Origin of the sequence: Paenibacillus sp. 2KB_20 (assembly GCF_052115765.1) — a bacterium.
GTDB lineage: Bacteria > Bacillota > Bacilli > Paenibacillales > Paenibacillaceae > Paenibacillus_AQ.
In genome coordinates this window covers 1-115,343 of record NZ_JBFRHH010000010.1, presented here as the reverse complement: position 1 = coordinate 115,343, position 115,343 = coordinate 1, and the positions used below count along the sequence as shown (strand labels likewise).

70 protein-coding genes and 1 riboswitch (1 of these 71 running past the window's edge) are annotated in these 115,343 nt (G+C 51.5%); of the genes, 57 read left to right on the top strand and 13 right to left on the bottom strand.

Annotated features, from left to right (window positions below; translation table 11 throughout):
- On the top strand, positions 1-102 hold the end of the coding sequence (locus AB4124_RS24840) for a YqaA family protein (protein ID WP_076325346.1). Its footprint begins 561 nt before the window's first position; 102 of the gene's 663 nt are visible here — the last part of the coding sequence; the start codon falls outside the window, past its left edge; it ends in the stop codon at positions 100-102.
- Positions 103-228: 126 nt separating this feature from the next.
- On the opposite strand, the gene AB4124_RS24835 is transcribed toward AB4124_RS24840, so the two are convergent.
- Positions 229-849, bottom strand: a complete 621-nt coding sequence (locus tag AB4124_RS24835; RefSeq protein ID WP_098749017.1) for a hypothetical protein — start codon at positions 847-849, stop codon at positions 229-231.
- Positions 850-1,158: 309 nt separating this feature from the next.
- Between AB4124_RS24835 and AB4124_RS24830 the strand changes: the two genes are divergently transcribed.
- Entirely contained in the window at positions 1,159-2,232 is a 1,074-nt protein-coding gene (locus AB4124_RS24830; protein ID WP_441974518.1) for an ATP-binding protein, read from the top strand.
- Between the two features lie 61 nt (positions 2,233-2,293).
- Positions 2,294-3,517: an MFS transporter gene (locus tag AB4124_RS24825; protein ID WP_076325349.1), complete on the top strand. Its 1,224-nt coding sequence runs from the start codon at positions 2,294-2,296 to the stop codon at positions 3,515-3,517.
- A gap of 168 nt (positions 3,518-3,685) precedes the next feature.
- Here AB4124_RS24825 and rnjA read toward each other — a convergent pair whose 3' ends face one another.
- Positions 3,686-5,404 (bottom strand): ribonuclease J1, encoded by a 1,719-nt coding sequence (gene rnjA / locus AB4124_RS24820; RefSeq protein WP_339268188.1) that lies wholly within the window; start codon positions 5,402-5,404, stop codon positions 3,686-3,688.
- Between the two features lie 184 nt (positions 5,405-5,588).
- On the opposite strand from rnjA, the gene AB4124_RS24815 reads away from it, so the two are divergent.
- Both AB4124_RS24815 and AB4124_RS24810 read left to right on the top strand, forming a co-directional pair.
- Positions 5,589-6,341, top strand: coding sequence for a YqcI/YcgG family protein (locus tag AB4124_RS24815; protein ID WP_430200571.1), 753 nt, complete (start codon positions 5,589-5,591; stop codon positions 6,339-6,341).
- A 324-nt stretch (positions 6,342-6,665) separates the two neighbouring features.
- Positions 6,666-8,069 carry a glycosyl hydrolase family 18 protein gene (locus AB4124_RS24810; RefSeq protein WP_441974517.1) on the top strand — a complete coding sequence of 468 codons (1,404 nt, stop codon included), beginning with the start codon at positions 6,666-6,668 and terminating at the stop codon, positions 8,067-8,069.
- On the opposite strand, the gene AB4124_RS24805 is transcribed toward AB4124_RS24810, so the two are convergent.
- Entirely contained in the window at positions 8,064-8,942 is an 879-nt protein-coding gene (locus AB4124_RS24805) for an AraC family transcriptional regulator (protein ID WP_441974516.1), read from the bottom strand. The genes AB4124_RS24810 and AB4124_RS24805 overlap by 6 nt on opposite strands.
- Positions 8,943-9,113: 171 nt before the next feature.
- On the opposite strand from AB4124_RS24805, the gene yicI reads away from it, so the two are divergent.
- The 8 genes from yicI (at position 9,114) to AB4124_RS24765 (ending at position 23,909) form a co-directional block, all read left to right on the top strand.
- A complete protein-coding gene (gene yicI, locus AB4124_RS24800; protein ID WP_441974515.1) occupies positions 9,114-11,441 on the top strand; it encodes an alpha-xylosidase in 2,328 nt (775 codons plus the stop codon).
- Positions 11,442-11,660: 219 nt separating this feature from the next.
- The gene (locus AB4124_RS24795; protein ID WP_441974514.1) at positions 11,661-13,469 is read left to right on the top strand and encodes a sensor histidine kinase; all 1,809 of its coding nucleotides are present in this window, start codon (positions 11,661-11,663) and stop codon (positions 13,467-13,469) included.
- Positions 13,444-15,000 (top strand): response regulator, encoded by a 1,557-nt coding sequence (locus AB4124_RS24790; protein ID WP_441974513.1) that lies wholly within the window; start codon positions 13,444-13,446, stop codon positions 14,998-15,000. Before AB4124_RS24795 ends, AB4124_RS24790 begins: the two co-directional genes overlap by 26 nt.
- A gap of 555 nt (positions 15,001-15,555) precedes the next feature.
- Positions 15,556-16,518: an ABC transporter permease gene (locus tag AB4124_RS24785; RefSeq protein ID WP_441974512.1), complete on the top strand. Its 963-nt coding sequence runs from the start codon at positions 15,556-15,558 to the stop codon at positions 16,516-16,518.
- 14 nt (positions 16,519-16,532) lie between these two features.
- A complete protein-coding gene (locus AB4124_RS24780; protein WP_076325357.1) occupies positions 16,533-17,441 on the top strand; it encodes a carbohydrate ABC transporter permease in 909 nt (302 codons plus the stop codon).
- Positions 17,442-17,517: 76 nt separating this feature from the next.
- The gene (locus AB4124_RS24775; RefSeq protein ID WP_339268169.1) at positions 17,518-19,230 is read left to right on the top strand and encodes an ABC transporter substrate-binding protein; all 1,713 of its coding nucleotides are present in this window, start codon (positions 17,518-17,520) and stop codon (positions 19,228-19,230) included.
- Between the two features lie 201 nt (positions 19,231-19,431).
- On the top strand, positions 19,432-21,807 hold the full coding sequence (locus AB4124_RS24770) for a glycoside hydrolase family 95 protein (protein WP_441974511.1): 2,376 nt from the start codon (positions 19,432-19,434) through the stop codon (positions 21,805-21,807).
- 68 nt (positions 21,808-21,875) lie between these two features.
- Positions 21,876-23,909 carry a beta-galactosidase gene (locus AB4124_RS24765; protein ID WP_441974510.1) on the top strand — a complete coding sequence of 678 codons (2,034 nt, stop codon included), beginning with the start codon at positions 21,876-21,878 and terminating at the stop codon, positions 23,907-23,909.
- 243 nt (positions 23,910-24,152) lie between these two features.
- On the opposite strand, the gene AB4124_RS24760 is transcribed toward AB4124_RS24765, so the two are convergent.
- Positions 24,153-25,790, bottom strand: coding sequence for a response regulator transcription factor (locus AB4124_RS24760; protein ID WP_441974509.1), 1,638 nt, complete (start codon positions 25,788-25,790; stop codon positions 24,153-24,155).
- The gene (locus AB4124_RS24755) at positions 25,768-27,612 is read right to left on the bottom strand and encodes a cache domain-containing sensor histidine kinase (protein WP_441974508.1); all 1,845 of its coding nucleotides are present in this window, start codon (positions 27,610-27,612) and stop codon (positions 25,768-25,770) included. The genes AB4124_RS24760 and AB4124_RS24755 overlap by 23 nt, the downstream gene beginning before the upstream one ends.
- 124 nt (positions 27,613-27,736) lie before the next feature.
- Here AB4124_RS24755 and AB4124_RS24750 point away from each other — a divergent pair, with 124 nt between their 5' ends.
- The 5 genes from AB4124_RS24750 to AB4124_RS24730 all read left to right on the top strand — a co-directional run bounded on the left by AB4124_RS24750 (position 27,737) and on the right by AB4124_RS24730 (position 33,455).
- Positions 27,737-28,618, top strand: a complete 882-nt coding sequence (locus AB4124_RS24750) for a carbohydrate ABC transporter permease (protein WP_076325362.1) — start codon at positions 27,737-27,739, stop codon at positions 28,616-28,618.
- On the top strand, positions 28,619-29,458 hold the full coding sequence (locus tag AB4124_RS24745) for a carbohydrate ABC transporter permease (RefSeq protein WP_076325363.1): 840 nt from the start codon (positions 28,619-28,621) through the stop codon (positions 29,456-29,458).
- 69 nt (positions 29,459-29,527) lie between these two features.
- A complete protein-coding gene (locus tag AB4124_RS24740) occupies positions 29,528-30,814 on the top strand; it encodes an ABC transporter substrate-binding protein (RefSeq protein ID WP_076325364.1) in 1,287 nt (428 codons plus the stop codon).
- A gap of 152 nt (positions 30,815-30,966) precedes the next feature.
- Complete coding sequence (locus AB4124_RS24735) at positions 30,967-33,009, top strand: beta-galactosidase (protein WP_441974507.1); 2,043 nt, start codon at positions 30,967-30,969, stop codon at positions 33,007-33,009.
- A gap of 50 nt (positions 33,010-33,059) precedes the next feature.
- Complete coding sequence (locus tag AB4124_RS24730) at positions 33,060-33,455, top strand: glycoside hydrolase family 36 N-terminal domain-containing protein (protein WP_441974506.1); 396 nt, start codon at positions 33,060-33,062, stop codon at positions 33,453-33,455.
- Positions 33,456-33,523: 68 nt separating this feature from the next.
- Here the strand turns inward: AB4124_RS24730 and AB4124_RS24725 are convergent, their stop codons facing one another.
- Entirely contained in the window at positions 33,524-33,910 is a 387-nt protein-coding gene (locus tag AB4124_RS24725; protein WP_441974505.1) for a hypothetical protein, read from the bottom strand.
- Positions 33,911-34,054: 144 nt separating this feature from the next.
- Here AB4124_RS24725 and AB4124_RS24720 point away from each other — a divergent pair, with 144 nt between their 5' ends.
- Positions 34,055-34,960 (top strand): hypothetical protein, encoded by a 906-nt coding sequence (locus tag AB4124_RS24720; protein WP_441974504.1) that lies wholly within the window; start codon positions 34,055-34,057, stop codon positions 34,958-34,960.
- Complete coding sequence (locus AB4124_RS24715; RefSeq protein ID WP_076325369.1) at positions 34,957-35,517, top strand: hypothetical protein; 561 nt, start codon at positions 34,957-34,959, stop codon at positions 35,515-35,517. The genes AB4124_RS24720 and AB4124_RS24715 overlap by 4 nt, the downstream gene beginning before the upstream one ends.
- Positions 35,518-35,563: 46 nt before the next feature.
- Here the strand turns inward: AB4124_RS24715 and AB4124_RS24710 are convergent, their stop codons facing one another.
- A complete protein-coding gene (locus tag AB4124_RS24710) occupies positions 35,564-35,743 on the bottom strand; it encodes a hypothetical protein (RefSeq protein WP_441974555.1) in 180 nt (59 codons plus the stop codon).
- Between the two features lie 122 nt (positions 35,744-35,865).
- On the opposite strand from AB4124_RS24710, the gene AB4124_RS24705 reads away from it, so the two are divergent.
- From AB4124_RS24705 to AB4124_RS24675, 7 genes are all read left to right on the top strand, one after another.
- Positions 35,866-36,660, top strand: a complete 795-nt coding sequence (locus AB4124_RS24705; protein ID WP_083659800.1) for a sulfite exporter TauE/SafE family protein — start codon at positions 35,866-35,868, stop codon at positions 36,658-36,660.
- A 49-nt stretch (positions 36,661-36,709) separates the two neighbouring features.
- Complete coding sequence (locus AB4124_RS24700; RefSeq protein ID WP_441974503.1) at positions 36,710-37,615, top strand: aldo/keto reductase; 906 nt, start codon at positions 36,710-36,712, stop codon at positions 37,613-37,615.
- A 308-nt stretch (positions 37,616-37,923) separates the two neighbouring features.
- Positions 37,924-38,793, top strand: a complete 870-nt coding sequence (locus AB4124_RS24695) for an ABC transporter ATP-binding protein (RefSeq protein WP_076325372.1) — start codon at positions 37,924-37,926, stop codon at positions 38,791-38,793.
- Entirely contained in the window at positions 38,786-40,987 is a 2,202-nt protein-coding gene (locus AB4124_RS24690; RefSeq protein WP_441974502.1) for an ABC transporter permease, read from the top strand. Before AB4124_RS24695 ends, AB4124_RS24690 begins: the two co-directional genes overlap by 8 nt.
- Positions 40,988-41,077: 90 nt before the next feature.
- Positions 41,078-41,767, top strand: a complete 690-nt coding sequence (locus AB4124_RS24685; RefSeq protein ID WP_076325374.1) for an RNA polymerase sigma factor — start codon at positions 41,078-41,080, stop codon at positions 41,765-41,767.
- Entirely contained in the window at positions 41,748-42,590 is an 843-nt protein-coding gene (locus AB4124_RS24680) for a hypothetical protein (RefSeq protein WP_076325375.1), read from the top strand. The genes AB4124_RS24685 and AB4124_RS24680 overlap by 20 nt, the downstream gene beginning before the upstream one ends.
- Positions 42,583-43,446 (top strand): ATP-binding cassette domain-containing protein, encoded by an 864-nt coding sequence (locus tag AB4124_RS24675; protein ID WP_076325376.1) that lies wholly within the window; start codon positions 42,583-42,585, stop codon positions 43,444-43,446. Before AB4124_RS24680 ends, AB4124_RS24675 begins: the two co-directional genes overlap by 8 nt.
- A gap of 79 nt (positions 43,447-43,525) precedes the next feature.
- Here the strand turns inward: AB4124_RS24675 and AB4124_RS24670 are convergent, their stop codons facing one another.
- Positions 43,526-43,783 (bottom strand): DUF3949 domain-containing protein, encoded by a 258-nt coding sequence (locus AB4124_RS24670; RefSeq protein ID WP_076325377.1) that lies wholly within the window; start codon positions 43,781-43,783, stop codon positions 43,526-43,528.
- 228 nt (positions 43,784-44,011) lie between these two features.
- Between AB4124_RS24670 and AB4124_RS24665 the strand changes: the two genes are divergently transcribed.
- The 21 genes from AB4124_RS24665 to AB4124_RS24565 all read left to right on the top strand — a co-directional run bounded on the left by AB4124_RS24665 (position 44,012) and on the right by AB4124_RS24565 (position 96,033).
- Positions 44,012-44,839: an SDR family NAD(P)-dependent oxidoreductase gene (locus tag AB4124_RS24665; protein WP_441974501.1), complete on the top strand. Its 828-nt coding sequence runs from the start codon at positions 44,012-44,014 to the stop codon at positions 44,837-44,839.
- Positions 44,840-44,988: 149 nt separating this feature from the next.
- Positions 44,989-46,281, top strand: a complete 1,293-nt coding sequence (locus AB4124_RS24660) for a homocysteine synthase (protein ID WP_430109716.1) — start codon at positions 44,989-44,991, stop codon at positions 46,279-46,281.
- A 462-nt stretch (positions 46,282-46,743) separates the two neighbouring features.
- Entirely contained in the window at positions 46,744-47,766 is a 1,023-nt protein-coding gene (locus tag AB4124_RS24655) for a hypothetical protein (protein WP_430109718.1), read from the top strand.
- Between the two features lie 34 nt (positions 47,767-47,800).
- Positions 47,801-52,285, top strand: a complete 4,485-nt coding sequence (locus AB4124_RS24650; RefSeq protein ID WP_441974500.1) for an amino acid adenylation domain-containing protein — start codon at positions 47,801-47,803, stop codon at positions 52,283-52,285.
- Between the two features lie 14 nt (positions 52,286-52,299).
- On the top strand, positions 52,300-53,841 hold the full coding sequence (locus AB4124_RS24645) for a serine hydrolase domain-containing protein (protein ID WP_441974499.1): 1,542 nt from the start codon (positions 52,300-52,302) through the stop codon (positions 53,839-53,841).
- Complete coding sequence (locus AB4124_RS24640; RefSeq protein WP_076325383.1) at positions 53,842-54,573, top strand: thioesterase II family protein; 732 nt, start codon at positions 53,842-53,844, stop codon at positions 54,571-54,573. It abuts the gene before it with no gap.
- A gap of 4 nt (positions 54,574-54,577) precedes the next feature.
- A complete protein-coding gene (locus AB4124_RS24635; protein WP_441974498.1) occupies positions 54,578-55,432 on the top strand; it encodes a 3-hydroxyacyl-CoA dehydrogenase family protein in 855 nt (284 codons plus the stop codon).
- Between the two features lie 12 nt (positions 55,433-55,444).
- On the top strand, positions 55,445-56,512 hold the full coding sequence (locus AB4124_RS24630) for an HAD-IIIC family phosphatase (RefSeq protein ID WP_339268136.1): 1,068 nt from the start codon (positions 55,445-55,447) through the stop codon (positions 56,510-56,512).
- On the top strand, positions 56,513-56,764 hold the full coding sequence (locus AB4124_RS24625; RefSeq protein ID WP_053491437.1) for an acyl carrier protein: 252 nt from the start codon (positions 56,513-56,515) through the stop codon (positions 56,762-56,764).
- Between the two features lie 3 nt (positions 56,765-56,767).
- Positions 56,768-57,934 carry an acyl-CoA dehydrogenase family protein gene (locus tag AB4124_RS24620; RefSeq protein ID WP_441974497.1) on the top strand — a complete coding sequence of 389 codons (1,167 nt, stop codon included), beginning with the start codon at positions 56,768-56,770 and terminating at the stop codon, positions 57,932-57,934.
- Positions 57,935-57,940: 6 nt separating this feature from the next.
- Positions 57,941-67,174, top strand: a complete 9,234-nt coding sequence (locus AB4124_RS24615) for an amino acid adenylation domain-containing protein (protein WP_441974496.1) — start codon at positions 57,941-57,943, stop codon at positions 67,172-67,174.
- Positions 67,175-67,198: 24 nt separating this feature from the next.
- Positions 67,199-69,826 (top strand): non-ribosomal peptide synthetase, encoded by a 2,628-nt coding sequence (locus AB4124_RS24610; protein ID WP_441974495.1) that lies wholly within the window; start codon positions 67,199-67,201, stop codon positions 69,824-69,826.
- Positions 69,816-74,546, top strand: a complete 4,731-nt coding sequence (locus AB4124_RS24605) for an SDR family NAD(P)-dependent oxidoreductase (protein ID WP_441974494.1) — start codon at positions 69,816-69,818, stop codon at positions 74,544-74,546. Before AB4124_RS24610 ends, AB4124_RS24605 begins: the two co-directional genes overlap by 11 nt.
- Before the next feature lie 13 nt (positions 74,547-74,559).
- The gene (locus tag AB4124_RS24600) at positions 74,560-82,362 is read left to right on the top strand and encodes a type I polyketide synthase (RefSeq protein WP_441974493.1); all 7,803 of its coding nucleotides are present in this window, start codon (positions 74,560-74,562) and stop codon (positions 82,360-82,362) included.
- Positions 82,359-88,856, top strand: a complete 6,498-nt coding sequence (locus tag AB4124_RS24595) for an HAD-IIIC family phosphatase (RefSeq protein WP_441974492.1) — start codon at positions 82,359-82,361, stop codon at positions 88,854-88,856. Before AB4124_RS24600 ends, AB4124_RS24595 begins: the two co-directional genes overlap by 4 nt.
- 174 nt (positions 88,857-89,030) lie before the next feature.
- Positions 89,031-90,200, top strand: coding sequence for a bis-aminopropyl spermidine synthase family protein (locus AB4124_RS24590; RefSeq protein WP_213647733.1), 1,170 nt, complete (start codon positions 89,031-89,033; stop codon positions 90,198-90,200).
- 25 nt (positions 90,201-90,225) lie between these two features.
- A complete protein-coding gene (locus AB4124_RS24585) occupies positions 90,226-90,684 on the top strand; it encodes a GNAT family N-acetyltransferase (protein ID WP_441974491.1) in 459 nt (152 codons plus the stop codon).
- On the top strand, positions 90,668-91,702 hold the full coding sequence (locus tag AB4124_RS24580) for an HAD-IIIC family phosphatase (protein ID WP_339268120.1): 1,035 nt from the start codon (positions 90,668-90,670) through the stop codon (positions 91,700-91,702). Before AB4124_RS24585 ends, AB4124_RS24580 begins: the two co-directional genes overlap by 17 nt.
- A 3-nt stretch (positions 91,703-91,705) precedes the next feature.
- Positions 91,706-91,960, top strand: a complete 255-nt coding sequence (locus tag AB4124_RS24575; protein ID WP_441974490.1) for an acyl carrier protein — start codon at positions 91,706-91,708, stop codon at positions 91,958-91,960.
- 367 nt (positions 91,961-92,327) lie between these two features.
- Positions 92,328-94,583 carry a N,N-dimethylformamidase beta subunit family domain-containing protein gene (locus tag AB4124_RS24570; protein ID WP_441974489.1) on the top strand — a complete coding sequence of 752 codons (2,256 nt, stop codon included), beginning with the start codon at positions 92,328-92,330 and terminating at the stop codon, positions 94,581-94,583.
- Between the two features lie 154 nt (positions 94,584-94,737).
- Positions 94,738-96,033 carry an alkaline phosphatase gene (locus tag AB4124_RS24565; protein WP_441974554.1) on the top strand — a complete coding sequence of 432 codons (1,296 nt, stop codon included), beginning with the start codon at positions 94,738-94,740 and terminating at the stop codon, positions 96,031-96,033.
- 121 nt (positions 96,034-96,154) lie between these two features.
- Here the strand turns inward: AB4124_RS24565 and AB4124_RS24560 are convergent, their stop codons facing one another.
- Complete coding sequence (locus tag AB4124_RS24560) at positions 96,155-96,769, bottom strand: nucleotidyltransferase domain-containing protein (protein ID WP_339268116.1); 615 nt, start codon at positions 96,767-96,769, stop codon at positions 96,155-96,157.
- 273 nt (positions 96,770-97,042) lie between these two features.
- On the opposite strand from AB4124_RS24560, the gene AB4124_RS24555 reads away from it, so the two are divergent.
- From AB4124_RS24555 to AB4124_RS24540, 4 genes are all read left to right on the top strand, one after another.
- Positions 97,043-98,152 carry a PEP-utilizing enzyme, TIM barrel domain protein gene (locus tag AB4124_RS24555; protein ID WP_379406687.1) on the top strand — a complete coding sequence of 370 codons (1,110 nt, stop codon included), beginning with the start codon at positions 97,043-97,045 and terminating at the stop codon, positions 98,150-98,152.
- Positions 98,153-98,487: 335 nt separating this feature from the next.
- Entirely contained in the window at positions 98,488-100,509 is a 2,022-nt protein-coding gene (locus tag AB4124_RS24550) for a heavy metal translocating P-type ATPase (RefSeq protein WP_441974488.1), read from the top strand.
- 491 nt (positions 100,510-101,000) lie between these two features.
- Positions 101,001-101,942: a thioredoxin-disulfide reductase gene (gene trxB / locus AB4124_RS24545; RefSeq protein WP_213647740.1), complete on the top strand. Its 942-nt coding sequence runs from the start codon at positions 101,001-101,003 to the stop codon at positions 101,940-101,942.
- A gap of 67 nt (positions 101,943-102,009) precedes the next feature.
- Positions 102,010-102,246, top strand: a complete 237-nt coding sequence (locus tag AB4124_RS24540) for a glutaredoxin family protein (RefSeq protein WP_076325401.1) — start codon at positions 102,010-102,012, stop codon at positions 102,244-102,246.
- Between the two features lie 127 nt (positions 102,247-102,373).
- Here the strand turns inward: AB4124_RS24540 and AB4124_RS24535 are convergent, their stop codons facing one another.
- A complete protein-coding gene (locus tag AB4124_RS24535) occupies positions 102,374-102,577 on the bottom strand; it encodes a hypothetical protein (protein ID WP_076325402.1) in 204 nt (67 codons plus the stop codon).
- Positions 102,578-102,729: 152 nt separating this feature from the next.
- Positions 102,730-103,902 carry an ROK family protein gene (locus AB4124_RS24530; protein WP_441974487.1) on the bottom strand — a complete coding sequence of 391 codons (1,173 nt, stop codon included), beginning with the start codon at positions 103,900-103,902 and terminating at the stop codon, positions 102,730-102,732.
- Between the two features lie 362 nt (positions 103,903-104,264).
- Between AB4124_RS24530 and xylA the strand changes: the two genes are divergently transcribed.
- The 5 genes from xylA to AB4124_RS24505 all read left to right on the top strand — a co-directional run bounded on the left by xylA (position 104,265) and on the right by AB4124_RS24505 (position 111,919).
- A complete protein-coding gene (gene xylA, locus AB4124_RS24525) occupies positions 104,265-105,581 on the top strand; it encodes a xylose isomerase (protein WP_441974486.1) in 1,317 nt (438 codons plus the stop codon).
- Positions 105,582-105,791: 210 nt separating this feature from the next.
- The gene (gene xylB, locus AB4124_RS24520; protein ID WP_441974485.1) at positions 105,792-107,288 is read left to right on the top strand and encodes a xylulokinase; all 1,497 of its coding nucleotides are present in this window, start codon (positions 105,792-105,794) and stop codon (positions 107,286-107,288) included.
- A 156-nt stretch (positions 107,289-107,444) separates the two neighbouring features.
- Positions 107,445-108,074, top strand: a complete 630-nt coding sequence (locus AB4124_RS24515) for a bifunctional 4-hydroxy-2-oxoglutarate aldolase/2-dehydro-3-deoxy-phosphogluconate aldolase (protein ID WP_076325406.1) — start codon at positions 107,445-107,447, stop codon at positions 108,072-108,074.
- Positions 108,075-108,317: 243 nt separating this feature from the next.
- A complete protein-coding gene (locus AB4124_RS24510) occupies positions 108,318-110,669 on the top strand; it encodes a YcdB/YcdC domain-containing protein (protein ID WP_441974484.1) in 2,352 nt (783 codons plus the stop codon).
- 107 nt (positions 110,670-110,776) lie between these two features.
- Complete coding sequence (locus AB4124_RS24505; RefSeq protein WP_339268102.1) at positions 110,777-111,919, top strand: transglutaminase domain-containing protein; 1,143 nt, start codon at positions 110,777-110,779, stop codon at positions 111,917-111,919.
- A 75-nt stretch (positions 111,920-111,994) separates the two neighbouring features.
- Here AB4124_RS24505 and AB4124_RS24500 read toward each other — a convergent pair whose 3' ends face one another.
- Both AB4124_RS24500 and AB4124_RS24495 read right to left on the bottom strand, forming a co-directional pair.
- Complete coding sequence (locus AB4124_RS24500) at positions 111,995-113,386, bottom strand: amino acid permease (RefSeq protein WP_244879126.1); 1,392 nt, start codon at positions 113,384-113,386, stop codon at positions 111,995-111,997.
- A 170-nt stretch (positions 113,387-113,556) separates the two neighbouring features.
- Positions 113,557-113,736, bottom strand: a riboswitch (Lysine riboswitch).
- 118 nt (positions 113,737-113,854) lie between these two features.
- Positions 113,855-114,985, bottom strand: a complete 1,131-nt coding sequence (locus AB4124_RS24495; protein ID WP_339268100.1) for a virulence factor — start codon at positions 114,983-114,985, stop codon at positions 113,855-113,857.
- Positions 114,986-115,343 lie beyond the last annotated feature (358 nt).

The following is a 115,343-nucleotide window of genomic DNA, read 5'->3' as shown; positions in this document are numbered from 1 at the left end:
ATGGAGCAGGAAAAGCTGGCTGAATCTACTATCGAATCTAGCCCCGCTGTGGTCGAAAAGACGGTGCTGGAGCAGACGTCGGACCAGACTCCATCCGCTTAATGCTAAACATGACGCGGGGGGTTACCCCCGCGAGGAACATACAAAAAAGCAGCCGGGTGAGAGCCCGGCTGCTTTTTTTCAAGGTATCAGAGAAACATATTTATATGATAACTACATATTTCAGTATTAACCCGTTTTTCCGAATCTGAAGAACTTGCCTCGGCCTTTCGTTGTCACAGGAGTAAACGTCGGTGATGGGGATAGCGGGGATGTCATGTCTTGAGCAAGATACCCGTGGAGAGGTCCACGGTAGACTTCATTCAACTGTGATGAATGGGAGAAATCCTCCGGCGTTACAAGATGACAAGGCTTGTTCACAGGCCGTAGGCCTGCTTGCTCCAGCACCGTAGCAACAAAGTGGGAGCAGAAGAAAGCATCGTCACGATCAATATGAATCCGAAACAATATACCCAGCAGCCCTAGCAGATTATATTTGTAGCGGTCCTGATCACGCATCATCTCTTTGACAAGGTTGTGCATGCGTTGATAGTCTTCATTACTAACGCGGAAACGATATACCGCACATTCTGAAGTGTAGAAGAAGGGGTCGCGTAGATTCTCGCGAACTAAACCGCCGTCAAACGGGTTGTTCGCCTTCTTTCGCCCAAAGCTGTACACTTCGCGTAATTCGGAATCAAACGCGATGGATGCATGGTTGAGTGGGGCCTTCGTGAAATATTGGATCATTCTGCTGAACCAGGTGCCCGTGCCTGTAAGCACAATCCAAATATCTTGTTCCGTGTACATACTCGCAAACTCCTTTGTTAACGGTCCTAACGACTAGCAATTGTAAATGACTTGCTTTCTTTCACAATAAACGAAAAAGCCATAGCGTTCAAGTCAAAAAAAACCATTTTCTCTCAGTTTTAATAGAATAGCGCTGGAATTGCCACCAAAAATTAGAAACCTCATCACAATATATTCGCCCCATGTCCAAATTATCCTTTGGTTTGCTTTATTTATATTTTTCAACAGGCGAGAGGAAAGGAGAAGCAAACCGATATCTCGAAATATGTAAAACGATTGAACAATGAAAGACAGGAGGATCTCCAAACGATGATGAATAGTGAACGTCTCAGCTATGATTTTATGGTCCAAGCGATTGAAGTAGCGCCGATTGGAACCGTATTCATCGATTCAGAGGGGAGTATTATCAAAATTAATCCCGCTGCTTGCGTCATGCTGGGGTATGAGGCGGAAGAGTGTCTGCACCATCCCTATTACGATTGGATTTATCCGGAAGATGTGAATAAGGACAAAGATAGGATGGAGAAGCTAATGTCGGGTAAGACCGCTTCTTTGCAATTGGAGAAGAGACTGATACATAAACAAGGCGATATCAGATGGGTATCTTGTATGCTAAGCACAGCTCGTAGCAGGGAAGGAAGAACACTTGGCTACGTAGCGCATTTTACGGATATTACCGATATGAAAAAGGCCGCCTATCAAGAAGAGGAGCGGCTGATCCAGTCCGATAAGCTGTCCATGGCCGGTCAACTTGCGGCAGGGATCGCCCATGAAATTCGTAACCCCATGACTTCCATCAAAGGGTTCGTGCAGCTCATTCGCTCCGGCGCTGGCCGGAAGGATCAATATTTCGATATTATCTCCTCGGAGATCGAAAGGATTGAGCTGATCGTAAGTGAGCTTCTGTTTTTGGCGAAGCCGCAAAGTGTGAAATTCGAGCGTACCGATATCCGGCAGCTCCTGGACCAAGTGATTACTCTATTAAATACGCAGGCCATCATACATAACGTCGAGATTATAAAGGATTTCGGAGAGCGAGAGGCCAATGTCGAGGGTGATGTGAATCATCTGAAGCAGGTGTTCATCAATTTTATTAAAAATGCCGTGGAATCCATGCCGGGTGGCGGGGAGTTAACCATTCGGCTGGAGAGAAGCGATGACCATACTGTGGCCATCCATTTTACGGATAATGGCTGCGGGATTCCGGAAGCAATCCTCTCTCGTCTCGGGGAACCGTTCTTCACCACGAAGGAGAAAGGCAATGGCCTGGGCTTCATGATCAGCAAAAAAATGATCGAGGATCACAAGGGGCAGGTTCATGTATCCAGCAAGCTTCACGAGGGAACGACCATCAAGGTAATTCTGCCGCTCAGCATAATCTAGCTTGACCAGGCGTATGGTTCGCTCTACATTATAGAAAGATATAGGAGAGGGGGCGGCCAACATGGGCAATATGCAATTGTTAAAAGAGCCGAAGCGGCGCAAGCTGCTGATGAGTGCGGGTGCCAGCTGGATGTTTGATGCGATGGATGTTGGAATGATTTCGTTTGTTGTCGCGGCATTGGCAGCTGAATGGTCGCTGAGCTCGCAGCAGGTAGGGATTCTGACAAGTACCACATCGATCGGAATGGTATTCGGCGCGGCCATGGCTGGATTCTTGGCTGATAAATATGGACGGAAAAATATTCTGCTATGGACGCTGCTCATATTCTCGATCGCGAGCGGTCTTTCCGCACTGGCTACCGGCTTTATCATGCTGTGTTTGATGCGCTTTATTGCCGGCTTCGGACTTGGCGGAGAGCTTCCCGTTGCATCCACGCTGGTATCAGAAAGCATGCCGGTTCATGAACGGGGAAGAGCGGTTGTGCTGTTGGAAAGCTTCTGGGCGGCAGGCTGGATACTATCCGCACTCATCGCTTACTTTGTCATCCCGGATTACGGATGGCGGGCTGCTTTTGTTATTGGAGCTCTGCCTGCTTTTTATGCGCTTTATTTGCGGCGTGCCATCGAGGATTCGCCAAGATATCTTGAGCAGAAAGCTAAGGCTGCCCCTAAGCTGACCTTTGGGCAGCGAGTGGCTTCGGTCTGGTCGGTTGAACATCGGCGTACGAGCATTATGCTGTGGGTGCTATGGTTTACGGTCGTATTCTCGTATTACGGCATGTTCCTGTGGCTTCCGACCGTCATGGTCGATAAAGGGTTCAGTCTGGTCCGAAGCTTTCAGTATGTGTTGATCATGACGCTTGCCCAGCTGCCGGGTTATTTTACGGCCGCGTACTTTATAGAAAAGTTCGGGCGGAAATTCGTTCTCGTTACCTATTTGGTGCTTACGGCCTTTAGCGCCATCTGGTTTGGTTACGCCAACACGGAAGGTTCGCTGCTAGCAGCAGGCATTTCTTTGTCATTCTTCAATCTGGGAGCATGGGGAGGTTTATATGCCTACAGTCCGGAACTCTATCCGACGAAGGTTCGTTCAACGGGGGTTGGGCTAGCAACGTCGTTTGGACGGATCGGCGGCGTTATTGCACCGCTGCTCGTCGGGGTGTTGAAGCAAAATGGTACCCGGATCGAATTCATTTTCGTGATGTTTTTCGTGACTATCCTGATCGGTGCGCTCGGCGTACTCGTACTTGGCAAGGAAACGAAAGGGCTGGAGCTTGCGGACTAAGGCTGAAGACCGCGTTTAGATGATTTTATTCTTGCGATATCAGGAAGGACATGCTTAGAAGTGTATACTTTCTGATGTCTGAAGAAAGGGTGGATCCGAAGGTTCAAATGACCTTGGATCCACCCTTTTTATGTTGAGATACGGTTAAGGCTCAGAGTGACCAGAGCCTTATACTTCCATAATGGAAGGCATAATGTACGGGCTGCGGCCCAGTTCCCTTTTAAAATAACGGTTGAGTGTGTTGTTTGTCATCTGTTCCCAGGCAGCCCGGTTGTATTCGCGCTGTTCACCGGCTTTGTTCAGCTGCTTGCGCAGCATCGCTTCAGCTCTGCGTAGAAGAGGCTTGGAGTCCTGCATATATACAAACCCACGGGTAATCAGCTCCGGCCCGGAGAGCAGCTTGCGCGTCTCGCGATTGATGGTGATGGCGACGATGACAACGCCATCGTGAGCGAGCTGTACTCGTTCCTCAAGCAACTCCTTCTCATGGGTACGCAGCTCTCCATTGTTGATGTAGACGTCTCCGGAGGGGATGTTCCGGCCTTTACGCGCATAGTTGCGGAATAGGGACAGCGTATTCCCAATGTTCATCAAATAAACATTGCTGTCGGCAACCCCAACCTGCACGGCGAGGTGACGATGATTGAGCATCATCCGGTATTCCCCGTGGATCGGCACAAAATACTTGGGACGCAAGCTGCTGATCATAAGCTTCAAATCCTCGCGGCAGCCGTGACCCGAAGTGTGGATATCGAGAATGGAGCCGTATTTAACTTCTGCTCCTGCCCGCATCAAGAGATCGATGCTGCGATTGACGTTCTGGGTATTCCCAGGAATCGGCGAAGACGAGAAAATAACAGTATCCTCCGGATGAATCTGGATCGAACGATGGGCACCTGAAGCGATGCGTGTCAGTGCCGCATTTGGCTCGCCCTGACTGCCTGTACAAATAATCAGCACCTGGTCATCGCGATAACGATTAACGGCTTTCACATCAATCATCATGCCGTCCGGCACGCGAATATATCCAAGCTCCTGACCAATCACAAATACCTTCTCCATGCTGCGGCCGACGATGGCGATTTTGCGGCCTGTTCGGATGGCAGCTTCAACAACCTGTTGCAGACGATGAACGTTCGAAGCAAAGGTGGCAAACAGGATCCGTCCGGGACATTCCCGGAACAGACGCAGAATGGAATCGCCGACGGTGCGTTCAGAAGGGGTAAACCCGTCCCGCTCGCTATTGGTACTGTCAGCCATCAGGGCCAGGACGCCACGCGCGCCGATATGCAGAATTTTATGCAGATTGGCAGGCTTGTCCTCCGGCGTAAAGTCAAATTTAAAGTCTCCGGTATGTACGATCGGCCCGTACGGGGTTTCCACAACGATCCCGAAGGCATCCGGAATGCTGTGGGTGGTTCTAAAGAAATGAACGGAAAGATGACGGAATGAAATCGTTTCGTCTTCATGGAATATGCGCAGATCACTCTGATCCAGCAGCCGATGCTCCTCCAGCTTCGCACGAACCAGGCCGATGGTCAGTGCCCCGCCATAGATCGGCATTTGGATTTGACGAAGCACATAGGGAATAGCCCCAATATGATCTTCATGTCCATGGGTCAGGAACATACCCTTTACTTTATGTTTGTTATCCAGTAAATAACGAATGTCCGGAATAATATAATCGACGCCACTCATTTCGGCATCCGGGAATTTCAGCCCGGCATCGATGATAATAATCTCATTTTTGAATTCCACACCGTACATGTTCTTGCCGATTTCGCCAAGCCCCCCCAGCGCAAAGATGCGCACAGGTGGAGCGGAAGGCCTCGGTTTTTTGGCGGGTTTGGCAGTTTGAATCTGATCTGTTAACAGGGGTTTAGACATAATGTGAAAGAATCCTCTCTATGGTAATTAAGGCATAAGCCTGGTCATTTTAATTTCTTCTCTACTAAAGATATCAGAAAGTTCAAGCTTTTGGGAAACGCTTTTCAAAATTCATGTGCATTTCGCACGAGACAGTCACCTATTTTTACCCACTCTTATATGCTGTAGAAGAGGGGGGCTCGTGATGAGCGGTTTATTGAGGTTGGACGATATGGATGCTGTCCATGGATTACAGGAGGAATGGCAGCGGAAAGCGATAACCAAGCTGACCGAGAAAATGACGGACCGTTACGCCAAATTCCCTTGTATTCCCGCAGTGCAAGGACATGCACTGAATCATTTTAGATACGGCTTTATTCATCAAGGTGAATCACAGGCCGCGGCGGAACAGCTTGCTGCTCTGCTGCGCGAGTACGGGCTCGGCTCCAGGGACTTCGGGCCATATACTTCACTTGTCGTCATGATCTGTACGGAGCATGGGCGCGATAGCCTGGAAGGCGCCCAATATTATGAGCGCTTGTTCTGGCAGCTGTTAAGCCAGACAACCGAATACGATACGGAGCCTTGGCCGGCGGATCTGCCGGAGGAGCCTACGGATCATCTGTGGGAGTTTTGTTTTGCAGGCGAACCTTATTTTGTTTATTGCGGCACACCGGCACATGAGCTTCGCCAGAGCAGATACTTTCCCTACATGATGCTTGCTTTTACGCCTCGTTGGGTTCTGAAGCAGTTCAATGCCCGAACAAGGCAAGCAGAACACACCAAGGGATTGATTCGTCAGCGGTTAGCCAAATATGATCCCGTACCACCGCACCCTGACTTGAAGTTCTACGGGGCGGAGGATAACTATGAATGGAAGCAATATTTTTTGCGGGATAACACGGAGTCACTATCGAAATGTCCGTTTGCAAGGCGGCACAAAGAGATCAATCTATAATAAGAGAAATAACACGTTGCTATCATCATACCCTAAATCGGAGTCAGGGTTAACCATGCTTTCTATTGAAGAGCTGCCTCATTCGCGGTAATCCGCAGTGTGACAGCCTTTTTTGCGTAGAAGAGCTGATAGGCCAGGGTATAGGATTTTGTCCCTGAATAAGTAAATCTTATCCTTGTTGTACAAAAAATGACCAAGTTACACTTGAAGTGCGTCATATCATTTTATCTGTATGCGTTAGGAGGTGTGTATGGTACGAAGCTTTCACCAGCTTTGAAACCGCTTTAATAAACAAAATCAATTGGCGAAGGAGTTGTTTGATGAATGACAAGGTTGTCCAGAACGATGAGAGGATGGATTCTCGGATTCATCGCCGTGCTGGTACTTAGTTTGTTCCCTGTGTACAAAGTTCAAGCCGCTGAGGTTTGTACGGAGCCTGCTTGGAGCAGTTCTGCCGTATATGGCGGGGGTAATATCGTATCCTACAACGGTCATGCCTGGAAAGCGAAATGGTGGACACAGGGCGAGGTACCTGGAACGACAGGACAATGGGGGGTATGGGAGGACCTTGGAGATTGCACTCCCGGGACACCGCCCGTCGATCCTCCGGTGGATCCTCCAGTAGATCCTCCAGTAGACCCTCCGCTGCCTGGTGACCGTATGTATGTCGCTTACGCGAGCTCTTGGAACACCAGTATTTACGATCTGACGACTGCCAACATTCCCAATTACATTACCCATCTCAATCTTGCATTCGTAAGGCCGGATACCACGTATACCCAAGGGTCCTACGCGTTTGATCAAGCCGTTGCGGGATTGGAATTTGTGGAAGGGGCGACCACCCCGAACGGCCAACGTAAATTTACAGCCCAGCAGTCCCAGGATCTGCGTAACAATATCGCATCTCTTAGAGCCCGCGGAACAAAAGCATTCTTATCGGTAGGAGGCTGGTCATACAGCCAAGGTTCACAGTGGTCCGGATTCAATGCCAAGAACATAGTGGATTTGGCTCTCGATCTTGGCGCTGCCGGCGTCGACATTGACTGGGAATCCAGCGGCAGCAGCTGCAACAAAGGAACAGCCGCTCAGTTCAACTGCACTAAGGATGGAGAAATCGCGGGCATTATTACGAGTCTCTATAATGAAATCCATGCAAGAAATGCGAATCTGCAGATTTCCATCGCCGGTTGGTCCACGGGCGCTTATTACGTGAAAGGAACGCCGTTTGAAGAAGGCAAGGTCCAATGGGGGTCTCCTTTTGGCGGTACCATGTACCGCGTAGTCAAGGATCATGGCAGTAAGATCAACTTCATCAATTTGATGTCCTACGATGGCGGTATTTATTACGATCCGCGTGAAGGATATGAATCGTACAAGGCGATATACAACGGACCTATCAATATGGGCATGCAGATTGCACCGGAGGGATCCGGCGGGGCCGTCCTGCAACTGAATGCCGCACCGGGCACGGTATACGATGCCGACATGATGAACGGTCAGAATAATATTGCAACGCCCTATTATAATGTAGAAACGATGGTGAATTATATTAAGAATAAGGGAAGAGCAAATGATGGATTCATGCTGTGGCAGCTCTGGAAACAGCGGGTTCATCAGCCAGCGCCGTCAGGTGCTGCAAATGAGAACAGCGCGGGCCAGTACGTATGCCGAAATCTGCCGCTTCCGGGGGATTGCAATCAGACCATACCGAGCCTGCCGAAATTATAGTTTTTTCCGATACTCCGAAGGCGTGCAGTCCATAATCTTACGGAAGACCCGAACAAAATAACTGATGTGCCCAAATCCGACATCGAGTGCGATGTCGGATATTTTATTGTCCGGCTGACGAAGGAGTTCCGCTGCCTGGCGAACGCGATAGGAATTCATATAATCCACGGGCGTTTGCCCGGTCATGGATTTGAAGAAGCGGCAGAACTGGCCTTCGCTCATCGGGATCAGATCAGCCAGCTCACTCAGCCGGATGGGACGGTTATAATGATTCTGGATGTAGAGAATGACTTTCTTCAAGCGTTCCGTTCTCACCATATCCGCTGTTTCGCTCCGGCTCCGGTTGACCAGTCGGCCAGTGGATGCGGCCTGAAATAACATGAGAAACAGATGTCCCTTAATAGCGACCTCATAACCAGCAGGTTTGTGCTTCGACAGCAGCGTCATTTCCTTTATATGCTGAAGCAGCTGCTCATCGGTCTCGGATGTCATCCATCTTGGAAAGGTGGCTCTTCGCTCCTGAAAGGGAACAATCATTCCTTCCTGTACAAGATCGTAGCTGCTGCTTGCAAGCATGCCGAAATCGAACACCATCGCACAGAAACTGCACCCTTGATCGCCCCGGGCATGACCGGTGTGAAGGTCTCCTCCATCGATAAATATCGCTTCACCCGCCCGGACAGGGATATATTCCGAGTCGATCTGAAACAGAACCTCGCCTTCGATCACGTAGAAAATTTCCGCTTCCTTATGCCAATGGGAGTCTACTACATGGTTACCGGGGGCAAATTGATGCCAGTAGGCACCAAACGGGAAGCGTTCATTTCCGTGGACGGTGCTTTCTTTTAACGATTGGCGAAAGGATTGATCCATCATATTCCTCCTTTGAATGAATAGCCGCTTGAATGATGTCATCTTATATCAAGATTGTGCTATAAAATAACGTAATACTGTTAGAATGGCCTGAAATAGATCAGTATAATGATATTATAACGCTTACATCTTAAAGTTCAATTTTCATCAAATAGAAAGGCGGATTAAAAAATGAAATTTACAGACGGCAATTGGCTTATCCGAGAAGGATATTCCGTTTCGGGAGCGGTTCAGGCTTATGATTTTGCAGTAAAAGGAGACACGATGACAGCCTATGCCTCCACGGCCCCGATTCCGGGTAGAGGAGCAACCATTAATGCGCAGCTGATCACCGTGCAATTTCAATCTCCGGCGCCCGGCGTCATTGGTGTAAAACTGGTTCACTATGCAGGCGTAAGAGATCGCGGACCTGCATTCGAATTGTACAAACAAGAAGGTGACCATACGGTCATTGAAGAGAATGATCAGGAAGCGGTTCTTCGCAGCGGCAATTTGAGCGTTGTGATCAAGAAAGGCCCGGAATGGTCGGTTCACTTCTATAGAGGAGAAGAACGCATTACCGGCAGCAGAGCCAAATCGATGGCACATATCGTGGAAGATGGCGGACAGACCTACATGCGCGAAGAGCTGGATCTTGGCGTAGGCGAGTGGGTTTACGGCCTTGGCGAGCGATTCACTTCGTTTGTGAAGAATGGCCAGGTCGTGGATATTTGGAACCAGGATGGCGGTACAAGCTCCGAGCAGGCCTATAAAAATATTCCGTTCTATCTGACGAATAAGGGCTATGGCGTGTTTGTCAACCAACCGGACCTCGTGTCCTTTGAAGTGGCATCGGAGAAAGTGAAGAAGGTGCAGTTCAGCGTGCCAGGCGAGTCACTGGAGTACTTTGTTATTGATGGACCGGATCCGAAAGGCGTGCTGGACAAATACACGAACCTGACAGGCAAACCGGCACTGCCGCCGGCTTGGACCTTCGGATTGTGGCTTTCGACCTCTTTTACAACTCAATATGACGAAGCAACCGTAAATTCCTTTGTTGACGGTATGCTGGAGCGCGATATCCCGCTGGAAGTGTTCCATTTTGACTGCTTCTGGATGAAGGGGCTCAACTGGACGGACTTTCAATGGGATGAAGAGGTTTTCCCGGATCCTGAAGGCATGCTGAAGCGTTTGAAAGAAAAAGGCTTGAAAATCTGCGTGTGGATCAATCCGTATATCGCGCAGCGCTCGCGTCTCTTTGAGGAAGGCCGTGAGAAGGGCTATCTCGTGAAGAAAGCGAATGGTGATGTGTGGCAGTGGAATCTGTGGCAGCCGGGTATGGCGCTGGTGGACTTCACGAATCCGGACGCGTGCGAGTGGTATGCAGGGTACCTGCGCGAGCTGGCAGATATGGGTGTCGACAGCTTCAAGACGGATTTCGGCGAACGCATTCCGACGGATGTTGTTTATTTTGACGGCTCCGATCCGCATAAAATGCACAACTACTACACCCAACTCTATAACAAAGTGGTCTTTGATGTGCTGGTGGAGAAATTCGGCAAGAATCAGGCGGCCGTATTTGCACGCTCTGCAACCGTAGGCGGACAGCAGTTTCCTGTTCACTGGGGCGGCGATTGCTATGCGGATTATGAATCGATGGCGGAGAGCCTCCGCGGCGGCTTGTCCCTCGGTCTCGGCGGCTTTGGCTTCTGGAGCCATGACATCGGCGGCTTCGAAAATACGGCTCCGGCGCATGTATTCAAACGCTGGCTGGCATTTGGCTTGCTGTCCAGCCACAGCCGTCTGCACGGCAGCAGCTCTTACCGGGTGCCGTGGTCTTATGACGAGGAGGCAGTGGATGTTACGCGCTTCTTCACGAAGCTGAAGAGCCGTCTGATGCCTTATCTGTTTCATACCGCCGTACAGGCATCGGAGCAAGGGGTGCCAAGCATGCGCGCCATGTTCCTGGAATTCCCGGAAGACCCGGCCGTTGAAATGCTGGATCGTCAATATATGCTGGGAGATTCCCTGCTTGTGGCACCGGTATTCAGCGAGAACGGCGATGTGAAGTACTATCTGCCGAAGGGCCGCTGGACGCATCTGTTAACCGGAGAAACGGTGGATGGCGGAGCTTGGCGCAAGGAAACGTACGGTTTCCTCGGGCTGCCGTTGTTTGTACGCAGCAACTCGTTCCTCGCCTTGGGAGCAACCGACAACCGTCCGGAATATGACTATGCAGACAGAGTTGAACTTGGCTTGTATGCATTGGAAGACGGCAGCGAGGCTTCGGTTACCGTTCGCAACATGAATGGGGATACCGAGCTTGTTGTGCGGGCGGTACGTGCAGGCAGCCGGATTGATTTTACGGTGGAAGGCAGCGGCAAGCCATTCTCCGTGAAGCTGCATGACATGGGAGCCGTTTCATCTGTGGAGGGCTCGGGAGTGAGCCTGCAAGAAGACAGCATTCAAGTGGAAGCCGGACAACATGCGCTGACCTTCACGGCAGCTCTGGAAGGGTAAGCTCGATGAACGCCTGTTTGATAAAAGGGAAAAAAGCATAGCGAAGATGAGCCCGGACCAGCCTTATGCTGGAGTCGGGCTTCTTCCATATTTTAGATGGACTTGAACAAACGGCAATGCTGATATAATAGGCCTGCGGCAGGTTTATTCACGAATAGTTGTAACCGTTTTCTTTTAGAGGCTTGCCGAAGATTAAAGGACAGGAGCGAAGACGGTCCGATGTTATCTTATTTCATTCAACTTGTGAATGACATGAAAATCCGCAACAAATTGATATTGTCTTTTGTTGTCGTGGTCTTTGTGCCGGTTGCCATCGTGGGGATATTCCTTACGGGCGAGCTCCGCAAGTTTGCTTTCAACAATGCGTTGGAACAGGCTTACCAGAACGTGGACCGGGTCAAGAAACGGTCCACCGAAGTCATCAACGTGGCAGACGATTTATCCTATCGGCTATCCTACGACGAGCGTCTGAGAAATCTTGCTAGCCAGCAATATGAAAGCGTATACGACGTATTTGTGGCTTACAGGGAGTATCCCGATTTACAGCAGGCGATTCGGATGTACAAGGAAATATCGAATATCCGTTTTTACAGTGAGAACCCCACCATGCTGAACAATTGGGAGTTCCTTTATCCCGAGGATGAAATCAAGAGAACGGAATGGTATCAGCGAGCCGAGGATGATATTGGAGTCATCTACTGGGACTATATTACGGATGAACGAGATCAGAAGGTTTACCTCAGCTTAATCAAGGGGGTTGATCTTGGAAGCAAGGACAATCGTGGTGTACTGGTTATCAATGTCAATACGGGTATGCTGAACACGATCCTCAGCCAAGAAACGTTTGACACCATTATTGTGGACAGCAATAACAATATTGTCGCCGCTAACCGCCCGGAGCTGTACGGGAAGACGCTAGCCGAGATTCAAGATACCAGCGGGGTTGTATACCATGCGAGCGGAAGCTATGAATCGGTCATCCATGATGAAGCCTCCAAGGTGTTGATTGAACCGTTGAATACGGAATCCGGGGTTAATGGCCTGCGCATTATTTCCATATTTTCGATTGATAGCATCGTGGCGGACGCCAACCGGATCAGCAAGCTGGCGATGACGGTCATCATCATTAGTCTACTGCTGGCTGTTCTTTTGATCTACAGTTTCTCCTCACTGATCTCTAATCGGCTGCTGCGACTCAGCAAGCATATTACGAAGGTAGGTACCGGCAACCTCGGCGTGGCGATGGAAATTGACGGCAAGGATGAGATCGGCCAGTTATCCCGCCAATTCAACTCCATGGTCGGTAACATTAACGACCTGATGAACGAAGTGCAGGAGTCCAATGAACAGAAACGGTTAATGGAACAGAAGCAGAACGAAATTAAATTCAAAATGATGGCCAGTCAGATTAATCCGCACTTTTTGTTTAATGCCTTAGAGTCTATTCGCATGGAGGCCCATCTCAAGGGTGAGGACGAAATCGCCCGGATTGTGCGTCTGCTCGGTAAAATGATGCGAAGCAATCTCGAGATAGGCAGCGGAAAAACAACGATAAAAGACGAGATCGAGATGGTGCAGTGTTATCTGGATATTCAAAAATTCCGCTATGAGGATCGTCTGAAATATGAACTTCTGGTAGATCCCGAAGCCAGTCGGGTTAGAATCCCGCCGCTGATCATACAACCGCTTGTGGAGAATGCGGTCATACATGGGATGGATCACAAGGAAGAAGGAACTTTCATCAGGGTAGTGGTCACGGCCAGCGAAGGGAAACTGCATGTCATGACCGAGGATAATGGAGCGGGCATAACCTTGGAGCGATTGCAGATGATCTATGGTTATTTGAACGATACCGATGAGAAGGACGGAGGACGGATCGGGCTCCGGAATGTTCATGTCCGTCTGCAGCTTACCTACGGCCCTGAAGCGGGTCTGATCATTTATAGCGAACCGGGGATTGGAACGCGCATTAATTTCAGTATTCCGACAGGAGGAGAGAGCGATGATGAAAGTGTTAATCGTGGATGACGAACCCAAGCTGCGCGAAGGACTGAAGAGCATTGTGCCATGGAACGAGCTTGGGTATCAGGTTGTTGGTACCGCAGCGAACGGGAGCGAAGCGCTGGAGAAGCACGGGATGTTTGACCCGGACTTGATGCTGATTGATATCCGAATGCCGGGAATGGACGGATTGCAGCTGATCGAAGCCATCCGAACCCTGGATTCCGAGATTCACCTGCTCATCCTAAGCGGATATGCTGATTTTGATTATGCCAAACGGGCGATTTCCCATCGCGTGGACGGATACCTATTGAAACCGGTGGATGAGGACGAACTGAGCAAGTATTTGCTTCAGATTAAAGAAGCCATCGAGCAGGAACAGGAGAGGAAGGCACTGAATAGGGCAGCCTCCGATATGAGCCGCGAGCAGTTCATTCAGACATGGTTCAATCCGGAGAGTAAGCCCGATCATGCGGCTTTACGGCATATCGCCGAGCGGTCAGGACTGTTATGGAACCATTACCAAGTGCTGATTATTCATCATAATGGCTACGATGAATCTGGTGAGGGAGCCAACGACCGATTGAAAAACCAACTGCTTGAAGCTTTTGAAGAGAACGGCCGCGGCACGGTCTTTTCCATGCATGGACAACTTGGCGTTCTAATGCCCACGCCAGTATTGACCGCAGGAGGGCGGAAGGAATTGCTTCAAACGTTGGAGGATGCTGCCGCACTGGCAGGTAGGTCAATTACGGCTTCATTGGGGCGCCAGGTTCATCGTCTGGAGGATGTAGCGGAGTCGTACCGCTGTGCAAAGGAACGGATTCGCGAACGCTTCTTCTATCCTTCCGGCGAGTTGTTATTCCCTGAATCCAAGCGGTTTGCTGGCGACATTACGGATGAAGAGCGGCAACCTTATGATCTGGAGCAGCTGATGGAGCAGCTCTATTACGCTGTAGATGTAGGCAATGTCGAGGTGCAGCGGAAGCTGCTGCATGCTGCTGCATATGCCATGGTCAATGAGGAGTATACGGAGGAAAGGATGAAGGGGGCGTTCGTGGAGCTCCTCACCGGCGTGCACAATAAGCTGATGCAGCATCAGCCAGAGCTGCAGTCCCGTACGAAGGAATATTCGGATCGGATTACCGCGATATTTCGCCAGCGCACGGCCTATGATTTGTGCCGCCATTCGTCCCAATTCCTGGAGGAGCTGATCTGGCAGGCGGGGGATGGCGGACGAGATCAGGAGATGAAGCGGATCATGGACCTGATTCAGCGCAATTACAATGAGAATCTTAAACTGGAAACACTGGCCTCCGTATTTAATTACAACAGCGCCTACCTCGGGAAGATGTTCAAGAATACAACTGGAGAATACTTCAATACGTACCTCGATAAGGTCCGGATCAACAAAGCCAAGGATTATCTGAAACAGGGCATGAAGGTATATCTGGTTGCGGAGAAGGTCGGGTATACGAACGTAGATTATTTTCATAGCAAGTTTAAAAAATACGTCGGTACCTCTCCGTCTAATTTCCGCAAGGAGCTGGACCTGTAAACAGGGTCAAGTTCCTCATCGTCTGCACTCTTCGCCATGGAACCAACTGCCAAACGGGAAGGCGATGCGGAAGCGCAGTGAAGAGTGCTGACATCAAGCTGCTGAGCATGGGTTTGACGGGAGATCGAACATAGGTAAGCCAAATATCGGATAGCGTTCACTTACCCTACAACCAGACTAAACATAAGTACTTTCATATCGCTGCCCTTTAAGACGCGACTAAGGTGCGCGTCTTTTTTATTTCCTCCTACCTCCCCAAGACATGACTGGGGGAGCCAAAATGCTGCGAAGCATAGAGCGGAGGGGCCGGAATCGTATCGGAGAAGCGAGAGCGGTCGCCTTTAAAGCCGGGAAACCACCTCCCTGTAACATCCGAAGTTTCCCGGGTTTAACAGCGATCGGAGATACGATCCGGACACGGAGCGGCATAAAGCTCTTCTGCATTTTCTCCTCAGTTAATGTCTAATTTTTATATGATTTTTAAACCAATCCTTCGGGTACTTCCCCGCCGCAGCTTGGTTTATCATCAGGATATACAAGAGAGGAGGGGTTGGTTTGAAAGCGGTAACAAAGACAGGAGGTAGCATCCAACCTGCCGCAAAGAAAAAGAAAGGCTTTTGGGCCACTTTCAAAGAGCAGAAAGTACTGTATGGAATGTCGCTTCCATTTATCGTCATTGTGTTCATCTTCAGCTACATGCCGGTCTGGGGCTGGTTGATGGCATTCCAGAATTACAAGCCGGGCAAAGGGATCTTCGAGCAAAAATGGGTGGGCCTGGACCATTTCGTGACACTCTTCTCGGATGATAAGTTTTATCTGGTGTTGCGAAATACACTCGCCATGAGTTTTATGGGATTGATCGTTGGATTTACGATTCCGATCCTATTCGCAGTCTTGTTGAATGAGCTTCGTGGAAGCGTATTCAAGAGGACCGTACAGACGATATCTTATCTGCCGCATTTTGTGTCCTGGGTCGTGGTAGCAGGTATCGTGACCAAAATGCTGTCCACAGATGGAGGCGCTGTCAATCAGCTACTGATGTGGCTGGGGTTCATTGATGAACCGATACAGTTTATGGCTCAGGGGAACCTGTTTTGGTATATCGTAACAGGCTCTGATATATGGAAGGAAATGGGCTGGAGCGCGATCATTTATTTGGCAGCGATTTCAGGAATTGATCAGGAGCAATTCGAAGCAGCCAAGGTTGACGGCGCAAGCCGTCTTCGCCAAATATGGCATATTACGCTGCCAAGCATCGCCCCTACGATTGCAATTCTGATGATCATGTCCATCGGACATCTGATCAGCATCGGCTTCGAGAAGCAGTTCTTGCTGGGTAACCCGCTGGTGGTGGATTATTCCGAAGTGCTGGATCTGTATGCGCTGAATTATGGCCTTGGCATGGGGCGTTTCTCCTTCGGTACGGCAATTGGGATGTTCAACTCCATTGTAAGTATCCTCTTATTGCTGCTCGCTAACGGCGTATTCAAAAAATTTACGAAGCAATCCATTATGTAGGGGAGGGAAGCAGCATGGCACGAACCAAAACAGCATTCAAGCCCACGCTCTCCGACCGCGTGTTTGATATGGGTAACTTTATATTTATGGCACTGGTCATGATTGTCACTCTGTATCCGTTCCTGAATGTTCTTGCGATATCGCTGAACGATTCCGTGGATACGGTACGTGGGGGGATCTATCTCTGGCCGCGCGAGTTTACGCTGGAGAACTACGTTCAGATCTTTAAATACGACGGTTTGATCACCGGCGCCAAAATTACGATTCTCCGTACGCTGGCAGGAACATTCCTGGGCTTGGTCAGCGGAACGATGCTGGGTTATGTCCTCAGCAGGGTAGATTTTCAGGGAAGAAAGTTCATGTCTGTATTCCTGGCCATGACCATGTACTTCTCCGGCGGGATGATTCCGGTCTTCATTCTGATCCGCGACTTGAACATGATGAATTCGTTTCTTGTTTACATCATTCCGGGGATGGTGAGCGCATTTAACGTATTCGTTATCCGGTCTTTCATCGACAGCTTGCCATATTCGCTTCAGGAATCAGCCAAGCTTGACGGAGCTAATGATTTCACGATCTATTACAAAATCATTCTCCCGCTCTGTAAGCCCGTACTGGCTACCATCGCCTTGTTCCTGGCAGTCGGTCAGTGGAACTCATGGTTCGATACGTATCTCTATAACGGCAATGCACCCCATCTCACGACGCTCCAATTCGAGCTGATGAAGGTGCTGCAGAGCACACAGGGACAAACCAGCGGCATGATGTCCGGGCAGAATATGGCCGAAATCGTGAAGCAGGTGTCGCCGGAATCGATCAAAATGGCGATTACGATTGTGGTTACGGTTCCCATATTGCTCGTCTATCCGTTCCTGCAGCGGTATTTTGTGAAGGGGATGACGCTTGGAGCCGTAAAAAGCTAAGCGCATGTACGGTATCAGCAGGCATTATGACCTGTTATACGATAGATGATTAAAAATCGATTTAGGGGGTATAGCAATGAATCATAAGAAGAGATTGTCGCTGCTGCTCGCGATCATGATGATGGCCACATTCGTTCTTGCAGCGTGCGGCAACGGCGACAGTAACAATAGCGCAAACGGCGGCGAAGAGGGCAATGGCGGCAACGATACACAGCAGGAAGAGAAGCTGGGGCCGATGACCATGACGTATTACAGCGCGGATTCCAATGCGAACTGGGCCAACATGCAGGATGCGGTCGGCAAGAAGCTGACCGAGAAAACCGGCATTACAATCCAGGCCGAATACGCGGTAGACGGCTCCAATCAGAAGCTCCCGCTGATGGTAGCGAGCGGGGAATATCCGGATTTGGTATTTGCGAAGGGTGACGCCAATCTGTTTGTGGATTCCGGAGCGTTTATTGATCTGACGGATCTGATCGAAGAGCATGCACCGAACATCAAGAAGGTGTATGGAGAATACATGAGCCGTCTGAAATGGAGCAACGATGATGAGGCCATCTATGTCCTCCCGACGCTTGCAGCGGTGGACCATCAGGCGCTCGATGCCGGCGGCACGTTTCAGATCCAACATGAAGTGCTGAAAGAACTCGGATACCCTGAACTGAAGACGGTGAGGGATTACGAGAAAGCGCTGAAAGACTATGCCGAGAAACACCCGACCATTGACGGCCAGCCGACGATTCCGCTGACGCTGAATGCGGACGGATGGAGAATCATGATCTCGGTAACGAACCCGGCGTTTATCGCGACAGGCGCATCGGATGACGGCGAGTATTATATCGACCAGGGGACGGTCGAGGCTAAGCTGCACTACAAGCGCCCGGAAGAGAAAGAATATTTCCGCTGGTTGAACCATATGAACGATGCGGGTCTTCTGGATAAGGAAACGTTCGTACAGAAAACGGACCAATACGAAGCTAAAATCTCCTCTGGCCGTGTTCTTGGCGTCATCGATCAGGAATGGGGCTTCGGCAATGCAACAAACGCACTGAGATCTTCCGGCAAGGAAAACCGCACCTATGCGAGATTCCCGATCCAGCTGGATGAGTCGACTAAGGATGCAACGTTCCAAGACGCGGGTTACGTCGCCGGATGGGGTGTGGGCATTACGACGTCCGCGAAGGATCCAGTTCGAATCATCAAGTTCCTGGATTATCTGGCTTCCGAAGAAGGGCAAGTTTTGATGAATTGGGGAATAGAGGGCGAGCATTACAACGTTGTGGACGGCAAGCGCGTCATTCCGGAAGATGTCCAAGAGCGCAAAACCTATGACAACGCCAACTTCACTAAGGAAACAGGAATCGGCTTGTACAACGCCATGTTCCCGCGTTACGGAGACGGCGTGAAGGATTCGACGGACAACTACTATACGACGAATTTCCCGGAGACGATCATAGAGAACTATACGCCATCCGCGAAGGAAACACTGAAAGCATACGGCGCGGAAATGTGGAAAGATCTGTGGCCGAAACAAGAGGAATTTGGAGTGAAGCCATGGGGCGTTGCTTACAACATTCCAGTACCGAGCGACTCCAATATCAATATCACGTACAAAAAGGTGGAAGAGATTACCCGTAAACGGATTCCGGAAATCATTCTTGCCGATCCGGCGAAATTTGATGCGCTGTATGAACAGTTCATCAAAGAACTGAATGATGCCGGCGCCGAGAAGATGGAGCAGGAATACACCCAATTGGTACGCGACCGCGTCGAACTCTGGAATGATTAAGGTATAGGTGAATAGAAGGGGCCGGCAATATGCGGCCCCTTTTGCCGCTACATGAAAGGGTCACTGTTATAGCGATTGTGCCGTTATTTACCAAAGAAATACAGCAGTGGATGAAGGATATGAGAGGTTCATCGAGAAGACCTTTATCAATTGGAATAAGGGGGGATTACACTGAATTCAGCTGAGAATAAGAACACAACCTTGTGGTATCGGAAGCCTGCGGACAGGTGGGAAGAAGCGCTTCCGCTCGGAAACGGCCGACTTGGGGCTATGGTATTCGGAGGCGTTCAGGAAGAACGCATTCAATGGAATGAAGATACACTTTGGTCCGGATTTCCCCGGGACACGAATAATTACGAGGCTCTCCGGCATTTGGCAGCGGCAAGAGAGCTGATTGCGTCCGGGAAGTTTGCCGAAGCCGAGCAGTTGATTGAGGGCAAGATGGTTGGCAGAAGCACGGAGTCCTTCTTGCCCTTAGGAGACCTGGTCATCCGACAGTCGGGAATAGGGGATCACTGGACGGACTACAGGCGAGCACTGGATCTGGATACAGGGATTGCATCCACTCACTTTCGAATCGGCGGTCCCGATGATCGCTTCAGCAGGGAAATGTTCATCAGTGCGCCTGATCAGGTCGCGGTTATCCGTTATACAAGCACGAACGGCGGAACCATCCAATTAGAGATCGGGCTTCGTTCACCGCTGCAGCATGGTACCCGCAGTGCAGAAGACGGAGCTTTGGTGTTGTATGGACAAGCCCCCACCCATATTGCTGAGAATTACAGAGGTGATCACCCCGGGTCGGTGCTCTATGAAGACGGGCTTGGCATACGGTATGAAATGAGGCTGCTGGCCTTGACGGACACCGGGCAGGTTACGGTGGATAACAGCGGTATACGTATTAACGGCGCAGGCTCGGTCACGCTGTTGATTGCGGCTGCCACGAATTTTGAAGGCTTCGATCGATCTCCGGGTTCTGAAGGAACCGATCCATCCAGTATATGCAGGGGGAGACTTCAGGACGCGATGCGGCATGGATTTACAGAATTGCGCTCACGGCATATCGAGGACCATCAAGCCTTGTTCAGACGCGTGGAGCTTCAGCTTGGCCGTCCAGAGCGTGTGCGTTCCGCACAAGCTTTAGCCACCGACGAGCGGATGAAAGCGTACCGGGAGGGACGAGAGGATGCAGCACTCGAGGCGCTGATGTTTCAATTCGGAAGATATTTGCTCATCGCCAGCTCCCGGTCAGGTACACAGCCCGCCCATCTGCAGGGCATATGGAATCCGCATGTACAGCCCCCATGGAATAGTGATTATACAACGAATATCAATACCGAGATGAACTACTGGCCTGCAGAAACGACCCATCTGAGCGAGTGCCATGATCCGCTGATCCAGATGATCCGGGAGCTTAGCGTAAGCGGTGCCCGGACGGCGAAGATTCATTACGGCGCCCGCGGATGGGTCGCCCACCATAACGTGGATCTATGGCGAATGTCCAGCCCGAGCGATGGCAGAGCCATGTGGGCTTTCTGGCCAATGGGCGGTGCATGGCTGTGCCGGCATCTTTGGGAGCGTTACCAATTTCACCCGGACCTCCAATATTTGCGCGAAACGGCTTATCCGCTGATGAGGAATGCGGCATTGTTTTGCCTGGATTGGCTTACTGAAGACGGGAAAGGGCATCTGGTGACCAGCCCGTCGACATCACCGGAGAATCAGTTTCTTACTGCGGACGGCCAGCCTTGCAGCGTGTCGGCAGGCTCCACCATGGATATGGCCATCATTCGGGATATATTTCATAACTGTATTGAGGCATCACAGCTGCTGGAGCAGGATGATGGGCTGCGGGAGGAATGGAAGGCAGCGGTTGCACGCCTGCTGCCTTACGCCATCGATGCCGAGGGTAAACTCATGGAATGGAGCGAGCCTTATCCGGAAGCGGAGCCCGGACATCGGCACGTATCCCATCTGTATGGGCTGTACCCCGGCTCTGACATAACCATTCAGGATACGCCGCAGCTTGCGGAAGCCGCTTATCGTACGCTGATGTCGCGCATCGACCATGGAGGAGGGCACACGGGGTGGAGCTGCGTATGGCTGATCAACCTGTTTGCCCGATTACAGCAACCGGACAAGGCGTATGATTATGTCCGGACGCTGATTTCCCGTTCCATGCATCCTAATCTGCTCGGAGACCATCCTCCGTTCCAGATCGATGCGAATTTTGGAGGCACCGCCGGAGTTGTAGAAATGCTGCTCCAGAGTCATTTGGACGCCATTCAGCTTCTGCCGGCGCTGCCGAAGTCTTGGGCAGAAGGCTCCGTAAGAGGGTTAAAGGCTCGTGGCGGGTTTATTGTGGACATGGAATGGAGCGAAGGCATCCTTACGTCTGCGAGCGTAACCTCTACGCATGGCCGAGTCTGTAGAATTAGCTGTTCCGTGCCGCTTGCTGTTAGAAGGGAAGACGGAAGTGTGGTGACGACAGATGAGCAAGGCTCGTTTGAAACGGTGAGCGGAGCGACTTACCGGATCACGCCAGCCACCGACGAAGGCAGCGTGAACATGGATTGATCGAACAAGGCCTTTTTGAATAGGGAACTGGATACGGAATTTAAGAAGCTAAAGGAGCTGAACCCTAGATGATTAACGAAAAATTGCCCAAAATGTGGTATGGCGGCGATTATAATCCCGAGCAATGGGATGCGGAAGCGTGGAAGGAAGATGACCGCATGTTTAAGCTGGCGGGTATCGATGTAGCCACCATTAATGTATTCTCTTGGGCTTTGAGCCAGCCGGATGAGGACACGTACGATTTTGCCTGGCTGGATGAGACGATCGATCGGTTGTACCGGAACGGGGTATATATCTGTCTGGCAACCAGCACAGGGGCCCATCCGGCGTGGATGGCGCGTAAATACCCGGATGTGCTGCGCGTCGACTACGAGGGCCGTAAACGCAAATTCGGCGGCCGCCATAACTCCTGTCCGAACAGCCCCACTTACCGTAAATACGCCAAAATCATGGCCGGCAAGCTGGCGGAACGCTATAAGGATCATCCGGCTGTCCTGATCTGGCACGTATCGAACGAATATGGAGGGTACTGTTACTGCGACAATTGTGCCGCGGCATTCCGGGCTTGGCTTGAGCAGCGCTATGGCACGCTGGATGCCGTGAACAAGGCATGGAATACCCGCTTCTGGGGCCATACCTTCTATGACTGGGAGGACATTGTTGTACCTAACGCTTTAAGCGAGGAGTGGTCCGGCAACCGGACCAATTTTCAAGGCATATCTCTGGATTACCGCCGTTTCCAATCGGACAGCCTGCTGGACTGCTATAAGCTGGAGCGGGATGAATTGAAGCGGATCACGCCGGATATTCCGGTGACCACGAATCTCATGGGCTTCTATCCGGAGCTGGATTACTTCAAATGGGCCAAAGAGATGGATGTTGTATCCTGGGACAACTATCCGTCCCTGGATACACCGTACAGCTATACGGCCATGGCGCATGCTCTGATGCGGGGACTTAAGGGAGGACAGGCCTTTATGCTCATGGAGCAGACGCCGAGCGTCCAGAACTGGCAGCCGTATAACTCGGCCAAACGTCCGGGTGTGATGCGGTTGTGGAGCTATCAAGCGGTCGCCCACGGCGCGGATACGGTGATGTTCTTCCAGCTGCGTCGTTCGATCGGAGCCTGCGAGAAATATCACGGCGCGGTCATTGAACATGTAGGGCATGAGTTTACCCGCGTATTCCGCGAGTGCGCGGAGCTGGGCAAGGAGCTGCAGCAGCTTGGGGACCGTATTCTGGATGCCCGTTCCGACGCCAAAGTCGCGATCATCTACGACTGGGAGAACCGGTGGGGCATCGATCTGTCGAGCGGCCCGACTGTTGCCCTCAATTACGTGAATGAGGTCCATAAATATTACGATGCCCTGCATCAGCTGCATATCCAGACTGACATGATCAGCGTGGAAGAGGACTTCCGGAAATATGACGTTGTCATCGCACCGGTGATGTATATGGCAAAGCAGGGATTTGCAGAGCGTGTGGAGGCCTTTGTATCGCAAGGCGGAACCTTTGTGACGACCTTCTTCAGCGGCATCGTCAATGAGCATGATCTGGTGACGCTTGGCGGTTATCCGGGCGAGCTGCGCAAGGTAATGGGAATATGGGCCGAGGAGATTGATGCGCTGCTTCCGGGCCAGCAGAATCAGATGGTGATGCGAGGGCCGAAGGGACAACTGAAGGGCACCTACGACTGCGGAATTCTGTGTGACGTGATCCATGCTGAAGGAGCGGAAGTCGTTGCCGAATATGGCTCCGATTATTATCAGGGGACGCCATCGTTAACCGTGAATTCCTTCGGGCAAGGGAAGGCATGGTATGTGGCCACGAGTCCAGAGCCTAAATTTCTGAAAGACCTGATGCAAACCATATGCAACGACCACGGCATTGAGCCCGTCTTGAAAGCTCCGGAAGGCGTTGAGGTGACAAAGCGTGTGAAGGAGGACGTGGAGTTCACCTTTGTACTTAATCACATGCCGGAGAGCAAACCCGTGCCATTGGAAGGGGATACCTATGTTGACCTGCTGACAGGAGAGGAACATCGAGATTCCTGCGAGGTGCCGGCACGCGGAGTGATGATATTAGAGAAACGGCTGGGGTAGAGATAGCATGAGGGCTTACACGAAAAATAAATAGCTTGGAACGCTCTCAAAAAAAGCAGAGAAGGCGGGGAATCCCCAGCCTTCTCTGCTATATTTTTTTAATATACGCCTGAGGTTACCCTCCTGATATCCCGCAAGAAAAACTTAGGCTGCATACGGTCTAGCTTCTGAGAAAATGCGTCGATCGGCATACGCTTAAACAGCCTAGGCTCTCAGTCCTTCGGCGGTAAACCGCTGTCCAACCTACGCTTCCTGCTCATGCAGCTTGCGGAATTCCTTCGGCGAGATGCCCTCTTGCTTTTTAAAAACAAGACTGAAATATTTCTCGTTCTTGAAGCCGACCATCTCGGAAATCGCTGCCATTTTTAGGCCTCGATTTTGCAGCAGGACCTTGGCCTTGGAGATGCGGATCCGGTTCAGATGTTCCGGAATGTTAATGCCATGCTTTTGCTTGAATTTGCGGGAAATGTACTCACGACTTACATGAAATCGGTTTGCAATATCATACAGCGACACGTCGTTCTGATAATTTTGCTCGATAAACGTCGTAATGTCATGGATCAGGTCCTGTCCCGTTTGCTTCTGGGACTGCACGGCCGAGGCCAGCAGGCTCATTAATTCAATCCAATACTGCTGCCACTCTGCCAGGGAGCACACATACTTGTCTGGGCTTGGCCGCTCGATGGTGGCGCTTTCCTCTTTGTACAATTTCAACAAAGCTTCAGACGACGGGTTAGCGGTTTCATGAATCACGTGATTGGCAAATCTCTCGATATCGCGGTCCCAACGCTCCAGAAGCTCCGGCGTAAGAACGCTGCTTTTTCGAATAGCCGCGATGAATGACTCTACAGCTTCGGTTATGGGAGCAGGTTGGCCGCTAAGTATGGCGAGCTTCCAGGTATCCTCAAACCCGCTGAACTGCGCGCCTTTATGATGGTCAACGCCTGATCGGGGCTGCTCCTCTGTATGATGGATAAAGTGATTTAGGACCGTTAAATCCCTCTGATGCAGGGTGGACGAGCTTCGGGCATACAATTCCGGAATGTCTGCCGGGTATTGACCGTCAGGACTAACGCCAAAGTGCATGCGGCGCGACAAGGTGCGATGCATCCCGTTATTGATCTCTTGAAGCAGTGTGGGCAGCGTGGCAAGCTGATCCCACAACAAAATAACCAGTTGGTGAGGTGAACCGAAGTGACGGAAGGCGATCCCGATCCGGTCCTTTTGCAGAAATTCATTGCAAATATTCAGCAGGGCAAACATGAGCAAATCCTGATGATGGCCAAAGCGGCTATAAAGCGCATGATCTGACTTGTCCATCTGCATGACGGCCAGGCGTATCGTCTGCGTTTGCTCCGGTACGATGCCTTCATCCTTGAGGCGATTGACCACCTGGGAATGGGCGCTTTTGTCATCAATCAGGCTGGATAACAGCTTCTCGGAATAGACCGGCCGGTATTCGTTCACCTGAACATGCTGCTGCCGCGCCGCAAGGCGTTCCCGTTCCTCGGCTTTCCAGGCGGCAGTCGCCTTGGCGACCGCTTGGTTGATGACGGCTTCCTCGATGGGCTTGAGGATATAATCCGTGCCGCTGTACCAGATGGTGTTGCGTACGAATTCGAAGTCGTCATGCCCGCTAATGACAATGAATTTGATATCCGGGTAATTTTTGTGAATCCATTCCATGAGATCTACGCCGTTTTTGAGCGGCATCAGCATGTCCATCAGCACGAGGCTCGGCCGGAACGCCGGAATCAGCTTCATCGCCTCAAGACCATTGGCGGCTTCCTCAATATCGGTAATCCCATGCGTTTCCCACTGGACCAGCAGGCGGATGGCTTTACGCACGCGTGACTCGTCATCCACGATCAATGCCTTCATCAGTTTCACCTTCCACATTTATAGTCAGTACAACACGAAAGCCATGCGGCTGGTTGTTTTCGATGCTGACCTTGGATTTTCCGCGATAATACAGTCTCAACCTTGTCATGATGTTAATGAGTCCGATCCCGCTGCTGTCTTCCGGTTCCATTTCGGACAGCACCTGAAGCTGTTCCAGATCCAACTCTTCCATCCGAAGCAAATGCTTCTGAAGGGTTTGAAACGGCTCATCCTGCATTCCGTTTCCGTTATCCTCGACCGTGATCTGCACAATGGAGGCCGACAGGCGCTTACTTTTCAGCGCGATGTAATTGTTTTCCGCCAAGGGGTTCATGCCATGCTTGAAAAAGTTCTCGATCAGCGGCTGAACCAGCATTTTCGGGATCAACACCTGCAAAGTCGACTCATCCACATCGTAACGGAAGTTGAACTGATTCTCAAATCGTTCTTTCTGCAGCTCCACGTAATCCTTGATATGATCGAGCTCTGTGGCTAGCGTGACCGGCTTGTCCGTATTGTACATGCTGTATCTCATCATCCGGGCAAGAGCGGAGATCAGGGAGTAGATCCTCTTCATGCCATGCTCAAGCGCAAGGGTGCCGATGGTTTGCAGCGCATTGTTCATAAAATGCGGGTTTACCTGCGCTTGCAGCGCGCGGAGCTGGTTGGTCCGGTTCGCCAGCTTCAGCTTGTATTCCTGCAAGATGAGATTGTTGATCGTATCCATCATGCTCCCGAACCTGCGGTGGAGAGTTCCGATTTCGTCTTTGCGGCTGGAGGAGATATCCACGGTCATTCGTCCGCTTTTGACCTGGCTCATAAGGCCTACCAATTCCCGGATCGGCGCCGTGATGTAGACCGAAATCCAGATCGTGGCGGCGATGATGAGAATCAGGGACACGCCGATCAGCAAAATATTGACGAAGGCTGCTTTGTCGGCGCTGCTTAGAATATAGGAGGAAGGAATCTCCTTGATCATTGTCCAGTCGCTGACCGACGTCTTGATATTGTTATATAAATAGATTTTGTTGTTATATTCGAAATGGCCTTCCTTCTTGCCGGATTGCTTGATGCTATCGTACCATTCCGTTTGAATTTGCTGTCCCAGCATCTCGCCATGGCCGGCATACATGATATACCCGGCTTCATTCGTAATATATAGCTGCTCATGTTCGGGCTGGAACAGCTGATCGCTGATCCGGCTCAGGAAATTCATATCCATATCGATGGCGAGAATGCCTAATCGCTCAGTAGATGGGACGCGTTCAATGACCCGGTACATCGTGAATACTTGTTTATTGGCCTCATAGGGATAAGCTAACTGAAAGCCATACGTGTGAAGGGGATGGGGCGGCTGTAAAACCACCGTATCATTACTGAGATCGGGAATTTCGGGATAGAGATTGACATCACTCGTTTTTCTGGCGATATCCTGGGCGAACAATGTGGCCTCTCTTTTGCCGTCGACATAGAGATAGACCTGTCTTGCGCCGCCGATGGCTTTATGAATGGACTGCAGCGTGGCGGACTGCCTACCGCTGGCATTGATGTTCTCATGACTATAATAAAGGCTGCGGAAAAAATCCGGATCCGAATAAACCGTAAGGGAATTCCGGTTCATGTCTTCCAAATAGCTCTCCAAATTCAACCGTCCCTGATAGAGAAGGTTCATATTCTCAACAACGGCCCGTTCCTTGAGCGAGTTGGTTGTCATGACATAGCTGATGATCATGGAGATGGTGGTTGGAATGATGGTAGCCATGATCATAAAGGTAATCAATTTCGTGCGAATGCTGTTCCAATTCCAGTTCAATAAATTCACCGCCGATCAATTTTCTATACCATTTAGTTCACATCCTGTGGTAGTCCCAAGGTCTTCATCTTAGCATAATTAAATCATAGAGAAATGGATAGAGAAACGAGAGGACAAGCGGAGGGGGATTTACATGAACAGCAAGAGAACGGCTGCCTTGACGCAGCAGTTGGTTTATATCGGACCCGCGCTGCTGTTTTTCGGTATGACGATCATTATCCCATTTGTAATGGGGATGTATTACTCGTTTACCAACTGGAATGGTGTATCGGGGAATGTCGAATGGGTCGGGCTGGATAATTTTAAACAGATTTTCACAAATGACAGCGCATTCGCACAGTCCTTCTGGTTTACCACCAAGTTTACGATCGTTGGCGTGGTTCTAACGAACCTGGTCGGTTTTTTCCTGGCCTACTTCTTAACGAAAAATATTAGGGCGCGCAACTGGCTGCGGACGATCTTCTTCATGCCGAACGTGATCGGCGGATTGCTGCTCGGCTTCATCTGGCAGTTTATCTTCATAAAGGGCTTTGCCACCGTTGGCGAGGCAACGGGGATTCCGTTCTTTAATCTTCCATGGCTGGGAGACGAAGTAACTGGCTTCTGGGGCATCGTCATGGTCTTTGTATGGCAATCGTCAGGCTATCTGATGGTCATCTACATCGCGTCCATTACGAATGTGTCCAAGGAAGTCATGGAAGCTGCCGAGATTGATGGAGCGAACCGGTTTCAAGTGCTCAAGAGCATCATCGTTCCGCTCATCATGCCGGCGGTCACCGTATGTTTATTCTTGGCGATATCCTGGTCCTTCAAAATGTTCGACCTGAACCTGTCGCTCACGAAGGGCGGACCATACCGCTCCACGGAGTCGCTGGCTATGAACGTGTACAATGAGGCATTCCTGAACAACCGGTATGGACTCGGAACAGCCAAGTCCCTGATCTTCTTTCTGGTTGTTGCCGTCATCACGCTCATTCAAGTTCGATTAACGAAGCAGAAGGAGGTTGAAGCTTAAATGAGATCGAAGAAACCTCCTATGTCGGCTTCCACGATTGTACTTCAGATTGTGATGGTCATTATTGCGCTGATTTTCCTGGCGCCCTTTTACTTCCTGCTGGTGAACTCGGTCAAATCGCTGGGCGATATTATGGTCGACGCGGCCAACTGGCCAACCGCCTTTCACTTTGACAACTACAGCAAGGCTTGGGAAATGACCCGCTTCCCGGAAGCGTTCGTGAATTCCGTCATCATTACGGTCATCAGCAACCTGATCATCGCCCTGTTGAGTGCGATGGCGGCTTACCGAATGGTTCGGTCCAATACGAGATTCAATCAAATCGTGTTCATGCTGTTCGTATCGGCCATGGTCATTCCGTTCCAATCCATAATGATTCCCTTGCTGCAGGTCATTAACTTCCTGGGTGTTAACAACAGTATCGTGGGTTTGATTCTCAGTTATCTGGGACTCGGCATCCCGTTGTCGGTCTTCCTGTTCCACGGTTTCGTGAAAGGTATTCCGCTTGAAATCGAGGAGGCCGCCACGGTCGACGGAGCTTCTCCGTTCAGAGTATTTGGCCGTATCGTTTTGCCTATGCTGAAACCTATGATGGTGACGGTCATTATCCTGAACTGTCTGTGGGTCTGGAACGACTACCTGCTGCCATCCTTGATCCTGCAAAGTCCGGAACTGCGGACCATTCCGCTTGCGACCTTTGCCTTCTTCGGGCAGTATTCGAAGCAGTGGGATATGGCGCTGCCAGCGCTCGTGCTGGGCATCACGCCGATTATCATCTTCTTCCTGTCATTACAGAAGTACATTGTTGAAGGCGTCGCTGCCGGCTCCGTTAAGGGGTAATAGCAGCCTGGCTTCTCCCAAATCGGTTTTCCCATCTTTATATATAAACAATACTAGGGGGTAGTAAAGATGAACAAAATGAAATTATCTCTCGTGATGCTGCTGGCTTTTTCGCTGCTGCTTGCGGCTTGCGGCGGCAAGTCGGAGGAAGGTCAGGGCGGAAGCTCGGATGGAGCTTCCGGCGAAGTTAAGACGGTTAAGATTTTCCAATTCAAAACCGAGATCGTGGACGGCCTGAATGAACTCAAGGTTGAATTCGAGAAGGAATATCCGAACATCAAGCTTGATATTCAAACAGTAGGCGGCGGTGCTGACTACGGTGCTGCACTGAAAACGAAATTCGCATCCAACGATGCGCCTGATATTTTCTCCAATGGCGGCGACGCCGAGATGGAGATGTGGATTGACCGCCTGGAGGATCTGTCCGATCAGCCTTGGGTGAACGATCTGGTGGACATGGCAAAAGAGCCGATGACCAAAGACGGTAAAGTATACGGCATGCCGATGAACCTTGAAGGCTGGGGGTACATCTACAATAAAGATTTGTTTGAGCAAGCAGGCATTACCGAGCTTCCTAAAACCTATGCCCAACTGGAAGATGCTGCGAAGAAGCTGGAAGCGGCAGGCATAACTCCTTTTGCGAACGCTTACCAGGAATGGTGGTTGATCGGAAACCAAGGCATTAACCCGGCGTTTGCCCAGCAGGATGACCCAAATGCTTTTATCCAGGGCTTGAACGACGGCACGCAAAAATTTGCGGGCAATGCGAAGTTCGAAGAGTGGGCCAAGCTGATGCAGCTGACATTGGATCACGGGAACAAAAATCCGCTGACCACCGATTACAATACGGCCATTTCCCTGCTGGCTACGGGCAAAACAGCCATGATGCAGAACGGCAACTGGGCCCAAACCGAGATTGATGCCATCAATCCGGACCTGAATCTTGGCTACCTGCCGATGCCGCTTGGCGACAATGCGGAGCTAAATGACAAGCTGAACGTAGGGGTACCTGCGAACCTGGTCATCAACAAGGATTCCGCATCGAAGGAAGAAGCGAAGATCTTCCTTAACTGGTTTGTCACATCCGATATCGGTAAAGAGTACATCGTCAAAAAATTCAAATTCATCCCGGCCTTGAAGACAATCGAAGCAACACCTGAGGATATGGGCGATCTGGGTTCAGCCGTGTGGGAGTACGTGCAAGCTGGCAAAGTACTGCCAAGACAATCCGCGAAGTTCCCTGACGGTGTAGCCCAGGAATTCTCCGGCGCGATGCAGGCCTTCTTCGCAGGCAAATCCGATGCGAACAAGATGCTTGAGGATATGCAGACATCCTGGGATAGTCTGAAAAAGTAAGGAGCAATGCTCTAATCCAAGTTAGCTAATCGTTCATAAGAGGTATGATCCCTGTCCAACATGACATGGGATGGTGCCTCTTTTCTTTAAGATTCAAAGTACGTCGATAGCTACGGTTTTCTTAGCTAAAGAACGATGAAGGAGGCATTTCAATGATTAATCAACATTTCCCTAAGATATGGTATGGCGGGGACTATAATCCCGAGCAATGGGATAAGGCAACGATGGAAGAGGACCTGCGGATGTTTGAACTGGCCGGTGTTGATGTGGCGACCCTCAATGTATTCTCCTGGGCCAGAACGCAGCGTGATGAGAACAGCTATGATTTCACGTGGCTTGACGAAATGATGGATCGGCTGGCTGAGGAGCAGGTTCATGTCTGCTTGGCAACCAGCACGGGGGCGCATCCGGCTTGGATGGCCAAGAAATACCCGGACATCCTGCGCGTTGACTACGATGGACGCAAACGCAAATTCGGCGGTCGTCATAATTCATGTCCGAACAGTCCGACGTATCGCAAATATTCGATGCTGATGGCGCGTAAGCTGGCTGAGCGTTACAAGGATCATCCGGCACTGGTCATCTGGCACGTCTCGAATGAGTACGGCGGGTATTGTTATTGCGACAACTGCGAGCAGCAGTTCCGCGTCTGGCTGAAAGAGCGTTACGGGACGCTCGATAAGTTGAATGCCGCATGGAATACCGGCTTCTGGGGCCATACCTTTTACGAGTGGGACGAGATTGTGGTACCGAACGCGCTCAGTGAAGAATTCGGTGGAAACCGGACCTTCTTCCAAGGGATATCACTGGACTATCGCCGTTTCCAATCTGACAGCCTGCTGGCATGTTATCGGTTGGAGAAGGAAGAACTGAAGAAGGTTACGCCGCACATTCCGGTCACCACCAATCTGATGGGATTTTATCCGGAGCTGGATTACTTCGAGTGGGCGAAGCACATGGATGTGGTATCCTGGGACAACTATCCTGCGATTGATACGCCGGTAAGCTTTACGGCGATGGCGCATAATCTGATGCGCGGACTGAAAAGTGGACAGCCGTTCATGCTGATGGAGCAGACGCCGAGCGTTCAAAACTGGTCGCCATACAATTCCGCCAAACGGCCCGGCGTGATGAGATTGTGGAGTTATCAGGCCGTAGCCCATGGGGCAGATACAATCATGTTCTTCCAGCTCCGCCGTTCCGTGGGGGCATGCGAGAAGTTCCACGGCGCATTGATTGAGCATGTGGGACATGAGCATACCCGGGTCTTCCGGGAATGCGCGGAGCTGGGGCACGAGTTGCAGCAGCTCGGAGATAAGCTGCTAGACTCCCGATCGGACGCCAAAGTAGCGATTATGTATGATTGGGAAAATCGTTGGGCGCTGGAGCTGTCAAGCGGACCTTCCAAAGTCCTGAACTACGTGGATGAGGTTCATAAGTATTATGATGCGCTGTATCAGCTGAATATCCAGACCGATATCATCAGCTTCGAGGAGGACCTGAGCAAGTACGATGTGGTGATTGCCCCCGTGATGTATATGGTGAAGCCGGGCGTTGCCCAGCGCGTGGAGCAGTTTGTATCCCGGGGCGGAACCTTTGTGACGACCTTCTTCAGCGGCATCGTCAATGAGCATGATCTGGTGACCCTGGGAGGTCATCCCGGCGAACTGCGCAAGGTGACTGGCATCTGGGCCGAGGAGATCGATGCCCTGCTTCCCGGGCAGCAAAATCAGATCCATATGAGACAGGATTGGGGATCACTGCGTGGAAGTTATCCATGTGGAATTTTGTGCGACGTCATCCATGCGGAGACGGCAGAGATTCTGGCTGAGTACGGATCCGACTTCTATAAAGGCACTCCTGTTCTAACGAAGAATGCGTTTGGCGAAGGGCAGGCCTATTATGTGGCGAGCAGTCCGGATTCGCAGTTCCTGCAGGCATTTCTTGCTAATCTGTGCGAAGAACAGGGTGTGAAGCCGCTGCTGAATACACCTTCCGGGGTAGAGGTGGTGGAACGGGTGAAGGAGGGGAACTCCTATTTGTTCATCATGAACCACAATGCCGAAGAGATGACGTTTGATGCAGGTTCTGCCAATCAATTCGATCTCTTGGGCAGCCGGCAGATTTCAGGCCATGTCACGATTCCGGGAAGGGACGTCATGATTCTGGAACGGACGACCGCAGTAGGGTCTTAAAACGGACCATGGAGATTTAACTCGGACCTTGGGTTAGGGGGCAAAAAGCAGTGAGTATACATTTTCATGAAGATCTGGGGATATTCCATCTCCAGAGCGAGCGGTCAAGTTATGTGATTGAGCTTGTGCGGGGCGTCTATCCGGCACATGCCTATTGGGGGCGGCGGATTCGCGATCACCGCATCGGCGGATTGCTGGAACGGAGGGGAAGAGCATCCTTTTCACCGTCGCCGTTTCGTGAGGATGCATCCTTTTCCCTGGACAGTTTGCCACAGGAATACCCGGGCTACGGCAGCGGCGATTTCCGGCAGCCTGCGTACCAGGTACAGCTGGCTAACGGGACCACGGTCACCGAAGCGGAAACTGATGAATGCCGGATTGGCCATTCCCGCGATGCATGGGGATTTCCAGAGCTTTATCTGGAGGTTCAAACGAGTGTAAGCTGAATAAAACCAAAAGAACCGCCAGAGATGCAACAACTCTGGCGGTTCTTGCTGTTTCATGCCGGCTGCCCTCAGGTTGCCGTGATCGAATAAGTGCCCCGGTCCGTTGTGAGCACCACTTGACGGTCTTGGATGTCCGCAGCCGTTAACCCGTCCAGTCCGATGACAAAGGAATTGCTTGGCAGCGGGGCTTCATGGCCGGCTGTGATGACAACGCCGGGGCCGTGGAGCAGGAGCGCATGGCGGTCTCCATAGCCGTCGATGGACTGCTCTTGATGCTGCTGGTGTTCAAATCGTTCCAGCTGTATTTCAATCTGGTCCTGATCCTTCTCTTCTTGCTTGGATATGTGCAGGGTGTGATTGCTTTTGGATTGAAGCCAATGGGTGACCTCTTCGATCGATGGATTCATCATGAACACCTTCCTTGATTTTAGGGTGGCTTCAAATAGTCTGTCCATGAAGCCATCACCTTATTTCAAATTCATGGAGTTCCTTCGTCAGAATCATATGAAAAATTAACGCTGATCAAACCCTCTTCATCTATTTACGTGTTAAGATAGTTTAATAATATGGAACAATCGCATGATACATAAGGAGGCGCTATGAGCAAGAAATGGTATTATGTTCTCGCCATCCTGTTCGTAGCCTGCAGCTGGGTCGGGAATGTCTGGTATTATGAAGCCAACCAACTGGGAAGAACCGTATTCCTTGAGCATCATGTGGAAACAAGGGAAGGGGGAGGCAGTGTATTTGACTTGTATTATGTAGAGGACAAAAGAGCAGACAAGACGCTAAGCTCCATCCGGATCGAAGGTTATCCCGAACAGATCGTAACGCCATACCCTCAATATGCTGAGTATCAGAGACAGTGCCTGGGAAAAATGATGGTGAATTTAAATAAACCCGCCCCGGGGAAAGAAGGGGCAGGAGAGCAGAGGAAGGAGCCGGTTCTCGTTCGAGAGATTACTGCCCTTTACTCTGATGGAACCTCGGAACAAAAGGATATCGGAGAGATTTACGTATGGCCTGGCGTATATGATCAGGAAGATCAAGATCCGATATCAGGGACGTCCGGCGGATCCTCTTCCGATAACTCGGGCTACGAATCTGCCGTCGTGAGTCGGCCGCTTCAGTTAACGGCGTTCTCCTCGAAATTGCTGGATATCGCAGAGGATGGAGATCTCCGAATCTTTGTCGACATTTCCAGACAAATACCGGGTACTAGTTACCGGTCTCAACCTTCGGAAGCGCACATCGAGTTAAGAGGTGAACCTATCAATGAGATTCAGCTTCCATTCCAGATTAATAAAGGGGATTTCATTAGAATCAGCCACCAATTTGATATGTCGCTTGAGAAGAGCATGCAGGTATATCAGTTGATATTAAGAACCACCTTTTTGGAGGACGGCCGTCGCTTTTGGTATGGAGATACGATGATTCCTTATCATCCAAGTCCGACGGATCGAGAAATGACGGAATTTGTTCGGGAAAGCAGGAGGACACCATGAGAAGCGCTTGTTATCGCATCGTGTGGGGGCTGCTGCTTGTGCTTGTCGACTTTAAGCTGGAAACGGTGGATATGTTGCCGGATATGCTGGGGTACCTGTTGATTGCTTCGGGATTATGGAGGCTTCAGGCGTTGAACGGATATTTTAAGGCAGGGCATCTATCCGCTTGGCTGCTGCTGATCTGGTCGGTTCTTTCATTATTCTGGTTTCCTGAGGTGAAGACAGGCGGCGTGCCTATGCAATCGGTAGAGGAGCTGCTGATTCAACTGCCTGCCATCTGCTTGCATATGGTATTGATTTTCGGAATCTGTAGAGGCATTCAAGCCAATTCCGCAGGTGCCGAATCCGGACTGGATCATAAGGCTCGCTTTCGGGGGCACTTGTTTATGGCCGCGCAGCTGCTATGGCTTATCGCCTACCCGTTCATTTTAAATCTGGATTCGGGCGATATGATCCCTGTGATTTTTATGTGCTCGCTCGTAGTGATGGTTGCCGAGATCGCGGTTATGCTTCTGGTCAGGCTTGCCGGACGGGAATGGGCAGAGGGAACGGAATAAATCCAAAGATCTCAGTCCGAAATAGCTAACGGAGTTTAAACAAAGTTTAACTGTTATCTTTGTTGGGATGATAAACAATCGTAACTCCCAGCTGGTTATATGTTTCTTCGGTGTAGTGGTGATCCGGGCAATGCTTGATCGTAGCCATGTCTTCCTGTCTGGAGATCAGCTTCTGCTCGCAGTCAGGGCAACGGTCCTGGAAGAGGAATTTCAGCTTATTCAACATGATCACCACATACCTCCTTAATTTCCGATATAAATACTTGGTTTTATTATAAATCAACAATGGGGTACATTCAATAGCAATGTGCGCGGTCACGATATTAAATTGAACGGAGATCGATCACCTTGATAGTGCAACTTGTAGTTATGATCTTTATAGGTATCATCGGTTCTTTTTTCTCAGGATTGCTGGGAATTGGCGGGGCGATTATTAACTTTCCTTTGCTGCTCTACGTTCCTTCCTGGTTTGGACTGGAGGCCTTTACCTCCAAGGAGGTGGCGTCCATCAGCATGCTGCAGGTATTTTTCGCCTCATTGTCAGGCATGATCACCAACCGGATGAGTTCGCGCGGCGGTGAGTCGTATTTTCACAAGCCATTGGTCATTCAGATGGGGGTAAGCACCCTGGTTGGCAGTCTGATCGGGAGTCTGTCCTCGATGCTGATGACAAGCGGTATGATTAACGTGATCTACGGTTTTCTGGCGGTTATCGCGGTGTTATTGATGATTGTGCCGACCCGGGCAACCATGGAAAATAGGTCGGTTAACGAGGTGACTTATCATTCAGGGATTGCGATGGGAGCCGCCTTTATCGTCGGCGGCATTGCGGGGATTGTCGGCGCTGGAGGTGCCTTTATCCTGATACCCATCATGCTGACGATTCTTAAGATACCGACACGGATAACCATCGCATCCTCGCTCGCGATCGTTTTTCTGTCTGCGGTCGGGGGTGTCATTGGCAAAATCGCCTCGGGCGACATTCCGATCTGGCCGTCCCTGTTCGCGGTTGCCGGAAGCTTGATGGGTGCTCCCATCGGCGCCATCATCAGTCGCAAGATGAACGTCCGACTGCTGCGGTATGCCTTGGCGATTCTCATTGCAGTTACGGCCGTGAAGATCTGGATCGATATTTTAGGGTAAGTAAAGAAGTAGAACCTTATTCATCATAGGGAAGAGGAGGAGATCAAGCATGAGAATCAATCAGCTAGGATCTTCGGAATTGTATGTAAGCGAAATCGGGCTGGGCTGTATGTCACTGGGTACAGATGAGGGACAAGCCGTAAAGCTTATCCACGAAGCGCTGGACCGGGGCGTGAATTTTCTGGATACGGCGGATCTGTACGACGAAGGCCGTAACGAGGAACTGGTAGGCATAGCGGTTCAAGGTCGGCGCGAGGATGTGATCATCGCCACCAAAGTCGGCAACCGTCGTGTACCGGGTAAGGATGGCTGGGTATGGGATCCTTCCAAGGACTACATCAAATCCGCTGTCAAGGATAGTCTTCGCAGACTCGGTACGGATTATATCGATCTGTATCAGCTTCATGGGGGGACGCTTGATGATCCGCTTGACGAGACGATTGAAGCTTTTGAAGAGCTGAAGCGAGAAGGGTGGATTCGATACTACGGCATCTCGTCCATCCGGCCGAACGTCATCCGCGAGTATGTCGCAAAATCCAATATCGTCAGCGTCATGAGTCAGTACAGCATCCTGGACCGGAGACCGGAGGAAGAGGTGCTCGATCTCCTTGCTGAGAACGGAATATCCGCCATTGCACGGGGACCCGTTGCCCGCGGCATATTGTCGGACCGCGGACAAGCCAAAGCCGAGAAGGGCTATCTGGATTACAACAAAAATGAGCTGCTCGATATACTCAAGGGGCTTGAAGAGGTTGGCCGTGGCATGGATCTGTCCCATTTGGCTATTCGATATGCTGTGGCCCATGCCGCTGTTGCCTGCACCATCCCTGGAGCTAGCTCGCTCGAACAGCTGCTGCATAACTTGGCGGCGGGAAATAAGGAAGAGTTATCGCCGCAGGACATCCAATCGATCCAGGCGATCAGTCGCGCCAACCAATATGAGGCTCATCGGTAAGGATCGATGCGATAAGCACGTGAATGATCCATCCCGTTAATCTTTTGCGGCATGAAATATTTATGTCCTGAAGGTTTACGGATGAACCGCATCTTCGCATGTTATAATAACTGAATAAGAACCTGACATCAGGTGAATATAGATCATGCCCGCAATCCGCTTAAAGGATCACGGGCTTTTTTGTACCTTATAAAATGAATTGATGTCAAAACGTTGGAAATGCCAAACTTTTTAAGACGATGGTTCGTTCCAAGTAACGTAAACCGCGCGGCTTATGCCATAATCGTTAATGGTGAAAGGATTCTAGAATGATTACCATTGAGCATTTATCAAAAACCTATCGCAAGGGTGCATGGGCGCTCTTGGATGTTTCTCTACAATTGGATACAGGCATGACCGGTCTGCTGGGCCCCAATGGCGCCGGCAAAACAACGCTGATGCGCATTCTGGCGACCTTATTGTCGCCGACCTCTGGCCAGGTGAGAGTGAACGGGATATCGATTGGACGGCCGGAGGAGATTCGGCAGATGATCGGGTATTTGCCGCAGCATTTTCACATTTACCCGCAGCTGACCGGACGAGATTATCTGGATTATGTGGCGGCCATGAAAGGGATCAAAGAACGGAGTGCCAGACAGAAGGAAATCTCCAGGCTGCTCGAGATGGTTAATCTCCAGGGGAAGGCTGATAAAAAAGTACGTACTTACTCCGGGGGAATGAAGCAGCGGCTGGGTATTGCCCAAGCGTTATTGGGAACACCAGATATCTTGATCGTTGACGAACCGACATCCGGGCTGGATCCTCAGGAGCGTGTCCGGTTCCGCAATGTGTTAACCCGCTTTAGCATCGACCGGACGGTCCTGCTATCCACCCATATTGTCGCCGATATCGAGAGCAACTGCCGTCGTATCGCAGTCATGAACAAGGGGAGACTGTCCATGAACGGCAGTCTGGCTGAACTGCAGGCATGCGGGAAGGGACAAGTATGGGAAGCGGTGATGAGTCCGGATGAATTTGCCTTGATTGATCCCATGTCCGTCGTATCTACCCGAACCGTTCCGGAAGGCGTCCTGTGCCGGTTTATCGGCCAAACGGCCCCGGTTGCAGGGGCGTTTCCCGCGGATCCGACGCTGGAGGATGGATATCTGAGCCTGCTGCGGAGGGATCGTCATGCATAAGTGGTGGAGGCATAGTCTCCTTGAGCTTAGACTTTTGTTCGGTAATCCCTTGTTTGCCTCTCTTCCGATCATCTATGCGATTCTGTTCATCATTATGATGCTGCAGGCGGCAAGCGGCAATGGACCGAACCATAATCTGTACACGGCGGCCTATTCATTCCACATGCTGGGTCATACGATGACCCTGGGTCCGGCTATGCTAATTGGCATCTTGTCTATTCGCCGGGATGTTCGCCGTAGGTCCTTTGAATGGAATCACAGCTTGCCTGTGTCTTTCTTTACCTTGTTGTCGTCGAAATATGTGGTCAGTTTGTTGTACTTTTCCCTGTTCACGTTGTCGACGTCGGTTATATTCTATATCCTGTCGGTTAGCCAGGGGATAGCCGGTGATATTGCGATGATGCATACCATGCAATTTGCGGTGCAGTACGAGGTTTCCTATATGGTGACACTCGCGCTCGCCATGCTCCTTGGGGCAAGCATTCCGAACCGGATTGTTTATTTGATCGGTTTCTGTGCATGGATGTTTGGAACATTTTTCATGGAAATTTATATCATCACCGAATTAAGATGGATGCCGGCTCAAGTGTTTCACCTCAACCAATTCTTCCTTCAATCCAATCGCTTTGAATATGAGAATTGGGGGTACGGTCTGTTTAGGGAAGATTTAATGAGTTCCCGGTGGTTCGTGCTTGCCTTTACTTTCCTGCTGCTAACGGTGTGTTTGTTCTTGTTAAACCGTAAGCGGCCTACGATGCTGCGGAAAGCGGGATGGCTCGCCGTGCTGGGGGCTGCCGTATTGACGGTAGCCGCAGCCGTACCCTACGGCACACTATGGGCGGATCGATATGCCCAATTTGATGCGAAGCTGGGAGACCCCACGGTTTCTTATGTCGATGACCCTGACAATATATCCTTCTTTCATGTTTCTTCTTATGATATCAAGCTGAAACGACTGTCAAACGATGAGCTTCGCGTGACGGCGAAGCTAACGATACCCGCCTCCGAATTATCAGGCATGAGGCAGCTTCCCTTAACCCTGAACCGGATGTTCGAGCTTGAGCGTGTCCAACTCCAGGGCATTGACGCTCCCTATCTCAGACAGGGAGAGCGGATATCGGTAAGGATGGTTGGCGATGCCAAGGGAGGGGACATTCAAGCCGAGCTGGAATATAGAGGCAAGGTCATGGACTTTATGGCTGGGTACTCCCGTGAGGAATTTTCGGTTTACAGTGTGGGGCCCGAGGTTAAGCTGGATGGATATATCGCTTGGTATCCGCTTCCCGGTCATCAGCATGTATATTTAAAGAGTGATAACGGAGAACGTCCTCCGGAATACGTTTATTTAGGCTGGGAATTTGGCCGGATGCGTTATTCTTTCGGCGAGATGAAGCTGGAGGTCGAAGGTTATCCGGGACCCTTGTATACGGGGATGCAGGAGCTGGAACGAAGGCCCGGCTACCAGCGGTTCGAGGGTAGGGAGATCGAGCAGAATATCTCCCTGTACGGAGGTCAGTTTTGGAAGGAAATCCACCAGATTGATCTCCCGATCACAATCGTGACAACGCCATACCTGGAGAAAACATCCGTATCGATGCTGCAGGATATGAAAAAGAAGTATGACTATTTTTCCAAGTGGGTACCCGAGTTCAAAAGCAACGTCGACAAGATTTTATATTTGGGTCACGGTTTTAATAATCCCCGGGTGCACCATCGTCTGATTCTGTCCTCGAACCAGTACACATATAACTTCATGAATCTGCCTGGCGAATGGATGAACTCCGTTCTGTTCGGCAACCAGGAGGGGTTCAATTATTATTTTGAGCATCCAGAGCGGGATGTGCGCGGCAAGATCAGCAGTCTTTTCTGGTATGTGTATTACGTGGAGGAGAAAGGGCTTAGTGATAAACAACTGAGATCCGCATACGGAAACCTTCGGTCGGTACAGCAACTGTTGTTCAAGAATGGGGACGGGGATGATCCTCAAAATAAATTAGGCATGGGTATGGCTAAGCAAGTCAGAAGGGCGTTGGAAGAAGGCAGAGGGAATCAGGTCAAAGAGCTGCTGGTTCATTTTTACCAACAAGGGCTGATGCTTCCCGATACCGAACGAAATTCGTACTTAAGCCCGGAGAGCCCGATTACGTATAAAGAGTGGCAGCAAAAATGGGATGCCATGATGAATGTCAAATAATGACGACTATGCACCTGCACACGGTCGGTTATAATTGAGAAATAGATATAGTGGGAAGATTAGAATGCACATAGAAAGGGGGGGAAAGGCATGATTTCCGATCAGCAGCTGTCCGAACGCATGGCTGCCGGCGACCAGGAAGCGTTTGAAATGTTGGTGACGAGGTACCATGGTCCGCTGCTCAGTTATACGACCCAGAGGCTGGCCGATAGGCAAAAAGCCCAGGATATCGTTCAGGAAACGTTTATCCGGCTCATTCGGCATCTGAAGCAGCACGGCACGCTGGAACATGTTCGCTCCTGGCTTTACCGCGTGGCTCTGAATATGTGCAAGGATTATTGGAAAAGCGCATCTTATAGGTCTGAGGGTCTTGCGGGTGAGGAGATGCCGGATGCATACGACCCTGCACCCGGCGCGGAGGAACTTGTGGAAAGACAGGAAACCTCACTGGAGATTGCAGCATCGCTGGAGAGCCTGCCCGATATACAACAGGAAGTCATATCTCTTCGATTCTTTCATGATCTGAAGCTGCAGGAAATCGCCGACCTGGTCGACCTCCCCCTAAGTACGGTGAAAACGCATTTATATAACGGCTTGAGAAAGCTGAAGAAAACATTATCGATGGAGCATTCCGATTTGGTTCCCGTCCGTTCGTCCCGAAGGACACGGGAGAAAAGCCCTCAGGAACAGGTTCGGAACCGCTCCAAGTCGGAAGAATCGGATTCGCAGAGCAAAGTAAAAGAAAGTGAGGTGTACCTCCATGGATCATCCATTCGATAATGAATTGAGAAGACTTGAAGACGAGCTTCGTGGCCCGCTCAGACGCGCTGCTCTTCCATCGCCGTCACCGGATGAGACGGCGCAGCTCATTGCGTCTCTTCAGGGAGAGTTCAATCAGCTCAGGATTGAGCCCGAGTCCCCCAAGCTGGATTTTAATCCGCAGGTCGACCCGCCCTCATTAAAACAGATCCTTCGGAGTCAGATCCGATTGAACCAAAGATCCATTCTGCTCACAGCAGGCGCGGTATTCTGCATGTTGGTTCTACTGATCGATCCGGAGTATCCACTGGATCAGTTTGCCGGATTGCCCGGAGGCATTTTCCCGTTGATCACCCCTCTGCTGCTGATTGTATCGATGCTGTTCAGCAGCCGAACCTGGGATAAAGGAATGCGGGCTGTGGAGACCTTAACTCCATATCCACCGGCGCTTGTGTTGTATACCCGCCTGCTGCTTGTGACCGGCATCGTCATCGGAATGGCCTTGCTGAGTACCCTCGCGCTCGGGCTGCGATCCATCCAGGCGGAAAGCTCTCGCTTTTTATTCGGACCCTTTATTCTGGAGTGGATGGGAATTCTGCTGGTGACGGGAGGGGCTGCGATGTATATGCTGTTTCGCAAAGGCATGGTTGTCTCACTGATCTCGGCCGTCCTGGTCTACGGAATGTGGATCGTAATTCAGGGACAAATCGTGGATCACGGCGTTTCGATGAGCGGTAAAATGATGACGGACGTGGCCTTGCTTGTTATCGGAGTGATTCTGCTCGTCTCTTCCTACGGACGCAGCTTGAAGCTGAACGGAGCTTGGAGAATGGCGAATGATTAGGCTCGAAGGACTGGAACGCCAAGCGGGTACGTACCGGCTTGAAATCGACAAAGCGGAGATTCACTCCGGCCTGAACCTTATCGTCGGGGCGAACGGGGCTGGGAAAACCACCCTGATTGAGCTGTTGACCACGCTCCAGGCACCCGATGCAGGCGAAATTCTGTACAGCGGGCGCAGGGCAGGAGATCATTTGCCGCTGATCCGCAGTCAAATCGGATATGTTCCGGCGGATATCGAGCTGTATGGGGATATGAAGGTCGGCAAGCTACTGACCTATATGGCAGAATTAAAGGGCATCTATAACCCTGAGGCCATTGACAGGCTGATGACGGACTTTCGATTGGAGCCCTTCCGCAAGAGCAAGGTCAAGAATTTGTCACAAGGGGTGCAGCGGCGCATTGCCGTCGTGCAGGCGCTGCTGGCTTCACCTTCTTTTCTATTCCTCGATGAGCCTTTAAACGGCATGGACGCTGAGGAACGCAAATTCCTTATCACGTATTTGACTAAATACGCCAGGGGCCGAATGGTGATCGTGGCCGCCCATGAGCTGAACGAGTGGGAAGAGGCGGTAGATACCGTGATATGGATACACCGCGGTCGCATCCGGTATATCGGTTCACCGACCCAGTGGAAACTGAATGTGGCCTCCAGCTCCAGCGTCTGGGAAGGCGAAATCGATCTGGAAGCCTTCGAGCGGATACCGCAGGAGCTGCTGATTCATTTTCAAATGACGGAACATCATATGAGAGTAAGGCTGATGGGGAAAAAGCAGCCGGGTCCCGAATTTGTGGAGAAGGCGCCTACGCTGGAGGATACCTTTTTCCTACATATGAACGCTTTAGCTAGACGCGGCTGAAAATAGTTTGGATCTTGGGAAATCATCGCCCTTATTATGGGCGATGATTTTTGCGTTTCGTCCGTTGGAAAGAAAGTGCCTACTTGGTCGTGTTTCCTTTCCTATGCCTCCAATTATAGATCCACGAGGCAACCATGGTGGAAGGCAAAAACATAATTTGCGTGTTGTAGTGTAGCTGTTCTTCTTGAAACGACATCTTGTTGTAATACGTTTCCTGATCGACCCCTCGCTTCCGGGGATCATTCTTTAACGCTGCAATATAGCGGTACTGCACGGGAATCATAAACAGGAATCCGGCGACTAGAACACTTCCAACAATCCACCACTCAGAATTCATAAGTACACCCTCCTAAAGATTATCGTTTATGGAAAATCATATTAATATTTAATACGTATTTAACCTCGGTAAGGATTCAACTTTTTATAATAACGATGCTCACTTTATTTATCGAAAGCCAATCATCCCTTTCGGAACAGGGTAAGGAAGGGTAGGCACGGTGTGCGTATAGGTTGAACAGCGGCGTAATCGTGGCCTGCATGCAGGATTTCGAAGGGAGCGAGAGGAATGGGGAGCATAGGGATTCAAGGGATAGAGAAAGTAGCGTTGGTGACAGGCGCTGGAGCTGGAATTGGACGGGGGATTGCCAAGGTTTTGGCTGAAAAAGGATATCGGCTGGCGATGACCTACCATTCGAGTAAAGATGGAATAGTGGACATAGCAGAGGATATTCGTCATATCTATGGCAAGACGCCTCATATTATTCAAAGCGATTTGACCGTTCGCAGTGAAGCGGAGAATACGATACGAAAGACGATAGAGGAATTTGGCCGGATCGATCTGTTGGTGAACAATGCGGGGATCGGCCTATATGACGAGCTCACGGAGCTTGAAGAGGACGCGCTGGACATGACGGTTCATCTCGATTTTCGAGCACCGATGCTGCTTAGCAAATATGCCGTCCGGGAGATGATCGCCCAGGGAATTCCGGGAAATATCATCTTCATCACGTCCTCCCGGGGAGAGAGAGCCTATCCCAAGGACAGCATTTACGGCGGCATGAAGGCAGCGCTTATACGTGCTGCACAATCGCTAGCGCTCGAGTGGGCACCGCATGGCATCCGCGTAAACTGCGTGGCACCGGGAGCGACTGTTCACAAGCCGGACCAATCGGCAGAGGACGAGCCGCTCGGTAGAAAAATCCCGCTGGGAAGGTTGGGCACGCCGTCGGACATCGGGGAAGCGATTGCTTGGCTCTGCTCGGATGCGGCATCCTACATTACCGGCATCAACCTCCGTATAGACGGCGGTTTAATCTTGCCGGGCATGCCGGAGGATACGTCCCCGGAAGCCGGATATGGATGGGGCAGGGTGTATGCAGCGGATGAGGAATAAGATGGTTTCCAGCTGCATGCAGAATAATTTATAATATTCCGATGAAATTAGTCGGTTATAACTCTTTTCAAATGCGGGAAAGTATGAGAGAATGGGAGAAATTATGAAACCATAATACTTTCCATATGAAGAAAAGGGAGGAAACACCCATGTCAGAAGAACGCCAATTTTCCATTGAAACCTTAGCGGTTCACGCCGGTCAGGAGCTTGATCCGACCACATTATCCCGCGCCGTCCCTCTATATCAGACGACTTCCTACGGGTTTAAAGACAGTGAGCACGCGGCGAATCTGTTTGCGCTTAAGGAATTCGGCAACATTTACACGCGTATCATGAACCCGACCACGGATGTGTTTGAGAAGCGGATTGCAGCGCTTGAAGGCGGTGCCGGTGCACTGGCGACATCTTCCGGGCAGGCAGCCATCACCTTCTCCATTCTCAACATTGCGGGCGCAGGTGATGAAATTGTTTCTTCCTCGAGCTTGTATGGCGGTACTTATAATTTATTTTCCAATACGCTTGCGAAGCTGGGCATCAAGGTGCATTTCGTGGATTCCACGGACCCGGAAAATTTCCGAAAAGCGATCAATGACAAGACAAAGGCCGTGTTTGCCGAAACGATCGGCAATCCGCAGGGCAATGTGCTGGATGTGGAAGCTGTTGCGGCCATCGCGCATGAGAACGGCATTCCGCTTATCGTTGACAACACCTTTCCAAGCCCGTATTTGCTGCGACCGATAGAATATGGAGCAGATATCGTCGTTCATTCTGCGACCAAATTCATCGGCGGTCACGGGACCTCCATCGGCGGGGTTATTGTTGATAGCGGTAAATTCGATTGGACGGCAAACAATAAGTTCCCTGGATTGACGGATCCGGATCCAAGCTATCATGGCGTTGTGTATACGGAGGCAGTAGGCCCGATTGCTTATATTATCAAAGCGCGCGTACAGCTGCTGCGGGATATTGGCGCATCGCTGTCTCCGTTTAATTCCTGGCTGCTGCTGCAAGGGCTGGAAACGCTGCATCTTCGCGTTGAGCGCCATAGCGAGAATGCGCTGAAGGTTGCGAAGTATTTGGAGAGTCACGAGGCGGTGGAATGGGTGAGCTATGCAGGGCTGCCGAGTCACCCTTCGCATGAGCTGGCGAAGAAGTACCTGCCGAAGGGCCAAGGCGCTATCCTGACTTTCGGAATCAAAGGCGGGGCAGCGGCAGGTCAGAAGGTGATCGAGAATGTGAAGCTGTTCTCCCACTTGGCTAACGTTGGGGATTCCAAGTCGCTTATCATTCATCCGGCCAGCACGACGCATCAGCAGATGACGGAAGACGAGCAGCTTACGGCGGGCGTAAATCCGGAATTGCTGCGTCTGTCGATCGGGACCGAGTCTATCGATGATATCCTATACGATCTGGAACAAGCTATTGCGGCAAGTCAGAAGTAAAGCTGTTATATATAGTTTTAATGACTGAGATATAGGGCACTTTCCTTTTTGGAGGAAGGTGCCTTTTGTTGTTTTACTCTGAGCGACTTGCCAGATGGGGTTAATCTCTCCTTACAGCTTGTAATAATCTGTTTCAGCCTAGAAGCAAGGCTCCTGTTTCTACTCTATTTGTTAGGGTACGTGGGAAGAAGGATGGATGGACGTTTTCAGAATATCTTCATTAAGTAGGACTATTTTCATAGTTCAGAAACAGGCCGGATCCTGTCGGATCCTGTAGCTGATCGGCTGTTTTCGAGTTGAATAACTTGGCGACAAAAAAGTATAAATGAAAAATCTTAAAAGATATTGACAATAAAATACATCTATGGGAGTATGAATTACATATATTAGTCATTTTATTATTTTAAGGAAAACTAATATAATGCTTCATCATTTTACAAAAAATTAACAAACGAGAAAGAAGTGAGTATTGATTTGGGTAGCAAGGAACTGGAATTGAGTATCCCGCCTATTGTCGGATATCAGTATCTGGCATATCCCTTATGTACGGTACTTACACGAAATGAAGCGCTGCCTTGGTTTTACAGCAATTTCATTCACCTCTATTGTCATCAGGATTTTGACGGAGAGGCCGCTTCACGCTCAGTGCCTATGACCTTTTACGGAGAAGATTTTATTCGCTGTCCCTGGCTGATTACACAAAAGCTGGAGCGCGAATGCGTGCTCGATTCACCGCCTGGAATCATCGAATTTCTGATAAACAGTATCCGTTCAAACTATACGATCTCTCTTCATGTGGATGAGTTCTATATCCCTCGTAGACGAGTCTATCAACATACTCATTATGCTCACGATATTCTGGTTTACGGTTACGATGATGCGAGAAGGACGTTTCTTGTTCTCGGCTACGATGAAGAAATGCAGTTTCAGAAGACCGTGGTGCCGTACCATGAAATGGAGCAAGGGTTCCAAAACCTCGAATGGACGGACAACTATGAAGAACAAATCTACCTTTACAAGTTCAATAAATCGGGAAGCTACTGGCTAGATGCAGCGTTTATCAAAGAATCCCTGGAAGAATATTTGGCGGGCAGCAATATTTCCTTGCGCAACCGGGGAACGGCGAATCCACTGGAGGCGGCATTCGGTGTCGATGTTTATGCTGCACTAATTCGCAATATGCCCGTACTTGTTCGTAAACGTGATATCCGGCCCATCCACATTCTGTGGGAACACAAGAAAATGATGGGGCTGCGGATCCAGTATTTATGTAATCAGGGACTTCTTTCACCGGATTTTACAGAATGCTTCCGGCCAATAGAAGAGCAGGCATATGCTTTGCGTCATTTGTTGATGAAATACGCCTTAACCGGAGACGAATGCATGTTGAAGCAAGGATTGAGCGAGATGACTCACATCATGGAAAGTGAAAAACGAATACTGGGAACCGTTTTGAATGCACTGGACCCTCGGGTGGTTTCCTAGTATCCGTAACTTATTCCGATTGGAGGTTATTTCTATGGAGGCATGCCAACTCTATCCACTGACACATCCGCAAAAACGAATTTGGTATGTAGAAAATATATACTCGGGTACGAGCATACATAACATCGGAGGACTCATCAAAATTTACGGCCCCGTCGATTTTTCCTTGCTGGAGGAAGCCATTAATCATTTCATTCGGCTCAATGATGCCGTCCGTATGCGGTTAGTCGAACAGGACGGTTCGGTGCAGCAGACGGTGATGGAATACCGCAGGAAAACGTTCCCGTTTATCGATTTTATGGCCCAAGAGTCGGATGTGGATGCCTGGGTGAGTGCCGAGTTTTCCAAACCGCTCCCACTGGATGGAGAACAATTGTATGATTTTGTACTTGTTAGAATCAGCGACACAGAAAGCGCGTATCTTACGAAATTCCACCATATTATTTCGGACGGCTGGTCTTTTCAATTGATGACAACGCACATCAATCAGATTTATACGCAATTGATGCAGGGGGAGGAAGTTCCTCAGGAACCCCGACCTACCTACCTGGATTACATTGAACAAGAGCAAAAGTATTTATCATCCCCTCGTTTTATGAAAAATCAAAGCTATTGGAATCAGAAATTTGATCACATCCATGACATTGATTTGCATACTACATCAATCGGCATCGCAGGCAACCGCAAAAAGTTCTTAGTAAGCCAGTCTGCTTCCGATGCCATCCGCGACTTTGCACAAACCCATCGTATTTCGTTGAATACCTTTTTTGTAGCAACGATGCTCCTTTATCTCCACAAAGCGAATCAACAAAACCGTCTCCTGATAGGCACTCCTGTATTGAATCGTACGGGGGCCAAAGAAAAAAATACATTTGGTATGTTTACCAGCACGATGCCCTTTCTCATTGACATCAAGCATGAGATGTCCTTCTCATCGTTCATACATAACGTCAACCAAGAACTCATTCAATGCTATTTCCATCAGAAATATCCTTACAACTTGCTCGTACAGGATCTTCAGCTTCAGCAGCGGGGATTGGACCAATTATTTCAAGTGTGCGTGAACTATTATAATACGGCATTCGACCGGAACTTCGGTCCTGGTTGGAAAATGCAGCAAATTGAAGTGAATAACGGCAACCAGCTGTATTCCTTGCAGCTCATCGTAACCGAATGGTCATCGAATGAAGAACTGGAGCTGTACTTCGATTATAAAGAAGGCGACTACACGGAGAAGCAAATCGATGAACTACATAGCCGTCTTCTATATTTAACCGATCAAGTCCTGAGCCGTCCCGATGCCGCACTTCATGATTTGCAGCTGCTTCTGCCGGAAGAGCGTACGAAGCTTCTATATACGTACAACACAACAGATTGCGAATATCCCTCGCATCAAACGATCTTGCAGCTGTTCGAAGAACAAGTCGAGCGGAATTCTGAACGCATTGCCGTTTCATGCATGGGACAATTGCTTACTTACGGCGAACTGAATGAACGCGCCAATCGGCTCGCACGAACACTGCTGGAGAGAGGGATAAGCCCTCACACCCCGGCAGCTATCATGGGCCGCCACTCTCTGTCCATCGTTGTCGGGATCTGGGCGGTAATCAAGGCTGGAATGGCATATCTTCCGATTGATCCCGAATATCCCAAAGAACGGATCGAGTATATTCTGAGGGATAGCGGAGCTTCCCTGCTGCTGACTCATGGCAAGGAATGGGAGCAGCTTTCTTACAACGGTGAGGTTCTTGCACTCGATGATGAACGTCTGTACAACAAGGACGGGCATAATTTGCCTGCTATGATTACGCCAGATGATTTGGTCTATATCATCTATACCTCAGGATCAACAGGCAATCCCAAAGGTGCGATGATCGAACACAGGGGACTGGTGAACTACATCTGGTGGGCCGGCAAGACGTATATCCGCTCGCAAAATGATGTATTTGCGCTGTACTCTTCCATTGCTTTCGATCTGACCGTGACCTCTATCTTTACGCCGTTAATTAGCGGCAGCCGTATCGAAATCTACGAAGATGACGGGAGCGACTTTATAGTTAAACGTATTGTGGAAGACAACAAGGCCACAGTTATCAAGCTGACGCCGGCTCATCTGGCACTCATCAGAGACATGGATTTCAGCCAATATACGGTTCGGACATTCATTGTGGGCGGTGAAGATTTGAAATGCTCGCTGGCTCGTGGCATCCATGAACACAGTCGGGGCGGGATTGAAATCCTCAATGAGTACGGACCGACCGAGACCGTAGTCGGCTGCATGATTTACCGGTATGATCCGGCGAGCGACGAAGGGGTATCCGTTCCGATCGGACAGCCCATTGACAATGTGCAGATTTATTTGCTGGATCGGCAGTTGGAGCCGGTCCCAGACGGATCGATCGGCGAAATATATATATCCGGGGCCGGAGTGGCCCGGGGTTACTTGCACAGGGAGGAGCTGACTCAAGACCGGTTTCTGCCCAACCCATTCCTTACGGGCAATAGGATGTATCGGACGGGCGACTTGGCCGTACGCCACGATAGTGGCAGCATCGTATATTTAGGCCGGATCGATCATCAGGTCAAAATTAAAGGGTACCGCATTGAAATGGGAGAAATCGAGCATCAGCTGCTTGAAATGAACGGCATTGAAGAAGCCGTCGTCATTGACCGCATCGGAGAAGACGGACAGCAGCAGCTTGCCGCTTATTACGTCGCAACGGGACATCTTACGGCTCTGGAGCTGAGGATGAAGCTGGCAGAGATACTTCCTTCGTATATGATACCGGCTTACTTTGTCCGTCTTGATCAATTGCCGCTTACTCCGAACGGTAAAGTGGACCGGCGCCTTCTGCCGGCTCCGGAACAGTACCTCGAAACAAGTGAGACCGGAAGGACCAGTCAAGTTGAAGCGCTGTTAATGAATATATTCAAGGGTGTACTCCGCAGGGATGAAATAACGGTTCAGGATAATTTTTACCTGCTCGGCGGTGACTCTATCAAGGCGATACAAATTGTATCTAAAATCAAGGCGGCCGGTTATCAGCTAAAGGTGCAGCAAATTATGAGTTATCCCGTTATCCGAGAACTAGCTACATTTATTGAACTAAACACGGCTGCTCCGATCGAGCAGGGGCCGAGTTACGGGGAAGTTAAGCCACTGCCGATTACATCATGGTTTTTTTCACAACAATGGAACAATCCTCATTACTACGCGCAGTCTATATTGCTTCGCCTAACTCCGGCAATAACAACAGATCAGCTTCACGATGCGTTATTTGCATTAATCGGCCACCATGACACCTTGAGGCTGCAGGCTGTTGAAACTCAAGGGCGCATGGTGTACCGGACGGTCGGACGCGGGGACGTAGAGCTTGCCCGCTTCGATCTGACCAGCTTTCCGGAGGAAGAGCGGGCTGCGGCTCTGAAGAAACAAGCCGAATCTTTCAAAGCAAGTGTACGGCTCGGACAGGGCCTTCTATTCAAAGCTCTTACATTTGATGAAGGAGATCAGGGACAGCGTCTCTTGCTGACAGCACATCATTTGATTGTAGATGGAGTCTCCTGGCGAATTATGCTGGAAGACTTGGACCGGCTGCTGCAAGCGGTTTTGACCGGCTCGGTTTGGACCCTGCCGAATAAGACGCATTCCATTCAAACTTGGTCAGATGCTATTGATGCTTACGGCTCCGAGAAGGCGCTGGAACACCTTGACTACTGGTATTCGGTCTTAGAGAACGTAGAAGACAGCCTGGATGCTGATTACCCTTCGAATGACGACCGGATTGCCGTATGCGGCACGCTGGTCCGGGAGCTCTCAGAGCAGGAGACGAGCAGGCTGCTGGGGGAGGCGAATACCGCTTTCCGAACTCAAACGAGCGATTTGCTGATCGCCTCGCTGGCCATGGCCGTGAGCGAAATTACCGGCAAGAAGAAAATCACGATCGAATTAGAGGGACATGGACGCGAAGAGCTGTTCGAGAACATGGATGTATCCAGAACCATCGGGTGGTTCACTTCGCTGTATCCCGTTAATCTCCAGATGACTAAAACCAGAACAGCGGGAATCATCAAGAGCATAAAGGGCCAGCTTCGCTCCATTCCAAACAAAGGAGTCGACTATGGTATCTTGGCATACGGTTCTTCCGGCAGCATTCCGAAGACGGGATGCAACCTGCTCCGTTTCAATTATATGGGCGAAATCGATAATCATTTACACAGCCCTGTGCTCGCCATTGCCGGGGACGATACCGGAAGAGATACATGCCCGAGCAACAGGTTGTCCTGTCTGGTCGATGTGGTAGCCATGATTACGGATAAGAGGCTCCAGGTCAGCATGACATACAGCAAGGCTATGTTCAGCCGGGATACAATGGACGCGTTTATCCAAGTTTTTATGCAGCGGCTGGCTGAAGTTATTCAGTTAGGCTCAGACAGGGGACAGACTGATTTTACGCCCTCTGATTTTGAGACTGTCAAGCTCGCACAAGAAGAACTTGACGTACTCTTCAATTCATAAAGGGGCGGACAATCGTGGTAAAGAAACTTGTTTTCTACGTACTGATGATACTGCTGCTAGTCAGTCCACCAGCTGCAGCCGCCGAAGGCGGAGCCCCTTCTACGCAAAAACAGCCGAATATAGATGAGATTGCCATCGACCAATTCGTGCAGGCACAACTGGTGAAGGCGCAAAGCCCGGGAGCCGCAGTTGTAGTTGTAAGCGGGGATCAGGTGGTTTATACGAAGGGATTCGGGCTAGCCGATAGTGCATTGGGGATTCCGGCAACAAACACTACATTATTTGAATTGGGATCGACTTCCAAAGCATTCACAGGCCTGGCCTTGTTAGAACTGGAGCGTGAAGACGCGCTTAGCCTTGACGATCCGGTCACCCGCTATATTCCGTGGCTCTCGCTAATCTATCAAGGGCAGCCGGCCAAGGTGACGCTGGCCCAACTGCTGCACCATACGAGTGGCGTGCCTTTCGCTTCGCTAGCTTCCATCCCGATCAGTTCCGAAGAGCAGGCATTGGAACTGACTGTACGGGCATTATCGGGTACGGCGCTGGACGCCCCTCCCGGAGATAAGTATCAATATGCCACCATTAATTATGATGTTCTGGGGCTGGTCATCCAGGAAGTATCCGGTATGTCGTATGAGGATTACATGTCGGGGTTGCTGCAGCGGCTTGGTATGAATAACACGGTGCCTGCGGCCCAGCTGAAGGACCCACAGCGGCTCGCCAGGGGATATAAGATTGGATTCGGTTCGCCTCGTCTATATGAAGCGCCCGATTACAGGGGAAACACGCCCGCCGGTTACTTAATCTCCAGTGCTGACGATATTGGACAGTGGCTGCTGCTCCAGCTCGGGACAAAGAGTATCTCCGAGCCGGACCGGATCATCATCGAACGTTCCCATATACCCGATACGAGCGTAGGGCCGGACGCCAACGGAACCTACTATGCCTCGGGGTGGTTTGTAACGCCGGACGGCAAAGAACTCTTGCACCAAGGCTCTAATCCCAATTTCTCGTCCTATTTCATCATTCGTCCGCAAGAGCAGCTCGGCGTAGGAGTACTCGCCAACATCAACTCAGCCTATACGTTTCATATCGGCCAAGGTCTGATGAGCCTGCTGCGGGAGCAAGAGCTTCCACCCCCTGAAGCGGATTTCTATCCGCAGCTTGATCGGATTGCGATGATCTCGCTTAGTCTCATCAGCATTTTCATGATTGTACTGGCAGGTAAGGCCATCGGTATTCCCGGACAATTACGTCGTCAGCGGCGCATTTTCGTTCCGCCCCAAGGGAGAAGGCTCATCGGCCTTGGAGCTGCGCTTGTGCTGACCGGAGTCTGCTTGTGGGGGATCGGTCTGCTGCTCGAGGCTGCATTTGCAGGTCTTCCGCTTGCTGTAGTCGCAGTATGGTCGCCTTCCACGATCATCTGGCTCGTCTATGCACTCTATCTATTCGTCGGAATCGCGTTCCTGTTCTTTCTTGCAGTCTGGTTGTTTCCATCCGTGAAACGACGTTCCGGGCTGATTCTTCCAGCTCCTGCAGAGGAGGTGATCTAAATGAAATGCAAGCTGTTCTGCCTGCCCTACGCCGGAGGTTCCGCTACCAACTATATGAGATGGAAACGCCATTTGCACGGCCATATTGAACTGCATCCCGTTGAACTGGCTGGCAGGGGAAGAAGATTACTCGAACCTCATTACGGCAGCATGGACGAAATGATTGAGGATTTATACGGATATTTGGAACCGCAACTGGACGAAGCTGATTTTGCTTTCTTCGGCCATAGCATGGGAGCCCTCGTCGCTTACGAACTGGCGCACGCCGTAAGGAAGAAGAAGGGGCGCGAACCCATCCATTTATTCGTCTCGGGGACCTATCCCCCTCACGCCCGCCGGAATCTTACACTGCATCTGCTATCTGATGCAAGGCTGCAGCAAGAAATTAAGCTGCTTGGCGGAACCGAGGATGAAGTGTTTGAACGTGAGGAGCTGCTGAGACTGTTTTTGCCAGGTCTGCGGAGAGATCTGGAACTGGTGGAAACGCATTGCTTTAAGAGCAGAGAGGAGCTTATTCCCTGTGATATATCCGTGCTTAACGGAAAAGAGGATAAAGCGACAGAAGGCATCAATCTGATGGAGTGGTCCGCATATGGCAGCCGAGACTGTCAACTTTATGAATTCGAAGGAGGTCACTTCTTCATAAACGAACATACCGAGCAAGTAGTGTCGCTCATCAACGATGTGCTAAGCAGCTCTGTTGAGCTAATGTCCACCAAAAAGGAGTCGTGAATTCATGATACGAACCGTCGGAGTAGTCGGTGGGGGTGTAATGGGCAGTGACGTTGCTTTGGATCTGGCTTGCTATGGATACGAAGTGGTGCTCAAAGATATTAACGAAGATGTCTTGCATCAAGCTAAGGAGAAAATTAAGACGGATTTCCGGCTATTAAAGCTGGTCAAGCCTCAGGCGAAACAGCTTACCGTGGAGGACCTTCTTTCCCGGATTACCTTTACCACGGCTTATGATGACTTCGCACGCGTCCAGTTTGTTATTGAGAACGTGACAGAAGAATGGGAACTGAAAAAGGCGGTGTTTACGGAACTGTCCGAGGTGTGCGCCTTACAAACCACCTATGCCGTTAACACAAGCTGCATTTCCATTACGAAGGTTGGCTCGTTAATGCCAAGACCGGAGAATGTCATCGGCATGCATTTCATGAACCCCGTCCCGATGAAGGAACTGGTCGAAGTCATCCGGGGCGAGCATACATCGGACGAGACCGTTGCCTGCGGGGAGGAGTTTTTAAAATCGTTCGATAAAGTCCCGGTAGTGGTTAATGATTTTCCCGGTTTCGTAACGAATCGAGTCCTCATGCTGACGATTAACGAATGCGTTTGGACCGTGCAGGATGGAGTCGCAGAGCCGAAGGATGTTGATAAGATTTTCCGCCTGGGCTTCGGCCACAAAATGGGGCCGCTTGCTACATGTGATCTGATCGGTCTGGACACCATTCTTAATTCGCTGCTAGTTCTGCAGGACAGCTACAAGGATCCGAAGTTTCGGCCCTGCCCGCTGCTCGTCAAGATGGTGGATGCCGGTTACCTGGGCAAAAAATCAGGAAAAGGATTTTTCGATTACAGCAAGTAGGGAGGGATAACGATGAACAAAGCAGCGGACAAGCTAAAGGAAGTCAAATGCGTGATCTGGGATCTGGACAATACGATGTGGGACGGTATTTTGCTGGAGTCCGATGAGGTTAAGCTAAAGCCGCGCATGCGCGAGCTTCTCGCGGAACTGGATTCTCGCGGCATTCTGCAATCCATCGCAAGCCGCAATGATACGGAGCATGCGCTGGACAAGCTGAAGGAGTTCGGCATCGATACCTATTTCCTGTACCCCGAAATCAACTGGAATGCCAAATCAACGTCGATCGATAAAATACGCTTGAACTTGAACATCGGGATGGACACGATCCTATTCATCGACGATCAGCCCTTCGAACGGGATGAGGTCCTAAGCGTCCATCCAGAGGTAGAGTGTTTGGATGTGACGCCATACGAGACATTGCTCGGTCACCCGCGTCTCAATCCCCGGTTCATTACGGAAGATTCAAGACGTAGGCGGGCCATGTATCTGGAAGACATACTGCGCAAAAACGAGGAAGAATCGTTTGAGGGCCCCCAAGAGGCGTTTCTCAGCTCGCTCGGCATGCGCTTTGTCATTAGCGAGGCTAGAGAGGAGGACTTGAAACGGGCGGAGGAACTGACCATTCGCACGAATCAGCTGAATGCGACGGGTTATACGTACAGTTATGAGGAATTGGACAAGATCAGACGGTCGGATAATCATATCCTGCTCGTGTGCGAATTGACGGATAAATACGGCTCTTACGGCAAGATCGGGCTCGCTCTGATCGAATTGAAGGAAAGCTGCTGGCATCTGAAAATGCTGCTCATGTCCTGCAGAGTGATGTCTCGCGGAGTCGGTACCGTCATGCTCACGTATATCATGCAGCAGGCGAAGAATGAAGGGAAAGTACTTAGGGCCGACTTTAAACAGACGGACCGCAACAAGATGATGTACGTCACGTACCGTTTCGCTAGTTTCACGGAAATCTCCAATGACGGAGAAGGAAACATTCTGTTCGAGAACGATTTAAATCATATTCAACCGTTTCCGCCCTACATTGATGTGTTGGTAACGGTTGCTGGGAAGAGGGGTAACTAGATGGAAATCAAACAAAAAATCCGCAGTTTTATTGAAAGCAATCTGGTTGTATTTGAAGACGAGGCCGTGTTCACTGACGATGATCATATTTTTCAAAAGGGCTTCGTCAATTCGTTGTTCGCGATGAAACTCCTCAGTTACATCGAACAAGAATTCGGATTCACGGTCAGCAATGAGGATTTGGATATCGCTAATTTCAGCACGCTTAACAATATCGTAAAGCTAATCGAAAAGCATAAGCAGGAGGCCTAAGCGATGATTGGACAGACATGCGCGTCTGCCGCCCAAGTCGTAGAGGAGGCTAAAATTTTTGCCGATCGGGAAATCCGGCAGCTCGCAGGAGAAATCGATGTCAAAGGCGAGCTGCCCCGCACCTTGATTAACAAAATGGGGCAATTGGGATATCTGGCGGCCAGCTGGCCGGAGGAATATGGCGGTCTGGGGCTGGATCCTGTGGCATACGGACTGTTTACAGAGCAAATCGGCAAAGCTTGCTGCAACACGAGGGCTCTGATAACCGTTCAAACCTCACTGCTCGGAGAGACCATGCTGCGATTCGGCACAGAGGAACAGAAAAAATACTGGCTGCCACAGATGGCGCGGGCGGAGAAGCTGGGCGCGTTCGCCTTATCAGAACCAAATGTGGGCTCGGATGCTAAAAGCGTACAGACCACCTACCGTAAAGAAGGAAGCCATTATATTCTGAATGGCAGCAAAAAGTGGATTTCATTCGCCGCAATCGCTGATTTTTTCGTTGTGATCGCAGCTGATTCGGGCGGGCAAATCACCTCATTCATCGTAGAGCGCGAACGTGAAGGAGTGCATACAATCCCTATGCAAGGCATGCTCGGCAACCGGGGGGCTCACATTGCGGAGATTCAGCTCAATGAAGTGAGAATTCCGGCGGAGAACGTGCTCGGCATCGTAGGCGGAGGCTTTACTTATATCGTATCCACCGCGCTTGATCATGGCAGATACAGCATTGCTTGGGCAGGAGCGGCAATTGCAGGCGAGGCGCTGGAAGCGATGGTAGCCTACTCGATGTCGCGGTCCCAATTCGGAGACAAGCTGCACCAGTTCCAGTTGGTCAAAGGAATGATTGGGGACGCGGTCACCAAGGTTCATGCCGCGCGTACGCTTTGTATAGCCGCAGGTGAAATGCGAAAAGGTGGGGCGGCGGAAGCGGTTGACGAGACAGCGATCGCCAAATATTTTACATCGAAAGTTGCTGTTGAGGTCACGAACGATACGGTGCAAGTTCACGGCGGCAACGGCTGCCGCAGCGGCTACCCTGCCGAGCGGTTATTTCGGGAAGCCAAGGTGCTGGAAATCATTGAAGGCACCAGCCAAATTCAGCAGCAGGTCATTTCTCAATACGGACTTCGCAAATATGCGGTAAAGAAGCAGGAGAAGTTCGAATAGAAAAGGATGGGTGAGAGTGTGAAGAAACCTCAGAAGCTGGACAAAAGCAATGTTGAAGATATTTTGGCATTGTCTCCTATGCAGTCCGGGATGCTGCTTCAATACTTGAGAGATCCCGAAACTACGCAGTATGTAGAGTTGATCGCACTTGCCGTCAGCGGGGAGCTGAAGCCCTCGTTGTTTGAACAGGCGTGGGCCTACGTTGTGCGGAGCAACGAGGCGCTGCGGTCTTTGTTCCGCTGGGAAGAGGTGAACCAGCCTGTTCAAATCGTGCTGCGGGAGCACCGTCCCATTATTCGTTATGAGGACTATTCCGATTATGACGAAAATGCGCAGGCTGGGCTGATTGCAGACCGGATTGCCGCCGATAAAAAGGAAAAATTCAAGCTGGATCAGGTGCCCTTCCGCTTGACGCTGTGTAAGCAGACCGAGCGTAAACACACCATGCTGATGAGCTTTCACCATATCTTGTTCGATGGCTGGAGCACCGGTATTCTGTTGAAGGAATGGCGGAGCGCCTACCTGATGCTGGCACAGGGGCAAGAGCCGGAGCGGCAATACAAGCCGCACCTCAAGCAGTTTATCTCTTTGCTGCAGCAGCAGGACAAGCAAACACAAGAGAACTACTGGAGCCAGTACTTGCATGACATGCAGAACCGGCCCATCGTTACAAGGAGCACAAAAGTTTCGGGGATGCCGGACATGGCTGTGTACACGGAAAAACGGAGCAGCACCTTCACTGCCGGACTGCATCAGTGGGTCCGTTCCGAGGAAGTGACGCAGGCCGCTCTGTTCTATACGGCGTGGGGCATTCTGCTTCAGCACTATACTAACAGTGACGACGTATTGTTCGGTACTACGGTGTCAGGACGCAATACGATTATTCCCGGAATGGAGCACATGGTCGGCTTATTCATTAACACGCTGCCGTTTCGCATGACGGCGGGTCCGGATAAAATGATCCCCGAGCTCCTGGCCGAGGTGAATGCATCGATTCAAGCAAGCGAAGAGCATGCGAACACTTCCTTGACGGATATCAAAACATACGGAGGGCTCCGAGCTGAAGGTAGTCCGTTCGATACCCTAGTCGTAGTGGAGAATTATCCGCTGGATGAAGTGGTTACAAGCACCGACGGACTGCTTATTATTGAACCCCATCACATTGAGGAAGAGACCGAGTTCGATTTGACACTCCGCATTACAGTGGCCGAAGAGCTGGAATTAACCTTCTCATATAATAAACAGGCGTATCACGAGGATATGGTCAAGAAGCTTGCTCATCATTATCTCTACATTCTTGAACAAATCACTCAAGCTCAGGTTACCACGTACCGGGAGACAAGGCTTAAGGATATCGGGATTCTTACCCATGAAGAGCGGGAGCAAATTCTGTTATTCAACCTGACAACTTCAAATTATCCCAGTGAGAAAATGGTTCATGAGCTGTTCGAGGAACAGGCGCTGTTGTCTCCTGAGAGTATGGCTGTAACAGATGAGCATATATCCTATACCTATCGCGAGCTGAATGAGCAATCTAACCGGGTTGCTCGTTCGCTGCAGGCGAAAGGCATGGAAAGCGGTCAGATTGTGGGCTTGATGGCGAACAGATCCACAGAATTGATCGCTGGAATCTTCGGTATTCTGAAAGCGGGAGGGGTCTATCTGCCGCTTGATTCCGCGCATCCTGCCGAAAGGATTGCCTATATGCTGTCCGATGGCAATGTGCGCACAGTGCTGGCTTCACCGGGTCTTGAGGATCTGATACCGGAACATGCCCAGGTGCTGAAGCTGGACGAAGCGCTGCTTCATCTCGGCGAAGCGTCCGAGTTGCCTCAGACAGGCAGTTCGGAACATCCGGCTTACGTCATGTATACATCCGGTTCGACCGGTAAGCCCAAAGGTGTCATTGTCGGGCACCGAGGAATTGTGAGGCTGGTTCGGAACACGAACCACGTCCAGTTCGAAGCGCATGACTGCGTCCTTCAGGCAGGAGCAATCGGCTTTGATGCTCTAACATTCGAGGTGTTCGGGGCGCTCTTGAACGGGGCTAGCCTGCATATTGCGGACAAACATACGCTGCTTGACAATGCCAAACTGGATGCCTTTTTGCGTACGCGCGCAATATCGGGTGGACTGCTGACTCCGGCATTATTCAATCAGTTGGCCCAGCAGCGTCCAGACATGTTCGCCGGGATGCGGAACCTGGTCGTAGGCGGCGATGTACTCTCTCCGAAGCACATTGAGGCTGTTCGGCAAGCATGTCCTGGACTGACGATTTGGAACGCGTACGGTCCTACCGAAAACACGGTTATTTCCACCTGCTTCCGTATTGACCGTGAATTTAACGAGCATATTCCGATCGGGCCGCCTATCAGCAATTCTACGGCTTATATCGTCGACCGCTATGATAACCTGCTGCCGATCGGCATTCCCGGCGAGCTGATCGTCGGAGGTGACGGTGTTGCGCTCGGTTACTTGAATCGGCCGGATCTGACGGCAGAGAAATTTGTATCGGATCCCTTCCGCTTAAGCGGGAATATCTACAAGACAGGCGATATGGCGCGCTGGCTGGAAGACGGAACCATTGAATATATGGGACGAATGGACCAGCAAGTGAAAATCCGCGGCCACCGCATCGAAATCGGTGAAATCGAGACGATGCTCCTGCAGCACAAATCAGTTCAAGAAGCAGCGGTAACGGTGCAACAACGGGGCGCTCAGACTGAGTTATGCGCCTACATAGCGGCTTGTGAGACGGTGTCTATATCTGACCTGCGGACATATCTTGCCGCAAAATTGCCCGATTACATGATACCGTCTCACATTGTCCATCTGGAACAGATACCGCTTACACCTAACGGAAAGCTGGACCGCAAGGCACTGCCTGCGCTTGCGGAGGCTCCCCGCGAGGTTCAGGAAGCTGCGATGCCGAGGACAGAGCTGGAGAATCTGATTGCAGACGCCTGGAAAGCCGTGCTTGAGCTGGACCGCATCGGTATCCACGATAAGTATTTTGAAGTAGGCGGCAATTCGATTAGCCTCATCCAACTGCAGAGCAGACTGCAAAGACAGCTTAAGCGTGAGATTTCAATCGTCACGCTGTTCCAATACCCCACCGTATATGAACTGGCTGTGCATTTGGCAGGCGAAACGGAACGATCAGCAGAACGGAAGAGCGAGAGTGCAGCACCCACTAGGAAGAACGAGCAGCCTTCCCTGGCACAACCTGGCCGTACGAAGCACGAGAATGAAGGCAGCCGGGATATTGCAGTTATTGGTTTGGCCGGCAGATTCCCTGGCGCACGAAATATCAGTGAGTTTTGGAGCAATTTGCAGCAGGGCAGAGAGTCGATCTCATTTTTTTCGGATGACGAACTGGCAGAGTATGGATTTGACCGCCAGCTTTTGGAGCGGCCTGAGTTTGTCAAAGCAAAGGGCGTGCTGGATGAGATGGACCACTTCGATCCGGCCTTCTTCGGTTATACTCCGGATCAGGCGGCGATGATGGATCCTCAAGTTCGCCTGCTGCACGAATGCGCGTGGCATACGCTGGAGGATGCCGGCTGTGACCCGCAGCGACATGTTGGGTCTATCGGGCTGTTTGCCGGGGTTACGAACAATTTCCACTGGTTGTCGCAGTTGTCTGACCGCTTGCACGGGAATTTATCGGATATGTTTGAGGTTGATTCGCTGAATGATTCGTATACGGTCAGCACTCGTATTTCGCATAAGCTGAATTTGAAAGGTCCTGCGATTAGTTTGCAAACGGCCTGTTCTACCTCACTGGTAGCTGTACATTTAGCTTGCCAGTCTATTCTTAACGGGGATTGCGATCTGGCTCTGGCCGGAGGCGCGTCTATCGTGCTTCCTCATAAATCGGGGTATCTTTATCAGGAAGGAATGGTTAAGTCGCCGGACGGTCATTGCCGCACCTTCGATGCCAAAGCAAAGGGGACGATAGGCGGAGACGGCGTCGGATTCGTGGCGCTCAAATCGCTCGAGGCAGCTATCACAGATGGTGACCGGATTTATGCGGTAATCAAAGGCTCGGCTATCAACAATGACGGCAGTCGCAAGGTCGGTTATACGGCGCCAAGCGTACAGGGCCAAGCTGATGTTATCGCCAGAGCTCAAGAAGCCGCAGGAGTTCCAGCCGAAAGTATCACTTACGTTGAGGCGCACGGATCGGGAACTACGCTTGGCGATCCGATCGAGATCCAGGCGTTGACGAAGGCATTCCGGACGGACAAGACCGGCTTCTGCCGCATAGGCTCCGTAAAAACGAACATAGGACATCTGGATGCCGCAGCAGGGGTGGCGGGTTTGATCAAGACGGCGCTGGCGCTTCATCATAAACAGCTTCCGCCCAGCCTGCATTATGAGACCCCGAATCCGAATATTGATTTCGCGAACAGTCCTTTCGTAGTCAATACCGGCCTGGCCGATTGGCGCAACGATGATTATCCGCTGCGCGCGGGAGTCAGTTCCTTCGGAATAGGTGGAACGAATGCCCACGTCGTCATGGAAGAGGCGCCTATACAGGAAGCCACCGGGAAGGGCCGGACCCATCAGGTGCTGGTATTGTCCGCACAGACACCGGATGCACTCGATTCGATGACAGCCAATCTAGGCGTCTATCTCAAGGAGCATCCTTCAGTGAATCTGGCCGATATTGCGTATACCTTGCAGACCGGCCGGCGTCCCTTCAGATACCGGCACCTGCTCTCCTGCAGCACGGTTGAGGAAGCGATAGCAGCACTGACGCCTGCTGCTGACAGGGCAAGCTTCGATGCACGGAAAGTAATCTCCGGCACGACCGGGGAGGAGCGCGGTTCAATCGTGTTCATGTTCTCCGGGCAAGGATCGCAATATATCAACATGGGGAAGGGCTTGTATGAGACCGAGCCCGTGTTCCGAGAAGAGATGAACCACTGCTTCCGTCTGTATCTCGACATTACCGGCTCTGATATGAAGGTAATGCTGTACCCGGATGCAGACGCAGAGACTGCGGAAGCGTCCCTTCAATTAAATCAGACTAAACATATCCAGCCTGCCATGCTTATGCTCGAATTTGCGCTCGCGCGTCTTCTCCTGTCATGGGGAGTGAAGCCGGATGCGATGATAGGTTACAGCTTCGGCGAGTATGCTGCCGCTTGCCTCGCCGGCGTCATGTCACTGGAAGAGGCGATGCGTCTCATCATACTGCGCGGAGAGCTTATGTATCAGGTGCCGCCAGGCGGGATGCTCAGCGTGCCTCTTCCTGAGCAAGATATCAAACCCCTTCTTAGCGGCTCCATATCACTGGCGGTCGTCAACGGGCCTTCCTGCATTGTATCCGGCCCAGAAGAAGAAATCGCCGCATTCGAACAGCAGATGAAGGCGGGCAAATTCGTTTGTATGAGATTGCCGGTGTCAACGGCTGCTCATTCTTCACTTCTTCACGAAGTGGCGGAGCCGTTCGCCGAAGCCGTCCGACAGGTCCGTTTGAATCCGCCCCAAATACCGTATGTCTCTACAACGACGGGCAATTGGATAACGGATGAAGAAGCGACAGACCCGGGTTATTGGACTCGGCACATGACGGATACCGTTCGTTTTGCGGATGGGATTGAGCGGCTTGCAGAGCAGCAGGGCAGGCTGTTCGTGGAAATCGGTCCGGGACAGGATTTAACACTCTTGGCGCGTCGCTACATCGATACAGAGCGCGGACAGCAGGCACTAAACCTTATGCCGCCTGAGCATAGCAGCATACCGGACACCTCCCTGCTCGTTAACCGGATCGGGAGATTGTGGCTCTACGGCCAGTCCGTCGATTGGAGAGCATTTCATGGAGAAGAACCGCGACGGCGTATCTCTCTACCTCTTTATCCGTTTGCCGGGCAGCGCTATTGGATCGAGTCTGCTGCCGGTACTTCACTGCCGGTGGGCAGCGCTAAGAACAAGACTCAGGGCGCGGGCGGCAAGGTGGCCAAGCTGCCGGATATGTCCGACTGGTTCTATGTACCTACATGGAAAAAAGAGCAGCTGCTTCCTGGCTCCGCCAGCATGAACGCAAACATTGCCGGAAATTGGCTTGTATTCGCCGATGAAAACGGCCTGGCTGCCGATATTATCAAATCCCTTGCCGAGTGTGGAGGGCAAATCATTGTAGTTCGTGCGGGCGAGCACTACGAACGGGCGGCAGCTCATCAATATACCGTGAATCCGCATAATGAACATCATTATGTGAAGCTTTTTGCTGAACTGAAAGCTGGGGGAACCTTGCCTGACCTGCTGCTTCATACTTGGGGAATTTCCGCTCCATCTCCTCGTTACAGTGGTGCATCATGGCTGAGGGCCACACAGGAACGCGGGTACTACAGCTTGTTATACACAGGCAAAGCGCTGAAAAAACAAGCTTCGGGGCATGAAATGCGCATGTGGGTGCTAACGGATAATATGCAAGCCATTGCCGGTGAATCTGTCTTGTATTCTGAGAAAGCGACAGTACTGGGACCATGCCGGGTTATTCCGCAGGAATTACCGCACATCCATTGTCACAGCATCGATATTAACCTGCCGGAAGCGGGGAGCTGGCAGAGAGATAGATTGATCAGCCGCCTGCTGGACGAATTTAGCGCTGCCCGGTTCGAATTGGCGGCTGCCTATCGCAACAACGAACGCTGGGTACTCGGCTATGAACCGGTTAAGGTAGCAGAACCTGAAGAGGGAGCGGCGGGACTCCGTCAAGGCGGGGTCTATTTGATCACAGGCGGATTGGGATATATCGGTCAGGTCCTTGCCGGTCATCTGGCCAGAAGCGTACAGGCGAAGCTTGTCTTTACCAGCCGCTCACCATTTCCGGCAAACGATAAATGGGAGCAGTGGCTTGCCGAATACGGCCCAGAGAATACCGTCAGTGTTCAGATCGGCAAGCTGAAACAGCTCGAATCTCAGGGAGCCGAAGTGCTTGTATTTACAGCGAACTCGTCGGATCAAGAGCAAATGAAGGAGGCTATCCAGCAAACCGAGGCGGTGTTCGGTTCATTGAACGGGGTGATTCACACAGCCGGTATGACAGGCGAAGCGGCATTTAGGATGCTGGAGGAGACAGATGAGGAATTAAGCGAGCAGCATTTTCAAGCAAAGCTATATGGACTCCATGTTTTGGATCAGGTGTTGGCTGGCAAGGAGCTTGATTTCTGCCTGCTGGCTTCGTCGCTGTCTCCGATGCTCGGCGGATTAGGTTTTACCGCTTATTCGGCAGCGAACCATGTTATGGACGCATATGTACACGATCGCAATCGCCGTCTGCGCACACCTTGGACCAGTATCAACTGGGACGGCTGGCAGCTGGAGAAAGAGCAGACGATTCATGGGCAGGCGGGCGCTTCGATATCCGAGCTGCTCATTGCGCCAGAAGAGGGGGTCGAGTTGCTGAGGCGCGTGTTGTCGGTCCGGGAAGCAGGCCAGATCGTCCTGTCGACCGGCAGCTTGCAGGATCGGATCGACAAGTGGGTGAAACGGACGGCTCAGGAAGAGGCACCTCTCCCGAAGGGAGACGGCGGCTTCTACACCCGTCCCGCGCTGTCCGGTGAATATATCGCTCCCGTAACAGAGTCCGAACGCAGGCTCTGCGGGATGTGGGAGCAGTTTTTCCGGATAGACCGGATCGGGGTGCAGGATGATTTCTTCGAACTGGGTGGAGATTCACTCAAAGCAATTACGGTTGTTACCGGGATTCATAAGGAAATGAAGGTGGAAATCAGCTTGCCTGTCTTTTTCAATATGCCGACGATCCAGCAGTTGGCCGCCTATATCGATGAGGCGGAACAGAGTGCCTACCAAGATATTGAAAAGGCTCCGCCACGCGAATATTACGAGCTGTCCTCCGCGCAGAAGCGTCTGTATTTGATCCAGCAGATGGAGAAGGGACATACGGGATATAACGAAATTGTGGCAGGCATTCTGATAGGCAAACTGGACAGGGCCCAAATGGAAGCGGTACTCCGGCAGCTGATAAAGCGTCATGAAAGCTTGCGTACTTCATTTGAATTGGTTAACGGCTTGCCCATCCAGAAAATCAGCGAAACCGTCGAGTTCGAGGTTGAATATGCGGACTTCAGCGGCGAAATTGAGCTGGGGGCTTCGGACGCTGGACTCCTTGATGAGGAAGGGGAAACGGCTGTGAAAATCCGCGAAGCAGTGGCGAAGTTCGTGCGGCCCTTTGACTTGACCCGGGCGCCTTTGATGCGCGCCGGACTCATCAAGCTTGAGGATGAGCGGCATGTGTTGATGGTGGATCTTCATCATATCGTGTCGGACGGTTTATCACAGGACATATTCGTTAACGATTTTATGGCTCTGTATGCCGGTCGTGAATTGCCCGATCTTGAGCTGCAATATAAGGATTTTTCAGATTGGCAGAACCGGATGAAGGAAACGGAGGAGCAGCAACGGCAGGGAGAATTCTGGTTAAATCAGTTGCAGGAAGTTCCCCGGTTAGCCCTGCGCACGGATTATCCGCGCCCGGAGACAAGAAATTTCTCCGGCAGCCGAGTTCCCTTTGATCTGAGTATGGAGCAGACACAAGCGCTGAAGTCGCTCTGCCTGAAGGAAGATGTGACGTTGTTCATGGCGTTGCTCGCCGTTTTCAATCTGCTTCTATCCAAAGTTTGTGCTCAGCAAGACATCGTTGTAGGGACTCCGATTATTGGCCGCAAACAGCAGTCTTTGCAGCTTATTATCGGCAAATTCGTCAACATGCTTCCGCTGCGTAATCAATTGGATGAAGAAATGAGCTTCAGCGCCCTTCTACAGACAGTACGAGCCACAACTCTGGATGCATTTGCCAATCAGGACTACCAGTTTGAGGAAATGGTTCAGCAGTTGGGTCAGGATCGTGATTTGGCCCGTAATCCGGTATTTGATGTTGTATTCGCGCTCCAGAATATGCAGAACCCTGAGATGAGCATTCCCGGCCTGAAGATGGAACCTTTCCCGTTCGTTCACGACGCCTCTCATTTTGATTTGTCTCTGATCGCGGAGGAGGACGGAGAAAGACTGTCCTTCAAGTTTGAATACAGCACCCGCTTATTCCTGAGGGACACGATTGTGCGTTTTGCAGGTTATATGCAGGATATTATATCCGGTGTTCTGGCAAATCCGGACAAGAAGCTGAAGGACATCACGATTGCTCATCATTTAGCTGAGCCTGAACCTGTCTATCTTGCCGGAGCCCGGGGGGAATTCGGACTATGAGGAGGAAGAAAGGGAGTAATAGGGATGGGGCTTGAAAATCGTTTGGACCGTCTGGCAGTGGCAGCTTCTCAAAAGAGCAAGGAACGGGAATACTGGCTGTCCGCATTGTCCGGAGAATATGACAAGAGCGGGTTTCCTGGCGATTATACGCGCGGAACAGGGGTGACGGTTGAATATGCTTCGTTTTCCTTCCCGCAGGAGCTGGCGGACCGCCTGCTGCAAGTCAGCAACGGATCGGATTCAAAGCTTCATGTCGTACTATCTGCTGCACTCGCCGTCTTGCTGGCCAAAATGTCCAATCGCAGTGTCGTTACGCTAGGGACTCCGATCTATAAGCAGAAGGAAGAGGCCGAATTTATCAATTCCGTACTGCCTTTGCGGATTAAGATCGATCACTCACTCTCGTTCAGACAATGTCTTCTTCACACGCAAGATACGGTTGTGGCAGCAGTGGATCATCAGAGCTATCCGATGGAGATGGTGGCGGAACAGTTGGCGCTTCAAACGGATGATCCCATCGCACATCCGTTATTCGAGGCGGCATTGCTGCTCGACAACATTCATGAAGAGCGTTATTTCCGGAATGTGAAATGGACTACGTTGTTTTCTTTTTGCAGGAAGCAAGACCGCATCGGCGGTACGGTTCAATATAACGCACAGCTCTACCGCAGCGACACGATAGATAAACTTGTCTCGCGTTACACACTTCTGCTGCGGGAGACGCTGGCGAATCCGGATCTTCCGCTGAACAGCATCGACATACTGCTGCCGGGGGAGAGAGAGGATCTTCTCGGCCCTCTGGCCGGCAGTCTTGCCGAGTTTCTTGAACATAAGACCGTTCAGCAATGGTTTGAAGAGCAGGCTGCACGGACCCCGCATGCGCCTGCCATCGTTAACCAGGGGCAGTACATGACGTATGGTGAGCTGAATGAGAAGGCCAACCAGCTCGCCCGGGTACTGAGGACTGAAGGAATCGGGGCGGGTGACATCGTAGGCATGCTGTTTGCGCCTTCCGCTGACATGATGCTTGGTATGATGGCCGTCCTTAAAGCCGGCGGTGCTTTCCTGCCGATAGACCCGGATTATCCCGACGAGCGCATAACGTACATGCTGGAAGACAGCCGCGCACAAGTGGTGCTGACACAACAGGCTTTTATCGGCAGAATGAGAGGCCGCAAGACGCTGTGTCTGGATGATGAAGAGTTGTTTGCCGGCGAAGCAGGTAATTTGGCATTAGAGAGCACAGCGGATGATCTGGCCTATGTTATCTATACATCCGGGTCAACAGGACAGCCGAAAGGTGTCATGATTGAGCACCGTTCGCTTGTCAATCTGGCCTTCTGGCACAATCGCACTTTTGGTGTAACAACATTGGATCGCAGCATCAAGTATGCCGGTTTCGGATTTGACGCTTCGGTGTGGGAAGTGTTTCCCTATCTGCTTGCAGGGGCATGCATTCACATCGTGCCATCCGAGATCAGACTGGATGCAAACAAACTGGATGATTTTTTCACAGAGAACGGCATTACCATCGCCTTCCTGCCGACTCTGATGTGCGAGCAGTTCATGGATTTGCCGGACCGGGAACAGACCCCACTGCGGATCTTGTTAACAGGCGGCGATCGGTTGAAGCGGTATAAGCCGGGCAACTACAGGCTGTTCAACAATTACGGTCCTACTGAGAATGCGGTCGTGACTACGTTCACCGAAATTAAGCCGGACAACGGAGGCATTCCGATCGGGCGGCCGGTCGATAATGCCAAGGTTTATATATTAGACGCTAATTTTCAGCTGCTTCCACCAGGATTGCCTGGCCAAATCTGCGTTTCGGGTGCGGGTCTGGCTCGCGGTTATCTCGGTCGACCGGAGCTGACAGCAGAGAAATTCGTCCCTCACCCGTTCGCTCCCGGAGAGCGCCTGTATTTGACGGGTGATCTGGGACGCTGGCTTCAAGACGGAACGCTGGAGTACTTGGGCCGACAGGACGACCAGGTCAAGGTACGGGGATATCGCATAGAGCCCGGTGAGATCGAAGCTCTGCTGCGGCGTCACGAGGAAGTTCGCGAAGCTGTAATCCGCATCATGGAAGATGAGAGCGGGCAGAACTTCTTATGCGCGTACTATACCGGGCCGGATGATCTCTCCGCTGCTAAACTTCGGGAGCATCTCTCCGGGCAGCTGCCCGCTTATATGATTCCGGCCTATTTTGTCTACCTGAATGAGCTTCCTGTAACGGCAAACGGCAAACTGGATATGAAAGCATTACCTGATCCGAAAGCTCATGTTCATACTGGCAAGAAATACGTGGCACCACAGGGTGAAACAGAGAACACACTGGTCCGGATCTGGGCCGAGGTTTTGGCGGTTAGCGAAGACAAAGTCGGGGTACAGGATACGTTTTTCGAACTGGGAGGCAACTCATTTCAGCTGGTCCAGGTAGTCAATATGCTGAAGGAAACCTTCGAGCATGACATTCCAGTACCCGTTATGTTCCAGTACACTACGGTTTCGGCGCTCGGCGGCTATTTACAGAGGATGGACAATGGGGAGGCTCCAATGCCCCAAGATATGGCCGACAACGAAGAGATGGATGCGGGATTCGAAACCATGGAACAGACGATGCTGATTCTGGAGGGAGCGCATGATGACTAAAAGCAGACATTCACAAACGGCTACCGGGCTGGAAATCGCTGTGATTGGCATGGCGGGCCGGTTTCCCGAAGCGCGAAATATAGAGGAGTACTGGGGTAATCTGAGAAACGGCAAGGAATCGATCCATTTCTTCTCCGATAGCGAACTTGAGGCGGCAGGCGTCGATCCCGAACTGATTCGAAATCCCAGATATGTAAGAGCGAAAGGGCTCGTACCGGATGCGGAATGGTTTGATTCTGATTTTTTTGATTATTCGCCGCGCGAGGCTGAAGTCATTGATCCGCAGCTGCGGATCTTCCATGAGTGCGCCTATGAAGCGTTGGAGCATGCGGGCTACGACACGGAGCAGACAAACGGCGCTATCGGTCTGTACGCAGGGGCATCATCGAGTATTTACTGGCAACTAGTGGCCATGATTTCGCGCAGCGAGAGCACAGCCGAGCAGTTCGCCGCACTGGCTTTGTCGGACAAAGATTTCTTGAGCACGCGTATTGCCCACAAGCTGAATTTAAAAGGCACGAGTGTGAACGTCGATTCTGCTTGCTCCACCTCCCTGCTGGCCATTCACCTGGCCTGCCGAGCACTGCTTACGGGCGAATGCAGGATAGCGTTAGCCGGCGGAGTTACCGTAACGGTACCCCGGACGGAAGGTTATTTATACGAGGAAGGTATGGTCAGCTCGCCGGATGGCCATTGCCGTGCTTTCGCTTCAAATGCCAAGGGAACCGTCGGCGGCGAAGGGGCGGGTGTCGTTGTGCTGAAGCCGCTTAAGCAGGCATTAGCCGACGGAGACGCTATCTATGCGGTTATTAAGGGCTCGGCGGCGAACAATGACGGTACGCGTAAAATGGGTTACTCCGCTCCCAGTGTAGAGGGACAGGCTGAGGTAATCCGCGCGGCGCAGCGGATGAGCCGGGTCACTCCGGAGAGTATCAGCTATATCGAAGCGCACGGTACCGGTACAGCGCTGGGCGATCCGGTCGAGATCGAAGCGCTTAAGCTGGCTTTCCAGACGGACAAAACAGTGTTCTGCCGGATCGGCTCCGTCAAGACGAACATCGGCCACTTAAATAGTGCCGCCGGGGTTGCGGCGTTCATCAAAACGGTGCTGGCGATTATGCACAAGCAGCTTCCGCCGAGCTTACATTTCGATAAGCCTAATCCCAAAATCGATTTTGCCAGCAGTCCGTTTATCGTCAATACAGAGCTCACGAGCTGGACGAGCGAGCAGCACCCGCTGAGAGCCGGCGTGAGCTCGTTCGGTATCGGTGGAACCAATGTGCATGTGGTGCTCGAAGAAGCACCTCCCCGGGCGGAAGAAACAAAAGGGAGAGATTCACAGCTGCTCCTATTGTCCGCAAAAACGGAATCAGGACTTGAACAAGCTACAGCCCGCTTACGCGAGTATTTAGGGGCTAATCCAGGCCTTTCTCTACCCGATGCGGCCTATACACTGCAGATCGGCCGCAGGGCATATAAGCATAGGCGCATGCTCGTAAGTTCTTCTGCGGAGGAAGCGCTGGAGCTGTTGGGCAGCCTGCCTCCGGAACGGGTTTACAGCCGTGTTGGCGATAATGAACGGCCCAGGCTCGTATTTATGTTCCCTGGACAAGGCGCGCAGTATGTCAACATGGGACTGGATCTGTACAACCATGAGCCGGAATTCCGCGAAGCAGCCGACCGGTGCTTTGCCATTATCCGTCCGTTGATGGACGTTGATTTAAAAGATTTGATGTATCCCGCCGGTAGCGAAGCGGCCGGTGATCACAGTGATCGCTTGAAGCAGACGGACGTGACACAGCCGGTCATGTTTATATTCTCCTATGCGCTGGCAAATCTGCTGATCGGATGGGGGCTGAAGCCTGCCTCCATGATCGGACACAGCGTCGGAGAATATGTGGCCGCTTGTCTGGCAGGAGTATTGACGGTAGAAGATGCGCTGGAGCTGGTCGTGTTGCGGGGTAAACTTATGCACAGTCTGCCGGGGGGAGCGATGTTAAGCGTACCCTTACCTGAGCAGGAACTCATACCGTTCATGAACGAAGGCTTATCGATTGCGGCAGTTAACGGTCCGGCGATGTGCGTCGTATCGGGATCTCATGAGGCGATAGAGCTTTTGGAAGAAAAGCTGACCCGGAAAGGGCAGGCCTGCACAAGACTGCATACGTCACATGCCTTTCACTCCGCCATGATGGAACCGGCAATGGAGCCGTTTCGCCAGAAGTTAAGAGGGATGGAGCTGCAGGCCCCGGGCATACCGTATATTTCAAATGTAAGCGGAGGCTGGATTACGAAGGAAGAAACAGTCGATCCCGATTACTGGGTCCGGCATTTGCGCGGGACCGTACGCTTTGCCGACGGTCTTCGCGAGCTGCTGCATGACGATAAGGCCGTATTTGTGGAAGTCGGTCCCGGCAACACATTAAGCGCGTTCGTGCGCCGGCATCCCGACAAGAAGGAGCGGCACGCCGTCATTAATCTTGTTCGGCATGTGAAGGAGCAGGTGCGTGACGACTATTATTTGCAGCAGCAGGTGGGACGCATGTGGCTGGAAGGAGCTCGGCCTGATTGGAAGGCATTCCATGCGCATGAACAGCGCCGGCGGATAGCTCTGCCGACGTATCCGTTTGAGCGCAAGCGTTATTGGGTTGATCCGCCGTTTGATACGGATGTTCTAAAGCAAGGTCTTGTCCGCAAGGAAGCGAAGGAATCAAGACCCCAAAGCGTTGCCGGAATTAAAAAGAATGCTGTACGGGAGTGGCTGTACACGCCAATCTGGGAACGTTCCCTGTTGAACGAAGAGGCAGTTGCGGCTGCGGGCATGAAACCCAAGACCACTTGGCTATTTTTTGCGCCAGAGCATGGCATTTGTTCCCGGCTGGCAGCGGGGTTACAGCAAGCCGGTCATGGCATCGTTTCGGTTTATCCATCCGATTCGTTTGCTAAGCTGGATGATCAAGCGTACGGGATCGATCCGGGGCAGCAAGAGCATTATACCCGGCTGCTGCAGAATTTGAAGGAAGCCGGCACCATGCCGGAGCGCATTGTTCATGCCTGGCTGACGGAGGAGAGCGTACATACCGAAGGGTGGACCGCTTCCCGCAGCGCAAGGGTACTGGCTAATGGTTATTTCAGCCTTATTGCACTGGCTCAGGCGATTGGGACTTGCGGACTGCAGGAAGAGCTGCAGCTTACGGTCATAACGTCCGGTATGCAAGAGGTGACAGGAGATGAGCGGTTGCTGCCGGAACAAGCGGCGGTGCTTGGGGCATGTCTGGTTATTCCGCAGGAATACGGCAATGTGCGCTGTCGCAGCATCGATATTGCGGATTCGCTCGGGCAGGAGGTTTCTGAACATCGGCAGCAAGCGCTATTGGGCCGATTACAAGCCGAATTAACCGCTTTTCCAGCGGATATTTTCGTCGCGTATCGCGGTTGGAACCGCTGGGTGCAGACATACGTTCCAATTCCGGCTCCTGCCGCTGTTGAAGAGAATTTCGGCCTCAGAGAAGAGGGGGTATACCTAATTACCGGAGGCTTGGGCGGTATAGGAATGACCTTGGCGGAGCATCTTGCGAAGAGTGTGAGGGCTAAGCTCATACTTGTCAGCCGATCGGGAATAGGGGAAGAAGCGGACTGGCGTCAATGCGTCGAACATACGGCAGACGAAACTCAGGCGATTCAGCTGAAAAAGCTCGAGGAGCTGGAGCTGTACGGGGCCGAGGTACTGGTCTGCAAAGCGGATGTAAGCAATGAGCAGCAAATGGAGCAGGCCGTAGCCCGGGCGGTCGACCGCTTCGGAACGATTCATGGCGTTATCCACGCGGCCGGCACGGCCGATGGTGCGCTCATCCAGCGGCGGACTTGGGAGATTGAAGAACGTGCATTGACGGCCAAGGTGAACGGTACGCGTGTCCTCGAGCGAGTGCTGGCGGGAAGGAAGCTGGACTTCCTCGTATTGTGTTCTTCTCTGACCAGTGTGCTGGGCGCCTTGGGCCAAGCGGGGTACTGCGCAGCCAATGCGTTTCTCGATGCTTACGCCTACCGTAAACGCTCGCTGGACAATACGCATGTCGTCGCGATTGATTGGGACGGGTGGCAGACTGTCGGAATGGCCGCTGCGGCTGAGCAAGAAGTCGCCATTGCTGCAGCACAAGCGGGAGTGTCCACACAAGGCCCGGACAAGCAGACCCGGTTGTTCCCTGAGGAAGGAATCGCTGTTTTCCGGTATGCACTGGCTTGCGGTCTGCCTCAGGTAACGGTATCGACGACGGATTTGAGCTTGCGGCTGCATGCCGCCCGCACTTCATCCCTGCAATCCCTAGTGGACGGGAAGATGAGCGGCATATCCCGCACAACGGCACGTTCCGAGGTCAGCACGTCGTTTGCGCCTCCAGAGGACGAACTGGAGCAGACTTTAGCCCAGCTTTGGCAGGACTATCTGGGTATTGATCAAGTCGGCCTGCATGATAACTTCTTCGAGCTGGGGGCTACCTCGCTCGATATTATTCAAATGAACTCCAAGCTCCAACGTTCACTTCAGCAGGAAGTGTCAGTGGTTGACATGTTCAGCCATCCGACCATTTATGCACTCGCTGGGTTGCTGAGAAGATTACAAGCGGGAACCGGTCAGCAGGAAGAGACAGCGGACCGCACAGAACTGATACAGGACGGAAAGCACAGGCTGCAGAAGCGGCTGCAAAAAAGGAATAGAACGTGAAGGAGGTGGCAAGATGAGTGCCGAGAACGAGAAGTACGGAGAAACCGGTTTGGAAATTGCCGTTATTGGAATGGCAGGAAGATTTCCGGGTGCGAAGAACCTCACGGAGTTTTGGGAAAACTTGCGTGCCGGCAAGGAGTCGGTCACTTTTTTTACGGATGAAGAGCTGGAGAAAGCAGGGATTGCCCCGGAAATGCTCAGGCATCCCCAGTATGTCAAAGCAAAGTCTCAGCTAGAGGACGTGGAGTCGTTTGATGCGCCGTTTTTTGAATACACGCCACGAGAAGCCGAGCTAATCGATCCACAGTTCCGTCTGTTCCACGAATGTGCATGGGAAGCGCTTGAGCATGCGGGACACCTTCCCGAAACCGAGGATCAACTCGTCGGGGTGTATGCAGGGGCTTCTCCTAACACCTATTGGGTCGCAAGCCAAGTCATGAATGCTGCACATGCCAGTGATCAATTTCAAATTTTGCAATTAAATAATCCTTCGTTTACGACGCGAATTTCATACAAACTGAATCTGAAAGGCCCAAGCGTAAGCGTGCAAACGGCTTGCTCCACCTCTCTTGTATCCATTCATCTGGCTTGCCAGGGATTGCTGGCCGGCGAATGCGATCTTGCCTTAGCAGGAGGGGTTTCGGTCAATTTGCCGCGCACAACCGGCTATCTCTACCAGGAAGGAATGATCCAATCTCCCGACGGACACTGCCGGCCTTTTGACGAAGGCGCAAGCGGCACTTTGTTCGGCGACGGAATCGGAATCGTCGTGCTCAAGCGGCTCGCAGACGCCGCTAGGGATGGAGACGTTATTCATGCGGTTATCAAAGGCTCGGCGGTTAACAATGACGGCAGCCGGAAAGTAGGGTACACGGCGCCAAGCACGAACGGCCAGGTGGAAGTTATTCGCGCAGCCCACCAAATGGCAGAAGTTGATCCGGAAAGTATCGGGTACATCGAGGCCCACGGAACAGGGACTACACTGGGGGACCCGATCGAAGTGGAGGCGCTGCAAGCTGCTTTCGCCACGGATAAAAGGGGCTTTTGCAAAATCGGTTCGCTCAAATCCAATATCGGTCATCTGGACGCTGCGGCAGGAGTCGCGGGTTTCATCAAGGCCGTATTGGCGCTTAAGCATCAGCAAATCCCGCCAAGCCTTCATTTTCATCAACCGAATCCCAAAATCGATTTTGAAAACTCTCCTTTCAAAGTCAATTCGGAGCTTAGCGATTGGAGAAAAACAGAAGGACCTCGGAGAGCAGGAGTCAGCTCCTTCGGTATCGGGGGGACGAATGCCCACGTCATTCTGGAGGAGGCCCCGATTGGCGCGGCAAGTTCGGCGGGACGCGATCTGAAACTGCTTGTACTCTCTGCCCGGACGGAGGAAGGGTTAGAACGGGCGACTCGCAATCTCGGCGAGTTTCTGCGGACTTGTCCCGAAGCTGATTTGGCTGATGCGGCTTATACGCTGCAGACAGGCCGCAAACGGTTCCGTTACCGCCGAACACTGGTCTGCGCTGATGTCCGTGAAGCTTTGGAGCGTCTGGATGCTATCGATGGAGGCAAATTGCAAACGGGCGAGTCGGAGAGGGATCAGACCCGGGTTGTTTTCCTCTTCCCGGGGCAGGGCTCGCAGTATGTGAACATGGGAGCTGATTTATACCGCAAGGAGCCTTTGTTCCGGGCGGAAATGGACCGCTGCTGCGAGATCATTACAGCAGAGGGTGGCACCGATCCAAGGCATGTGCTGTACGGGGCTTCGGACAGTGCGGCAGCTGCTGATAGGATTAACCAGACGGAAGCGGCGCAGCCGGCTTTGTTCGCGTTTGAATATTCGCTCGCGCAGCTCCTGATGTCATGGGGCGTTAAGCCGAATGCCATGATCGGGCACAGTATCGGAGAGTACACGGCTGCGTGCCTGTCGGGTGTTCTATCACTTCGGGACGCGCTGAAGCTCGTCACACTGCGCGGCAAGCTTATGCAGAGCCTGCCTGCCGGAGAGATGCTGAGCGTCTCCCTTGACGAGGCAAGTTTATTAGAGCTTCTTCCGGAAGGACTGGCGCTTGCAGCCGTTAATGGACCGGAGCTCTGTGTTGTTTCCGGCCCGCATGCGGACATCGCTTCCTTTGAAACCAAACTTACCGGGCTGCAGGTGGTGCATCGAAAGCTTCATACGTCACATGCGTTTCATTCGGCCATGATGGAGCCGATATTGGAGAAATATGAGGCAAAAGTCAAGCAGGTGGTCCTATCCGCCCCGTCAATTCCGTATGTGTCCAATGTAACGGGAACATGGATAACGCCGGAAGATGTCGCCGATCCCGCATATTGGACTAGGCATTTGCGGGAAACGGTGCGGTTCGCAAGCGGGGCGGCCGAGCTGATTAAGGAGAAGCAGGCCGTATTTGTAGAAATCGGACCTGGCAATGTTCTCAGCAGCTTCATCCGTAAACAACAGGGGAAGGAAACGGAGCGTAAGCATGAAGTGTTCCATCTCGTCCGTCATCCGCACGAGCAGGCCGCAGATGATGCTTTCTTACTAGAGAAGATCGGCAAACTGTGGATTGCAGGCACGCAGATCGATTGGAAGGGGTACTACAACTCGGAACGCCGACGGCGGGTTGCTCTGCCGACTTATCCGTTCGAACGCCAGCGGTACTCCGTAGAGGGCACACAATGGTCATTGCGAAACATGCGGGAGAAAACAGCTCAGCGGAGAATGGGAGCTACGGAAACGGAGACCGGGAACGAAGCTGTTAAACAATACCAAGTAGCCGCGCGTATGCGGTCTGCATCCTCTATAGAACAGACGGTTGCAGAACTTGTCCAGAATCACTTCGGATTCGCGCATCTTGGGATCAATGACAACTTTTTTGAAATCGGAGCAAGCTCGCTCGATATTTCCCAGCTGGCTGATAAGCTTGCGGAAGTGCTGGGGATGGAAGTGCCCGTGGTTACCTTGTATTCTTATCCCTCCGTTCGTACCTTAGCGGCATTCTTACGTGGAAACGGACAGGGAAGCTCAGCGTCCGATGAGGCAGCGGTTGAAGAAGAAGCAGAGCGCCAGAATGCCATTAACGAGGGAATGGCGCGTTCCGAGCGGATGAGGACCATATCGGTCCAAGATAGAGATCTGACGGGAAGGCAGGAACAAACGGAACGTGAAGCCGTGGGGGAGAACGGGCTTGAGATAGCGGTCATAGGTATGGCCGCCAGATTCCCGGGTGCGGACAGCATCGACCAGTTCTGGAACAATTTGCGCGACGGCGTCGAGTCGATAACGTTCTTCACGGACGAAGAGCTGGTACAGGCAGGCGTTGACCTGCAGCTTGTATCCCATCCTTCCTATGTAAAAGCCAAAGGGGCATTGAACGGGATCGATCAGTTCGATGCCGCGTTTTTCGGCTATTCACCTCGGGAAGCGCAGCTAATGGACCCGCAGTTACGGCTGTTTCACGAATGCGCTTGGGAAGCGATCGAATCCGCCGCCTACAATCCCGACACTTATCCGGGACTTATCGGCGTCTATGCTGGCGCGACCCCGAATCTGGAGTGGGTTTCCCGCTTTGCGCCTGCTTTGGGCGGAACGGAACGATTCAGCGCCATGCTTCTTAACGACAGGGAGTTTTTCAGCACCCAGCTGTCGTATAAACTCAATCTCCGGGGCCCCAGCATCTCGATGCAGACCGCTTGCTCCACATCCCTGGTTAATATTGTTCTGGCCTCGCAAGGATTATTGGCGGGGGCGTGCGACATCGCACTAGCCGGCGGCTCCACTGTCAGCGTACCCGACAAATCCGGTTATTTGTACGAAGACGGTATGATTCAGTCGCCGGACGGGCATTGCCGAGCCTTCGACGAGCAGGCGGCAGGAACTGTTTTCGGAGACGGCGTCGGTGTCGTCGTTCTGAAACGGCTGAGCGATGCCATTGCGGACGGAGACGTAATCCACGCCGTTATCAAAGGTTTTGGCTTGAACAATGACGGCACCCGCAAGGTAGGCTTTACCGCTCCGAGCACAAAGGGGCAGGCCGAAGTCATTCGTGCCGCTCATCGGATGTCGGGTGTGGACCCGGAAAGCATCACTTATGTGGAGGCGCACGGGACGGGCACAAGCATGGGGGATCCCATTGAGATTGAAGCTTTGAAGGAAGCCTTCGGCACCGATAAAAAGGGATTTTGCCGTATCGGATCCGTCAAGACGAACGTCGGCCATCTCAACAGCGCAGCCGGAGCGGCCGGATTCATTAAAACGGTACTGGCGCTCAAAGCGAAGCAAATTCCGCCAAGCCTGCATTATGAACGGGGAAATCCCAACATTGACTTCGCTAACAGTCCCTTTGTCGTCAATACGGAACTGGTGCCTTGGGAAGGCAGCCAGCATCCCCTGCGCTCCGGAGTCAGCTCATTTGGCATCGGTGGCACGAATGCGCACGTCATTCTGGAAGAAGCTCCCCCTAGGGAACCATCCGACGAAGGTCGTGCAGAGAAGCTGCTGATCTTGTCAGCAAGAACGCCAACAGCATTGACGGAGGCGAAAGCACGTCTGGCCGCATTTTTGACAGAGCATCCGCAAGTGAATCTGGCAGATACGGCGTATACGCTGCAAGCAGGCAGGAAGGCTTTTGAGTGGAGAGCCGCATTTGTGTGCAAGGATGCGGAAGAAGCGACCGCCATCTTGACATCGATAGGGTCCGATAAAATTGCCGAAGGCCAAACGGGGACGCAAACACGCTCTGTAGTATTCATGTTTCCAGGCCAGGGGTCACAATATGTCGGCATGGGACGGGAGCTCTATCTCAACGAACCTGAATTCAGGGAAGAACTTGATCGCTGCTTCGAGCTCGTTCAACCGTATGTAGAGCTTGACTTAAAGGCTGTCCTTTATGCCGCTGGCGAATCGGACCAAGATCATCGAGAGGAAATCTTGATGCAGACGGATATCGCCCAGCCCGTGCTTTTTATGATCGAATATGCGTTTGCCAGACTGCTGATACGCTGGGGCATCCGGCCCGAAGCGATGCTGGGTCACAGTATCGGTGAATATGTGGCAGCATGCCTGGCTGGTGTATTCACGCTGGAAGATGCGCTGCAGCTCGTAGCACTTCGCGGCCGACTCATGCAGGGGCTGCCGGTAGGATCTATGCTCAGCGTGGCGATGTCAGAAGCGGAACTGCGCCCCTTGCTGCCTGATCATATTGCGCTGGCGGCAGTCAACAGTTCCTCCTTGTGCGTCGTATCTGGCACATCGGCTGAGATTGATGCATTTTCACAGCTGCTGGAAGACAAAGGCTGTGCCTGCCGTCTTCTCCACACATCTCATGCCTTCCATTCTCATATGATGGATCCGATACTTGCGGCATTCGCGGATAAAGTACGCTCGATCCGGCTGCATGAGCCTGAGCTGCCCTTTATTTCCAACATGTCCGGCACTTGGATCACACCTGAAGAGGCTACGGATGCGGAGTACTGGGTTAGGCATTTGCGATCAACCGTGCGGTTTGCGGACGGGCTTTACGAACTGTTGAATAATCCGCGCTCTGTATTCATAGAAGCCGGACCGGGCAATTCGCTCAGCACATTCGTGCGCAAGCATGAAGCTGGTTCGCGTGACCGGATCGTTGTCAATATGCTGAGACATCCCCAGGAAGCTGTTTCTGATACCGCGCACTTGTTGAACAAAATCGGACGCCTCTGGCTGGCGGGTATCGACATCGATTGGACGGGCTATTACGTCCATGAGCGGCGCAGACGCATTGAGCTGCCAACCTATCCGATGGAGCGTCAGCGCTATTGGCTCGATGATGAGCAGCAGCCATTACCGGGAGCGCGGCCATCCTCAGTCCAAAGAGGCGGTAAAAACGCTGACATGGCGGACTGGTTCTATTATCCTTCCTGGGAACGCGCCCTGCTGGAGGAGCATCCGGAAGAAAGCCGTCAGAACGGTCATAACTGGCTTGTATTCAAGGATGATTGCGGGATCGCGGACGAACTTGCCGCAAGTGTTCAAAATATGGGTGAGCGGACTGTAATGGTTAAGGCGGGCAGCGCCTTCATCGCGCATGAGAACGGAACGTTCACGCTTGTCCCGGGCTCTGCAGAGCAATACGTCCGGCTGCTGGAGGAACTGCAAAAGCGGGATTTCGTTCCCGACAAAGTCGCTCATCTGTGGAATGTTTCCTCCTCCGGGAAGGAAGAAGAGGAAATGGAACCTTCCGATGCGGAAGCGGTTGAACGCCGCCAGCAACAAGAAGGTTACTACAGCTTGATCTATTTGGCTCAGGCGCTGCGCAAGCATAAGGTAGAGGATATCCGTATAGCAGTCGTGTCCTCAGGAATGCAGGAGGTAACGGGGATGGAGCCGCTGTCTCCGGGTAAAATGACGCTGCTCGGACCCTGTATGGTCATTCAGCAGGAATACAGCGGAATCACATGTGTGAGCATTGATATTGATGTACAGGAAGAGACCAAGCAAAAGCGGCGAATCGCTGATAATCTTATCGGGGAATTATCGTCTCCGCCCTCGGACCGGCTTATCGCTTATCGGGGGAATTACCGATGGGTTCAGAATTTCAAGCCGGTAGGACTGCGCCAGGCGGAGAAATCGGCAGCTCCATTTCGGCAGCAGGGTGTATATCTCATTACGGGAGGGCTAGGAGGAATCGGGATGCTGACAGCAGAGTTCCTGGCGCGCAATTACGGTGCACGGCTCATTCTTACCGGACGTTCAAGCTTTCCCGACAAGAAGGAATATACGCGTTGTCTGGCTGAACATGGAGAGGAGCATCCGCTTTCTCGAAAAATCAGACGTGTGTTGCAATTGGAAGAACTCGGCGCTGAGGTTACCTATATGCAGGCCGACTTGTCTAATGAAGAACAGATGCGCCATGTCTTCAAGTTTATTGATCGTGAGTACGGCCGCCTTCATGGCGTCGTGCAGGCGGCGGGACTTCCTGGCGGCGAATCTTTCCGCGCGATCGAGAATATTAGCGGAGACCAGTCCGACGAGCAGTTCCGGGCCAAAGTCCAGGGTTTGCAGACGCTGGGCAGGCTAATTGCCGACAGGGAGGCCGAGATATGCATCCTGTTCTCCTCCATCGCCAGCATTCTCGGGGGACTCGGCTTCAGCGCTTATTCGGCCGCGAATTTGTACATGGATGCTTTTGCCCGCAAACAGAACCGGGCTGGCGGGACGAAGTGGCTGTGCGTCAATTGGGATGCGTGGGAATTCTGGGAAGAACACCGCTCGACGATCGGAGAGTCGCTTGTCGAACTGGCGATAACGCCAGCCGAAGCGCCGGATCTGTTCCGGTACGTCTACAGTCCGTGCGGCAGCAACCAAATTATTGTATCGACCGGTGATCTTCAGTCGCGGATCGATCAATGGATTCGGCGCGCAGGCAAGAAAGAAGACAGTCACGCGGCAGGCGGCGCCTCATTCAGCAGGCCGGATCTAACCACACCTTATGCGGCGCCCCGCAATCGGGTTGAGAAGACGATAGCCGAGGTGTGGAAACAATTTTTCCGTATTGACGAGGTAGGTATCCACGATAATTTCTTCGATCTGGGAGCCAGCTCGCTGGATATGATCCAGGTGACCGCCAAATTGAATGAAGCGTTAGACGAGAGTATCGCCGTTGTTGATATGTTCACCTATCCCAGCATTCATGCCCTAGCTCAGCGCCTTACCCACAGCGAAGAAAACGAGGCGGAAGAGGCGGAGATGGAACATCAAATGATCGACTCCGCCGCGAAGGGAAGAAAGCGGCAGCAGCAGCAAAAAGAAAAAAGACGCAAAGGAGAGGTCTTGCTATGAGCATATCGAACGGTAGGGAGTATAACGGTTCGGAAATTGCCGTAATCGGCATGTCCGGCAGGTTTCCGGGAGCCAAAAACTTGCGGGAATATTGGGATAACCTCTGCAGCGGCAAGGAGAGCATCTTTTTTTTCAGTGATGAAGAGCTGTTGGAAGAAGGCATCGATGTGAAGACGGTGACTCACCCTAATTATGTGAAGGCCAAGGGAGTACTCGATGATCTCGAGTACTTCGATCCCGAATTCTTCGATTATACGCCTCGCGAGGCCGAGCTTATGGATCCGCAGTTCCGTCTTATGCACGAATGTTCCTGGGAAGCGCTCGAACAAGCGGGATATGAACCTAAGACATATAGAGGCTCGATCGGGTTATATGTAGGCGCGGCTTTTAATTCCAACTGGTTCATGCGCGCGTTCAAGGGGCTGGGAACAGCGGAAGAATCCGCCACCCTGGAGACGGCTATGCTGAATTTACGCGATTATATGGCCACACTTGTTTCTTATAAACTCAATATGAAGGGACCAAGCTTTACGGTGCAGACAGCTTGTTCGACATCGCTTGTTGCCATTCATCTTGCTTGTCAAAGTCTGCTCAGCGGGGAATGCAGCATGGCGCTGGCCGGCGGCGTATCGATACAACTGCCCAAGAGAGCCGGTTATTTCTATCAGGAAGGGATGATTAATTCCCCTGACGGCCACTGCCGGGCCTTCGACGAGAAAGGGGCGGGTACCGTCTTTGGTGAAGGCGCCGGGATTGTCGCCTTGAAACCGCTGGAGGATGCACTTGCAGACGGCGACCATATATACGCTGTAATTAAAGGCTCGGCGATCAATAACGACGGCAGCCGAAAAGTAGGCTATACCGCTCCTAGTACATCAGGTCAGGCGTCCGTAATCCGTGCCGCTCATCATGTAGCTGAAGTGGAACCGGAAAGCATCAGCTATATTGAAGCGCACGGTACAGGTACGACACTTGGCGATCCAATCGAAATCGAAGCATTGAAGACCGCTTTTCAAACGGACAAGAAGAGATACTGCGGCATCGGCTCGGTTAAATCCAACATCGGGCATCTGAACAACGCCGCAGGGGTAGCCGGATTCATTAAGACCGTGCTCGCCCTGGCCCATAAACAACTGCCGCCTACCCTTCACTACGAACGTCCGAATCCCAAAATCGATTTTGAGAACAGTCCGTTCTTTGTTAACGACCGGTTAAAAGACTGGACCAACGATGCCTTCCCTCTCCGGGCAGGCGTCAGCTCTTTTGGCATCGGCGGCACGAATGCGCATGTTGTCCTGGAGGAAGCGCCGCCTGCTTCCGCTTCCTCACGGGGCAGGTCGGCGCAGCTTATCTCTGTGTCGGCCAAGACGGAAGCATCGCTCGACAGACTGACGGAGCGGATAGCGCTGCATTTGCAGGAGCATCCTGACGTGAGCCTCGCAGATATGGCCTATACGCTCCATGAGGGAAGGGCTGCTTTCTCGTACCGCAGGACACTGGTCTGCGGAAGCGCGGATGAAGCGGTCATGCTGCTGGCTCAACCAGGTTCGCCCGAAGTTCAGAACGGATTTGCCTCTGTCGATGAGCCGCCGGTCGTATTCATGTTTTCCGGCCAAGGCTCGCAGTACACCGGAATGGGCAGGGAGTTGTATGAACAGGAGCCGGTGTTTCGCGAGGAGGCGGACCGCTGCTTCGAGCTGATGCCGGATGAGATCCGCCATGAGGCGAAGCGGGTACTATATCCCTCCGCCGATGAGCCGGATACGTCACTTATTAACCGGACTGACATTGCCCAGCCGGTTCTGTTTACAGTCGAATATGCGCTTGCCAGACTGCTGATGAAATGGGGAGTACAGCCGCAAGCCATGATCGGGCACAGCATCGGTGAATACGTCGCTGCATGTCTGTCAGGCGTCTTCTCGTTGGAGGATGCCGTGCGGCTCGTTACCCTTCGCGGTCAATTGATGCAGAGTCTGTCAAGCGGTGTCATGCTGAGCGTTCCGCTGACCGAGCAGGAGATACTTCCACTGTTGTCCGGCGGCGTATCGCTGGCTGCGGTGAATGCTCCTTCCATGTGTGTTGTTTCCGGCACTTCGGAAGCGGTCGAGTCATTGGCTGGTTCCTTGGAAGAGAAAGGAGTCGAATGCCGTCGTCTCCACACGTCACACGCCTTCCATTCCGCCATGATGGAACCCATTCTGGAAGCCTATGAGCGCGAGGTAGGCAAGCTTGTGCTGAAAGCACCGCAGCTGCCCTTTATTTCCAATGTCACCGGAACCTGGATTCAGGATGAGCAGGCAATCAGTCCCGCTTACTGGGCACAGCACCTGCGCGGCACGGTAAGGTTCTCAGACGGGCTCAGTACCCTGATGAACGAAATGGACGCTGCGTTTGTAGAGGTTGGCGGAGGCAATGCCCTGACCGTATTTGCGAAGAGTCATCATGAATTCTCCAAAAACTCAGCCGGGGCCCCTAAAGAGCGTGTTATGGTGAACCTCCTCCGTCATCCGAAGCAGAATACCTCTGATGTCGCTTACCTGCTCCTTCAGGTGGGGCGTCTATGGAATGCGGGGATAAAAATAAATTGGACCCGTTTCTACGGGGAAGGGAAAAGAAATCGTATTCCTTTGCCAACTTATCCGTTTGACCGTCGCCGTTTCTGGCTTGATGAGGAAGGAATCCAGATCGTCCACTCCGATTTGCCAGCGAAGAGGGCAGGACAACAAGCTAATACGGAGCGGGATGACCGGATAGAGACCCAGAAAGAGAAAGGGTTATCGGAACCAAGCAACCCGCTGGAAGAGACGCTGGCCGGCATATGGCGCAATCTGTTCGGCTTAGAGCACATCGGAATTCATGAGGATTTCTTCGAAATAGGCGGGCATTCTTTGAAAGCGACCAGTCTGATCACTAAGATTCACAAGGAACTTGATGTAGAGCTGGCTTTGTCGGATATATTCAACATGCCGACGATAAGTGCGCTTGCCCGTTATATCGGACAGAAAGCTAAAAATAAATATTTTGCAATCGAACCGGCAGAGAGCAAACCTTACTACCGCTTGTCCTCTGCACAGAAACGCACGTTCCTCATTCATCAGCAAATCGGTTCGGTAACGACTTACAACATGCCGATGGCTTTGTGGGTGCACGGAAAAGCGGAAGCGGATCGTTTTGAGCAGGCTTTCATTCAATTGATTCACCGTCATGAGAACATGCGCACCTCGTTTCATATGGTAGACGGAGAACCAGTTCAGCAAATTCATGAGAGTTTCACGTTTACCGTGGAACGCATGGAAGCGGACGAGGAAGATTTAAAGAAAATCATGCGGAAGTTTATCAGGCCTTTTGATCTGGGCAAAGCCCCTCTTATTCGCGTCGCTTTCGTTCGAATAGAGCCGGAGAAACATGTGCTGTTTATGGATATGCACAATATTGTTTCGGACGGCGCTTCAATGAATGTGTTTATTAAGGAATTCAGCGATCTGTATGCCGGAAAAGATCTCCCGCCTCTGCGCATTCAATATAAGGATTTCGCGGAATGGCAGCATCGCCTGTTGAGCGGGGATGTTATTCGGAAGCAAGAGGATTATTGGATGAACCAGTTCCGGCAGACAATCCCTGTGCTGAACATGCCGTATGACTTCGAGAGACCTGAATTTCAATCGTTTGTCGGCAGAGCGCACAAGATCAGCCTGTCCAAGGAAACCGCAGACCGGCTGAATGCTTTGGCCAAATCCCAGAATGTTACGATTAATGTGCTCTTGTTTCATCTATACACGATTGTGCTGCATGAATATACCGGTCAGGACGACATTACGGTCGGCTCGTTAGTGGCAGGCAGGCGGCATGCCGATGTGGAGCCTTTAATTGGCATGTTCACGAACTTCCTGCCGATCCGGGTCCGCTTCCAAGACCGGCTCAGTCTTCTCGATCAACTGTTTATTCTGAATGACACGATGATGAACGCCTATGAGAATCAAGACTTCCCGTTCGACCGGATGGTCGAGAAGCTCTCGGCGAAACTACCGCGCGGACGTAATCCTCTGTTTGATACGATGATGATTTTTCACAATGAATTTGATGGTGACACCGTGCTTACCGCCGAAGGACTCACTTTCGAGAATTTTGAAATTACGAAGGGGATTTCCAAGCTCGATTTCAAACTCGATATCGGCTATGCCGATCATGGCGGCTTGCTCTGTGTCATGCAGTACAATACCGCTTTGTTCGCGGAAGCAACCATGGCGGGACTCATGGGGCATTTTACGGATCTGATTGAACTGGCTCTGGCCAACCCGGCTATTGAATTGAGCGAAATCCGGCTGTTCACCGAAGAGCAGGAGGCTGAAGCGGCGGCAAAAAGAAGCAGTTCGCTGCCGGAGCGTGTCTTTACCGTAACGGCCGTCTCTACCTTTACTGCGGACCCGATCCGTTCTTATGTCAGCTGGTGGGGAGAGCAGTTCGGAACACGTGTCGATATCCGTTTTGCACCATATCAACAAGTGTTTCAGGAGCTATTGAACCCTGACAGCTCCTTCTCGTCCGAAGAGGCTGCGGGACTGCTGCTCGTCCGCTTTGAAGATTGGTTGCGGGATGACCGCTCTCCGGAGGCCCAGCAGATTAAAAAGCTAGAACGAGCACTGGCCGATATGCTGCAGACATTATCTGCTGGCCGGAGAACGGGCCCGATATTCGCCGGAGTGTTTCCCGTATCCACTTCATTAGGGGCTTCTCCGGTCATGGAGAGCTACCTGGAAGAGCTCGGGAATCGTTGGAAGCGCGAATTGGAAAGGCTGGATTGTGTTCAGGTTATCGATTTCAGAGAGCTTAGCTCCATGTTCGGTATTGAACACATACACGATTCCACTGCCGATGAAGCTGCACATATGCCGTTCACACCGGAATCTTATGCGGCAATCGGTACTCTTATTGCACGTCGGCTGCTCGCTTGGCAAGGACATCCCTTCAAAGTTATTGCGGTGGATTGCGATAACACGCTCTGGCATGGGGTATGCGGGGAGGATGGAGCGGCAGGGGTAACAGCCTCCGGTCCCTACCGCGAGTTCCAGCGGTATCTGCTGAGCAAGCAGCAAGAGGGCATGCTGCTGGTGCTGGTCAGCAAGAATAATGAAGCAGATGTATGGAATGTACTGGACAATAACCCAGACATGCTGCTTAAAAAAGAGCATTTTGCGGGAACGAGGATCAATTGGAACTTAAAATCCGAAAACTTGCTTTCATTGGCGGAAGAACTCGGATTAGGACTGGACAGTTTTATCTTCATCGATGACAGTTCGCTGGAATGTTCGGAGGTACAGTCACAGTGTCCGGAAGTCCTTACGCTTCAGCTTCCTGAAGAGCGGCTAATCCCGGCATTCCTGGAGCATATCTGGGCAACAGATCGCCTGCGCGTGACAGAAGAGGATAAACGGAGAACCGAAATGTATGTCTCAGAGCGCAAGCGCAGAGAAATTCGTTCTTCGGCTCCCTCTCTGCAGACTTTTCTCGACGAATTGGAGCTTAGACTGGGTATTTACGAAGCAACTGCTGAACAACTGCCCCGCATAGCCCAGCTGACACAGCGCACCAATCAATTCACGCTAAACGCAGATATAATGTCAGAGAGTGAACTGGAAGCTACGCGGGCTGAACCGGATACGAAATGCTGGGCGATTGAAGCCTCAGACCGGTTCGGGCATTACGGACTGACAGGGGCGGTCATAACGCGCTTCGAAAACGATATTGTTCATCTGGATGTATTCCTACTCAGCTGCCGCATTCTTGGGAGAGGGATCGAGTCGGCCGTAATCAGTTCTTTAAAGGCTTATTGCCATGAACGTAAGGCCGAATATATGGAGGCTGTGTGCACAATTACCGGGAAAAATGAGCCGTTGCTCGCATTTTTGAGATCGGGACCGTGGAGCATCACGGAGGAGTCCGGCCACAAGGTGCGTTTCCGGATTGCAGTAAAGGATATCCCTGATTCCATCAAGCATATTGAAGTCCTTAACGAGCCACTGCCCGGCGTAGGACTGACCCAGCCTCAGCTCACCGGCAGCGAATATCAAGGAGAAGCGGGCACCGCCACAGGGCCGGCGCAAAGTTTAGAGAGAACGGGCTGGGAAGAAGTTCTCAGCGGCCGTGAAAATCAGCAGCATCGCCGTCATTTGCTTCCGCTGCAGTATTCTGACGCTTCAAGGATGCTCCAGATTCCGGTAAAGGAAGTAGAAGAGAGCGCAGCTCTGAGAGCTCCGTACCGGGCTCCGTCCAATCAGACAGAGGAAGCCTTGGTACAAATTTGGGAACGGGTGCTCGGGATCGGCGGCATCGGAATTGATGACGATTTTTTCCGGCTTGGCGGAACGTCCCTTCATGCTGTTCGGGTTGAGATCGAAATGGAGAAACAAGGTTTATCGGCAGAAGGACAGCAATTATTCAAATATCGCACGATTCATCAATTAAGTCCGTTCATTCGAATCTCTGTCATGGAATAATACGAGGCAACTTTACCTGCAAGGCATCATGAGACAAGGCTATCGCCTGTCAACGGATGCCTTGCTTTTTTATGGTAAATATAGGATAATGATTGAACTTCATGGGAATACAATAATATACAATTGTGCATTGTGTTGGATAATATATTTATTAAAGGGGCTGGTGGTAAATATATGAACGAGGAACTGATAGATTACGTTTATTCTCAAGTGTCAATGAAAGAAGGAAAAAAAGTAATTGAGAATATTCTTCTGGATATTTACTTCAAACCGGGCATTTCCACCAAAGAGATTGCCAGAAAAACGCTGCTGCCCCTGCCGCTGGTGTCCGCAATTAAGAAAGAGCTAATCAAGGTTGGCCTCATTGAACAAAAGCGGGGGGTGAACTGCACGGCAAGAGGAAGCCGTTTTGTCGAGCAAGTGATGGGGTTCGGCGATTTGGATCATGACCTGTATCAGCGTTTGAAGTACGAGCAGTGGCAGCCTGACGAACTGAAGGACATGATGACCAAGCTGGAGAGCGTCTTTGAGGGACGGCCTCAGGTCGATGTTACGATTGATCAGTCAAGCTGCACTCTGGCTACGAGCATGAACCGGGCTGTTCTGGCGCTTCGTCACGAGGCTCTAATCGGCAGGGACATCGTTTGTCTGGGGGACGATGATCTCGTCAGCGTGTCGCTGGCGTTTCTGCTGAAGCAGCTTTATCGTAACGATGCCTCCAAGTCGAACACCCGTATTTACGTATTCGAAATTGACAAACGTATTACCAGCTATGTGAACTATCTGGCGGAAACCGAAGATTTGCCGATCGTCTGCTACGAAATGGATTTTCGCGAACAGCTTCCGTCTGAATTTCTGCACCGCTTTGATTGCGTATTCACCGATCCGCCTTATACACAGCAGGGGATGTCGTTATTCGTCTCCCGCGGAATTCAATTGCTGAAGCGGGATGTAGGACTGCCTATCTTCCTGTCGTTCGCCCACAAATCGCCTGACTTCACCTTGGCGATGCAGCGCGAATTTGCCAATATGGGCTTGTTAGTGACGAGTGTCTTGCCTCGCTTCAATGAATATATCGGTGCGGAAATTATTGGTAACACAAGCCAGATGATTGTGTTACAATCTACTGAAGAGACCCATGAAAGTATCGAACGTGAATACAGGCAAGCGCTGTATACCGGGGAAGTCAAACGTACGGTTCGCTTATACGAGTGCAAACGCTGTAATCGCGTGACCGAAGTAGGTTTCCAAATGGAGTGGCAAACGATTGAGCACCTGAAGAAAGAGGGCTGCCCGGGCTGCCGCTATGAGACTTTCGAGCTCATTCAAAAAAAGAACGCATAAGAATACAGATTGGAGTTACAGCACGATGCCGATTAGAGAAATCGAGCCCCGGGATATCCCTGTTATTACAATATTCGAGACAGAAATCTCCATGATTTCATTCGGAGAAGATGCGATTACCGATCCTCTATTTCATACGAAAAAGCTAGAAAAGGCTCTTCGATATGAAAGGGAAGGAATGCTTGTTCTCGATGTAGATGGGGAAGTCTCAGGCTGGATGTGGATAACCCCGCGTAAAAACTCGGTTACCAAAGAGACGTATGCGAATTTCAAAAGTTTCTATATTGCTGAATCCTGCCGGGGAACCGCCTATGTCGATGAGCTCTTCGAGGCGGGAATGAACTACTGCAGAAGCGAGGAAGTTACGCAGATCGTAGGTAAGGTGCATGTGAGCAACTTGCCGATGCGGCTTCTCTATAAGAAATACGGCTTCAAGCCGACACATTTGACGATGGAGCTATTTCCTAATGGACCCCAAGATTAAATGTCTAGTATGGGACTTAGACGATACGTTGTGGCAGGGAACGCTTAAAGAAGACAAAGCAGGCATTAAACTGCTGCCGGGGATAATAAACGTCCTCGATACGTTGGACCGACGCGGAATTGTTCAGAGCATAGCCAGCCGCAACAACTGGGACCAGGTGAAAAGCAAGCTGGAGGAGCTGGGCGTCGGTCAATATTTTCTGTATCCACAGTGTCATTTTGACTCAAAAGCGCTCAGTATGGAACGGATAGCGAAGGAACTGAACATCGGGTTGGATACGCTGGCTTTGATCGATAATGATCCGTTCGAACGCTTTGAAATAAACTATTATGCTCCTCAGATACGTACATATGACGCCCGTCAATATCGGGATTTGCCTGAGTACCCCGAATTTCAGATCGGTCATGCGACCGAGGAATCGGAGAACCGGCGTCAATATATGCAGGCGCGATCTAGGAGAGAAGAAGCCCAAAAAGAGCACAAGGGAAGCCGTGAGCAATTTTTAAAGGAATGCGGTATGAAGCTGCAGATCCGATTAGCGCAGGAGAGGGATTACCCCCGGGTTGTTGAATTGTCCCATCGTACGAATCAGATGAACAATTTGCTGGAGAGAATTGACATGACGTTCGTCGATTCCTATTGCAAGCAGGACGGCCGCTATTTGTATGTGGCCAAGCTTGAGGATCGGTTCGGCGCGCACGGGCTTATCGGGACCTGTTTTGTGAATATCGTCGACGCAGAAATCAATCTGGATCTCTTTTGCATCTCCTGTCGGATCGAAGGCCGTGGCATCGCTTCGGCATTTTTGTATACGGTTCTTGAACGGCTGGGACAACAGGTGCCGATGGCGAAAGCTGTACGGTGCCGATTGGTGCGCAAACAACGAAATTTACCGGCCAGACTGTTATTGGAAATGCTGGGCTTCAAGAAATCCGCTGCGGATGACTTGGCATCCACTTATATACTGCAACTGCCGCTTCCGCACAAAGTATTTAATTGGCTCGAGATTGGAGAATGAACGATGAACCGCGATGCGATCGAACAAGAGATTACGGACATAATTAAGAAAATGCTTCAGTTGTCATTTGTTGATAATGATACCGTCTTAATCGGCACGGCCGGAGTATTGGACTCTATGACATTTATTAGACTGCTTGCGGAGTTAGAGAAGCGGTTTGACTTTACGGTGGACGAGGATGATTTGACTCTGGATTCCATCAGCAGTGTTAAGAACATGACGGAATGGGTGATTAAAAGCAAACGGGAGAACTCCTGAATTACAGCAGACATCAGAAGATAGGATCCTCACAATACCATGATGAAGCGGGAATTATTCCTGCTTCGTCATGGTGTTTTTCATTTTATTGAATAAAACAGGTGGATAATCATGCAAGGATCAATTGATATCACTGCCAATATTCAGTAGATTTTATTTATTATAACAAGTTTTACCTTCTTACCATAATATTTACATGCTATAATTCTATTATATCTCATACAACTTATGGAAGAATTCCGAAAACTTGTATGCGGTATAAGAGGAAGGAACCCAGGTGTTTGTTCTCATCTTATTCATGGCAGGCATAACAGAACCGATTCACGTTGTACAAAGAAAAACTTTGAACTACGGGAGGAATGTAAGAATGTCCAAAGAAGATGTGAAGGCGAATGTGACCGATCCGCAGGCGCCAAATCCTGTAACTATTATCGGGTATACGAATGAATTCAGCGTCCAGCCCGGTCAAGATCTGCACTTTATGATTGATACCGGAAGCTCGGTATATACGGCTAATATTGTGCGTTTAATCGGAGGAATGCCTGATCCGGACAACTCGACTTTTTTGCCGACAGAACCGGTGTCGGCAGATTGTGCAGGTGAATATCCGGGGCGGCGGCAGATAACGGCTCCAGGTTCCTATGCCGAGCTGCCCCTGCCGAGAAATTGGATGCAGAGCGGCGAATTCTCGGCACAGCTGTGGATTTTCCCGACGGTTCCCGTATATGACTATATTCAGACCGTCTGGTCCGCACGCTCTGCAGATGGCACATCCGGCGCTGCCCTGGCATTGGAAACTGACGGACGTCTGGCGTTATCCCTAACCGGGGGCTGCGGGCAATCCGTTACAGTCCGCACCGATATCCCGCTTAAGGAGAATATATGGTATTCCGTAGTCCTTCAGTATGCGGCAAGCACACAGGCAGTCAAGCTTTTTGTCAACAGCCGGGACGGGTGGAAGGCGGATGACGGCCTACAAGTTCATACCGCTGCTGCAAATCTGGATTACAGCAATGTCGCCTTAGCGCGCGTCCTGATCGCTGCGGATTCCGACCCTGCCGCTCCGGGACGCACCATTCATCATTACAATGGTAAAATCGGCAATCCCCGGTTCTGGGGAGAGCTTCTACCCGAGGAGTTGTTACCGGACGTACTGCTTGGCACAGACGGAATTGGCGTTGTTCCCCTTGCGGATTACGATTTCAGCGTCGATATTGCTTCAACACGCCTTGAGGACCTGTCGGCAGGCGGCTATCACGGCACCCTGCATCAGGGGGGCACAAGAGCGGTAACCAGTCACAACTGGACTGGGGAACACCTGGACTACCGGCACGCACCTAAACAATATGCGGCTGTTCACTTTCATGATAATGATCTTGTCGATGCCGAGTGGGAGATTGATATTTCCTGGAAGATCCCGGGCGATCTGCCGAGCGGAATATATGCGCTCAAACTTGAAGCTGAAGGCAGCGTAGACTTTATTCCTTTCTTTGTTCGCCCTCTTCAAGGAACCGCAAGTGCACCCGTTCTGTTTCTTGCGCCGACTAATACTTATTTGGCTTACGGGAACGAACGGCTGTTTAAATTTGCCAAAGACTATCTGGGTGAGGACTATGTTCTTCCTTCCCAGGACGTTTATTTGGATGAACATCCCGAGGTGGGCAACTCCATCTACGACCTACATAACGATGGCAGCGGCGTGCAATTCTCATCCCGTCTGCGACCGCTTCTGAATATTCGGCCTCACTACCGTAATTGGCGGGCTGTACGACACTTTTCCGCCGATCTGTACATTACAGGGTGGCTGGAAAAACGGGGTCAGAGCTATGACGTTGCTACGGACGAGGATTTGCATCATGAGGGAGTTCATCTATTGAGTCCTTACAAGGTGCTGATCACCGGGAGCCATCCCGAATACTGGACGAGACCGATGATGAAGGCGCTGGAGCAATATTTAGCGAACGGCGGGCGGGTCATGTATTTAGGCGGGAACGGGTTTTATTGGGTGACGAGTCTTGATCCGGACCGGCCGTCACTATTGGAAGTAAGGCGCGGTAACGCCGGTTCACGTGCTTCGGATTCTCCTCCGGGTGAACTGTTCCACAGCACGACGGGGGAGTCCGGCGGTCTATGGCGTCACCATGGTTATATGCCCCAGCGTCTAGTCGGTGTAGGAACTAGCGCTTTGGGTGGCGGGTCTGCTACCGGCTACCGCCGGTTAGACGACAGCTTCAAACCGGAAGCCGGGTTTATTTTTGAGGGTATCGACGAGAACGAGATCATTGGTGATTTCGGACATGCTGCTGGAGGAGCCGCTGGCGATGAGATCGACCGTTACGATCTGAGTTTCGGAACACCTCCGCACACGCTGCGTCTGGCGACGTCGACCGGTCATGACGATAACTACCAATTCGTGCATGAAGATCAACTTCATACTGCACCAGGTCAGGGGGGAACCGAAAATCCGCTCGTGAGGGCGGACATGACTTATTTTGATATTCATGGCGGCGGCGCTGTGTTCTCTGTCGGTTCGGTTAACTGGGCCGGCAGCCTAGGTTGGAACGATTATAACAACAATGTAGTCCGTATCAGCGACAACGTGCTGAGCAAGCTGCTGCTGTAGCAAACAGGACATGCATCAATTCATCTGAGACAACAGTGGGCGAATCGGGGCACGCATGTGCCCGGTTCATATTTGGTTCCAGCTTCAGAATACCCATTAAGGAAGGTGAGGAACTGTGAAAATTAAGCTTTCAGCTGCTGCCATATTGACTCTTATGCTGGTATGCTGCATGTTGGGTTTGCAGGCTGATCAATCGGCGGAGGCAGCCGCCTCCAATTCTCGTACGAAGGCCAAAAACGTAATCTTTATGATTCCGGATGGATTTTCACCCGCCTATGCAGCCAACTACCGTTTGTACAAGGGTGAGCCCTCTGTGATGGACTCCATGATTGTAGGCATGGTAAGGACATATTCGGCTGATTCCGCGCTCACCGATTCAGCCGCAGCGGCAACTGCAATGGCCACGGGATACAAGACGAATAACGGAATGATCGGGAGAACTCCCGATGGGATTGAGCGCAAGACGATTCTTGAGGCGGCCCGCGAACAGGGGAAGGCAACCGGTCTCGTAGCTACTTCGAGCATTACCGATGCGACCCCAGCTGCGTTCTCATCGCATGTTTTCTCAAGGAAAGATGAAAGCCATATTGCGCAGCAGCAACTGCAAATTGCGGATGTTTTGCTAGGGGGAGGTAAGGCCTTCTTTCTTCCTGAGACTATGGGAGGGAAGCAAAGCAGCCGCAATCTGTTGGAAGAAGCGAAACAGAGAGGTTATCGTGTAGTTGAGAACCGGACTCAACTGGAATTAGCAAGTGGAAACCGAATTCTCGGTTTGTTCGCGGACGGAGATATGGCGCCTGAGCTGGACCGGGAGCATACGAACGAACCAAGCCTGAAAGAAATGACGGGAAAAGCGATCGATATTCTCCGTAGAGACAAGGACGGTTTTTTCCTGCTGGTGGAAGGAAGCCAGATTGATTCGGCCGGTCACTACAATGATGCCGCATGGGCCATGAAGGACACGGAATCGTTCGAAGAAGCAGTGGAGCTGGCAAGAAAGTTTGCAGAAGAGGACGGGAACACGCTAGTCGTTATAGCCGGTGATCACGACACCGGAGGAATGGCGGTCGGAGGATATGATCAAACGGACGCCAAACTGGAGGTGCTGCGGCAGGTACAAGCATCCGGACTCTATATGACTAAAGAGCTGAAGACGGATAGAAGCAATGTCAAAGAGGTGCTCAGAGCTTATGCCGGCATCGATTTGACGCCTGAGGAAGAAATCGCAATTATAAATGCTGCTGACGCTATGCAAGCTATAAATCATGTCATCAGCAAACGTTCCATCGTGGGATGGAATACCTATCTGCATACGGGTGTGGATGTTCCGCTGTATGCTTTTGGACCGGGATCTGAGTTATTTCGCGGACTACACAATAATACGGACTTACCGCATTTGGTCGCTCGGATAATGAACATCGATTTCGGTGAGGACAAGTATAAAAAGTGAAACGAGCTGAATGTGAATTCCATATTCTGATAAAGCAATGATATGACAGCGGCTGCTCTCCGGTTATTTTGGCTAAACCATGGAGCAGTCTTTATTATGGGGATGTGTGTCCGCTCGGCGGCTATAACGAGGATGCGATGTAATCGATCCAGGGGTGACCCGATGGAAACTGCGTACGGAGCGCATGGGTAAGCCATGTTTTAGCTTGCGGGTGAAGGAAGGGGAGCACCTTGATTAAATCCTGCTCGTCTTTTTCCCGAATGTTCTTACTGCCACCCTTATATAGAAGCTGTATCTCCGGTTTCAGATAGGGAATTCCTTGGTCTGTTTTTAAGGATATATCTTGGAGAGGTCTTCGGATCGACGGTTCTCTTCGATAAACCCAGCGGTCCTGTTCGGTTTCTACCAACATGATCTGGAATGAAAATGGGGCTTCATCATTTCGGCTTACCCATACATCGCCAACCGAATGCAAATATTCGCCTTCCTCCCAGATTGATAAGGTTCCTTGATCCGCTTTGTACAGCGTCCATTCTTTGGCTAATGCAGCGTAAATGGCGGCCTGCTCTTCGCGAAGGATCAGGATATCGATATCGCCGTGTTCCCGGGTCTGCTCTCCCAAATATAAATCCAAAGCCCAGCCTCCGGCGATATACCAACGAGCAGGGATATCAGCAAAAATTCTGACGGTATCCGATACGCTGATCGGTTCCCAATGATCATAATCAGTTCTCATGTTCAACTCTCCCTTACGTTTTCTTGCGTCTTCGATTCATTCCTCCATTGTATAGGTTTTATCCTGTCCGTGAAATGAGGATAAATAGATAGGGTCAAGCTTTCCCGCCTTTGCGCAGGCATCCTGCATAAAGAGAGTAGGGGCATGGTTCGTTCCCTCCCGATATTTTTCAGCCGGTGTTTATCCCATGCGCTGTATATTTCCAATTGTTTCATAATAATCTGTAAGGAGGCGTTTATCCAATTCAAGGTGAAAGGGAGTAGAAGGATAACCATGACGGAAAGGCAATGGGGAGCTGGCAGTGAATTGGGAGAGCGTCGATTTGAAGATGAAGAGTTCATCAGAGCAGAGGAGATTATGGCAAACGAGATTTCTCCCGAGACGGATCTGCTGAAGCATTTTGCAATGGCAGGAGGAGTCACCCATGAGGAGGTATTGCTGTTACTGGCATCGCCTGACGATATTGAAGAAGCCCTCAGGGTTTCCGGGATCCGGCATAACGGCATGGACAGACCTTCCTTGACCCGACTGCTGGGGTGGAGTGACAGGAACCGAAGACTGAAAGTCATGAGCCGATCCGCAGACCCTGAATCCATTGCACGAGATATCAGGCAAGGTGCTCAGGGAATTGGGCTGATACGCGGGGAGGATGCTCTGCAGCATGGCCTGCTGCAGGAGGTTTACACGGCGTGGTTGAATTCGCGGAGCGCAGAGAAGAGCGCCCTTTTAAGGCGGAGACTCATTATGCTATGGAAGACCTATTGGATGTCGGTGTTTCAGGCGGCGGGTGGAGCCCGATGTGCGGTCAGCTTGCTGCATGATACCCGGCTTTCCAACACGATGGAGTTACGTGAAGTGCAGGATGCTCAGCTGGAGTCCCTGTTCCGAGCTGTGGAGCAGTGCAGCGAGGAAGGCGTAGATTGCCAATTAGAGGTCCTGGCTGTACGTCCGGCGCACGCGGATGACTTTATATCGATTCATAATTTTATCGAAGAAGTGGCAGAGCAGACCCTTATGGATCAAAGGCGTTTTGTGCGTATTCGCTATGGGGCGCTGTTCGGAGAAGGGATGAACCCAGCAGCGGCAGCGGAGATTGCCCGTTTGGCCGATGTGATTGTATTCGATTCGGAGGGGACGGAGAATCTCGGATCGTCGGATGAGGCAGGACACAGGGTTGCGGCTTTCTCAGAGATGATCCATCGAATTAGGCGAACGAAGCCGCAATTAACGCTCCGGATCAATGGGGTGGCTGCCACGGATTTACGGATGGTTTACCGGCAGGGCATACATGAGGTGTGCTGTCAGCCCTCAGAGATTGCAGCCATTCGAATAACCGGCGCGAGGCTGGAGATGCGCCGCAGATGTTCGACGATTGTCGATTGATGGAATGTGAGCGCTTTACGAAATAAGTGATTGTATAGAGAGAAGTCCTTGCGAGAGATCGCAAGGGCTTTTTTACGTGTTGAAGGTTCATCTTCAGCATCAGGGAACACCAATAGGCACTCTTCAGCAATTAAAAAATGTGAAAAATATGGTTTACAAATGAGGGTGAAATGAGTATGATACATATAAAGTTGTACGAAGGAAAATAAATTGTATAAGTTCAAAAATGATTCTCATTCTCATTTAGCATGCTGCTCCGGCCAAGCCGGGGCAGCATGTGTCATTTTAAGGGTAGTAATAATGGATCTCATTCTCAACTAGGAAGGTGATTGGTTATGCAATGGATACAAAGTCAAACGACGACTGGACGCATATCGACAATAGAAAATGGAGCGGATCCACGTGAGCCGCGGCAGCCTGGGAAGTGGGATATACGCAGCCTGCTGAGCAACGCGGAGGTCGTGGCTGCACTGGGCAGCGGTCTGCTGATGCTGGTGGCTTGGCTGACCAGCCAATGGTCTGAGCCGCTCTCTGTTGTGTTGTATGTGATATCCTACGCCGTCGGCGGATGGGTAAAGGCCAAAGAAGGTGTGGAGACCCTTCTGAAGGAGCGCGATCTGGATGTGAATCTGCTAATGATTGCTGCTGCAATGGGAGCTGCAGCGATCGGGTACTGGAATGAAGGCGCAATGCTGATCTTCATCTTTGCCCTCAGTGGGGCGCTTGAGAGTTATACCATGGAAAGAAGTCGCAAGGATATCTCGTCCTTGATGGAGCTGCAGCCGGAGACGGCTCTGCGCATCGAGAAGGGGGAGATGGTATCAATATCCATCAGCAAGCTGGAGATAGGTGACCTGATTCTGGTAAAGCCGGGCGAGCTTATTCCTGCAGACGGCAAAATTTATCGCGGCAGCTCCTCGGTCAACCAGGCTTCGATTACCGGCGAATCCGTACCGGTCGACAAGTCCATAGGCGATGAAGTATTTACCGGAACCTTGAACGGGGAAGGCGTATTGTACATTGAGGTTACCCAGTCGGCGGAATCCACGTTGTTCGCCAAGATTATCAAACTGGTGGAAGAAGCGGAGAACGAAGTACCGGAATCGCAGCGGTTCATCAAGCGGTTTGAATCGATTTATGCCCGTGTCGTTGTCATTGCGACCGTGGCCCTGATTGTTCTGGCTACTCCCGTTCTGGGATGGGACTGGGATACAACCTTCTACAAAGCGATGGTGTTTCTCGTCGTGGCATCCCCTTGCGCGCTGGTATCTTCGATCATGCCTGCGATGCTGTCGGCGATTTCCAATCGCGCCAGAAAAGGCGTACTATTCAAAGGCGGCGCCCATATCGAGAATATGGCACGCACGGCGGTTGTTGCTTTTGATAAGACCGGTACCTTGACGCTTGGTACGCCAGTGGTTACGGATTTTATCGCAGGCGAGGGCTGGGATCGGCATGAATTGCTTGGCATCAGTGCTTCTATCGAAAGAATGTCGAAGCATCCTCTGGCCTTGGCGATTGTCCAATCGGCTCAGAAAGAGGGGGCCGAGCTGCAGCAGGTGGAGAACGGGCAGTCCATAACAGGCTGGGGTATGCAGGCGGAAGTGGAAGGAATTACCTGGAAAATAGGAAAAAGTGATATTTTGGATCAACCGACTGCAGATCAGTATTCGGGTGAAGCTTCCGCGCAAAAAGATTTGAGCGTGCTTGAAGAGAATCGCCAGCACTGGCTGTCCATCCGGAACACGCTGGAATCCGAAGGCAAGACGGTATCCGTTATTCTGAAGGGAGACCGTATCGCGGGCATGATCGCTCTGCAGGATGCGGTCCGGCCTCAAGCGGCAATGGCCGTTAAGCAGCTTCAGCAGCTGGGCATCAAGGTAGCGATGCTGACGGGGGACCGCAAGGCGACGGCGGACGTGATTGCGAAGCAAAGCGGCGTAGACATGGTGTTCTCCGACTTGCTTCCGGAAGATAAAGTTACACATATTAAGGAGCTTCGGTCCCGTTACGGCCATGTGGTTATGGTTGGAGATGGTGTGAACGATGCGCCGGCACTGGCCACCGCGACCGTCGGCATCGGCATGGGCGTTTCGGGAAGCGGAACGGCGCTGGAGGTAGCGGATGCGGTGCTTATGAATGATAACATCGATGAAATTGCCGGCACCGTCAAGGTGGCACGCCGGGTTCAGCGCATCGTGAAGCAAAATATGATCTTTGCCATCACCGTGATTTTGACGCTGATTGCAGCCAATTTCATTCAAGGCGTTGCGCTGCCACTGGGCGTCATCGGTCACGAGGGGAGCACTATTCTGGTTATACTGAACGGGCTTCGTCTGCTGCGTTCCAACCATTAATCGATCGGTCATCGCTAATCTGTGCTTGTGTTAATGATAAAGTCCCCTTCTTTTCCTCTTCGGGAAGAAGGGGATTTTTTGGTTGGCGCTCAATGGCCGTGGACGATCGCGATTTCTCCCAAACTTCTACGCTGCTAGGTTCGGCATTAGGGCTCGTGCCTACGTTGTCCTTTTTTCATCAAACATTCATCTTCCTTTCGTTGAAAGAGTGGGGGAGGCACTTGGTAGCCTTATATTCATCTAACTCCCTCAATGCGTACGATTATTTTCGAAGTAAACGTTTCCAGAGCATCAAGACCGTCTTCTTCATTGCAGAAAGGGGTCCAATTCCCAAAAATATTGGATTTCAGTGCGATTTATGAAGAATGGATTAACAATATTTTCAGATGGGGTGTGATGTGACATATTGACAGACGGCTCTGATATAACCATAATTAATATTAATTTATAATGATTATAATTAAGCGTTCCATATATAGGAGGGAAACGATATGTACAAATCCGTTATTATAGGCACAGGCCCTGCCGGCCTTACGGCTGCAATCTACCTGGCTCGTGCGAACCTGAGCCCACTCGTCATTGAAGGTCCGCAACCTGGCGGGCAGTTGACAACCACAACCGAAGTTGAGAATTTCCCGGGTTTTCCCGAAGGTATCATGGGTCCTGAACTGATGGACAATATGCGTCAGCAGGCTGAACGTTTTGGCGCGGAATTTCGTACAGGCTGGGTGAACAGCGTGGAATTCGGAGAGCGTCCGTTTAAGCTGGACGTAGACGGTATCGGCGAGGTAGTTGCCGAAACGTTGATCATCTCTACAGGCGCAACGGCCAAATACCTTGGCATTCCGGGAGAACAGGATAATGTAGGACGCGGTGTAAGTACCTGCGCAACATGTGACGGATTCTTCTTCCGCGGCAAAGAGATCGTTGTTGTCGGCGGCGGAGATTCCGCGCTGGAGGAAGCGAATTTCCTGACCCGCTTTGCATCCAAAGTAACGCTGGTTCACCGTCGGGAGGAGCTTCGTGCCTCGAAAATTATGCAGGATCGCGCCCGCGCTAACGAAAAAATCGAATGGGCATTGAACCGCACACCGCAGGAAGTCATTGCGGACGAGACAGGCGTCAAAGGTATCAAAGTGCTTAACAATGAGACTGGGGAAGAAGAAACGATCACGGTCAGCGGCGTATTCGTGGCGATCGGTCATCATCCGAACACCGGTTTCCTCGGCGGAAACATTACGACGGATCCGAACGGTTATATCGTAACGACCCCGGGAACATCGGAGACGAATATCCAAGGCGTATTTGCTTGCGGCGACGTGCAGGATACTCGTTACAGACAAGCGATCACTGCGGCAGGAAGCGGCTGTATGGCAGCTATGGATGCGGAGAAATATATCGAGAGCTTGGAACACAACGCTGTCGTGTTGTAAACTGATAGATAGGGATCGAACGGGCTTTTAGCAGAGCCAAATCATAAGTAGAGGAGACTGACGAACCATGGAAAATGTGATTGTATACACTTCGAACAACTGCCCGCACTGCAAACAAGTAAAAGGCTTCTTGTCCGATCAAGGCATCGAATTTGAAGAGCGCAACATCGAGCAAAACGACGAATTCGCGCAGCAAGTATGGGATATGGGCGTTCGCGCAGTACCGCTCACGATCATCGGCGAGCACCGCATACTTGGCATGAACAAGCTCCAGTTCAACAAAGCGTTGAACCCGGAGGGTTAATCTAATCAGGCGTCATGGCAAGCCGATCGCTTGCTTCATGATATGAATAAAAAGCTCCTTCCCTGAATCAGGGTAGGAGCTTTTTTAGCTTCCGAGCCTATGCTGCCAACGTTCGCTCAGATCATGTTCACTTGCTAAAAAACAGACTCATGATGATCTGGAATACGACGTATGCAGCCACGCCGGAGCCGAGGAGAATGAAACCGACTTTTTTCTTGCCTTGAAAAAAACGCATGATGGCGAGACTGAACAAAGGTGCGATAACTAGGAGAAACAGCAATATGGTCACAAACATTTGTGCCGATATTTCCGCAGTGCTTACATAGGTCATTTGAGCGTTTCCTCTCCCTTTTGTATAACGATCACACGTTTCTCCACGAGGAGAATCGTGATTTAAATTACAGGACGAGATTAATTATAGCGGAAAATCGCGGGAATTTCCTTAATATGCAGGGTGTTAATTACGACAAAATATCGTCAATTTTAATGAATCGGCATGGAGACCCGGATCGGCCCCAGAAATTGCGAGATGGCGGAGTAAGCCGCACCGATCATGGTCGAGCGGCTGCCCAGCTCGGCGAACCGGATCTCCATTAGCTCACGGTGGTAGGGAAGCGTGCGCTGGGCAACGACCTGTCGCAGCGTATCCTCAATCCAAGCCCGCGCGTCGGACAGCGGACCGCCAATAATGACCGATTGCGGATTGAATCCGTTGACAAGATTGGTAATGCCAACGCCGAGATAACGTCCGAGCTCTTCAAAATGCCGGATGGTCTCCTCATGGTCTTGTTCTGCATGGTGAATCAGCTCGGATGTCCGCCTGGACGGGAGAGCGGCGCCTTTGCTGTCGTAGGATTTCTCCGAGGCATACAGCTCCCAGCAGCCGCGGTTGCCGCAGGTGCATTCCAGTCCGTCGGTTTCGATGGACATATGGCCGCTTTCGCCGGCATATCCGCGGGCGCCCTTATAAAGCTCGCCATTGATGATAATGCCAGAGCCGATACCGCTGCCAGCACTGATATAGAGGAGATGGCGAGCGTCCCGGCCAGCTCCGAAGCGCAGCTCGCCTTGGGCGCCCGCGTTCGCTTCATTGTCGATGGTAACGGGAAGTCCCAGCTCCTGCTCGAGCTGCTTCTGCAGCGGCACCATGTCCCATCCCAAGTTGGGAGCGAAGAGGACGGTGCCGTCACCGTCAACCATCCCAGGGACGCCTACGCCGATCCCGATGATGCCGTATGGGGAGGGAGGAGCCTGCCGCGTCAGGCCATGAATCAGGCTAACCATCAGCCGCGTCACCGATTCCACGTCATGTCCTTCAAGGGCGGTATCCTCTTCGGAAAGAATCCGGCCTTCCAGATCTGTAAGCACGGCGGTCATTTGCTTGACGCGCAGCTCGACGCCGACGGCATAACCAGCTTGTCCGTTAAACAGCAGCAGCTGCGGCTTCCTGCCGCCGCTGGATTCGCCGGGTCCGATCTCCTGGACCAGGTGGTTGCTGTACAGCTCCTGTACGAGATTGGAGACGGTAGCCTTGTTCAGTCCGGTCAGCGTGGATACTTTTGCTCGGGAAACAGGGGCGTGCTGCCGTATCGTATCGAGAATAATTGAGGTATTTATTTTTTTGACCAGAGCCTGGTCACCGGTAATATTCGCCATGTGTATTCATCCTTTTAGTCTTGCTTTCTAATCATTATAAGTTTTGGAGACTTGATATGCTCATAGTCTAGGGGCTAAGCCCCGAAATTGCAACAGCCCGTAACGCTGCCCGGGCACTCACAATCCTTAGTCCGGTGGTTTCCATCGTCGTAACATTTGAATATGGATTTAGAAGAATCATCAGTAAGCCAAACGGAGATTGTTGAACTTTAGTAGAAAATAATCCTAATAGGAGGGGACATCGGTTTTGAAAAAGTTGTAAAACAATACTTTGTTTAACCAATAGACAAAGTGGAAATCCTGTGATAGGATAACCTTGTAAGCGTTAACCACACCTTAACAAGGTATAGGAGGATTTATTCATGGCCTATTTTAACAACATTAGCAAAGTCGAGTACGAAGGCAGCCAATCAACCAACCCTTATGCTTTTAAATTTTATAATCCAACAGAAGTTGTAGCCGGCAAAACGATGGAAGAGCATCTCCGTTTCGCCATGGCTTACTGGCATACATTGACTGCAGGGGGTTCGGATCCGTTCGGCGCCGACACTGCGGTTCGCCCTTGGGGCAATTACTCCGGCATGGACCTCGCCAAAGCACGTGTTGAGGCAGGTTTCGAGTTCATGGAGAAAATGAACCTTCCGTATTTTTGCTTCCACGATGTGGACATTGCACCGGAAGGCAGCAGCCTGCGTGAGTTCTACAGCAATATTGATACAATCGTGGATTCGATTGAAGATCACATGAAGTCCACCGGCAAAAAATTGCTCTGGAACACGGCGAACATGTTCACGAATCCTCGTTTCATGCATGGTGCGGGCACTACGTGCAATGCGGATGTATACGCTCATGCGGCTGCGCAAGTGAAGAAGGGCCTTGAAGTCGGCAAACGCCTCGGCGCCGAGAACTATGTGTTCTGGGGAGGCCGCGAAGGTTATGAGACCCTGCTCAACACAGATATGAGCCTTGAACTGGATAATCTGGCGCGCCTGTTCCATATGGCGGTTGATTATGCGAAGGAAATCGGCTTTGACGCCCAATTCCTGATCGAGCCTAAACCGAAGGAGCCAACGAAGCACCAATATGACTTTGATGCGGCCACAACGATTGCATTCCTGCAAAAATACGGTCTCGACAAGCACTTTAAACTAAATCTCGAAGCCAACCACGCCACGCTCGCTGGTCATACCTTCGAACATGAGCTTCGCGTAGCACGCATCAACGGCATGCTCGGTTCCCTCGATGCGAACCAAGGCGATATGCTGATCGGATGGGATACGGACGAATTCCCGGTTAACATCTACGACGCGACATTGACGCTGTACGAAGTGCTGATGAACGGCGGTCTCGGCCGCGGCGGCGTGAACTTCGATGCGAAGGTTCGCCGTCCGTCCTTCGAGCCGGAAGATTTGTTCCATGCGCACATCGCCGGTATGGATACTTACGCAAAAGGCTTGAAGGTGGCAGCGAAGCTGATCGAAGACCGCGTATTCGAGGACTTCATTGCGAAGCGCTATAGCAGCTTTAGTGAAGGCATCGGCGCAGACGTCGTATCCGGCAAGGCTACACTGGCTTCTCTTGCAGAATACGCGCTGAACAACGAGTCTCCGCGCAAGAACGAATCCGGACGTCAAGAAATGCTGAAAGCGATTCTGAACCAGTACATTCTTGCCAATTAATCGATACACGTTTTAGTGTTTGTATCATGAAATCCAAACCTTCACCGGCTCCCTTCAGGGAAGCCGGTGTACTTATTTCAAACAGCAAACTATAGCGAGCTAGGGTCGACAGCCATCCAAGCATGCTCCGGATCACGCATCGTGAGCCCGGGGGGGAAATGCCAACGATGTTTTCATGTTCGGTTCATGAGGAGACGAAGGAGGATTTAGATGAGTTACGTTATCGGAGTTGATTTGGGGACCAGTGCTGTGAAGACCGTGCTGGTGGATCGCGGCGGCAAGGTTGTCGCCGAGCATTCAGAGTCGTATCCGCTGAGCCAGCCGAAGCCGGGATACAGCGAGCAGCGACCGGAGGATTGGGTGGACAAAACGGTATTGTCGTTACGGCAATTAATGAACGGAAACAACATTGACCCATCCGAGGTTGAGGGGTTAAGCTTTTCCGGCCAGATGCACGGTCTGGTCTTGGTAGACGGTGAGGGTGCAGTGCTGCGACCGGCCATTCTGTGGAATGACACGCGCACAACGGCGCAATGCCGTCGCATCGAGGAGACCCTGCAGGAGAAGCTACTCGGGATTGCACGCAATCGCGCGCTGGAAGGTTTCACCCTACCCAAGATTCTATGGGTGCAGGAGTTTGAACCGGAGCTGCTCGAACAGGCTGCCCTGTTCCTGCTGCCTAAAGATTATGTGCGTTTCCGCCTGACTGGGCAATACGCGATGGACTATTCCGATGCAGCCGGAACGCTGCTGCTGGATGTGGCGGGCAAGTCTTGGAGCAGCGATATTCTGGATGCCTTCCAGCTGCCGCACACCTTATGCCCACCGCTGGTCGAATCCTTCGACGAGTGCGGCACTCTGCTTCCTGAGATCGCTAAGCAATCGGCTCTATTGCCAGAGACGAAGGTATTTGCCGGCGGGGCGGACAATGCCTGCGGCGCCATCGGCGCCGGCATTCTCGAAGAAGGGCAGACGATGTGCAGTATTGGTACATCAGGCGTGGTCTTGTCCTATGAGGAGCGTCGCGAGGTGGATTTTGCAGGGAAGGTTCATTTCTTTAATCATAGCGAGAAAGACGCTTACTATATCATGGGCGTGACTCTGGCAGCGGGATACAGCCTGACCTGGTTCAAGGATACCTTTGCGCCGGATATCTCCTTTGACGCGCTGTTGAGCGATATCGGAAGCATCCCGGCTGGCAGCGGAGGGCTGCTGTTCACGCCGTATATCGTCGGTGAACGCACGCCGCATCCGGATGCCACCATCCGCGGCAGCTTCATTGGCATGGACGCCGGACATAAGCTACCTCACTTTGCACGTTCGGTACTCGAGGGGATTACGTTCTCTCTCCGCGAATCCATCGATATCCTCCGCGCATCCGGCAAGCGGATCGACCGCGTTATTTCCATCGGGGGCGGCGCCAAGAACGAAACGTGGCTGCAAATGCAGGCGGACGTGTTTAATGCTGAAATCGTGAAGCTGGAAAGCGAACAGGGCCCGGCTATGGGTGCGGCGATGCTGGCAGCTTACGGTTGCGGCTGGTTCCCGAACCTTCAGGACTGCGCAAAGGCGTTTTTGCGGCCGGCACGCTCGTATTCTCCGAATCCGCAGGCGGTTCAGGCCTATGATAAATTGTTTGGACTCTATCAAAGCGTATACGGAGCAACGCGTGAACTCGGCGCAGAGCTGTCTGAATTCCGCGGATAACCTTATAGATGTTAAAGAGCAGGTCGGGAAGACAGTTTTCCGGGCCTGCTCTTTTTGCGTGAACGCTTCGAACCGCATATACTTGAAGCAGGCTGAAGTTACGGCCCTTGCGATTTAGGAACGTGCCGGAAGTGTAAATAGAAATGGGGGAACACATTGAAACTGACAGCTGAACTCAAACGCGAGAAAATCGTTGCCATCGTGCGGGGCATTACGAGAGAACAGGCGAACTTCGTAGGAGAAGGATTGACCCAAGGCGGAATCCGGTTCATGGAAGTGACCATGAATACGGAAGGTGCTTTACATATGATCCAGGATTGGCGTACTCGCTATGATGGCGCTGTATATATAGGTGCGGGAACCGTGCTTGATGTGGAGATGGCGAAGGAAGCGGTCTCAGCCGGAGCTCAATTTCTGATTTCCCCGAACACGGATCTTTCCGTCATCGAATTTGCTTTGGAGCAGGGAATTGATGTATGGCCAGGGGCAATGACGCCAACGGAGATCGTCGCGGCGTACGCAGCCGGGGCCGAGATCGTGAAGCTGTTTCCTATGGCCAGTCTGGGCTTGTCATTTATCCGGGAGCTTCAGGGTCCGCTGAATCACATTCCGCTGCTTGCAACGGGTGGAGTTACGTTGGATAATCTTACGGATTATTTTCATGCAGGCGCGGCAGCGGTTGGTTTAGGCAGCGCGCTGCTTCCGCAGGATGCCCTCGTGTCCGGCAATATGGAGGAGATCAAGCGTCGCACTGCGGCTTTTGTTGAAGCGGCGCGGCTTGGTTAAGATGTGTTCGAAAGGGAATTCCCCATTCGCAAGAAGCGGGATCGAAATAGTTACACTTTGTTCATCCTTAACGATGCAGGTTATGTTTCGGAAGCTTACTACATAAGGAATATATAGACAAGTTATGGTATTATTTAGGTAGCTTGGTTATGTCATTGCTGCCGTGTACAGGCACTTGTTAAGGATATCATCATGTGTAAGTAAGGCATGGTTAGGTTCAAGTAATGGAAGGGAGCGAATCAAGTGAATCCATCGGGTAAGAAGAAGGTAAGGGTAAAAAAGACCGTGTGCGCGGTTACGGCTACAGCCATGCTATGTTTGGCGCAGCCGGTATGGGGAGACAATTCCGTTCCGGGCAGCGGAATCATTGTATCCGATACGGTAACTACCGTGACTAGCAGCGATAACACCGGTTCGGAGAGCGTAACGGATAACGAAATACCGAAGGGTGCAAAAATTTCATCCAAGCAGGCGGAAGACATCATTAAGAAGGCTTTCCCGGAGCTCAAGAACGTGAAAGTGTCGAATGTGCAGTTCCTGGAGAATGATGGCATGAGATCGAGCGCGCTTGCTTGGGATCTGCAAATGGTACTGACCAAAGGGAACTCAAGCTCCGGCTTCAATGCCCAGGTCAATGCGGTCACGGGGGAACTTCTTAACATTTATATCCCTCATTCTTTGATGAACCCTGGTAGCGACAAACCGGTATTAACCCGGGAAGCAGCCAAGGAGAAGGCGCTGAAATGGATCGGCAGCCATGTATCGGATGTGAAGACGAGTGAGCTTAAGGAGAATGAGGCTTATCTCGGGATGCAGGCGGCATTGTTCAGCCCGCCGCGGTTTGAGTTTTATTTCCAGACCTCGGTGAACGGGATTGAATCGGATGTGAACAGCATCTCGATCACGCTTGACGGACAGGGCAATACCGTGAACTATTCCCGCAATCAAATCAATGAGGAGTTTCCTTCATCCACACCGAAATGGAATGAGGCCTCCATCCGTAAAGTGTTTGAAGATCAGTTCCAGGTATCCTTGGCCTATGTACCTGATAATTTATATAACAACGCCAAAGGCAATTATTTCTTAGGTTACATACCTAATGATCAATCAGGCAATTCACTGGATGCCAATACAGGCAAGTTCATTAGTTTCTCAGGGGAAGAGAGCGGGTTTACCTCGATTGAGAATGGCGCGATTCCGGCATCCAAAGAAACCTTTAAGCCAATCACCGCTCCATTCGCTGGCGGAGAGGCAGCAGCCATATGGGTGGAATCGCAGATCAAGCTCCCGTCTGGTTTAAAGACCGAATCCAAGAGACTGGGTACAAGATGGAACAACAGCGAGGTTAAGACGTGGAACATAAGTTGGGGCGAAAACAAGCTCTCCGCCATGGGCGGAGGGGAGACGGTATCCGCAGAGGTGGACGCCAGGACCGGGCAGATTTACTCGTACAACCGATATCGTTTTGACCGGGCCGAGGCTGCGGAAGTGAAGAACCCGATTTCGCAGCAGGCTGCGCAGGATCTCGCATTCGAGACGGTAAGCAAGCTGGTACCGCATGCCGCCGAGGAATGGAAGCTGACATCGGTTGAAAAAATGGGCAAAGACACTAAAACCCTCAGCTACCAATTTTCATTCCAACGCTATGTCGGTGATATTCGCGTCATGGGCGATTCCCTGAGCCTCACGATGGAAGCCAACGGGCAGATCCAGGGCTTTAGCGTGAATTCGGACGCCGTTCTGTCCAAACTGCCAACGGATGCAAAACCGGTCATCAGTGCGGAGCAGGCAAGAGCTAAATATCTGGAAGAAATTGATCTGAAGTTGAAATACGGTTACTACGGTGGCTACTCAATGGCCAGTAATGAGGTTATGAAGCCTTTCATTAAGCTGATTTATTATCCGACACATAAAAAGGCGGCCTTCGGCGGCATTACGGTACCGCTTGATGCCAAGAGCGGGGAATGGCGCGATATCATGCCCGAAATGAGCCGCAAAGATATTCCGGCGGTTACCGATACGACGGGGCATTATGCGGAAGCGGCTCTTAAGGAGCTGGTGAAATATCGGGTGCTGGTTCCGGACAAGGACGGAAAGGTATACCCGGATCGCCAGATTTCCCTTGGCGAATGGTATCAACTGGTGGCGGCTTCGGTAAGCCCGTCCTATGAGCAGCTTTATGGAAGACCTACAATGGATCCATACGCAGGCTTACAGCCGGACCATCCGTATTACCAGGCCATTCAGGTGCTGATTGGGCAGAACTGGATCCCTTATGATCCGGACAGCCCGCTGCAGCTGGACCACAAGCTGACAAGGGATGAACTGGCAAGCTCGCTGACCCGCATCCTGAATTATGAGAAGCTGTCCAAAGCCTTTATCCTTCCAACTGACGTGCAAGGGATATCGGATGCCGACGCCATCACTAACAAAGGAGCAGCCCTGATTGCTCTCAAGCTGGGTCTTCTGCCTGCAGTTGATGGCAAGTTCTTGCCGGAGCGTGAGGTGACGCGTGCAGAGGCTGCAGAGGTTCTGGTTCGCATGTCGAAGCTCGCGGGACGTAGCGATTCCTTCCTGTCCTCATTTTATTGGTAGTATTTGATATTCGTGCCCGGTCGACAAAACTAGAACCCTTAAGCCCTGATGTTATGTGTTACAATAATGGTGCATACGGATGAGGAAGATGAAGGGCGGGTGTACCGATGAAACGAAGCCGAGGAACAATCGTTAAATTACTGTTCATAGGGTCTTTGGCGGTAACCGTTGCAGCAGTACCTGAACCAGCTAATCTCAGTGATGTCTATGCCACCTCCAACAAAGCGGTCGTGAAGTCGGTCAATGGGATTCAGCAGAAACTGCTGACAGCGATGAGCGACAGGCAATCGACGGTGCGATTTGTTTACCAGGGGGAGACCCAATCGCTGAAATCGCAGCTTAAAGATGCACTTGATCAGGCAATGGCCAGTGATCCCTATATTCATTACACTATTGCTAGTTATAGCTACGACTATCGTGGGACATCCAGTTCCGCCAATGTCACGGTTCGGTTGAGTTATCGCGAGACTGCGGAGCAGACGAACTATGTGAACCAGAATGCCGACAGCATTTTGAAGCAGATCATCAAGCCGGGCATGAATGATCATGAGAAGGTGAAAGCCATCCACGATTGGGTTGTCCGGAACTTGAAATACGATACCACGCTTACGAAATATACGGCCTATGACGGGCTCTATACCGGAAGCACAGTATGCCAGGGCTATTCCCTGTTAACGCATAAACTGCTCAAGGAAGCCGGAATCCAGAACAAAATTGTGGAGGGCACGGCTTATGCCTCCGATAATCCGAAGGGCCAGCTCCATGCCTGGAATCTGGTCCTTCTGGACGGCAAATGGTACCATCTGGACACGACGTGGAACGATCCCGTGCCGGATCGCGACAACGAGGTATCCTATACGTACTACCTCCGGACGGATGAACAGATGGGCCGTGACCATACCTGGGTCAAATCCTATCCGAAGGCGAGCACCCTTTACCGCAACACGCTGTCAGGGCTTGCCGTAAAGGATCGTTCGAGAGCCGGAGTATACGAACAATTGAAACGGGATCTGGAATATCAGCTCTATGATGCCCGTTCCATCGTCAGCTCCTATACACAGCTCCAACCATTGGTTAAAGCTGCAAAGGCTGAAGGCAGCCAGAAGCTGGTGTTCCGGTTTGACGGCAGCGAGCGAGAGCTTGTGAATGTGCTCCAGCAAGTGCAGATGAAGAGCAATCTCGGCTCCATCAAATACTATCACCATGCGTTTGAGAACACCGATGATCTGAGAGTGCAGATTATTTGGTAATATGTCCGCATCAAAAAAAGCAGCTTCCGTTCCCAAGTATGGGAGGGAAGCTGCTTTTGGTATGTCTGGTCTATATTATTTGACGTTCGTGCTTAAATCGCACTCGTCCAATGGCACGACGCGGCTCTTCTTAATCAAGCGGTAGCCGAACCAGATGGAGAGGAACAACGGAATGCTGACATAAGTGGCAATGATCGTTAACCAATCGATCTCCCCGCTGAAATTGCCTTGACCGATAATGGCTACAAGACAGAGCAGGAAGGCGAAGATGGGACCGAAGGGGAACCAGCGTGCACGGAACGGCAGCTCCTTCAGGTCTTTACCTTGGGCGACATAGGCTTTGCGGAAGCGGTAATGACTCACGGCAATGGCCAGCCAGTTAATGAATCCGCACATCCCGGAGGCATTCAGGAGCCACACGTACACCACGCCATCGCCGAAGAAGGAGGCCAGGAAGGCCAGCATACCTACGGCAGAGGTTACGATTAGAGCCGCAACCGGTACGCCGCGGCTGTTCAGGCGGCTCAGCCATCTTGGAGCCATTCCTTGTTTCGCCATGGCATACAGGACGCGGGTTGAAGCATACATTCCCGAGTTGCCTGCCGACAGCACGGAACTTAGAATAACGGCATTCATGACGGATGCGGCAAAGGCAAGCCCGGCCTTCTCAAACACCAGCGTGAAAGGGCTGACTCCGATATTATCGACCCCGGATTGAAGCAAGCTCGGGTGGGTGTAAGGGATCAGCATGCCGATGACAAAAATAGCGAAAATATAGAAGATCAGGATGCGCCAGAACACCTGACGGATGGCTTTAGGGACATGTTTTCTCGGATTTTCGCTCTCGCCGGCTGCGACCCCGATCAGCTCGGTTCCCTGGAAGGAGAAGCCGGCAGCCATGAACACGCCGACCAGCGCGAAGAACCCGCCGTGTACCGGCCCATCGCCTAGGTTAAAGGTGCTGAATCCAACGGCTTCACCGCCAAGAATACCGAATATCATCATGACACCGATGATGAGGAAGATAATGACGGTTGCCACCTTAATGATAGCAAACCAATATTCCGATTCGCCGTATCCTTTGGCGGATAGAAAGTTTAAGCCGAACATAATCGCCAGGAATAGAAGACTCCACAGAAATGACGGGCTGTCCGGGAACCAAAATTTAATAATAACCGTGGCCGCCGCGAGCTCGGCCGCGATGGTAACAGCCCAGTTGTACCAGAAGTTCCAGCCGACGGCAAATCCGAAGGCAGGGCTGACAAACCGGGAGGCGTAGGTGCTGAACGAGCCGGAATCCGGAAGATACGTAGCGAGCTCGCCCAGGCTGGTCATCAGAAAGTAAACCATGAGGCCAACCGCGGCGTAGGCGATAAGTGCTCCGCCTGGGCCTGCAGAGGCGATGGCCGTTCCGCTCGCCAGAAACAGGCCGGTACCGATCGATCCGCCAAGGGCGATCATTGTCATATGACGGGCTTTAAAGCTCTGCTTCAGCGAAGCAGCTGGTGCTTTTTTGCGATTCAAGATCGAACACTCCTTCTATACATTAAGAAATGATATTTAAAATATACCCTGTTGAAACAAAAAGACCGCAGGTATTATACCTGCGGTCTTTATCGTATCCGCACCATACCCTCCATGAAGATAGCTCAACACGGGGAAATCCCCGTGACAGTTCCGTCTCTTTCGACAACGGCCCCAGCACAGAATACAAGAGTATACCCTGCACTTCGGCATTCATGCCTTTCACTATGCTTCACCGGCTTCTCTTCGCCTCGGCACAACTACTGATCATGTCTGCAACCTCTACCTCATCTTGGAATGATGAGGCTATCTATATATTCAATTCTAACAAGAGAGTCCTAGTATAAATCACATTCCATGTTAGAGGCAATGGTTAAATTTTACGGTATGAAGGTGGTCCTGTTGATACGATTACGATTGATTCCGTTTGGCCATTTGCTGCCAGACGGTTCCGGCAGCTTCTTCGCCGGATTCGATGCGTTCCAGTGCCATTCGTGCCTGCAGACTAACCTCGAATTCCGGATCGTTGGCGGCTTCCTCCAGGGCGGAGCGGGCTTCCTCGGTACCCACTTCATACAGGAAACGGGCCGCACGCCAGCGTACGATTTTGCTGCTGTCTTTGAGCGATTCGATCATGACCGGGGTAGCGGCAGCATCGCCGATATCGGACAGCGTATCGCCTGCGGTACGGCGAACAGCCGGTGTTTCGTCGCGCATGGCTTCATATAGGAGCTCCATCGCTTCAGGGGTGCGAAGATCGCCCAAGTAGACGACGACCAGCCGGCGGATCTGCATCTTTGGATCCCGAAGCGCTTGGCGGAGAAGCGGAATATGCTTCTCAGATGGCTCCAGTGCATCCAGTGCGGCATAACGGACGCGCCAGTCCTCATTCTGCAGCGCGGCTTCGGTTTCCTCGTCAGTCAGCTTCCGGCGCTGCTCGACGAAATCCTCGTCGCTAGCACCGTGGGCAATCGCCTGGGCAACGACCTTATCGAGGCGCTCCTGCGGGAAGGCAGCTTCAAGCTCCTGCTCTACGTCACGTGCGATGCCTTCCAGTTGGCCGTAGCGAACGCCGTACTCCTTGAGCTTGCGTTCTTTGATGAGCGTCGTGGTTCCCACCGCGGCTACCGCTTTGGCAAAGCGCTCCGACAGACCGATGCGTTCTTCCTGATTCCCGCTTTTGACACGAATTTGCATCGGAATATTCCGGAAGTACTGCACGAATACTTGAGCCTCTCCAAAAGCGATACCATCCGCACCTTCTTGGAGTCCGGCCGCAAGGCCCTCCTGACCGAATATTTCCTGAACGGCGCCCAGAATGGAAGGCCAATCGGCATTACCTTTACGGTCGAGCGCGATGAAATCAAGGGTATGAAAGACGCTCTTTACGCCTGGGATGTGGAGCAGCTGCCTAATCCAGGGGGGAGCCGACCGTTCGTTGTCCAGTGTATATGTTCTGCGAATCCCGGACTCCAGTGTTTCGTCAAGGTGAAGCATCATGGAGTTCGGGCTCGGGGTTGGTTCAATAAATGTAATTTTCATGGTATGATCTCGCCTCCTTATCCTCTTATTGTACCTCTTTTCCATGCAGGAAAAAACATCATGGCAAGGATTCAAACAAAATAAGCAGACTTTGGATAAAAAGAGGGAAGGTTTGTAAAACTGATAATGATTGGATATATGCCATTTGTTTGTTTCAAGAGAATGACGCGTGGAAGGGCCGCGCCCTTGCAGAAGGGCTGGAATACTTAAAGTGCGTGTTCAAAAAGGTCGATTTTCAGCACCGAGAAGGTTGGATGAAGCTAGGGACGTCAGGAGCGGAGCGTACGTTTTGGGTACGTGAGCACCGGAAGGCCCGGCTGAATTCAAGATTCGATGCCGAGCTGCTTCCTGATTCGCT

Coding starts and splice junctions, on each gene's coding strand:
- AB4124_RS24835 (WP_098749017.1), bottom strand. CDS start 849: ATGTACACGGAACAAGATATTTGGATTGTGCTTACAGGCACGGGCACC.
- AB4124_RS24830 (WP_441974518.1), top strand. CDS start 1,159: ATGATGAATAGTGAACGTCTCAGCTATGATTTTATGGTCCAAGCGATT.
- AB4124_RS24825 (WP_076325349.1), top strand. CDS start 2,294: ATGGGCAATATGCAATTGTTAAAAGAGCCGAAGCGGCGCAAGCTGCTG.
- rnjA (WP_339268188.1), bottom strand. CDS start 5,404: ATGTCTAAACCCCTGTTAACAGATCAGATTCAAACTGCCAAACCCGCC.
- AB4124_RS24815 (WP_430200571.1), top strand. CDS start 5,589: ATGAGCGGTTTATTGAGGTTGGACGATATGGATGCTGTCCATGGATTA.
- AB4124_RS24810 (WP_441974517.1), top strand. CDS start 6,666: ATGACAAGGTTGTCCAGAACGATGAGAGGATGGATTCTCGGATTCATC.
- AB4124_RS24805 (WP_441974516.1), bottom strand. CDS start 8,942: ATGGATCAATCCTTTCGCCAATCGTTAAAAGAAAGCACCGTCCACGGA.
- yicI (WP_441974515.1), top strand. CDS start 9,114: ATGAAATTTACAGACGGCAATTGGCTTATCCGAGAAGGATATTCCGTT.
- AB4124_RS24795 (WP_441974514.1), top strand. CDS start 11,661: ATGTTATCTTATTTCATTCAACTTGTGAATGACATGAAAATCCGCAAC.
- AB4124_RS24790 (WP_441974513.1), top strand. CDS start 13,444: ATGATGAAAGTGTTAATCGTGGATGACGAACCCAAGCTGCGCGAAGGA.
- AB4124_RS24780 (WP_076325357.1), top strand. CDS start 16,533: ATGGCACGAACCAAAACAGCATTCAAGCCCACGCTCTCCGACCGCGTG.
- AB4124_RS24775 (WP_339268169.1), top strand. CDS start 17,518: ATGAATCATAAGAAGAGATTGTCGCTGCTGCTCGCGATCATGATGATG.
- AB4124_RS24765 (WP_441974510.1), top strand. CDS start 21,876: ATGATTAACGAAAAATTGCCCAAAATGTGGTATGGCGGCGATTATAAT.
- AB4124_RS24760 (WP_441974509.1), bottom strand. CDS start 25,790: ATGAAGGCATTGATCGTGGATGACGAGTCACGCGTGCGTAAAGCCATC.
- AB4124_RS24750 (WP_076325362.1), top strand. CDS start 27,737: ATGAACAGCAAGAGAACGGCTGCCTTGACGCAGCAGTTGGTTTATATC.
- AB4124_RS24745 (WP_076325363.1), top strand. CDS start 28,619: ATGAGATCGAAGAAACCTCCTATGTCGGCTTCCACGATTGTACTTCAG.
- AB4124_RS24740 (WP_076325364.1), top strand. CDS start 29,528: ATGAACAAAATGAAATTATCTCTCGTGATGCTGCTGGCTTTTTCGCTG.
- AB4124_RS24735 (WP_441974507.1), top strand. CDS start 30,967: ATGATTAATCAACATTTCCCTAAGATATGGTATGGCGGGGACTATAAT.
- AB4124_RS24725 (WP_441974505.1), bottom strand. CDS start 33,910: ATGGACAGACTATTTGAAGCCACCCTAAAATCAAGGAAGGTGTTCATG.
- AB4124_RS24720 (WP_441974504.1), top strand. CDS start 34,055: ATGAGCAAGAAATGGTATTATGTTCTCGCCATCCTGTTCGTAGCCTGC.
- AB4124_RS24715 (WP_076325369.1), top strand. CDS start 34,957: ATGAGAAGCGCTTGTTATCGCATCGTGTGGGGGCTGCTGCTTGTGCTT.
- AB4124_RS24710 (WP_441974555.1), bottom strand. CDS start 35,743: ATGTTGAATAAGCTGAAATTCCTCTTCCAGGACCGTTGCCCTGACTGC.
- AB4124_RS24700 (WP_441974503.1), top strand. CDS start 36,710: ATGAGAATCAATCAGCTAGGATCTTCGGAATTGTATGTAAGCGAAATC.
- AB4124_RS24695 (WP_076325372.1), top strand. CDS start 37,924: ATGATTACCATTGAGCATTTATCAAAAACCTATCGCAAGGGTGCATGG.
- AB4124_RS24690 (WP_441974502.1), top strand. CDS start 38,786: ATGCATAAGTGGTGGAGGCATAGTCTCCTTGAGCTTAGACTTTTGTTC.
- AB4124_RS24685 (WP_076325374.1), top strand. CDS start 41,078: ATGATTTCCGATCAGCAGCTGTCCGAACGCATGGCTGCCGGCGACCAG.
- AB4124_RS24680 (WP_076325375.1), top strand. CDS start 41,748: ATGGATCATCCATTCGATAATGAATTGAGAAGACTTGAAGACGAGCTT.
- AB4124_RS24675 (WP_076325376.1), top strand. CDS start 42,583: ATGATTAGGCTCGAAGGACTGGAACGCCAAGCGGGTACGTACCGGCTT.
- AB4124_RS24670 (WP_076325377.1), bottom strand. CDS start 43,783: ATGAATTCTGAGTGGTGGATTGTTGGAAGTGTTCTAGTCGCCGGATTC.
- AB4124_RS24665 (WP_441974501.1), top strand. CDS start 44,012: ATGGGGAGCATAGGGATTCAAGGGATAGAGAAAGTAGCGTTGGTGACA.
- AB4124_RS24660 (WP_430109716.1), top strand. CDS start 44,989: ATGTCAGAAGAACGCCAATTTTCCATTGAAACCTTAGCGGTTCACGCC.
- AB4124_RS24650 (WP_441974500.1), top strand. CDS start 47,801: ATGGAGGCATGCCAACTCTATCCACTGACACATCCGCAAAAACGAATT.
- AB4124_RS24640 (WP_076325383.1), top strand. CDS start 53,842: ATGAAATGCAAGCTGTTCTGCCTGCCCTACGCCGGAGGTTCCGCTACC.
- AB4124_RS24635 (WP_441974498.1), top strand. CDS start 54,578: ATGATACGAACCGTCGGAGTAGTCGGTGGGGGTGTAATGGGCAGTGAC.
- AB4124_RS24630 (WP_339268136.1), top strand. CDS start 55,445: ATGAACAAAGCAGCGGACAAGCTAAAGGAAGTCAAATGCGTGATCTGG.
- AB4124_RS24625 (WP_053491437.1), top strand. CDS start 56,513: ATGGAAATCAAACAAAAAATCCGCAGTTTTATTGAAAGCAATCTGGTT.
- AB4124_RS24620 (WP_441974497.1), top strand. CDS start 56,768: ATGATTGGACAGACATGCGCGTCTGCCGCCCAAGTCGTAGAGGAGGCT.
- AB4124_RS24615 (WP_441974496.1), top strand. CDS start 57,941: ATGGGTGAGAGTGTGAAGAAACCTCAGAAGCTGGACAAAAGCAATGTT.
- AB4124_RS24610 (WP_441974495.1), top strand. CDS start 67,199: ATGGGGCTTGAAAATCGTTTGGACCGTCTGGCAGTGGCAGCTTCTCAA.
- AB4124_RS24605 (WP_441974494.1), top strand. CDS start 69,816: ATGATGACTAAAAGCAGACATTCACAAACGGCTACCGGGCTGGAAATC.
- AB4124_RS24600 (WP_441974493.1), top strand. CDS start 74,560: ATGAGTGCCGAGAACGAGAAGTACGGAGAAACCGGTTTGGAAATTGCC.
- AB4124_RS24595 (WP_441974492.1), top strand. CDS start 82,359: ATGAGCATATCGAACGGTAGGGAGTATAACGGTTCGGAAATTGCCGTA.
- AB4124_RS24590 (WP_213647733.1), top strand. CDS start 89,031: ATGAACGAGGAACTGATAGATTACGTTTATTCTCAAGTGTCAATGAAA.
- AB4124_RS24585 (WP_441974491.1), top strand. CDS start 90,226: ATGCCGATTAGAGAAATCGAGCCCCGGGATATCCCTGTTATTACAATA.
- AB4124_RS24580 (WP_339268120.1), top strand. CDS start 90,668: ATGGACCCCAAGATTAAATGTCTAGTATGGGACTTAGACGATACGTTG.
- AB4124_RS24575 (WP_441974490.1), top strand. CDS start 91,706: ATGAACCGCGATGCGATCGAACAAGAGATTACGGACATAATTAAGAAA.
- AB4124_RS24570 (WP_441974489.1), top strand. CDS start 92,328: ATGTCCAAAGAAGATGTGAAGGCGAATGTGACCGATCCGCAGGCGCCA.
- AB4124_RS24565 (WP_441974554.1), top strand. CDS start 94,738: ATGCTGGTATGCTGCATGTTGGGTTTGCAGGCTGATCAATCGGCGGAG.
- AB4124_RS24560 (WP_339268116.1), bottom strand. CDS start 96,769: ATGAGAACTGATTATGATCATTGGGAACCGATCAGCGTATCGGATACC.
- AB4124_RS24555 (WP_379406687.1), top strand. CDS start 97,043: ATGACGGAAAGGCAATGGGGAGCTGGCAGTGAATTGGGAGAGCGTCGA.
- AB4124_RS24550 (WP_441974488.1), top strand. CDS start 98,488: ATGCAATGGATACAAAGTCAAACGACGACTGGACGCATATCGACAATA.
- trxB (WP_213647740.1), top strand. CDS start 101,001: ATGTACAAATCCGTTATTATAGGCACAGGCCCTGCCGGCCTTACGGCT.
- AB4124_RS24540 (WP_076325401.1), top strand. CDS start 102,010: ATGGAAAATGTGATTGTATACACTTCGAACAACTGCCCGCACTGCAAA.
- AB4124_RS24535 (WP_076325402.1), bottom strand. CDS start 102,577: ATGACCTATGTAAGCACTGCGGAAATATCGGCACAAATGTTTGTGACC.
- AB4124_RS24530 (WP_441974487.1), bottom strand. CDS start 103,902: ATGGCGAATATTACCGGTGACCAGGCTCTGGTCAAAAAAATAAATACC.
- xylA (WP_441974486.1), top strand. CDS start 104,265: ATGGCCTATTTTAACAACATTAGCAAAGTCGAGTACGAAGGCAGCCAA.
- xylB (WP_441974485.1), top strand. CDS start 105,792: ATGAGTTACGTTATCGGAGTTGATTTGGGGACCAGTGCTGTGAAGACC.
- AB4124_RS24505 (WP_339268102.1), top strand. CDS start 110,777: ATGAAACGAAGCCGAGGAACAATCGTTAAATTACTGTTCATAGGGTCT.
- AB4124_RS24500 (WP_244879126.1), bottom strand. CDS start 113,386: ATGACAATGATCGCCCTTGGCGGATCGATCGGTACCGGCCTGTTTCTG.
- AB4124_RS24495 (WP_339268100.1), bottom strand. CDS start 114,985: ATGAAAATTACATTTATTGAACCAACCCCGAGCCCGAACTCCATGATG.